This window comes from Streptomyces sp. NPDC096193 (assembly GCF_040302905.1).
Classification (GTDB): domain Bacteria; phylum Actinomycetota; class Actinomycetes; order Streptomycetales; family Streptomycetaceae; genus Streptomyces.
Genome location: NZ_JBEOSJ010000014.1, coordinates 56794 through 169117, shown reverse-complemented (window position 1 = coordinate 169117; position 112324 = coordinate 56794). Strand labels below are relative to the sequence as shown.

The window sequence follows — 112324 nt, the reverse complement described above, 5'->3', positions numbered from 1 at the left end:
CTGTCGACGCCCGCCCCGATACGACGACGGAGCTCCGGTTCCCCGCCGCATTCCGCTGGGGCACCGCGACCGCCGCGTACCAGATCGAAGGCGCAGCCGCGGAGGACGGCCGTACGCCGTCCATCTGGGACACCTTCAGCCGGACCCCCGGCAAGGTCCGAAACGGCGACACCGGCGACATCGCCGCCGACCACTACCACCGGATGCGCGAGGACGTCGCGCTGATGAAGCAGCTGGGGATCACCGACTACCGCTTCTCGGTCTCCTGGCCCCGGGTGCAGCCGACCGGCAGGGGTCCGGCCGTGCAGAAGGGCCTGGACTTCTACCGCCGGCTCACCGACGAGCTGCTGGCCGCCGGCATCCGTCCGGTGGCCACGCTCTACCACTGGGACCTGCCGCAGGAGCTGGAGGACGCCGGCGGCTGGCCGCAACGCGAGACGGCGCAGCGTTTCGGCGACTACGCCGGCATCATGGCGGACGCGCTCGGCGACCGCGTGGCGGCCTGGATCACGCTCAACGAGCCGTGGTGCGCGGCTTTTCTGGGCTACGGCAACGGCGTCCACGCGCCCGGCCGCACCAGTGCGCACGCCTCCCTGCGCGCCGCGCACCACTTCAATCTGGCTCACGGCTGGGCGGCCCAGGCGCTGCACTCGGCCCTTCCGGCGACGTCCGAGATCGCGCTGACGCTCAATCTGCACGCCGTCCGTCCGCTGACGGACTCCGCGGCCGATCTGGACGCGGTGCGGCGGATCGACGCCGTCGGCAACCGCGTCTTCCTCGAACCGGTCTTCCACGGCCGGCTCCCCGAAGACCTGATCTGTGACACCGCGACGGTGACCGACTGGTCCTTCGTCAGGGAGGGGGACCTGGAGGCGATCTCCACGCCGATCGACTGGCTGGGCATCAACTACTACTCCCCCACCGTCGTCGCCGCCGGGTCGTCCGAGTCTCCGTCGCCGTGGGCCGGGGCCGAGGAGCACGTACGGTTCGTCCCCGCGCCGGGCCCGCGCACCGCGATGGACTGGCCGGTCGACGCGGAGGGGCTGTACGGCCTGCTGACCCGGCTGAGGGAGGACCTGCCGGGCGTTCCGCTGGTCATCACGGAGAACGGCGCGGCGTACGACGACTATGCCGACCCCTCGGGCGAGGTCCACGACCCCGAGCGCGTCGCCTACCTCGCGTCGCATCTGACGGCCGTGCACCGGGCGATCGAGTCCGGGGTGGATGTGCGCGGGTACTTCCTGTGGTCGCTGCTGGACAACTTCGAGTGGGCGTACGGGTACAGCAAGCGGTTCGGCATCGTCCATGTCGACTTCGCGACCCAACGGCGCACCTTCAAGGACAGCGCCCGCTGGTACGGCGATGTCGTCGCGCGCGGCGGGCTGGCCCGCTGAGCCCGGCGGTCCGCCGCGCCTCGCGCGCGAGCGGGAGGTAGCGCAGCCGGTCGGGGAGTACGGGGACCACTGCCCGTACGACCCGGCCGAAGCGAACGAGCGCCCGCTCCTGGCGGTCGGTCCAGTCGAGGCCGATCGCCGTGCGTGCCTCGGGTGGCATGAGCCCGATGGTGAGGAAGCGGCGGACACGGACGAAGGACGGCAGAAGCACGGGCCAGAGGGTCCCGAGCAGGGCCCTGACCGGCAGCGGGCCGAGGCCGGGCGGAGGCACCGGCGCGTCCAGGGCGATCAGTTCGCGCAGGACGGCGGTCTCCTCCACCTCGTCGGCGAGCATCTTGCGGAAGTAGGGCCGGAAGTCCTCGATCGTCGGGGGCATGTCCCTCTCGTGGAGGCCCAGGACCCGGCCGACCTGGAGCCACTCCGCGTACAGCGCGCGCTCCTGAGCCTCGGTGAGGGGTCGCGCGAGATAGCGCAGCGCGTGCTGGAACACGGGGAAGCCCGTGGCGTGCACCCAGGCGTAGTAGTCGGGGCTGAGGGCGTGGTAGATGCGGCCGTAGGGGTCGGTGCCCCGCACGGACCGGTGGAGCCGGCGCACCCGCTGCCCTTCGCGGGCGGCCTCCTCCCCGCCGTACACCCACAGCTGGAGCGAGTGCAAAGAGCGCTCACCGCGTCCCCAGGGGTCGGTGCGGAAGACGGAGTGCTCGTCGACGCCCGCGGCGACGGCGGGGTGAGCCACCTGGAGGGCGAGCGCTGCGGGCAGCATGAGCAGCTCGCGGACGTCGCCGACGACGGACCAGAGCACGCCGCCCGGCGGTGGCGACAAAGGGGCCACAACCTTGGACATATCGCTATTTTACGGCCTGCTCTCTGCCGGACGGCAGCGTGCTCGGCTGCGTACATCTGCGTGCGGAAGCCCCCGCGTCCTCGTGCGTCGGGTCCTCGTGCGTCAGGGTGTGGTGCCTGCCTTCTCCGGCTGTGCCGGGACGTGGACGAGGAGTCCTTCCAGGTCCTCCAGACAGGCCCGGGCCGCGGCGATGCGGTCCCGGAGTTCCTGGGCGGCCTCGGGGTCGGGCGTCGCGGGCACCTTGCGCTCCTCGTCAAGTACCCGGGCCTGTTCGAGCGAGTTGATGACCACCCCGATCAGCAGATTGACCAGCAGGAAGGAGCTGAGCAGCACATACGAGGCGTAGTAGAGAACGGACCACGGCGAGATCCGGAGACCCGCGTTGACGGCGTCGCCCAGTCCGTCGAGCGTCATCAGCACGAAGAGGGTGAGCGCCGCCCTGCCGAGCGAGCCGTAGTGCTCCGGGTCGGCCGTGGCGAAGGACGCCCAGCCGAGCATCGCGTACAGATACAGCAGCAGTGCGCCGACCAGCAGGAAGCTCACGGCGCCCGGGATGCTCTTGCCGATGGCGGTGACGATGATCCGCAGCTGCGGCAGGAAGCGCGCGGTGCGGACGACCCGGGCCAGGCGCAGCAGTCGCAGCACGGTGGTGTTCTCACTGAGGAACGGCAGGAACGCGCCGAGGACGACCACCATGTCGAAGATGTTCCAGGGGTTGCGGAAGAACTCCGCGGGGCGGTCGGCGTGAGCCGCGGCGCGCATCAGGAGCTCCACGGTGAACACCCCCAGAAGCAGGTGTTCGAGGAGTTTCAGCTGAAGCTCCCAGCGGTCGGCGAAGCCCGCGTACGTCTCCACCCCCAGCAGCATCGCGTTGACCGCGATGGCGCAGACGGCGACGGTGGAGAACCAGTCCGCCTCGGTCAGCAGACGGGCGCGGTACGCCAGTTGTCGCCTTCGGTCGCTCGCCATGTCGGTGCGCAGGCTCATTCGTTCCCCACCTGAGGTGTCTTCGGCTGTGAACTCTCCAGACTTGCGCACACATGTCCGTGGCACGGGCGCCGCACACACCCGGGCCCGACAAGCCCACCCGGAGGGGTACACCCTTCGCACACCTGCCCGGCTCGGGAGTTGTCGAGATCGTTCTGCGGCGGCAAGAAAGAAGGCCCCGAGCCATTACCAAGGAGTAACCGTGGCTGCTTTGATGTGCGTCGCCGCTCGTACCCCCCACCCCATCCGGGAGTCCCTGTGCCGCCCTCCTCGCTCCGCCACCTGCCCGTCGCGGCCCTGTCGACCGCGCTCGCCGCCGCCGTCCTCACCGGCACGGCCCCGACGGCGTCCGCCGCGGCGGACGCGACGCCGCGCCTGAAGGTGCTGACGTACAACACCTTCCTCTTCAGCAAGACGCTGTATCCCAACTGGGGCCAGGACCACCGGGCCGCGGCGATTCCCGCGACCTCGTTCTTCCAGGGCAACGACGTCGTCGTCGTCCAGGAGGCGTTCGACAACTCGTCCTCGGATGCCATGAAGCAGAAGGCCGCTGCCCAGTACCCGTACCAGACGCCGGTGATGGGGCGGAGCACGAGCGGTTGGGACGCGACCGGCGGTTCCTACTCGGCCGCCACCCCCGAGGACGGCGGTGTCGCGGTCCTCAGCAAGTGGCCGATCGTCCGCAAGGAGCAGTGGGTCTACAAGGACGCCTGTGGCTCGGACTGGTGGTCCAACAAGGGTTTCGTGTACGCGGTGCTGAGCGTGAACGGCGCGAAGGTGCACGTCGTGGGCACGCACGCGCAGTCCACCGACTCCGGCTGCGGCGCGGGAGAGGCGGCGCAGATGCGCAGCCGCCAGTTCCGGGCGATCGACACGTTCCTCGACGCCAAGAGGATCCCGGCCTCCGAACAGGTCCTCGTGGCGGGTGACTTCAACGTGGACTCGCGCACGCCCGAGTACGCGACGATGCTCGCCGACGCCGGGCTGGTCGGAGCGGACACGCGCAAGGGGCACCCGTACTCCTTCGACACCGAGCAGAACTCGATCGCCGCGGACCGCTACCCGGACGACGCCCGCGAGGACCTCGACTACGTCCTGCACCGTGCCGGGCATGCGCGGCAGGCCGGCTGGACCAATGACGTGATCAAGGAGCAGAGCGCGCCCTGGACCGTCTCCAGCTGGGGCACGGAGTACACGTACACGAACCTCTCCGACCACTACCCGGTCACCGCGTCCGGGCAGTAGTCGCCGGCCCTTCGCGGTCGGCCGGGCCCGCCTCGGAGGCCGTGGCCGTGGCCGTGAGGGGTGTCGGTGTTCCGCGGTGGTGGCCATGACGGCTCTCGACCATGTCATGGCCACCACTGCCGTTCGCCACCCTGAACGGTCGGCCCGCATTCGGCGGGTCAGCCATCCGGCGGCAGGGCCGGTCGCGGGTCTCGCGGGTTTGGGCGGCGGCGCGTGGGCGGCACGGGTCGTATCCGCCGTGGCTCGGGCCGGGCCGGCCGTTTCGGCCGCCGACGGGCCGCGTGGTCGGCGTGAGGTTTCACCTCTCTGGCCGAACTGCCGTGCGCGGGCGGTGCGGCACCCGGATGGCGGCGGGCCGATCCGCTGACCGGCCTCGCGGTGACGGGCACGATCGGCCGGTGCCGCGCGGTGCGGCGTGAGGGCGGTTGGGGAGGGGTCGGTACCGGCGGACCGGTGTGGCCGGTCGCGTGCCGGCGGAGGAACCGGGCCGATGGCCACGAGCCGGATGCGCCGGGCTACCGCGGCCCCGGTGCCGAGCCGTCGGGTTCCTGCCGACCGCCGCCCCTGCCTGCCTGCCTGCCTGCCGGGGCCCCGGTGCCGAGCCGTCGGGTTCCTGCCGACCGCCGCCCAGCCTGCCTGCCCGCCTGCCCCGCCTGCCCGCCTGTCCGCCTGCCGAGCGATGTGACCACCCGTGAAAAACCGCTCTTCCGGGGGCCTTCCACACCCTTGTCTGCATGACAGGGCCATGCCACATTGAGTCCGCACTCCGGACTGGTCCAGTCCACACTGCTTCTCGGTAAATCCCCCCACAGCGGACACCTGCGAAGGAGAAGCCCCCCATGAGACGCACGCTCCGCGCGCGCATCTGCCTTTCGGTACTGCTCACCCTGCCCGCCGTCGGTCTCGGAACCGGGACCGCCCACGCCGCACCCGACCCGGTGCCGAGCCCCGCCCCGGGGGTCACGGCCTCTCCCGGTCAGTACGCACTCGACTCCACGCTCGAACGGACCCTCGGCGACCGCACGGCCGGCTCCTACCTCGACTCCGAGACCGGCGAACTCGTCGTCACCGTGACCGACCAGGCCGCCGCCGACGAGGTACGCGCCTCGGGCGCCCGGGCCCAACTCGTCGAGCGCAGCACCGCCCAGCTCGAAGCCGCGATGAACGTCCTCGAGACCAAGGCGAAGATCACCGGCACCTCGTGGGGCATCGACCCCTCGACCAACCAGGTCGCGATCGAGGCCGACCGGTCCGTCTCCACGCTCTCCATGGCGCGCCTGACGCGGGTCGCCGTCGGCCTGGGCGACGCCGTCCGGATCACGCGCGTGCCGGGAGTGTTCAAAAAGGAGGTCGCCGGCGGTGACGCCGTCTACGGCGGCGGCGTCCGCTGCTCCGCCGCCTTCAACGCCGCGAAGGGCACGGTCCGCTACTTCGTGACCGCGGGCCACTGCACCAATCTCGGCGACACCTGGTCGGCCACGGCCGGCGGCGCCGCGATCGGGACCCGGGAAGGCACCAGCTTCCCGACGAACGACTACGGCATCGTGCGCTACACCGGCACCGACCAGCCCGCCGGCAACGTCAACCTCTACAACGGCAGCTACCAGGACATCGCCTCCTCCGCCGACGCCATCGTCGGCCAGGCCGTCCGCAAGAGCGGCTCCACGACGCACGTGACTTCCGGAACCGTCACCGCTGTGAACGTCACGGTGAACTACAGCGACGGACCGGTCTACGGCATGGTCCGCACCACCGCCTGCTCGGCGGGCGGCGACAGCGGCGGCGCCCATTTCGCGGGCTCCGTCGCGCTGGGCATCCACTCGGGCAGCGCCGGCTGCACGGGAACGAACGGCTCGGCGATCCACCAGCCGGTGAGCGAAGCACTGGCTGCGTACGGCGTGAACGTCTACTGACGTCATCGCGAGGACGGCCGAGGGGGGTCGCTCACCCCGAGCGCGGACCTTCGGCCGTCCCGAGCGCGCGCCCGCGTCCTGTGCGCGCACGCCCGTCCGTCCCGAGCGCGGACCTTCGTCCGTCCCGAGCGCCGACCTTCGCCCGTCCCGAGCGCCCTGCGTTGCCTCCCCCGGAATCCCGCCCACGCACGGTACGCATGGCCGGCCCGCCTCAGTCGTGGTCGTACACCGTCACCGCCGTCCCCCGTGACGTCAGCCGGTCGGTTATCAGCGGTTCGACCCGTGACCATCTGCCGCCGGCGAGCCCGCAGCCGATCCGCGGCATGCGCACCGACGCCGACAGCTCCGCCGCCTTCACCGACACCGCGGCGAGGGCCGTGTCGATCGCCTCGTACCGCACGGGAACCCCCTGGCTCCCGGTCCTGGTCCCCCGCTGTCCGACCATGTTGGCGACCCACAGATACGGGCCGACGCGGACGAACTGCACGGCGCCGAGGCCGAAGTCGTTCGACGCGCGCTCCCGGTGCCAGCGGCGGTAGGCCTGCTCCGGCTCGGGCCATCGGCGGGACAGCGCCGGCACGAAGCCCTTCCCCCAGCCGCCGAGGTCGTTGCAGACGTGCGCGATCAGCTGCACCCCCTTGCCCTGCGGCGCGGTGGCGTCCCCCCGTACATACGTGATCCCCGACATGCGTCCACGGTACGGATCACCACTGACATCGTGACTGATTATCATTCCGCCCGCTCCCACCGCTTTCACAACAATGGTGAGACAGCAATACTGTTGCACCGCGGGGAGATCGACGACGAGCGGTGGAGAGCGAGGCATGAACATGGCGACCGAGACCGACGAGCCGACCCTCACCGTCGACGAACTGGCCGCCCGTGCCGGGGTGACCGTACGGACCGTGCGCTTCTACAGCACGCGCGGGCTGCTGCCCCCTCCGACGATCGGACCTCGCCGCGTGGGCCACTACGGCCCCGCCCATCTGTCCCGGCTGGCCCTCATCGAGGAACTCCAGCACCAGGGCATGACACTGTCCGCCATCGAACGCTATCTCGAACAGTTGCCGGACGACCTCAGCGCCCACGACCTCGCGATCCATCGCGCGATGGTGGCCTCCTGGGCGCCGGACTCCGCGGAGGAGGCAACCGCCGCCGAGCTGGAACGGCGGGCCGGGCGCCCGCTGGGCCAGGAGGACATCGGCCGGCTGATCGCGATGGACGTCCTGCAACGGGCACCGGAGCCGGGAGTATTCCGCCTCGACCGCGGGCTGTTCCGGCTGGGCGTGCAGCTGCTGGACGTGCCCATCGCCCACGAGACGATCCTCGCCGCCCGCACGGTCCTGGTCGAGCACACCCGCTCGGCCGCCCAGGAGCTCACCCGCCTGTTCCGCGACGAGGTGTGGAACCCGTACCGCCGCCGGGAGTCCGACCCCGAGCACGTGGCAGCGATGAAGTCCCTGTCGGCCCATATGCAGCCGCTGGTGGTGCAGGCCCTGGTGACCGCGTTCCAGCGGTCGCTCAAGGAAGAGCTTCGGGCCGCGTTCGTGGCGGAGCCGGACACCGGACGCGGCGAGGACACGGACTAGGTCGCGACCTGGTCCCGCAGGCGGCCCAGCACCAACCCCATCGCCCCGTGCACGGCCTCGCGCGACTCGTCCGTCGGGTCACGCGTCTCGAAGCCGTGGTGCCCGTTCGGCACATCGACCACCTCGACATCTGCACCGCAGCGGGTCGCCGCGGCCAGGAACTCCTCGACCGTGGCAGCGATCTCGGGGCTCTCCAGACCCGCCCGGGTGAGCACCACCGGCAGCGCAGCCGCGTGGGCCACCGCCTCCGCCGGCCGGAACCGGCCGGCCGGGAGGCCCCAGTTCGGCAGCGGCGCGAGGACCGGGTACGTGGCCGCCAGGCAGCGCAGCCATGGCGGAGGCGCCTCCAGCCAGTCCGCCGCGATCGGTCCGCCGCCCGAGAAGAACCAGAGGGCGATCCGGTCCGCGTCCACCCGCGGGTCGGTTCGGACCCGCTCCACCGCGGCGGCCACGTCGCCGGCGGCCCGCTCGTAGTCGGCCACGTCGTGCAGGCGGTGGTCGAGCGTCACTCCCACCACGCCCTCGCCGGCCGCGTACCGGGCATACCCCGTCAGCGTCGGCCAGTCCCGCGGCGTGGGCCGGGCGTCGGCGGGGACCGGGCCGCCGTGCACGAACACGACCGCCGGTCGCGGCTCCTCCGCGTGAGCCGGCAGGTACAGGTCCACGTTGCCGATCCGCTCGCGGGGAAGCTGGGGCACGTCCAGCAGGAACGGCCGCAGATGGGCGGGCGGCTCCGTGGCGTCGGCCGGCTCCAGCCGGTGCCCCTCACCGGCGGCGGCCTTCCGCAGGACGTCGGCCAGCTCGTCGGGACAGGACAGCATGGGCCAGTGACCGGTGGGGAGTTCGAAGAAGGTCACGCCGGGGGCGGTGAGGACCTGGAGCGCCGGATCGCCCATGCCCACCAGCATCCGGACCAGCTCGATGCTCGTGCCGTTGCCGGTGCACAGCACACCGGTGGTGGGTACCGCGGCGACGGCGCCCGTGAGCCGCAGCGGCTGGAGCAGTGTGCCCAGCGGCTGGGGTGCGGCGTCCTCCGTGAGCCGGTCGAGCGCCGCCGCGGGGACGCCCGCCGTGCTGCCCCAGCGCTGCCACTCGTCGCGTGCCGGGGGCGACAGCTCCCCCGGTTCCGCCGAGCCACGCTCGGCCGTCTGCTCGCGCAAGCGCTGGTCGGGCACCGCGGCCAGGGCGGGGACACCGTCACGCGGCAGAGCGGAGTCCACGCAGATGATCCGGGAGACGCGCCCTGCCCGACGGTCGGCGGCGCCCATCACCGGATGGACGCCGTAGTCGTGGCCGACGAGCACGATCTCCCCGCCCGCCGCCGGGCCCACCACGTCGATCGCTCTGAGCACGTCCGCGATGTGTGTCTCCAGGTCGACCGGTCCCTCGACATCGGTGGGCTCGGCGGCGCGGGTCCCGCCGAGCCCGGTGAGGTCCACGGTGTGCACCTCGTCGCCCCCCGTCGCCAGTCGTGCGGCCGTCTCCGCCCACACCTGCGCGCCCGTGAACACGCCAGGCACCAGGATGAATGCGGTCATGAAACTCTCCTCGATCCGTCGCCCTCCGCGGACCGGTCCGATCGACCGCCGCGCTCGCCGGTACCGTAGAAACTCCCCCTGAGGGAGGTTCAAGTGTTCTCCTCGCCCGACGGCCTGTGCGGCATCGGAGAGCTCGCCGAACGCGCGGGTGTCAGCGTCAAGACCGTCCGCTTCTACTCCGACAGCGGGCTGCTGCCGGAAGCTTCCCGCAGTGCCGGCGGGCATCGCCGGTACGGCCGTGGCGCACTGGAGCGGCTGCGGTTGATCCGCTCGCTGCGCACCCTCGGTCTGCCGGTGGCCGACGTGCGCCGCGTCCTCGACGAGCAGGACGGCGAGGACCCCGCCATCGCGGAGGGCGGCGCGCTGGAGGACGCCGTCGCCGGGCAGTTGCGCGCGATCGGTTCCCAGCTCGCGGCCTTGCGCTGGCGGGAGGCCGCGCTGCAACTGGTGCAGGAGAGCCCCCCGGGCGAGCGGGCGGACCGGCTTCACCTGGTCGGGGCGGTGACCGCGCCGCCGAGCACGGCCCCGCTGGCCCGCTTCTGGCGTGGCTGGCTGCCGCCCCGGATGCCGGCCCGGGCGACGTCCGCGTTCCTGGAGGTGGCGGTTCCGTCTCCGCCCGACGACCCGGACCCGGCGCAGGTGCTCGCGTTCGCCCGGCTGACCGCGATGACGACCGGCCCGTGCGGCGCGTCGAAGCCGTGCCGTCCCCATGCGCACCAGGTCGCGGGATCCCGCGGGGCGGCGGTGCTGTACGCGGGTCTGGCCGAGGCGTACGAACTGGCGGGCGCCCAGATGCGCCGCGACCGGGAGCCTTACCCGGGCGAGGCGCTGGACGGCTTCGTGGACGCGTACGCGAGTGCGTTCGGGACCCGGGACACTCCGGGCTTCCGCCGTCTGCTGTCCGGGCAGCTCGCGGCCGACCCGCGGCTCGACCGGTACTGGGAGCTGACGGCCGAGCTGAACAGCCCGCCGGGCGGCCGTCCGGAGCCGACGCCCGGGTCCGCGCACGACTGGCTTCTCGCGGCACTGGACGCACAGCTATGGACCGCGGCGGTCGTGCCCGTACGCGTGCCGGCGCCGGTGTCCGAGGACACCGGCGCCGCTTTCCGCAGGGCCCGGCCGGGGTGAGCACGCCACCGACGAAGGCGGCGCGCTCACCCGCGGATGATCCGGAGGTGCCGGTCAGGCGCCCCCGGTGCGGACCTGACCGGCCTGCTCCTCGTCGCTGAACCGCTCGCCCCGCTCCGCCTTGTGCACCAGCAGCGCCGGCGGCTCGAACCGCTCGCCGTAGGCGGCGGCCAGCTCGCGGGCGCGGGCGACGAAGCCGGGCAGCCCGCCCTCGTAGCCGTTGATGTACTGGAGCACCCCGCCCGTCCAGGCCGGGAAGCCGATGCCCATGATCGAGCCGATGTTGGCGTCCGCGACCGACGTCAGGACGTTCTCCTCCAGGCAGCGCACCGTGTCCAGCGCCTCCGAGAAGAGCATCCGCTCCTTCATGTCCTCGAAGGGGATCTCGACGCCCGGCTTCGCGAAGTGCTCGCGCAGGCCGGTCCAGAGCCCGGCACGCTTGCCCTCCCCGTCGTAGTCGTAGAAGCCGGCGCCGCCGCTGCGGCCCGGGCGGCCGAACTCGTCGACCATCCGGTCGATGACCGCGTCCGCCGGGTGGCCCGCCCAGGTGCCGCCGGCCTCCTCGACCGCGCGCCGGGTCTCATTGCGGATCTTGCGCGGCAGGGTGAGCGTCAGCTCGTCCATCAGCGAGAGGACCTTGGCCGGGTAGCCGGCCTGGGCGGCGGCCTGCTCGACCGAGACGGGGTCGGCGCCCTCGCCGATCATCGCCACGCCCTCGTTGATGAACTGTCCGATCACGCGCGAGGTGAAGAAGCCGCGCGAGTCGTTGACGACGATGGGCGTCTTGTTGATCTGCCGGACCAGGTCGAAGGCGCGGGCCAGCGCCTCGTCCCCGGTGCGCTCGCCCTTGATGATCTCGACGAGCGGCATCTTGTCGACGGGCGAGAAGAAGTGCAGCCCGATGAAGTCGACGGGCCGCGTCACGCCCTCGGCGAGCGCGGTGATGGGCAGCGTCGAGGTGTTGGAGCAGAGCAGTGCGTCCGGTTCGACGATGTCCTGGATCTCCTGGAACACCTTGTGCTTGAGGGCGGTGTCCTCGAAGACCGCCTCGATCACGGCGTCGCAGCCCGCGAGGTCGGCGGGATCGGCGGTCGGTGTGATGCGGGCGAGCAGCGCGTCCCGCTTGGCCTCGGTCGTACGGCCGCGGGACAGGGCCTTCGCGAGCAGCTTCTCGCTGTACTCCTTGCCCTGCTGCGCCGCTTCGGCGGTGACGTCCTTGAGCACGACGTCGATACCGGCCCTGGCGCAGGAGTAGGCGATACCGGCGCCCATCATTCCGGCTCCGAGCACCGCCACCTTGCGGACGGGGCGCGGCTCGATGCCCTGGGGGCGGTTGGCGCCGGAGTTGACGGCCTGGAGGTCGAAGAAGAATGCCTGGATCATGTTCTTGGCGATCCGGCCGGTGACCAGTTCGGTGAAGTACCGGGCCTCGATGGTCTGCGCGGTCTCGAAGTCGACCTGCGAGCCTTCCACGGCGGCCGCGAGGATGTTGCGGGGCGCCGGGTAGGGGGCGCCCGCGGTCTGCTTCTTGAGGTTCGCGGGGAACGCGGGGAGGTTGGCGGCGAACCGCGGGTTCGACGGCGTGCCGCCGGGGATCTTGTAGCCCTTGACGTCCCAGGGCTGCTTGGACTCGGGGTTGGCTTCGATGAAGGCGCGCGCCTTGGCCAGCATCTCGTCCTGGGTGGCGGCCACTTCGTGGACCAGGCCGTTCTCCAGGGCCCGCTGCGGGGAGTACTGGGTGCCCTGGAGGAGCACCTTGAGCAGCGCGTCCGCGATGCCGAGCAGGCGCACGGTGCGGGTGACGCCACCGCCCGCGGGCAGCAGTCCGAGGGTGACCTCGGGCAGACCGATCTTCGAGCCGGGTGCGTCGAGGGCGATGCGGTGGTGGCAGGCGAGGGCGATCTCGTAACCGCCGCCGAGGGCCGCGCCGTTGATCGCGGCGACGACCGGCTTGCCGAGGGTCTCGATCCGGCGCAGGGCGTGCTTGATGGACATGCCCGCGTCGAAGGCCTGCTGGGCGTTCTCCGGACCGATCCTGATCATGTCCTTGAGGTCGCCGCCGGCGAAGAAGGTCTTCTTCGCCGAGGTGAACACGATGCCGCGGATGGAGTCCTGTTCGGCCTCCGCGCGTTCGGCGACGGCCGCGATGGAGTCCCTGAACGCCTGGTTCATGGTGTTCGCGGACTGGTTGGGGTCGTCGAGGACCAGGGTGACGATGCCGGTCTCGTCCTGTTCCCAGCGGATGGTCGAGGAAGTGGTGGTCTCGCTCATGGTGTGACTGCTCCGTTGTGGGGCCGTGAGGGACAGGACGGTCAGAGACGCTCGACGACGGTGGCGATACCCATGCCGCCGCCCACGCAGAGGGTGGCGAGGCCGTACCGCTTGTCCTGGCGCTCCAGTTCGTCCACGAGCGTGCCGAGGATCATCGCGCCCGTGGCGCCGAGCGGGTGGCCCATGGCGATGGCGCCGCCGTTGACGTTGATCTTGTCCAGGGACAGGTCGAGGTCGCGGGCGAAGCGCAGGACGACACCGGCGAAGGCCTCGTTGATCTCGACCAGATCGATGTCGTCGATCGCGAGCCCGGCCCTGCCGAGCGCCTTGCGGGTCGCGGGGGCGGGGCCGGTGAGCATGATGGTCGGCTCGGAGCCGGAGACCGCGGCCGCGACGATCCGGGCGCGCGGGGTCAGCCCGTAACGCTCGCCGACCTCCTTGTTGCCCACCGCGACGAGGGCGGCGCCGTCGACGATGCCGGAGGAGTTGCCCGCGTGGTGGACGTGGTCGATCTTCTCGACCCAGTGGTACTTCTGCAGAGCCACCGCGTCGAAGCCGCCCAGGTCGCCGATCCCCGCGAAGGACGGCTTGAGGGAGGCGAGGGAGTCCGCGGTGGTGCCCGGTCGCATGTGCTCGTCGTGGTCCAGGACGAGCAGTCCGTTGCGGTCGCGGACGGGCACGACGGACCGCTCGAAGCGGCCGTCCTTCCAGGCCGCCGCGGCCCGCTCCTGGGAGAGCGCGGCGTACTCGTCGACATCGCGGCGGGAGAAGCCCTCGATGGTGGCGATCAGGTCGGCACCGATGCCCTGGGGTACGAAGTCGACCGAGAAGTTGGTCATCGGGTCGGCGAACCAGGCGCCGCCGTCCGAGGCCATGGGCACCCGCGACATGGACTCCACGCCACCGGCGAGTACGAGGTCCTCCCAGCCCGAACGGACCTTCATCGCGGCCATGTTGACCGCTTCGAGACCCGAGGCGCAGAAGCGGTTCTCCTGGACGCCGGCGACCGTGTCGGGCAGTCCCGCCGCGATCGCCGCGATACGGGCGATGTCAGAACCCTGGTCGCCGACCGGGCCGACGACGCCGAGCACGATGTCGTCGACGGCCGCCGGGTCGAGTCCGGGGAAGCGGTCGCGGATTTCGTGGATCAGGCCGACGACGAGGTCGATCGGCTTGGTGCCGTGCAGGGCGCCGGTGGCCTTGCCGCGGCCGCGAGGCGTGCGGATCGCGTCGTAGACATACGCTTCGGTACTCAAGACAGCAGCCTTTCGAGGGTGATGAAGGTCGGGTCAGGCGAGCAGGGAGCGACCGATGATCTCCTTCATGATCTCGGTCGTACCGCCGTAGATGGTCTGGATACGGCCGTCGGTGAAGGCCTTGGCCACGCGGTACTCGGTCATGTAGCCGTAGCCGCCGTGCAGTTGCAGACAGCGGTCGGCGACGCGCTTCTGCAGCTCGGTGGCCCACCACTTGGCCATCGAGGCATGAACGGCGTCGAGCTCGCCGTTCGCGTGATCGACGATGCAGCGGTCGAGGAACGCGCGGGTGACGGCGCACTCGGTGGCCATCTCGGCGATTTCGAAGCGGACGTGCTGGAGCCGGGACAGTGGCCGCCCGAAGGCCTCCCGCTCCTTGACGTACTGGGTGGTGATCTCCAACAGGTACTCGGCGGCGGCGATACCGGCGACCGCGATGCCCATGCGCTCCTGGGCGAGGTTGGTCATCAGATGGATGAAGGCGCCGTCCCGCTCACCGAGGAGGTTCTCCTTGGGAACGCGTACGTCGTGGAAGAACAACTCGGCCGTGTCCTGGGACTTCTGGCCGATCTTGTCGAGGTTGCGGCCGCGCTCGAAGCCCTCCGCCCCGCGCTCGACGACCAGCAGCGACAGGCCCTTGGCACCGCCCTCGGGCGTCGTCTTCGCCACGACGACGACGAGGTCGGCGAGGATCCCGTTGGAGATGAAGGTCTTGGAGCCGTTGAGTATCCAGTGGTCGCCGCGGTCCTCGGCCGTCGTACGGATGCCCTGGAGGTCGGACCCGGCACCCGGTTCGGTCATCGCGATGGCGGTGACGATCTCGCCGCTGCAGAAGCCCGGCAGCCAGCGCCGCTTCTGCTCCTCGGTGGCGAGTCCCGTGAGATACGGACCGATGATGTCGTTGTGCAGTCCGAGCGCGAGCCCAGCGGCGCCGGCGCGGGTGAACTCCTCGGCGAGAACGGCGCTGTAGCGGAAGTCCGGGTTCCCGCCGCCTCCGTACTCCTCGGCAACGGCGAGGCCGAGCAGCCCCTGCCGGCCCGCGGCGAGCCAGGCCTCCCGGCTGACGATGCCGTCCTTCTCCCACTGCTCGTAGTGCGGCAGGACTTCCTTGGCGAGGAAGGTGCGGACGGTCTCGCGGAACGCTTCATGGTCCGCGGTGAAGATCTGGCGCTTCACAGGGTGCCCTCCTTGGCGGGCTCGACGAGGCCGGGCAGGTCCCAGTCACGGGCCACGGCGGCCGTGTCGGCTCCCGGCATGGCGGGACCCGTGCGCACCGAACCGGGGGTGGCGGAGAACCGCGGCGCGGGCGCCGGCTGGGTCACCCCGCCGTGGTCGACGAAGGTGCCGCGAGCGGCGAGATGCGGGTGCGCGGGAGCTTCCCGCAGGGAGAGCACCGGCGCCACACAGGCGTCGGAGCCCTCGAAGACGGCGGTCCACTCCGCGCGGGTACGGGTTCTGAAGCGGGCGGCGACGGCGGCGCGCAGCTCGTCCCAGCGGTCGAAGTCCTTACGGGCGGGGGCCTCGTCCTTGATGCCGAGCAGCTCGACGAACTCGTTGTAGAACTGCTGCTCCAGCGCTCCGACCGCCATGTACTCGCCGTCGGCCGTCTCATAGGCGCCGTAGAAGGGGCAGCCGCCGTCGAGCAGATTCGCCCCCCGCCGGTCCTGCCAGCCGCCGGCCGCCATCATGCCGTGGATCATCGTGGCGAGATGGGCGGAGCCGTCGACGATGGCCGCGTCCACGACCTGGCCCCCGCCGCCCTCGGTGCGGGCGTGCTGGAGTGCCGCGAGCACACCGACGACGAGATACAGGGAGCCGCCCGCGTAGTCGCCGACGAGGTTGGCCGGGACGGCGGGCGGCTCGTCGGGCTTGCCGATCATGCCGAGGGTGCCGGTGATCGCGATGTAGGCGATGTCGTGTCCGGCCCGCTGCCCAAGCGGCCCCTCCTGGCCCCAGCCGGTCATCCGTCCGTAGACGAGCCGGGGGTTGCGGGCCAGGCATTCCCCGGGCCCGACTCCGAGGCGCTCGGCGACGCCCGGACGGTAGCCCTCGATGAGGATGTCGGCCCGCTCGACGAGAGCGAGTGCCTGCTCGGGCCCGTCGTCGGCCTTGAGGTCGATCAGCACGGAGCGCTTGTTGCGGTTGGTGAGGTCGGACGCGGGGTCGATCGCGAGTCCCGCGCCGCCGGGCCGGTCGACCCGTACGACATCGGCGCCCAGGTCGGCCAGGAGCATGGCGGCGAACGGGCCGGGGCCGATTCCCGCCAGCTCGACCACCCGTACTCCGGTGAGCGGGCCGTTCCCTGCCACTGCCATGGAGTCCCCTGCTCTGATGTGACACAACTGATGTAACACCAGCGATGGTAAGAACGCGTTCCACCGGATACAAGGGTCTGGGCCGAGCAAGCGCTTAGATTCGGCTGACTTCGCGTCCTGACCTCGGGGCGGCCGGATGTTACCGATGAGGAACGCATCTTTTTCCGGGCGCGTTCGCACGCTAGCCTCAGCCACCGACGACAACGGCGGAGGGGCCATTGAACAGGCAGGACGCGACCGGTCGCGAGCAGCGCCCGTACGACATCGTGCTCTTCGGAGCCACGGGATTCGTCGGGGAGCTCACCGCCCAGTACCTCGCGGCGCATGCGCCGGAGGGATGCCGCTGGGCGGTCGCGGGCCGCAGCCGCCACAGGCTCGAACGGCTGCGCGAGCGCCTCGCCGAGAACCACCCGGGCTGCGCGGACCTCCCCCTGATCGAGGCACAGGCCGACGACGAGCAGGCGCTGCGCGAACTCGCCGAGTCCGCCCGGGTGGTGGCCACGACCGTCGGCCCCTACCTCTGGTACGGCGAGCCGCTGGTCGCCGCGTGCGCCGAGGCCGGGACGGACTACATCGACCTGACGGGCGAGCCCGAGTTCGTGGACCTGATGTACGTCCGCCACGACGCGCGGGCCCGGGAGACCGGGGCCCGGCTCGTGCACTGCTGCGGCTTCGACTCCGTGCCGCACGACCTGGGCGCGTACTACACGGTCCAGCAGCTGCCGCAGGACGTACCGCTGAACGTCGACGGATTCGTCCGCTCCAGCGCGGCCTTCTCCGGCGGTACGTTCGCGTCCGCGCTCAACGCGATGGGCCGCGGCCGGCAAATGGCGAAGGCCGCGCACGAACGGCGGCTGCACGAGCCGCGGTTGATGGGACGGCGGGCACGCTCCCCGCTCGGCGGGCCGCGGTTCAGCCGGGAGACGCAGGCCTGGGCGCTGCCGTTGCCGGTGATCGACGGCCAGATCGTCGCCCGTTCGGCGCGGGCGCTGGCCCGCTACGGGCCGGACTTCCGCTACCGGCACTACGCGGCGGTCAGGACGCTGCCCATGGCCGCGGGCGGGGCCGCGGCGGTCGGCGCCCTGGTCGGGCTCGCCCAGTTGCCCGCGGCCCGGCGCTGGTTGTCGGAACGGATCAAGCCGGGTGAGGGCCCTGACGAGAAGCGCCGGGCGAAGAGCTGGTTCTCGGTGCGCTTCGTCGGCGAGGGCGGCGGACGCACCGTCTACACGGAGGTCTCGGGCGGCGATCCGGGCTACGACGAGACGGCGAAGATCTTCGCCGAGTCGGCGCTGTGCCTGGTCTTCGACACCCTGCCGGACACCTCGGGGCAGGTCACCACGGCTGTCGCGATGGGCGACGCGCTGCTGAGTCGGCTCCAGGCTGCCGGGATCCGCTTCCGGGTGGCCGCGGCACGCTGAGGACCGGGGGGCGGCGGCACGCTGGGGGCGGGGCGGACCGGCTGCCGGAGTGAGCCCGGGAATCGGGCGGTCGGAACCCGGAGTCCGGGCCGTCGGAAACCCGGGGGTCGGGCCGTCGGGAAGGGGTCGGGCCGTCGGGCACCTGAGGGTCGAGCCGTCGGGCGCCGGGTAGGTCCTACGCGATCGCCTCGGCGAGTGCGTGGCGGCAGAGGCGGTCCGCACGCCGGGTGCTCTCCGGGAGCCGGTAGCGCGGCGTCAGGGCGAGGATGTGCGCGCACGCGTTGTCGAGGCCGGTGCGGTGGCCGACCGAGACGTAGACCGGTTTCACACCGTCCCGGGTACGCAGCGCACGGCCCACCTCCTCCCCGTCGTCCGCGAGGAGGGCGGCGACATCGCCCCGGCGCGGCCCGAGTTCGGCATGGGTGAAGACGAAGGGGTTCTTGGCGACTCCGATGACCGGCAGCCCGGTGAGCACCCCGAGGTGGGCGGCGAGCCCGAAGCGCCGAGGGTGTGCGCGACCGTAGCCGTCGCAGACGACGAGGCCGGGGTCGCGGGTGAGGGAGGCCAGAGCGGCCATCACGGTGGGGATCTCGCGGAAGGCCAGCAGCCCGGGAACGTAGGGGAAGGCCACCCGGCCGACCGCGGTGGCCTCCTCCACGACGTCGAGCGTCACGGCGTCCAGCACGACGGCCGCCGCCGCGACGACGTCACGCTCGTCGTCGTACGCCACGTCCACGCCCGTCACCAGCCCGGAGGAGGGCGGCGGGCCCGGCTCGTCCAGGACCACGCGGGTCCGCAGTTCGTCCTGGACGGCGATGGCGGTCGCCTCGTCGGCGGGCCAGTCGGCAGGCTTCTCGATGATCTTCATGGTGCGGCCACCCTACGACCCGGCGCCGGGTGCGCGCCCCGCGAACGGCACCGACTCCGCGGGGCGTTCGCGCCGCCCGCGGAGCCGTCGCCCGATCCGGCAACGCCCGGCTCAGGAACGCAGACTGTGGTTGTCCACCACCTTGTTCGCCACCAGAGCCGAGCGCCTCACCAACGTGTCCTTCGTGGTCACCTTGCCGTCGAGCTTTCCGCCGGCCACATACAGGGTGCGTTCGCCCAGGTACCTATGGGTCTTCGGGTCGATCAGCAGCTCCTGGCGCAGGTTGTACTCGGAACGCGCCTCGTACACCGCCAGGGCCGGCCGGCCCGCGGCGTCCTCGACCGGCTGCTTCGAGACCGTGACGCCGGAGAGCGTGCCGAGGGCGCGGAACAGCGACTCGCGAACCTTCGGCGGAATGTCGTCGACCTCCGTGAAGGCCAGCATCACGCGGTGGTAGTTGGCGCTGTCCACCAGGCTCTGCTTCCCGGCACCGCCGTCACCGACGGGAAAGATCGTGCTCAACGCCCGGAACAGCGCGGAAGGTTCGTCGGGCAGTTTCGCGATCTTGCCGCGCAGCGCCTTGGGGGAGCCCCAGTTGGCGGTGGTGATGCCGTGCCGGTCGATCTGCTTCGACTCGGGCAGGGTGCGTATCAGCTTGCCGCTGCCGTACTGCGTCCAGCTCTCCGTTTCGTGCGTCCAGCCAGCGGGGCTCCCCGCCCTGTCGTCGGTTCTCGGGTTGAGGTCGTTGACGAAGTTCAACGGCGCCTGCCACTCGATGACCTTGCGATAGACCCACTGACCGTCCCGGGGCTGGGTCACGGCCGGCGTCTCGGTCTGGGGGCGCGGCGGAGCGGGGTCCGGACCGAGCTGTGTCGACAGCACGGCGGCAGCCGCGACAGCGGCGGCGGCGCCGAGTGCCGTGAGTTTCCAGTTGCCACGGAACCGGGGCTTCCTGTCCTGTTCGGCGAGGAGCCGGTCGTGGGCGGGAGCCAGGCGGGCGCGGTCGGCGGCGGGTGCGTCGGCGCGGAACTCACCGAGCATCTGCATCTCATCCATGGGTGGCCGCCTCCTGCGACTGGCTTGCCTCGTAGGACGTGGGATCGCTCCCGCCGAGAGCCGAACGGACCTTCTTCCGGGCGCGGTTGAGCCGGGACCGCACGGTCCCGACCGGAATCGACAGTGCCTCGGCGACCCCCTGGTAGGTGAGGTCCGCCCAGGCGGTCAGCAGGAGGACATGGCGGTCGCGCGCGGGCAGCCCGGCGAGTGCGCCGGCCAGGGACCGGTGTGCGGCCTGCCCGCTGACGCGGCTGTCGGACCGGTCCGTCCACGACTCGGCGACGGGGTCGAGGCCGGTACGGGCCATGGCCTTCAACGCCCGTACCTCGGACCGTCGTCGGCGGCCGATGAGGTTGGCCGCGATGCCGTAGAGCCAGGGCAGGGCGTTGGAACGGGTGAGGTCATAGCGCGTGCGCGTACGGAACGCGATGAGGAAGGTGTCGGACGTGATGTCGTCGGCCGCGTCGTCACCGAGACGGCGGGTGACGTAGCGGTGGATGCCCGCGGCGTGCCGGTGGTACAGCTCGCCGAAAACCTCGGGCCGATCCAGGGACCGGGCTATCAGCGAGGCGTCCTCGTCATGTCTGTCGGGCGGGCTGGTCACACGGTCTCCGTATCGGCCGGCGGTCTGGGCACTCACTATTGCCCGATGTCCGCTGCCTGGTTCACGGAGGTCTCCGAGAGGTGGATGCCCGAGTGGAACGCGGGCGTGCCGGGCGTCCCCGGTACGCCGGGCCGCCCCGGCAACGGCAGGGCGCACCACGGGCTAGCCTGTCGATCATGTTCGTACTGGAATTGACCTACACCGCTGCGATCGAGCGCGTCGACGCGCTGCTCGATGAGCATGTGACCTGGCTGGACGCACTCTACGAAGAGGGTGTGTTCATCGCCTCGGGCCGCAAGAACCCGCGTGACGGCGGCGTGATCCTGGCCGTCGGGGACGACCGCGCGCGGATCGAGGAGGTCGCGGCGGCCGACCCCTTCACGGTCGGCGGAGTGTGTGAGTACCGGATCACCGAGTTCATCGCGACGAAGACCGCGCCCGGACTCGCGCCGTACCGGCAGCAGCTCTAGGAGTGTCCGGCCGGTCGCGGGCTCGCGCCGATCGGCCGGACGGCACCCGCGACACGTGCGGGGCGTGCGGTCCCGTACGACGCCGGCCCCAGGGCCTCTCGTTCGGATCTGCCGGGCTCGCGTGCCTGGCACGCACTCCCCTGTAGCCCTTCGGGCACGGGAGGTACCCCCACGCCGCGTTGCGGTCAGTCGCCGACGGGCCCCCGTAGCCCTTCGGGCACGGGAGGTGCCCCCACCCGTAGCCCTTCGGGCGAGGGCGGTACCCCCACCGCGTCGGTTCCCTCCTCCGCCTTACGGTCGCACGCAACAGACCCTCCCCCTACGCCCTGCGGGCGTGGGCGTGCTCCACTCACTGACCCGACCTGATCCGAACGACAGGCCCTAGCGGATGACGGACCCTGCCTCGGTCCTGTTGAACTCCAGGCGTGCGACGCGGCCCTTCTCGCCCGAGGCCCAGCAGCCGAAGTCCTTCGTGCAGTCGACGGTGTCGTACGAACCGGTGTCGACGGTGCGCCAGCGGCGGCCCCCGTCCACCGTCAGGTCGGTGCCGGTCGGGCCGACGGCCAGCGCCGCGCGGCTGCTGTGCGGCAGCCAGGTGACACCTGAGCGGTAGGCGGGCGGCGGTGTCGTGGACTGCTGCCAACTGCGGCCGCCGTCACGGCTGACCGCCGCCGCCTTGGGCGACTGCTGGTCGGTGCGGTAGTCGCCGCCGACCGCCAGACCGTGCCGGCGGTCGCTGAAGGCGAGGGCGAAGACCCCCCGAGCCGGATCGCCCGCCGGGATGGTGGACTCGGCGACGGCCCAGTGCAGACCGCGGTCGGAGGAGTGCAGCACACGGGCCGTGGCGCCGCCGCCGGTGGCGAGCCAGACGTCCTGGGGACCCGAGCTGACGAGGCACTGACCGCTCGCTGCGAAGCCCGCTTCGCCGGGCAGTGCGGCCGGCATCCCGGCGCTGGGCAGCACCTTCCAGGACGCGCCGCCGTCGGCCGTCGACAGGATGCGGTACTTGCCGTCCACCGGATCGCTCATGGCGAGGCCGTGCCGGCTGTCGAAGAAGGTGATGCAGTCGTAGAAGGCCTTCGGATCGGCGTTGCGGAAGGACTCGGTCCAGGTCGCTCCCCCGTCCGTGGTGCGAAAGACGCGGGACGCCTCGCCTTCGCCGATCGCCAGCACCACGGCACGGCGGGCGTCGAAGGCCTCGATGTCGCGGAACTCCAGCTCCCCCGCTCCCGGGGGCGAGATGTCGCGCCAGCTGCGGCCGCCGTCCGCGGTGCGCAGCACGGTGCCCTTGGAGCCCGCCACCCATGCGGTGTCACGGCTGACGGCCGCCAGGCCCCGGAACCGTACGTCCGTGCCGGTCTGCTTGAGGTTCCACTGCGGCGACACCCCGCTCCCGGAGTGCTGGGCCGCCTGCGCCGGGATCGTCAGAGCTGCGGCAACCGCCGCCGCGCACAGCCCCACCGACACCATTCGTCTCGTCTTCCCCATGGACGTCATGGCGCTGGAAGCTAGCCCACCCACCGCACCCCGTCCAGGGTGCCGTCTCCCGCGCGCGGGCGGTGACACATGTCACTCATGGTTCCGATGCACGCAATGGCTCGTTCTGCCGTCTCTTCCGGTGTCAGGCAGACGCCGGCGAGCCGTGCACCGAGGAGAAGGCCTTGTCCATCGTGATCGAACACGCCGTGCAGGCACGTATGGTCGCCTCGGCGCCCCGGATGGAATCCGTCCCGGCGACGCTGCTCTACGACCGCCGTGACCCCTTCGCCGTACGGATCGCCTTCCCCGCCACGGCGACCCTCGAAGGCACCGACGTGTCCTGGGTGTTCTCGCGCGAGCTCCTCGCGGCGGGCGTCGACGCGCCGGCGGGTTTCGGGGACGTACGGGTGCGGCCGTACGGCTACGACCGCACCGTCGTGGAGTTCCACGCCCCCGAGGGTGTGGCGATGGTGCACATCCGCACGAGCGAGCTGCGCCGGTTCCTCAAGCGCGTCCAGCAACTGGTGCCCGCCGGGCGCGAGCACCTCCATCTGGACCTCGATCACCATCTGGTCGAGCTGCTGCGCGACGCGAGCTGAGCTCGTCTGAGGGCTGTCCACAACCCCGGCGGGGCGCACGACGACAGCTACGGCACCTCGCCGCGCTGTCGGATCGCCTTGATGCGCGCGGGATACGGGGACCCTCCGCCTTGCGAAGCACCGCATCCGACGCCGCGTGCTGATCCGCCGGGTATACGGGACAGACCTCAACGCCCCTCACCGAGCAGGGCGTTGAGCTCGCCGTAGTCGTAGCCGTCCGCCACCGTCGTACACGTGCCCTCGGTGAGCAGTTCACGGGCGGCGTCGCGGACGAGCGCGTGGGCCGCCTGGGCGATCGAGGAGCCCGCGCTGATCCGCGCCACCCCGAGCCGCGCGAACTCCGCGGTGCTCGGCGCTCCCGGGCCCGTCATCACGTTCAGCGGGGCATCGATCCCCCGCGCCAGGGCCGCCACGGTGTCCGCGTCGGTGACACCCGGCACGAAGATCCCGTCCGCACCGGCGGCGACGCAGGCGGCGGCCCGCTTCAGCGTCTCCTCCAGCCGTCCCGCCTCGGGACCGATGCCCGCCAGGAACACGTCCGTACGGGCGTTGACGAACAGCGGGACGCCTTCCGCGTCCGCCGTGGCCCGGGCCGCGGCGATCCGGCGCAGATGCTCCTCGGCCGGGCGCGGACCGTCCTCGATGTTGATGCCGACGGCGCCCGCGGCGAGCACCGCGCGGACGGTGCCGGCGACGCCGTCCGCGCTCTGCGCGTAACCGCCCTCGATGTCCGCGGTCACCGGCACGTCGACGGCCGCGACGATACGGCCGAGGTGCTCCAGCGCGGCACCGCGGTCCAGCCGGTCGCCGTCCGCCGCGCCGAGGGCCCATGCGACGCCGGCGCTCGTGGTGGCGATCGCCTCGGCACCGGCCTCGGCGATGACGCGAGCGCTCGCGGTGTCCCAGGCGTTGGGCAGCACGAGAGGGCGGTCGGCGGTGTGCAGCGAACGGAAACGGCGGGCGCGTTCGATGGAGGTCGTCATGCGTGGAGCCAATCACCGGACGCCGGCGTCTGTCCGGCGGCTTTCCGACATCGACGTCCGGCTCCGGCCGCGCGCGCTGTCAGCTGCTGCCGGCGGTGGCCGCCGTCGTCGCCGCGACCACGACGACCGCGGTCCGTACCTCGTCGATCACCTTCTTCAGGGCCGGCGCCGCCACGCCGCTGCGCACGGTGAGGGCTTCGATGCGTTCCTTGTACTGCCGGCGTTCCCTGCCGGTCGCCAGGGTCCGCAGCTCGGCCGCGGCGGCCAGCGCGACCAGCGCGGCGTCCCGGTCGGAGACCTGGTCCACCGGGACCGGACCGGTCAGGACGTCCCGCGCGTCCGCGCGCAGCACCTTCACCACATCGGGACGCTCCAGGCGGTACCGCGTTCTGGAGAACAGTCCCCGTCCGGGCTCCTTGCGCAGATGACCGGTACCTGCGAGCTGGCGCTGGACGGCGTCGAGGGTGTACTTGGAATGGTTGGTCACCCAGCTCTTCCACTTGCGGGGCCTTGACTCCTCGATCAGCTCCAGGAGGTCGTCGAGCGCCGGATCGCCGGTGCGTTCGTCGGAGACGGGCCGGGCGATCCCCTCGTCGTCGGCGAGCACGCCCCGCTGGGCGAGTTCGGTGAGGGCCCCGGCCCGGACGAGGTGGGCGAGCTGGGAGACGCCCGTGAGCCTCATCCGTTCGGTGTCCCAGGCGAGGAGACAGAGCCGGGCGGCGAGCGAGAGCGATGCGTCGGGCATGGGCTGGTGCCTCCTGGTACGTCGCGCGGACAGGCCCTGGTCACGTAATTCCGTTGACAGGTTCTGGGCGCGCTCTTACGGTGTACAACGGTCCTGTCGTCGTCGATCGGAGAAGGACGTTGCTCGTCTGAGGTCTTGAGACACCGTGCGTCACAGCTGCAGTCACTGCGGCGTGCGCAGTGCGTGCGACCTCGGCATACGAGCCGTTTCTCCCCCGGCCGGGACTTCTACATCACCTCTTGTGCCCCGCCGGCGGCCGTCGCCCACATCTCGGTGTCCCCACCCGTTGCCCCGAACCCTTCCACGCAACAGGGAGACGCCTCATGTCTACCGCTTCCACCCACATCACCTGCACCGCCCTCGCCTTCGCCTGGCCCGACGGCACCGGTGTCCTCGACGACTTCCAGCTCGCCGTGGGACCCGGCCGTACCGGACTCATCGGCGTCAACGGATCGGGGAAATCGACGCTGCTGAAACTCGTCACCGGGGAGCTCACTCCCACGGAGGGCACGGTCCGCACCGTGGGCGAGGTCGGCTATCTGCCGCAGAACGTCGCACTCGGCACGAACCTGCGCGTGGACGAGGTGCTCGGCATCGCCGGGACCCGCGCCGCCCTGCACGCCATCGAGGCCGGTGACCCGAGTGAACACCACTTCGAGGCGGTCGGCGACGCCTGGGACGTCGAGGAACGTGCGCGCGCGACCCTCGATCAGCTGGGCCTCGGCCATGTGGGACTCGACCGCACGATCGGCGAGGTCTCCGGCGGCGAGGCCGTCCTCCTGCGGCTCGCCGCGCTGCTGCTGGCCGGGCCGGACATCCTGCTGCTCGACGAGCCGACGAACAACCTCGACCTGTACGCGCGCCGCCGGCTGTACGAGGCGGTCGCCAACTGGTCCGGGGTGATGGTCGTGGTGAGCCACGACCGCGAACTGCTGGAGCTCGTCGACCAGGTCGCCGACCTTCGTGACGGGGAGGTCGTCTGGTACGGGGGCAACTTCTCGGCGTACGAGGAGGCGCTCGCCGTGGAGCAGGAGGCCGCCGAGCGCATGGTGCGCGTCGCCGAGGCGGATGTGCAGCGCCAGAAGCGCGAACTGTCCGATGCCCAGGTCAAACTGGCCCGCCGCAAGCGCTACGGCCAGAAGATGTGGGACAACAAACGCGAACCCAAGATCGTCATGGGTGCGCGCAAACGTCAGGCCCAGGTCTCGGCCGGCAAGCACCGCATCATGCACACCGAGAAACTCGCCGAGGCGAAAGAACGGCTCGACGAGGCGGCGCTCGCGGTCCGGGACGACGACGAGATCCGTATCGAGTTGCCCTCCACCAAGGTCCACCCGGGCCGCGAGGTCCTGCGGCTGAGCGAGCTGCGGCTGCGCTACGGAGCCGAGGTGAAGGGAGAGTTCGAGGTACGCGGCCCGGAACGGATCGCCCTGATCGGCCGCAACGGCGCGGGCAAGACGACGCTGCTGCGCACGATCACCGGTGAACTGGAGCCGGTCGCGGGCGAAGCGGTGACCGCGGTGCCGCTGCGTTTTCTGCCGCAGCGGCTCGACGTACTCGACGACGCTCTCAGCGTGGTCGAGAACGTGGCCCGGTTCGCACCGGAGGCGACCGACAACCGCATCCGGGCACGGCTGGCGCGCTTCCTGTTCAAGGGCGCACGGGCCGACCAGCCGGCGGGCACGCTCTCGGGCGGTGAACGGTTCCGGGCCGCGCTCGCCGCGCTGCTGCTGGCGGAGCCGGCACCGCAGCTGCTGATGCTCGACGAGCCGACGAACAATCTCGACATGGCGAGCGTGCGCAAACTGACGGCGGCGCTGGAGGCGTACGAGGGAGCACTGATCGTGGCGAGCCACGACGTGACGTTCCTGGAGTCGATCGGCATCACGCGCTGGCTGCTGCTGGACGGCGAACTGCGGGACATCGGGCCGGACGACGTACGGGAGGGAGCGTTCCCGACGGCGTGACGCGCCGGACGCGCTTGCGGTGACGACCCGTGGGCCGGACAGAGGTTGTCCGGCCCACGGGTCGTTGTCGCCGGTGTGCCGCAGCGGGCGACGTCGAGGCCTCAGAGGGCGAGCAGGAGGACGAGCAGCACGGCCGGGGTGCCCGCCATGAGCACCGTCCCCACGACGGTGAACAGCCGGTCGACGCCTGTGGAGTCCCAGCCCTCGATGACGAATCGGCGGGGATCCGCCGGGTCGTATCGGACGGACACGAGGGTCCCTGTACGGAAGCAGTCCGCCTGCCGGACGGAGCCACGTCCGAACCTGGACGAGTACTCGCACGGGCGCCCGTCTGGGGTCGTCCAGGCCGCGACCGGGTGGTACAGCGTGACGCCTTCGTCGTATCGCCGGACATCGTGACGGACGATCCGCGCTTCGACGGTGACGCCTGCGCTACGCAGCACCCGGGCTCGCCGGAGTCCGTGGACGCCGAAGCCGAGGAAGACCACGCCGATCACCAGCGGGATGAGCGCGATGAGCCATGCAGGTTCCGTGTGGTGTGTGCCGTGTCCGTGGAGTGCGGGGTGTGGGGGTTCGGGTGGGGCGGGTGAGGTGACTTGGCCGACGTGCCCGTCACTCCGGTCCGCGCGTTCCGGGTCTCAGGCGATCCGGCTCAGCGGCAGAGCTTCATCATGGTGTCGTCGAAGTCAGGGAACTCCCGTATGGCCTGCTCGATCACCACAGCCGCCGACGCACGGTGATCCGGCGCGAACTGCTCGGCTGTGGCCGCCGGTTCGCGATGCGCCGGCAGGGTCCCACCACCGGGCTCGGGTTCGTAGGAGTTGGCCGCCTCCCAGGGACCGATCCCGTCGGCCAACAGCCACAGGAAGGCACCCAGGTTGCGGGCGACAACACCGGTCTCTCCCTCGGAGCCCATGAAGACAACGGGCTGCTCGACCAGTTCCCGATCTGCGCGGACCAGCCAGAACGCGGCGGATCCGCCGGTGCCGTCCCGGCCGAACATCCGGAAATCGTCGCCGTTCAACCCGCCGTTGCCGGTCCACGCTCTGACCCAATCGGTCGTCTCGGCGGCAGTCAGGAAGGACTCGTAGGGCTCGAAGTCGACTTCGTCATTGCCAATGCAGTCCAGCCGGACCACCATCGCGGCGGCGAGTGCAGGGGGAAACCGTCGGTCCTCGTTCAACGAGACACGAACAGACCAGCGACTGGTCAGGTCACGGTGACGGCCTGCCCTCCGGCGTCGCGGAACCGAGCAGACCACCTCCCGGGAGCGGCTCGGAGCACGCCCGCGAAGGGCTGTGCCCCGTTCACCGTCTCGGTACGAGATACCCGCATCGCGTCCACTTCCCGGCGGGGACTCCGTGCCAGTCTCCGAGGGCCAACCGCCCATCACCCCGCCGCACACGCCGCGTTGGCCCGCGAAGCGGGGTGCCCGAACCGGAGAGGACTCCCCCCACGCATGTCCACTCACCGTCTCACCCGCCGGCGCCCGTGGCGCCACGCCGTCATAGCCGTGGCGGCAGCGGCCGTCGCAGTCCCCACCGTCGCCTTCGCCGGTCAGCCCGGCACCTCCCCCGACGAGCGCACCACCGTCGGGGCCCTCGACGACACCTACTACGAGGGCGCCATCGGCAAGAGCGGCCCCGAGCTGAAAGCAGCTCTGCACACGATCATCAGCGAGCAGACGAAGCTCTCCTACGACGACGTCTGGGACGCGCTCAAGAAGACCGACGAGGACCCCGCCGACTCGGCGAACGTCATCCTCCTCTACACCGGCCGCTCCCAGGCCAAGACCACCAACGGGAGCGGGCCCGACAACTGGAACCGCGAGCACGTGTGGGCGAAGTCCCACGGTGACTTCGGTACCGCCGTCGGGCCGGGCACCGACATCCACCATCTGCGGCCCACGGACGTGTCCGTGAACAGCACGCGGGGGAACCTGGACTTCGACAACGGCGGCGACGAGGTCGCCGAGGCGCCCGGCAACTTCGCCGACGGCGACTCGTTCGAGCCGCGTGATCAGGTCAAGGGCGATGTCGCCCGCATGATCCTCTACATGGCCGTCCGTTACGACGGCGAGGACGGCGCCCCGGACCTGGAGCCGAACGACGAGGTGAACAACGGCTCCGCGCCGGCCATCGGCCGGCTGTCCGTGCTCAAGCAGTGGAACACCGAGGACCCGCCGGACGCGTTCGAGCAGAAGCGCAACGAAGCCGTCTTCGGCATCCAGCGCAACCGCAACCCGTTCATCGACCACCCGGAGTGGGTCGACGCCATCTGGACATAGCCGCCTGTCACTCGACGGTGAGGGGCTTTCGTTTCACCAACCGGCTTCGCTGTCGGTTCGGTGACCAGTCGCCCCGTCCGCGTGCGGCGACGGCCGGGCCGTCGCCGCACGCCTCCGTCGGGTGTGAACATCCCGGTCAGTGGTCGGCCGGCACCGGCGAGATCTGCTGCATGAGGCCGATCATGTCCGGTGAGACCCACTCCTCCGCGATTCTGCCGCCCTCGATGCGGTAGATCTCGATGCTCCGGAAACCGACCTGCCGGCCCGTCGCCGCGACCCCTTGGAAAGTGCCCCGGTGCGTGCCACGGAAGTGGACCCGTACGGCCACCTTGTCGTCGGCTCCGAACATGTCCTCGACATCGATCCGCAGGTCCGGAAATCCCGCCCACATGGCCTCGGTGCCCAGCCGCCAGATCTCCCGGCCGTACAATGGGTCAGGGAGCCCAGGGAGGTTGGCGATGAAGTTCTCCGCCAGCAGCTCCACACACGCGTCGAGATCTCTGCTCGCCAGCGTCGGATAGGCCGTGCGGAGCAGGGCCAGGTTCTTCTCGGTAGCGGTGTCCATCGTGGTTCCTTTCGTGGTTCCTTTCCAGGGGTTCGCCCGCCATGCGGTGATCGCTCCGATCCGCACGGCTTTCCCGCATGGCTTTCAGTAGAGACCCTGCCGCCGCGTCATGGTCAAGAACGGCCCCCGACTCCCCCCGCGGTCCCCTACGCCCGGGCGACGACCGCCTCGCAGAGTTCACGTTCCGCCGTCCGAAGGCCCACCGGTGAATCTTCACGATGGAACCTGTCGGCCTGATTCGGGGTCTGACGGGGCACGAGGCGTCACTGTGGGCAGCGACGCCTACCGAGCAGCACAGGGAGTACGGATGGTCACCACCGGGCTCGACCCGGCCGGCTGGGCACCGAAGCCGGTGCGCGTGGCCTACGCGCTGACGTTGGCCGGGACAGCCGTCGAACTCGTCGGGTGGGTACTGGGCTCGTTCGTCATAACTCCGACGCGCGGGGCAGAACTCCGCGAGGAGCTGGGGCCGTCCGAGGCGCTCCTGCAACTCGGCGCGTCCGGAGGCATGCTGGTCGCGCTCAGCGGACTGTGGCTGCTCGGCGCGTACAGGATGCGGGCGGGACGCCCGTGGGCTCGCATCGCCCTCGCGCTCGCCGGTGCTCTGTGCGCCCTCTGGCTCCTGAACGACACGACCATGAGCGGGTTCGACGTGTCCCTCGCCGCGGAGCGCAGCCACGAGGTCCTGGCGATCGCCGCCGCCGCGCTGCTGTGCCTGCCCGCCGCCAACGCCCACTTCACCTCGCACCGTGCCCAGCCCACCTGCTGACACGGCGGCCCAGCCCGGCCGGCCCGCGCCGCGACGACGACCGTGCGGCATCCCCGTACAGGCACTGCTCGGTGGCGCCGCGGGCGTCGCCCTGACCGCTGTGTTCCTCACCGTCCTGTGGTGGCCACGGTCCGACGTCGTCCACCGCAGCAGCGCCCCCTCGTCGGTGACCTACGCGGACGGTTCGTCGCACCACCTGGGCCTGGTGCACGAGCACACCCTGTCGGGCAGGCACTCCTACAGCCTGGTCATCGGCCGGGACCCCGGGCTGTCCTACGGGCACCCGGTGGGCGTCGACACGGATCTGGGCGCGGACGGGATCGAATCCACCACCTGGACGTCCGCAGGCGTGCGCGTCCGCTTCCCGACGGGCCATGAGGTCTTCGTCCCGGCCAGGTTCTTCCTGTACGGCCGGTAGGCCGCCGACGGCGGCCGCACAGGTCAATTGTCGATGCATGCCCATGGGCGCCCCGGTATATCCGTGCCCCGCTGATTCTGGCTGAACTCCGCTGACAGGGCGGCGAACCCCGCTCACAGAGGGACGAACGCGCGCCTCGCGCGGGGGCCACCGCGGCGAACCCGCCAGGGAGGCGCGTTCCTGGTGGGCAGCCGTGTGGCATTGTCAGTGGCATCTGGTAACGCCCGCGGCACGCATGTTTCGCATGTGACCGGATGCGACCAAGTGATGGCGCCCATCGCACAGTTGCGATCGATTTTCAAGACGGAGGGTTTCAGTCAAAGAGTGCTGACGATCTTGGCCGAGATGGATCGACAAGACGACAATCCTACAGACGGTCTGCCTGGAGGCGGAGAACCACTGCCCGAAGGCGTACCTCCGCATCCGAACGGACGTGGAGGCAGTGCGGAGGAGGGGTCGTGGAACGGTACTTCACCAAGCAACGGCATGAGGATCTACGGCAGCGGGTGCGTGAGTTCGCCGAGCGCGAGGTGCGGCCTCGCATACCCGAGATGGAAGCCTCCCGGGGCGTCGCGCACGACGTGTCCCGGCTGATCGCCCAGCAGGGCTGGATCGGTGTCACCATCGACCGGGCCTACGGCGGCATGGGGGCCGGCCATCTCGCCAAGACGATCATCATCGAGGAACTGGCCCGGGTCAGCGGGGCGATGGGTGCCATGGTGCAGGCATCCCAGCTGGGTACGGCCAAGATCATCCACTATGGCAACGATGTCCAGAAGGCTGCCTGGCTGCCGCGTATCGCGGCCGGCGACTGCCTGCCCACGATCGCGACCACCGAGGAGGAGTCGGGCGGCCATGTCCTCGGCATGACCAGTACCGCCGTACGCGACGGTGACGACTACATCCTCAACGGCCACAAGGTCTTCGTCGGGAACAGTCACGTCGGCGACGTGCACGGCGTGATCGTCCGCACCGGTGAGGGCTCCAAGGGCCTCTCGGCCTTCCTCGTCGAGGCGGACCGCCCGGGGTTCTCGCTCGCCGAACAACAGCCCGCCATGGGGCTGCACGGATTCAGTTTCGGAAAAATGATCTTCGAGGACTGCCGTGTGCCGGCCGCGAACCTGCTCGGCGGGGAAGGACAGGGCCTGGCCGTCGCGTACTCCTCCAGCGTCCTCTACGGCCGGCCCAACCTGACCGCGGTCTCCCTCGGCATCCACCAGGCCGTCCTCGAGGAGACGACCGCGCTGTGCATCGAACGCGAAAGGTACGGCGCGGCCCTCGGCGAGCTCAACAACATCAAGATCAAGCTGGGCCGTATGAAGCACCGGCTGATGACCGCCCGGCTCGCCGCTTATCACGCTGTTCACCTCATGGACCAAGGTCAGCCCTGCGACGCGGAGTTGATGAACGCCAAGTACCTCAATGTCGAGTCCGCCATCGATTCGGCCGGCGACGCCATGGAGATCCATGCGGCGAGCGGCCTGTTCACCGACCGCCCGGTGGAGCGCTATCTGCGCGATGCCCACCACATCTACGCACCCGCCGGGACCTCCGACATCCAGCTCCTGCGTCTGGGCGAGGTCGCGCTCGGTACGGCCAAGGGGCAGTGGTCGGAGCGTCTGGCCGACCTGGTGCGGACCGGTCCGCCGGATCACCTGGACGAGGACCTGCTGGAGCCGGTCCGCGTATGAGAGAACCCGGGGTGTGAGAACCCCCGGGAGAGGGGGGTGTGAGAACCCCCGGAAGAAGAACGGGGAGCCACGGACACAGCGTCGTGTCCGAGGCTCCCGTCATGGGTCGAGGGGCCGCGTGCAGTGAGCGGCGGCCACCCGGAGGCACTCAGGCCTGACCCCGCTCCTCTATCTGGTGCAGCCTCTCCACCATCTGCTGCGCCATCGACTTGATGGTCTCCAGGCCCTGCCGTCCCCAGGGCCGGGTGTCCGTGTCGATCACACAGATCGTGCCGAGGGCCATGCCCGTGTTCCAGTCGATCAGCGGCGCGCCCAGATACGAGCGGATGCCGATCTCGTCCACCACGGGGTTGCCCGCGAACCGCGGATAGTCGCAGACGTCCTCCAGCACAAGAGCCTTGCGCCGTACGACGACGTGCGGGCACCAGCCGTGATCGCGGGCCATGACCCGGCTGGTGGAGGTCTGTTGGGGCTCCAGCTCCACTCCCGGCTGACTGTCCGCGGGAGTGTAGAGCCCGGCGAAGTACTGCCGGTTCTCATCGATGAAGTTGACCATGGCGTACGGCGCTTCGAGCGTGCGCGCCAGATTGCGGGCGAACGCGTCGAACTCCGGCACGGGGGCGCTTCCGATGCCGAGCTCACGCAGCCGGGCCACGCGGGCCGGTGCGTCCCGGTCCTCGGGAGTCACCAGCATCTGGCCGGTCGGGTCGTATTGCGTGTAGGGAACAGGCGCGGACATGCAGGCTCCATTCGACAGCGCTGAGCGGGCGTCAGTGCAGCGGGGTGGGCTCCGCGGGCGACATGCCGGGAGCCGGGACGAGCAGGTGCTGGACGAGTGCGATCAGCACCTCGGTACTGGAGTTGCACTGGCGGGCGTCGCACATCACGACAGGCACCTCGGGCCTCAGGTCGAGCGCGGCGCGGATCTCGGCGGGCTCGTAGTGGTACGCGCCGTCGAACTCGTTGACGGCGACGACGAAGCCGATGCCGCGCTGCTCGAAGAAGTCGACGGCCGAGAAGCACTGGTCGAGTCTGCGGGTGTCGGCGAGCACCACCGCGCCCAGTGCTCCGTTGGACAGCTCGTCCCACATGAACCAGAACCGTTCCTGCCCCGGCGTGCCGAAGAGGTACAGGACGTGGTCCGCGCTCAGGGTGATGCGCCCGAAGTCCATCGCCACCGTGGTGGTGGTCTTGTCCTCGATGCCCACCAGGCTGTCCGTGCGAGCGCTGACCTGGGTCAGCAGCTCCTCGGTGCTCAGGGGTGCGATCTCACTGACCGCTCCGACGAAGGTCGTCTTGCCCACCCCGAATCCTCCGGCGATGAGGATCTTCAGTGCGGTCGGGAAAGGATCGTCAGAGCCGCTTGCGAAGGCCATGCAGCACCGCCTCCAGGAGGTTTCGGTCGGTAGGGGAGGCCGCCTCGATGGCCCGCGGCGCACGTGTGCTGAGCGCCTGGTGCGTCACGAGGTCGGACAGCAGGACTTTGGTGATGACGGCCGGCAGCCGCAGATGGGCCGCCACCTCGGCCACCGAGATGGGCCGGCCCCCGCACAGGGCGAGGACCTGGTCGTAATCGGGGCCGAGGTACGTCTTCGGACGGGTGCCGGTCGCCATCACGAGGGTGAGAAGGTCGAAGTGCGCTGTGGGGCGCGTGCGGCCATTGCTGACGGCGTAGGGCCGGACCAGTCGTCCGGCCTCGTCGTCGAGCCACGCTCCGCCCTGCGCATCCGCCATCCTCAGTGCCCCGCAGCGCGCGGCGCGCCAGGTGCCTGGTTTCTGGCAGGCGTGGCGAAGTAGGGGCGGACACTCTTGACCAGCATGGCCATCTCGTAGCCGAGTACGGCGGCATCCGCCTCGCTGTCGGCGAGGACGGCAAGGCAGGCCCCGGAGCCCGCCGCCGAGACGAAGAGCAGCGCCGTGTCCAGTTCCACGACCACCTGGCGTACGTCTGCGCCACCCGCGAAGCGGGAACCGGCGCTGCGGGCGAGGGAGTACATGCCGGACGCCAGCGCGGCCATGTGGTCGGCTTCGTCTGTGCCGAGCCCGTCGACGGCCTTGGTCAGACCGTCGGACGACAGCAGAAGTGCGCTGCGGGTGTACGGGACTCTCTTGACCAGCCCCTGGAGGAGCCAGTCGAGATTCTGGTTCGAACCGGTACGCGTGTCGCTCACCATGGTGGCGTTCTTTCTCCTCGGGGGTGAGTACGGGAAATGCGGCTGGCAGGAGCTGTCAGCGGGTCTCGTCGGATACGTCGTCGGCGAGGCTTACTCCCCGCTGGAAGGCAGCCATCAGCCCCGGATCGTGCTCCCCCTCCGGCATGTCCCCCCGCATGCGTGTGGTGGGGGCGTTCCGGAGTTGCGGTGCCAGATGCTCCTGGGCCCGGCGCTGCGGCAGCGGCGGGCGCCCGGCCTGCGGGGCCGGTGGGTCGTACGGCCCGGCCTCGCGAAGTGCCGGCCGCTCGGCCGGCCGTGTGTGCTGCGACGACTGCTGCTGGGACTGAGGCGTCGGCTGCCGGGGTGCAGACGTGCGCTGCTGATGCTCAGGCGCCTGCTGCGGCTGGCGCGCCGGTGCGGACATGTGGTGCACCGGCGGCATCGGCTGTGAGGGTGACGGGGTCATCGGCTGAGCGGTGTCCAGCGGTGGTGGTGCGTACTGGGCCTCGGGTCCGGCCTGCACGGCGGGCCGCTGGGGTGAGGCGGGCGCGACGGACCGGGGTGCCGCGGCTGCCGCGTGGTGAGGTGCCTCCAGCGACTCCTCACCGAGGAGGCCGGTGGGCAGGACGAGGATCGCCTGGATGCCGCCGTAGATGTTGCCCTGGAGCCGGACGGCGATGCCGTGCCGCCGGGCCAGCGCCGATACCACGTAGAGGCCGATACGGCCGTCCGCGATCAGCTTGCTGATGTCGATGCGGTCGGGGTGGGCGAGCAGGGAGTTGATCCGGTCCTGCTCCTGCTGGGACATGCCGAGGCCGCGGTCCTCGACCTCGATGGCGAGTCCGGCGGTCACCCGCTGGGCGCGCATCAGTACCTGGGTGCTCGGGTCGGAGAACCCGGTGGCGTTCTCGACGAGTTCGGCCAGCAGGTGGATGACGTCGGCGACCGCGTGGCCGCGCAGGGTCCCTTCGAGCGGGGGGACGAGTTTGACGCGGGAGTAGTGCTCGACCTCGGCGATGGAGGACCGCAGGACCTCCATCATCGTCACCGGCTTGGTCCACTGGCGGCGCGACACCGAACCGCCGAGGACGGCGACGTTCTCGGCGTGGCGGCGGATACGTGTCGCCAGGTGGTCGACCTGGAAGAGGCCCTTGAGGAGTTCGGGGTCCTCGACCTCGTTCTCCAGCTCGTCGAGCATGCTGATCTGGCGGTGGACGAGGGACTGCAGGCGGCGGGCGAGGTTGACGAAGACCTCGATGCTCTCCTCATTGGGGGAGGCCGTGGCCTGGGGGAACTGCGCGGCGTGCGCGATGGCCGCCTGGGCCTGAAGCAGGCTGATCGTGAGCTCGTGGGCAAGGCGGCTGACCGGGTCGTCGGCGGGCGGGGCGGGCTGCGAGAAGAGCGGTGGCTCCACCAACTCGCCCTGCTCCAGCCTGAGCACCATGTTCTGCAGATCGCTGACGCCTGGGGCGAGGGAGCTGCGGAGGGACGCGTGGCGTTCGGCTCTCCGCCGGGCTTCGGCGGAGGCGGCGCGCGCGGCGCCGATCAGGACGCTGGTGCCGAGAACGCCGGCGGTGACGAGGACGCCCCAGGTGGCGGCGTCGGCCGTGCCGGATTGTGCGCGGAGAACGAAGACGACCAGTGCGGCCGCGAGCACGGATATGAGGGCCGCGGGAAGGACAGCGAGGCGTATCGCCCGGGAGCGGGCGGCAGGATCGGCGGTCTCTTCCTGCGCCGGCCGCCTGCCGTGCCTGTTTCGTGCCGAGCCCCCAGCGGTCGTCCGACCGGATTCCGGGCGCGCTGCATACGTAGGGGATTCAGACAAAGGGAGTCCTCTCGATCACCCCGGGGGGTGGGGTGCACGGGTACGCCGCCGACTAACAGTCAACTCGTCTACACGGTTGGACAGTTAAAGGCGCCGCCACCCTAGTGCACGCTCATGAACCCGTTGTAATCACATCCGGGACCGGCATACCGAAAAGGGACGTCTTGACCTGCAGAAACGATCCCGCTCCGGTTCCCGGGGATGAGACACCGCTGAGCGATCGGACTCGTCTACGCCGCCAATGGACACAATTACCGCGCGACGGGTCCAGCAGGCCACGCCGACGCGTGTCCGCACGATGACATTGGCGAAAAAGTGACACCAACGCGAGACCCCGGGACTCTGCCGCGAGTCCCGGGGTCTCACACCGTGCCGAGCGGCACAACCGTCAGGCGGCCTGGACGAGTTCGGCGCGACCGAACAGGAGGGCATAACCGGGCTGAAGCTGGGCCAGGATGCGATCGAGCAGCTCGGGGCCGGCCAGATCGGCCACGGTGGCAAGTACGGCGCCGGTGTCCCACCGCGCGGTTGCGGGGGTTCCGCCGGCACGGGCGGCGACCTCCTTGACGAAACCGAAGCCGGTGAGGGGTTCGGCGGCGGGGATCTGGGCGGTGAAGGTGATCGCGGCCTCGATGGGGAGGCGAGCGGCGAGTTCGACCCGTTCCTCGCCGGTGAGCTGACGGCCGAGGCCGGTCATCACGGCGTGCACGGCTTCCGCGGCACGCTCGCTTGTCGGGTACGCGCCTGCATAACGGATCCTTTCCAGCATCTGGTCGAACGTCATGCCCAGGGGGTCGGAGGCCGGTGCAGGCTGGACGAACATCGGAGTGCTGCCTTTCTGATCCTGAGTGATGTGCAGTTGTGTGGGGTCCGGGGCCGCGGTGAGGGGTGCCGCCGACGCGGCCGTCGAGGTGCTCGCCGGCGGCGTCCGCGGTCATGCCGGGTACGGAGCTGAGGCCCCGGTCGCGGGCGGTGTGCCTCACGTCGCGCGGAGGACGGGAAGGAGGGGAGATCGGGTTCCCGTCCTCCGTGGCTCGTGCGGCGGGAGGGCGGCTCAGCCGCTGATCTGCCGGGGTGATTCCTCGCCGATGGTGATCTTGCGGGGCTTGGCGCGCTCGGCGATCGGGATCCGCAGCGTCAGGACGCCCGACTCGTAGTCGGCCGCGATGCGCTCGGTGTCGAGGGTGTCGGCCAGCACGAGCTGACGGGAGAAGACACCGAGAGGCCGCTCGGAGAGCTCCATCTGCACATCGTCGGCCTTGGCGACCGGCCGGCGCTCCGCCTTCACGGTCAGCATGTTGCGCTCGACGTCGATGTCGATCGCGTCCTTGCCGACACCGGGCAGGTCGAGGGCGATCACATACTCCTCGCCTTCGCGGTAGGCGTCCATCGGCATGGTCGAGGGCCGGGACCAGGTGCCGGGTGTGCCCAGGAGCTGCTGGGTGAGCCGGTCGAGCTCGCGGAACGGATCGGTGCGCATCAACATCGCGAAACACCTCCAGTCGGTTCAGGCAGTAACTGCCAATGCGCTTCACCTGCCACCGTTGTAGCATGTCATCGAAACGATGACAAGCACGATGTCGTCAGAAGGGTGACAACGAAGGAAAGGGCTCCCATGACCGCCTCCGACCAGGCCAAAGACCCCACATCCCTGCTCGCCGCCGCAGCGGCGCTGAGCACCATCGACGAGGCGGTACGCACCGCCCAGGCTCCCCCGCCGACAGGACAGGACTCCGAACCCGCTCCGGCCGCCGGCCCCGAACAGGCACTGGCCACCCTGCTCCTGCTGCGCGAGCTGCGGGACCGACTCGCCGGATGGGAACCAGGCCTGATCGAAGCCGCCCGGGCGGCCGGTGCCAGCTGGGCCGACCTCGCCCACCCCCTCGGCGTCGCCAGCCGTCAGGCCGCCGAACGCCGCTACCTGCGCGTGCGCCCCGGGTCCCCCGGCAGCACCGGCGAAGAGCGGGTACAGGCCACCCGCGACCGCCGCGCCGCCGGCCGGACCGTCACCGCCTGGGCCCGCGGCAACGCCGCCGATCTGCGCCAGCTGGCCGGCCAGATCACCGCTCTCACCGATCTCCCGGCCCGGGCCCGCGCTCCCCTGGCAAGGCTCGCCGATGCCCTCGCGGACAACGACGCCGCCAACCTCATCGCGCCCCTGGCCGACACCCACGCCCACCTGGCCGCCGGCCACCCCGAGCTGGCCGCCCGCGTCGACAGCGTCACGCGCCACACCGACGAACTCCGCAACGGACCCACGACGGCCGAGCAGCAGGGGAGTTGAGGGCCGACCACGGCGTACGAGTGTGACGATCCGCCCGGCGCGCGCCGTGCGACCTCCGAACAGACGAGTCCGACTCCTCGGACCTCGCCACCGACCGCATGACCGGCCGACGGGCCGTCGATGGCGCCGGGGTGCGATCACCCGTGCTCCGCCGCGGTGAACGGCGGCACCGGGTGGTGTGCGGTCGCCTCGCTGCATCCGATCGGAGCTGATTGCCTGAATACCTCCGCAGTGCCCCAGATCATGCGAGGAGTACCACCGTGTCGCCACAGCCTTCGGACATCTCGTACACCGTGCCGGGAATGACCACGCAGGACAGCAGCCAGATCATTTCGATGCTGCAGATGCGCCTGCACTCGCTCAACGATCTCGCCCTCACGCTGAAGCACATCCACTGGAACGTCGTCGGTCCGCACTTCATCGCCGTGCACGAAATGATCGACCCCCAGGTGGAGCAGGTCCGTGCGATGACCGACGACCTGGCCGAGCGCATTTCCACCCTCGGCGGCGAGCCCGACGGCACGCCCGGTGCGCTGGTCGACGCACGGACGTGGAACGACTACTCGATCGGCCGGGCGGAGGCCATCGAGCACCTCGGCGCCCTCGACCTCGTCTACACGTCGGTCATCGAGGACCACCGCGAGGCCATGCGGGCCACCGAGACAACTGACCCGGTCACCCAGGACATGCTGATCGAGCAGCTGCGCGGCCTCGAACTCTTCCAGTGGTTCGTCCGCGCCCACCTCGAGTCCAGCGGCGGCCGACTCAGCACCCGCGGCGCCACCACCGAGGCCGCCGCCGCCGGCCAGGCCGCCGAGCAGGCCCGTACCCAGCCCTGAAAGCGGAAGACCCCGTTCCCGGGAAACGTTGGCCAGCCTGCCTTAGGCCGAAAGAAACGCAAGCAGAAGACGTCCGGCATATTGCAAAGCAAGACGGGGCAGATTCACTGCACACACATCTTCAGTGCACGAATCGGAGGGTCTCCATGTGGTCCCACGCCCTCACGGGTACCCGTCTGGTCATCACGCTGCACGAGGACCCGGGCATCGCACGGCGAGCACAGCTCGCCCAGGACATCAGCATGCTCGTCCGCTCACACCGGCCGGAATCCCTCCTGGTCGTCCTCGATGACGCGGCGGAGAGCAGTGCCGCCCTCAGTGCCGTCCTGCGAGCGCAACGCGACCTGGGCGTGCCGATGACGGTTCGCGCCGCGAGCGTCGCGGTGCGCCGCATGCTCGAAATGAACGGCAATGACGGCCTGATCGTGCAGGCCCGCACCGGCGCCGCCGAGGACACGGCCTTCACGACAGCCGTCTAGACCGTCGAGGCCCGGGGGGCGCAGGCGTCGTCACGATGCGTGAAGCTTCGGGATGCGATCGGGTTCGGCTGCTGCTTCGCTGAGGTGGTCCGCTCCCCCGAGTCCCTGGAGTGATCATGTCGAGTGCGAGTGAATCCGGCGGCCCCGCCCAGCAGATGCGCGCGAAGGCCCAGGAGCTGAAGGACGCCGCCGAGCGGGCCACCGACCCTGAGGAGCGCAAGCGCCTCATGGAGAAGGCCGACCGTCTGACGGAAGAGAGCAAGCGCACGGGCGGCAAGGGCCCCGACGAGATGGGCATGAACCCGCTGTAGCAGGGGCGTCGTAGCGCGTCCAGGTCGTCCCTGCGGCCGTTCGCCCAGGCACTGAGCACGGGGCAGCATGACCGTGCTCAGGCGGCGCCCTTCCGGCGCCCCGCCTGGGCGAGGGCGTCGACCAGTTGCTCCCGGGTCATCTTGGAGCGGCCGGCGATTCCCCACTCGGTGGCCCGCTGGTACAACTCCCCCTTGCTCAGCTCCCGCAGCTCCCCCTTTCCCCCGCCTGCCTGTGCACGATCCTGCTTGCCGGCGCTCTTCTTCGCGGCCGGTCTGCGCGCCCCCTCGCGGCCGGTGGAGGTCTTCCGTCGTGATGCGGAGGACCCCTTCTTGCCCCGAGCGCCGCCCGCCTGGTCGATGCTGCCCTGCAGGACCGACATCAGATCGACGACGTTGGTGGCCTCGGGCGCCTCCTCGGCGAGATCGATCTCCTGGTCGTCGGCCTTCGCCTGCACCAGCTCGCGTACCTTCTCCTGGTAGGTGTCGGCATACCGGGTGGGATCCCACGGGCTGCTGAGGGTGCCGATCAGCTGGGTCGCCATCTCCAGCTCCTTGCCCTTGCCCGTACGGTCGGAGGGCAGGTCGGGCAGTTCCTTGCCCGGGTCGCGGACCTCGTCGGCCCAGTGAAGGGTCTGGAGCACCAGGATCTTGTCCTCCGCGCGCAGCGCGGTCAGATACTGCTTGTTGCGCATCACGAAGGTGGCGATCCCGGCCTTGTCGGACTGCGCCAGCGCTGTCTGCAAAAGCCCGTACACCTTGGCGTACTCCTTGCCGCGCGGGGCGACGTAGTACGTGCGGTCGAAGTACACCGGCTCGATGTCGGCCAGGTCGACGAAGTCGCTGATGTCGATGGTCTGGGAGCGGCCGGGCGCGATCTGGTCCAGTTCGTCGGGCTCCACGACGATGTACTCGCCCTCGGTGAGCTCGTACCCCTTGACGATGTCCTCGGCCGCCACCTCCTTGCCGGTCCGTTCGTTGACCCGCTTGTTGCGAATGCGGTCGGCGGTGCCGCGCTGGAGCTGGTGGAAGTGGACCGTGTGGTCCTCGATCGCGGTGAAGAGTCCGACGGGCACGCTGACCAGCCCGAAGGTGATGACACCGGTCCAGATCGCGCGTGCCATGACCGTCACTCCGTTCCTGTCCCGCCGGCATGCCTGCTTGCTTGCCCGCCTGCCCGCCTGCCGCACCAGGGCGTCCGGCGTGGCGGCTTCTGCGACCACGCTGGCACTCCCGCGCCGAGGGCGCGCGCCGGACGCGGGCGAGCGGAGTAGCGGGATCGACACGCCCGCGCGGCGCGCAGTCGGCTGCTGCGCGGTGTGGCCCCCACCTGCGAAGACTCGCGAAGACTGCCGTACGGCCCCGCTGGGGCGACGAGTTCGGAGTCAGCGAAGGGCGTTGCGCAGACGCCTCTGCCTCAGTCGCGGGCGAACCGGGGCCGGCACACCCTGCGGCCGCCCGGCCGGATACGCCGCCGGGGGTCCGGGATGGGTGTACGGCGGGACTCGAACCCGCGACGTCCCGGTCGACAACCGGGGGCTGGACCGCAGCTACGAACTCCAGGTGCCCAGAAGCGTGGGCCCCGTTCCCACTCGGCCCCAACTCCTTTTGACGGTGCCGACAAGAGACCCGGACGGCACCGGACGGGAAGCCGGACGGGCCGGATTCGGCGCCCACCGGTCCCCTCCCCACCGCTCACAAGCCTGCAACCAGGGATTCCATGGCCCCCGCACCACGGGTCATGATGGGCGCCACCAGCCTCGAGCCTCCCGGGAGATTCGCCCGTGCCCAGCAGGAAAGCCCTGATCCGCCGCCCCAGCCCGCGTCTCGCGGAGGGGCTGGTCACCCACATCGAGCGCACGCCCGTCGACGCCGCGCTGGCGCTCGAACAGTGGCAGACCTACGCCGAGACGTTGCGCGAGCACGGCTGGGAGACCGTCGAGACCGAGCCCGCCGACGACTGTCCGGACGGCGTGTTCGTCGAGGACACCGTCGTCGTCTTCCGCAATGTCGCCCTGATCGCCCGCCCCGGCGCCGAGTCGCGCAGGCCAGAGACGGCCGCTGTCGAGGAGTCGCTGGCGCGGCTCGGCTGCTCGGTGAACTGGGTGTGGGAGCCCGGCACCCTGGAGGGCGGCGATGTGCTCAAGGTCGGGGACACGATCTACGTCGGCTGCGGCGGCCGGACGAACGCGGCCGGGGTGGCGCAGCTGCGGCAGGTCTTCGAGCCGCTGGGGGCGCGAGTTGTCGCCGTGCCGATCAGCAAGGTGCTGCACCTGAAGTCGGCCGTGACGGCCCTGCCCGACGCCACGGTCATCGGCTACCCGCCGCTGGTCGAGACCCCGTCCGTCTTCCCCCGTCATCTCCCCGTCCCGGAGGAGTCCGGGGCGCACGTCGTGCTGCTCGGCGGCGGCAGGCTGCTGATGGCGGCGAGCGCCCCGAAGTCGGCCGAATTGTTCGCGGATCTCGGCTACGAGCCGGTCCCGGTCGAAATCAGCGAGTTCGAAAAGCTCGAAGGCTGCGTGACCTGCCTCTCGGTACGTCTCCGCGACCTGCATGCATAACCAAATGTAACCGGACATTCCGGGAGCGGGCTTGGCCCAACGGCTTACAGCGCCTTAACCTACGGTTTCGTAACCTACGAATACGTAAGTAACTCTCCCGTCCCCCCTGGAGCACCCGTGTCAATCACCTCTCCCCAACTCGGCAGCTCGGACGCGTGGACCGACGCCCGGCTGCTGTACGCGCTGGAAGAGGTGGTGGAGCAGGAACTCAACCGCCATCTCAAGGTTGCCAAGGACTGGATGCCGCACGAGTACGTCCCCTTCGGTGACGGCCGGAACTTTCCCGGTCTCTTCGAGGACGGCGAGGCCTGGGAGCCGAGCCAGTCGAAGGTCACCGACATCGGGAAGACGGCTCTCGTGGTCAATCTCCTGACCGAGGACAACCTGCCCAGCTACCACCACGAGATCGCCAGCCTCTTCGGCCGCGACGGAGCCTGGGGCACCTGGGTGCACCGCTGGACCGCGGAAGAAGGCCGGCACGGCATCGTGATGCGCGACTACCTGCTCACCTCCCGCGCCGTGGATCCCGACAAGCTCGAGCAGTTCCGCATGGCCCACATGTCGGAGGGCTTCGAGTCCGACAACCGGCACTCCATGCTGCACTCCGTGGCGTACGTCGCCTTCCAGGAGCTCGCCACCCGCGTCTCCCACCGCAACACCGGCCACCAGTCGGGTGACCCCGTCTGCGACCGCATGCTGGCCCGGATCGCGACCGACGAGAACCTGCACATGGTCTTCTACCGGAATCTGCTGGGGGCGGCCTTCGAGATCGCCCCGGACCTCACCATGCAGTCCGTGCGCGACGTGGTCGTCGACTTCCGGATGCCCGGTCATGGCATGCCCGGCTTCGAGCGTGCCGCCGCGCAGATGGCGATCGGCGAGATCTACAACATGCGCATCCACCACGACGACGTGTTGCAGCCGGTGCTGCGCTTCCTGAAGGTGCTGGAGATCGACGGGCTGGGCCCGGAGGGTCTCAAGGCGCAGGAGGAGCTCGGGCTGTACATGGGCGGGCTGGACGCCGAGGCGTCGAAGTTCGACGAGAAGCTCGCGGCCCGCAAGGCACGCATGGCGGCGCGCGCCGCGGGCTGACTCCGTTGTTCGACGCCGGCGGGGCCGCGCCCACGAACCTGTGGCGTGCGGCCCGGCCGGGCCGCATGCGTGAGCGGTGACGCATCCGAGTACGGCGTCCCCCACATCGGCGAACCGGACGGCGGCGCGGCTTGCGCAAGGCGCGGGCGCACCTGGCCCGGGGTGTCCGGGCGTGGCCGTGCCTCCGGCCGTACGAACAGCGGTGCCGCGGCGGGCCCTCCCCGAGTCGCCGCGGCACCACGCTTCAGTTGCTCAGCCGCACCTGCGGCCGCCGTTGATGCAGCTCACCGCCTTCTTCATCAGCGACGTGGACATCACGTTGATGAAGTCGCCGTGGTCCGTGACCGGCTTGTGCAGTTGCTCGGGGAAGCTGTCGACCGCGAAGACGGATCCGGGCGCCACCTTGTAGGTGATCCTCTGCACGAGCTGCGGAATTGCCCGGAAGCCCTGCGGGCACGCGCCGTTGGCCTGGGCGAAGGCCACATGGGTGCGGTGGTTGGCGCTGTCGATGTTCGCGCCGTCCCAGCAGCTCTGGAAGTTGAACGTCCGCACGACGTTGCTGCCCCTGGGGCACAGCGGGTACTTGTCCTTCAGCTGCCGGTTCTCGAAGCCGGTGCAGCTCCAGGAGGCGTTGGCGTTGGCCGTTCCGTTGACGAAGGCCTTGGCGTCACCGGTGATGATGCGCAGGAAGATGGGCATCTCGGCGACCTTGCCGACCGGGCTGCCGCGGAAGGTCAGCTGCACGGATGCGGGTTGGAGGATGCGGCCGACATTGCCGTCCTGGCCTCCGCCCGGCAGGTTCGCGTCGGCCTCGTTCTTGCCGTTCCGCAGGCGCAGGACGGGCCAGTAGTGGGTGGAGCGGTCGCCGTTGGTGCAGGTAGTCCCGGCCGCGGCGAGGTCGTCGTTGGTCGAGAACGCGTCGGTCTCGAGGTTGCCGACGTAGTCGTGCATGTGGTGGGCGCCGTTGCTCACACCCGGTGCCACGATGACGTTGTCGGGGTTGAAGTGCTTGTTCTCGTTGCGCCCGCAGCGCGAGGTGAAGGTGCCCTTGGAGGCGTTGGCCTTCTGACGCGGCTTGACGACGTTGGGCCGCACCTTGCGGATGTCCACGAAGTCCGCACGGCTGGGGGCGTTCTGCGCCTGGCCGCCCGCCGCGGGAGCGCTCGGGGCCGCCGTGCCGTTCGCGGCCGCGACGGCCGGGGCCGCGTCTTCCTTGCGTACCGTGCACGCCGCCAGCGAGTCCAGGCCGGCGGGCCGCTGGGAGACCTTGGCGATCTCGGCGCCGATGCGGTCGAGCGACTGACGCCGCTCGGTGGACAGCGGGTCCAGCACGCTGGTGCGCACCCACTCGGTGTCCGTCTTCGCGCCGGTGGCGAGCTGCCCGTAGGCGTCAGCGACCTGGGTGTCCAGCTTGGCGAGCTCGGTGTCCACGGCGGGTCGCGCCTGCTGCGGCACGTCCGTCAGACGGGCAGAGACATCGGGACAGTCGAGCGTCATCGTCGCCTGCGCGGCTGCCTGCCGGCTCGCGGACTCCCGCGACGCCGACGCGCTGTTGTTGGTCATCAGCACAGCCCCGGCGCCCACGGCGAGTGCTGCCACACCGGCGACCGTGACGCCGATCCATCTGGACCGCTTGTGTCTCTGTCTGTTCCTCACAAGTCCGTCCCTTTCTGGTGCTCATACGCCGGGGACCGGCTGCCACTCGGCCGAATCGGTCCGTGCCCTCACCCGCGCCCGAGCGGAAATCGGAGCGCAACGCCGTCAGATACGGAGACGGCGGAGATTCAACTCAAGAGATCCCGAACATTTTTTCAGAATCGTCACCAGCCCGAGGTTTGAGAGTCGTCGCCGTGGGGCTGTCATGGCCGGTGAGGCCGCCGCGGGGGTTCGTGTTCGAGCGGTCAACAGAGGGAGGGGCAACAGGGGTGTTCGCGTCGTGGGGCTGCAGGGGGCGCACCGGCGCGCACGGCCGATTCAGGCACGCCGCCTGCGCGCCGCCCGTGCTCCGTGTCGCACCACCTGTCGGAGTGACACGGTTTATCCGATTCGGGCGATGATCTGCCAAGGTGGTCGGCCATGGATCGTGATCTTCAAGTGGACACCGACCAGTTGGGCCGGTTCTCCCGTGCCCTGGACCGCTCGCTGACGTCACTCGCCGAGGCGCGAGGGGCACTGGAGCATGTACGGGCGGACCAGTTGGGCACCAAGGAACTCGACGAGGCGTGCGACGGGTTCCAGCGGCGCTGGAAGTACGGCGCGGAGCAGCTGAACGGGCGGATCAGGTCCGTCAACGACGGTGTGCGGCTCAGCCACCAGGGCTACGTCCAGGTGAACCGGGCGATCGCGGCGGCCTTCAAGGCGGTGTACGTCGGTGACCCCCGCGCCTGACTACCCGCACCTGGGCTGGAACCCGGTACCGGGGAACCCGTCGGCGGTCTCCACGCTCCAGACGAAACTCAACTCCTCGGCGGAGGCACTGGGTACGGCGTACCGCCTGGTCACCGAGCTGCTCGGCCAGAGCTCGTTCTGGCACGGCGAGGCGGCGGACGCGTTCCGGGCCGCGATCGACGGTGAACTGCCGAAGTACTTGAAGAACGCCCACCGGTCGGTCTCGAAGGCGGCGAAACAGCTGGGCCGCTGGCACGACGACCTGGTGAGCTACCAGGCGACGGCCCGCCGTTACGACACCCAGGCGAAGCTGGACACAGCGGCGATCACAAAGGCGGAGGCGCACCACGACCTGCTGCGGGCGGCCGCGTCGACGCCGGAACCGGAACTGCGGGCGGCGGCGGAGTCGGTGACGAAGGCGCGGGAGGCGCTTGCGTCGGTACGGAAGCTGGCGCGGGAGCTGGAGGAGGCGCATGGGGCGGAGGCGGGGCGGATCGCGAAGGGGTTGAACGAGGCGACGGTGAAGCTTGCGCCGAAGGAGCCGGGGGTGATGGACCGGTTCCTGAAGTGGGTGGACGAGGATCTGGGTGACGTCCTGTCCGATGTATCGGCTGTTGCCGGCTTCTTCGCTCTGGTGATCGGGCCCTTCTGCGGTCCAGTAGGTCTGGCATTGCTGCTCGTGGCTACTGCCGCAAGCATCGGCGCGCTCACTCTTCACGTCGCCGACCCGAAGGTCCGCACGTCGTTGAAGGACGGCTTCACCAAGGGACAGTACGACGCCGACTTCTGGGACAGCGCGGTCACTCTGACGGGTGACGCCCTGGGATCAGTGCCCGGCGTGGCGTCGATCGCCCACGGAGCCAAGTCCGCTTCGGCAGCTGCTCACGCCGCCAGTGCCGTTGTCGATTCCAGTTCGTTGGCCGTCGCACAGGCCGGTTCCCGGGGCTTCGGCAGCGGAGCCTGGTCGGCCATGGACGAGATGCGTCAGGTGGAAAACCCGCTCACCACCTGGGCTTTGCAGAGAACCCCGGAGTCGGTGCAGACGTCGGTCAAGTACGGCCTGCCTTCAGCAGGTGCTGCCACAGCGGCCAGCCACTACGGACCGTGGGGCGACAACGAGACCCTTGCCGAGGGGGCAACTGCCGTCGATGGAACACGAGCGATTGTTGACGACGGCCCGAGTTCCGCGGCAAAGGCTGCCCAAGCGTGGGCATCACTCACCCGCTAGACACGACCTTGAGGCGATGCGATGCCAACACCCCTACCTCCCATGTGGTTCCGACTGCCACCGGGGTTCTATTCACTTGACGACATCGACGTGGACGAACTGAAGCAGGTCGCGTCGACCCTCCTGACACCCGCCTTGGGTGACTCACCCGAGCTCGACCGCGCACTTCAGGACACAAACGTCGTGGCAGACCTCCTCACCGCTATTCGCGACACGGAATGTCTGTACGCCTCCCTCGGGGTCCACCCTGAGAACGATGGCGCGGCCAATATCTCGTTCTTCACTCTGTCGATGACCGGAGTCACTGCACGGCCGGCATCGATCGCTGCTGCGCAGTGCGCGGTCGCGTTTGCGGAATCCCCAGGCTGGGCCACGGTCTCGGGTCGGTTCCTGGAGTTACCGAGTGGCCTGAAAGCAGCTCTGGTGGCAGGCACGCTAACTGCCCCCGAGCCGGAGTTGCTGGTTCAGCGGGATATCACGGCGCCACCAGGCGATGTCTTCCAAGGGCGGCTCACCGTGCCATGTCCGACGGGTGAGCACATCGCGGTGGCCGACCTCACGAGTGCCGCAACGCACCACGCAGAGGCTTACACCTCGATCCTGGAAGCCATTGCAATGACCATGAGCTTCGTCGAACCGCCCGAAGTGACACAACCCACCGGACGCGAGCATCGACCGTCCCGCATTTTGGAGCTGTTTTCGTGAAACCGGAACGTGAACTGCTGCCCCGCACCCAGGTAGCTCTGGATCACCCACCGAGCGCTGAGGCCTATCGGCGTCTCGTCCTGAAGCGCCGATTGTGGATGGTCGGGGTTCTGACGCTTGGGCTGGCCTCCGCCTGGATGGCCACTGCGCAGTCACCGTCCAAGTTGATCGGGTTCCTCGTGATCAATGTGATCGTCTACCCGCCATGCGTGTTCGTCGCCGCCCTGGCGCTCAGACGCACGAGACGGGTCGCCAGGATTCTCGGTGCCTACCCGTGGCGTCAGTACCCGTGTTCCTACCCGCGTCGTTCGTTGGAGAGCCCGAAAGCCATCGTGATCAAGTTTCACGAGGGCTACGCCCCGATCCTGCGAATCAGTCAGTACTCCGGCCATCTCTCACAGAAGCAGAACCCCCAGCCCGACACCATCTGGTTCGCCGGCGACCCCCGCTTCGGCGGTGTCGTCTCCCCCGTCGGCGGGCACTTCCCCGTCCGCGTCGTTCCCGAGTCTCTCGTCGGCCCCACCCCCGACGGCAGTCCCGAGGACGATGCCCTCGCCGAGCGGGCCGGGCTCATCACAGGCGGCAAAGTTCACACCACGTGAAGCGCCACTACCCCCGGCTCTGCTTCAACCGGTGACGCTCCTTCTCCGACAGCCCACCCCACACCCCGAACTTCTCGTCATGCGCCAGCGCGTACTCCAGACACGCCACCCGCCCCTCGCACGCCCTGCACAGCTGTTTCGCCTCTCGCGTCGACGAGCCCGGGGCCGGGAAGAAGAAGTCCGGGCCCGTCTGCGCGCAGAGTGCTGTCTCCTGCCAGGAGAGTTCGTCATCGGTGATGGTGTTGATCGGCATGCGGACACGCTCTCCCGTGCCGATAAACACCGGATCAACGACGCATCAACAGGCCCCGGGGGCAACCGTGTGCCCGACCACGGCCACCCCGCCGCGGCTACTCCTGCGCCGCCGCCTGCATCACCGCGAACCTCGCGCCCGCCGGGTCCGCCAGGCTCGCGAAGCGGCCCACTCCCTCCGCCTCGACCACCGGCATGGTGACCCGGCCGCCCAGTTGTTCCGCCTTCGCCACCGCCGCGTCGCAGTCCTCGACCTCGAAGTACGGGAGCCAGTACGGGCCCTCCGTCTCCGGGGCGTTGTCCGGTACCGGGACCAGGCCGCCGAACATCGCATCCGCCCCCTCGCCCGCCGGGTTGATCATGGTGTACATGCCGCTGCCGTCGGGGAACGGCATGGTCGTGGTCTCCCAGCCGAAGACCTTGTCGTAGAACGCGAGGGCCGCGTCCGGGGCGGTGGTGTTGAGTTCGAGCCAGCACAGGGAGCCGGGGTCGTTCACCACGTCCAGGCCCTTGTTCCGGCCCGGCTGCCAGGCGGCGAATCCGACACCCGAAGGGTCGGTGAGGATCACCATGCGGCCGAGGTCGAAGACGTCCATCGGCTCGTACTTCACCGAGCCTCCGTTCTGCCGCACCGCCTGCGCGGTGGCGTCCGCGTCGGGCGTCCGGAAATAGACCGTCCAGGAGGGCGGGCTCTGTTCCGAGGGGACCTGCATGCCGCCGGCCGCTGTCTTGCCGTCCAGCTGGAACATTCCGTAACCGCCGGCCTCGGGACCCGCCGACTGGAAGGTCCATCCGAACAGCCCGCCGTAGAACGCGGTCGCCGCCTCGATGTCCGGTGTGCCGAGATCGAGCCAGTTCGGGGAGCCTGTGACGAAACGGGTGCTGAGCATGGATGCGCTCCTTCGTAGGGTCCCGTTGTCCTCTCGCCCGAGTCTGCTACCGATCCCTGGCCTCCGCACCCGAAGCGCAGGTGAACTCCCTTGTGCCGAGGTCACGGCCTCGTGCAGGATTCCGGCCATGACGAGCAGAAAGGCCCATGCCCGGTAGACGACCCGCACTGCCGCTCTCGGCCGGTGCGCCGCCGGACCTTCCCCGAGACCCGCGGACCGTCCGTTCAGCCCTGCCGAGGAGCACCACCGTGGTAGCGACTGCTCTCACTCCCTACGCCCGTCTCCCTCGTGCCCATGCGCGGCTGCACGTGCTGCACAGCACGGTCGACGCCGCCGGGCGGGCACACTGGCTGCTCGCCGGGCGTCCCGAGGTGCCGGACGGCGTCCCGGTCAACCATGCGGACAGCGCCTCGGCCGATCACGGGAACCGCATTCCGTACGACGCGCTCGTCGTCACCGTGGACGGCGGCAGCGCCTGTGCCACCGAGCTGAGCGCCGTGACCGCCCGGAACCCGCGGCTGGACGCGCTGCCGGACGGCGGGTTCATCGTCGCGGACACCGCCCGGATCCAGATCTACGACGCATGGGGCCGGGCGTCCTGGACCCTCGACCCCGGTGGCGATGCCGACCATGTGCTGACCGACGCGTCGGGCGCGCTGTGGACCGTCCAGGGACCCGCCGTGCGGCGACTGTCGCTCACGGGAGGAGTGCTCGGCGAGTTCGTGCCACTGGACGCGGCGGCCGGTGCGGCGGACGGCCTCAGCCTGAACGTGGGAGCCCACGCGGCCTGGGCCGGCACCCGCGCCGGTCTGCTGGAGATCCGGGACGGGCAGCCGGTCACCATACGCACGGGTCCGGTGAAGGGCACGCACGGTCTCGCCGTCCACGGTGACCGTCTCGCCCTGCTCGGCGGCCACGGGTACGACCACTCCCGCCTGGTGATGTGCCTGCTCACCGAGGCCGCCGCCGAGCCGGTGGCGTACGGAACGCTCGTCCTGCCCGACGGCGCCCAGCTCGGCCGGCGGCGGCTCGTGAACCGGGGTCCGCGGCTGTACGTGCAGTCGGAGCCGTACACCGAGTGGTGCGTCCTCGACCTCAGTCACTGAGCCGCGTCCCGGACCTCGGCCACTGAGCCGCGTCCCGCACCTCGGCCGCTGCGCCGCGTCCGTCAACGCCCCGGCCCGGCGCGCCCCTTAGTGAGAGTGCCCACCCGCCTCCGCCGCGCCCTTCTTCGCCGCGGCGCCCGCCGGGTGGTGCGGTTCGTACCCCGGGATCGTGCCGTCCGCCTTCGCCACCAGGAAGAGCCCGGCCATGCCCATGTCCGAATGGCTCTGCACATGGCAGTGGTACATCCAGGCGCCGGCGCCGACGTTCTCGCCCGCGATGATCTGGAAGCCGAAGGAGTCCGCCGGTCCCGTGATCTTGTTGTCGATCACCCGGCTGACGTCGGCCGGGCCCTCCAGCAGGCCCGTCCTGTTGTCCGCCCAGCGATGACCGTGCATATGGAACGTGTGGTAGAACTCGCCGTGCGTGATCATGATGATCTCGACGCGATCGCCCACGGTGGCCTGGAAGTTGGGGCTCGCGTTGGCCGGCTTGTTGTTGATCAGCATGTCGTTGAAGACGATCGTGAACTGCTTGTCCGGGAGGATGTCGCCCTTCCGGCGCACGACGACCGGGCCGTAGAGCCCCTTGCGGATGCCTCCCGTGCCGTGGTCGGTGCCCACCACGTGGTCGTGGTAGTGCCAGTAGCCTGCGCTGCCGGGACGCCAGGTGCCGTCTGCCCGCTTGCCGGGGAGGTGCGTACGCCAGGTGTAGGTGCGTGTGGCGCCCGGTTCGACATGGCTCTTGCTGAGCTTGGTGCCGTCGTTGGCGATGTCGTAGTCGACACCGTGGGCGTGCAGGCTGACCGGTACGTCCATGGTGTTCTCGAACTCGATGTGCAGCGTGTCGCCCTCGTTGAGTTCGATCAGCGGGCCGGGGATGGACGCCTTCCCCTTCTCCAGTCCGTAACCCATCTGACCGTCCGGCAACTTTTCGGCGTACAGCTTCATATGGCGCACAAGGCCACCCGCGGGTGCGGTTCTCGCCGCGCCCGTGGCCGTCGGTGCGCTGGTGGCGGTCGGTGCGGAGGCGAGAGACAACGATGTCGCCCCGGTGGCCGCGACGGCGCCTCCCGCCAGGAGCCGCCTGTTGAAGCTCCGTCTGTCCATGCCGAACTCCCCATGTCTGTCGCGGAGGTTGACGGGGCGTGTGTGACCCCGGGGACGGCCACACGGTAGCCGGGTGATCTTCGTTTATCCACACTCAGGACAAAGTTCGTGCCACTCCGGTCCTATCTATTGGCGAACCACGAAAAGAGGTCTAGTTTCCGAGGCTGTTGTTGTGACCAAAGAGGGGTGGGTGACCACATGCAGCGCACACCACACAGGTCGAGGTCCCGAAGAAGCGCTCTGGCCGCGGTACTCGGGGTCGGCGCACTGACCGTCTCGTTGCTGGGCGGAGGGAATGTCGCGGCGGCCAAACCGTACCCGGAACCGCCGTCGACAACGTTGTCCCTGCCGTCGCCTCCCGGCGGCCAGAATGTGCGGGTCCTGGTCTTCCACGGTTCGGCGACCGAGGAGTCGCCGGTCGTCAACGCCGGTATCGCGGCCATCGAGAACATCGGCCTCACCGGCCCGGCGGCCGGCCGGTTCAGGACCGAGGCCACGGACGATGCTTCCGTGTTCACCAATGCCACCAAGCTGGGGCGGTTCAACGCCGTCGTCTTCCTGACGGGAGGCGGCGATGTGCTCGACCCGGAGCAGGAGGCAGGGCTCGAGTCCTATCTGGAGGCGGGCGGCGGCTTCCTCGGTATCCATGACGCCGCGCGGACCGAGCCGTACTCCGACTGGTTCACCGGGCTGATCGGTGCGCGTCCCACGAGCGCGGCGAGCGCGGTCCAGCGGGCCGTCGTCGAGGTCGGCGACCGTCAGCATCCGGCCACCAAGTCGCTGCCGTTGCAGTGGAAGCGGCCGGACAAGTGGTTCAACTGGTCGGCGAATCCCTCCGGCAGCGTCCACACCGTGGCGCGCCTCAAGGAGAGTTCGTTCACTCCGGCGGCCGGCGCCAACGGCTGGGACCACCCGATCTCGTGGTGCCGGGACTACGACGGCGGCCGTTCTTTCTACACCGGCATGGGCGGTACGGCCGAGAGCTTCGCCGAGGTCGACTTCCGCGACCATCTGCGCGGTGCTCTCGCCTGGACGAGCCGTATCTCGCGCGCCGACTGCAAGGCGACCATCACCTCCAACTACACGGCGCAGCGCGTCACCCAGCCCAACCAGCCCGGGCAGAACGACCAGATCGGTGAGCCGCACGGACTGGTGACGGCTCCTGACGGGCGCGTGTTCTACATCGGGCGCGGCGGCGCGGACTCGAGCAAGCCCGTCATCACCGACTGGAACAACCCCGACATGGGCAAGGGTCAGGGCGAGATCCACGTCTACGACCCCACGACCAAGAAGGTCACCCTCGCCGGGTCGCTGACCGTCTTCGGCAACAAGGGCGGCGGCGACGAGCTGATCAAGGTCGAGGAGGGGCTGCTCGGCATCGAGCTCGACCCCGACTTCCGGGCCAACGGCTGGGTGTATCTGCACTACACCCCGCACTCGCAGATCAACCGCGACACGCACATGGCCGAGCGCCGGGTCTCCCGCTTCACCCTGGACCCCGCGACGAACAAGCTGGACATGGCCAGCGAGAAGGTCCTGCTCAAGTGGCCGGTGCAGATCCACAGCTGCTGCCACGCGGGCGGCGGGCTGGCCTGGGACTCGAAGCAGAACCTCTACATCGCGACGGGTGACAACAACTCGTCCGGCTTCAGCGGCGGTTACTCGGGCAACAACCCGCAGCCCAACTTCAAGGGTGTGTCGTTCGCCGACGCCCGCCGCACAGCGGGTAACACGAACAACCTCAACGGGAAGATCCTGCGGATCCACCCGGAGGACGACGGCACCTACACGCTCCCCGCCGGCAACCTCTTCACCGGCCAGGAGCCGGACGAGGGCGGCGGCAAGACACGCGGTGAGATCTATGTGATGGGCGTCCGCAACCCGGCGCGCATCTTCGTCGACAAGACGACCGACACCCTGTACGCGGGCTGGGTCGGCCCGGACGCCGGAACGCCGTCGACGACCTGGGGCCCCGCCAAGTACGACACCTTCTCCGCCATCACCAAGGCGGGCAACCACGGGTGGCCGTACTGCATGGGCAACAAGCAGCCCTACCGCGACCGCAACCTGCCCGACCCGAACCAGCCGCTGGGCTGGTACAACTGCGACGCGCCGAAGAACGAGTCGCCGAACAACGACGGTCTGGTGAATCTGCCGCCCGTCACCTCCAACACCATCTGGTACTCGCCGCAGGGCGGTGGCGTGGACTACCCGCGCGACGCCAACGGCATCCCGAGCTACCGGACGGACCAGCAAAAGCTGCTCATGCCGTGGCTCAAGGGCGGCGGCCAGGCGACCATGAACGGCCCGGTCTACCGCTACGACGCGGCGAGCACCGGTACCGAGAAGTGGCCGGCGTACTGGGACGGCAAGTGGTTCGTCGGTGACTTCTACGACGGCGACCAGCCGCGGCACGCGGTCCTCACCGACCCGAAGACGGTCGGCAAGGGCGGTATCCCGGTGCACGCCGAATCCCTGAAGAAGATCATCCCGGTCGGCAACGGCGGCATCCGCAACCTCATGGACTGGAAGTTCGCGCCCGACGGTTCGCTCTATGTCCTCGACTACGGACGCGGGTTCTTCACCTCGGACGCCCAGTCGGCGCTCTGGCGCGTGACGTACAAGGGCGGCGAGGCGACGCCGTCCGCCGACAAGCTGGCACGGAAGGCGGCACAGTGAGATTCGTCAGACAACGGACAGCGAGCCTGTGGACGGCCCTGCTGGCGTCCGTGGCCATGGTCGTCGGACTGATGTCCGCGGCCGCCTACGGGCAGACCGACGACCGGGAGGCGGCCCAGGTTCTCACCTGGACCGCGGGTGACCCGATCGACCGCTATCTCTCCTTCCCCACCACGGCGGTGGCGGGCGCGACGACGATCGTCTTCGAGAACAGCAAGGCCACCGGGAACACCACCGGGATGCCGCACACGCTGACCTTCGACGTCTCGGACCCCGAGTACAACAACGACGTACCGCTGAACATCCTCGCCAACCCCAATGACGACCAGGGCGGCAAGCACACCGCCGAGGTCACCCTGACCCCCGGCCGGTACCTCTTCCGCTGCACCATTCCGGGCCACGGCTCGATGCAGGGGATTTTGACCGTCACCGAGGGCACCGGCGAGGACACCACGGCGCCCGACACGACCGTGAAGGTCGACGGCGACAAGAACTCCGCGGGCGCGTACGTCGGTCAGGCCACCGTGACGGTGGCGGCGACCGACGCGGGCTCCGGGGTGGACAAGATCGAGTACGCGGTCGGGGCCGACGGTCCTTGGCAGGCGTACACCAACCCGGTCGTCGTGAACGAGGTCGGTACGCACAAGATCCGGTACCGGGCCACGGACAAGGCCGGCAATGTCGCCGCGGAGAAGGCGGCCGACTTCTCGGTCGTCGCCCCGCCGACGGACGACAAGACCCCGCCGGAGACCTCGGCGACGGTGACCGGTGAGAAGAACGAACAGGGCCAGTACCTCGACATGGCCACGGTCACCGTGACCGCCTCCGACACCGGCTCGGGCGTCAACACCATCGAGTACGCCATCGGCGCCTCCGGCACCTGGCAGCCCTACACGGCCCCGGTGATGGTGCACGCCGTCGGCACCCACACGGTCCGCTACAAGGCGACCGACAAGGCCGGCAACGCGGCCGCGGAGAAGTCCGTGGAGTTCACGGTGGTCGCGCCGCCGGTCGTGGACAAGACCCCGCCGCAGACCTCGGCGGGAGTGACGGGTGGGAAGAACTCCGACGGCGCGTACATCACCAGCGCCAAGGTGACCGTCACCGCGACGGACTCCGGTGAGGGTGCCTCGGGTGTCGACAAGGTCGAGTACTCCCTCGACGGCGGCCCGTACCTCGCCTACACCGCTCCGGTGCTGGTGGACCGGGTGGGCTTCCACACCGTTCTGCACCGGGCGACCGACAAGGCCGGCAACACCTCGGCCGCGCAGAAGGTGTCGTTCACCGTCGCGGAGGGCGGTGGCGTCCCGGCGCCCAACTGCCCCGAGTGGGACGAGCGGTTGACCGTCATCGTCGGCACGGTCGACACGGGCATCCCCAACCGCATGACCCGCAGCCGCTGCACGATCAACGAACTGATCGAGGACGAGAAGGACTGGTCCTCGCACGCGCTGTTCCTCAAGCACGTGGACCAGGTCGTCGACAAGCTGCTCGCAGACAATGTGGTCGACCAGCGCGAGCACAAGAAGATCTACCGGGCGGCCAAGCAGTCCGGCATCGGCAAGCCGGGCCAGAACACCGGCTACAAGGATCTGTTCGACGGCACCCAGACCACGTTCGGCAAGTGGCAGCACGTGGGCGGCGGTTCGTTCTCGCTCAGCGGTGACGGAGCCATGACCAGCAGCACCACCGTGCCGGGCATGGGCATGCTGTGGTTCCCGCAGCGGCAGTACGGCGACTTCTCGCTCAAGCTCCAGTGGCGGGACGACGCACCGGGCACCGGCAACGCCAACGGCGGTGTCTTCGTCCGCTTCCCGAACGTCCACAACAACCCGGAGGAGTCGCGTCCGGAGTGGGTCGCGATCAAGTACGGACATGAGATCCAGGTACTGGACCGGCCCGACGGCGACATGTACAAGACGGGTTCGATCTACGGCTTCGACCGTGTCGGCCTGGCCGGCGCGGGTGTGACGCCGAAGGGCACCTGGAACGACTACGAGATCCGCGTGGTCGGTCAGCACTACTCGGTCTTCCGCAACGGTGTCCTGATCAACGAGTTCGAGAACACCGGCGGTCAGGACTTCGTCCCGCCGCGCGGTGACGACCCCGGCACGGACGGCCGCCGGTACGCGTCGGGCTACATCGGACTCCAGGTCCACGGCACGACGGATGTCATCTCCTACCGCAACATCCGGATCCAGGAGCTCTAGGCGTGTCCTTGCCTCGACGCTCCTGAGGACGGCAACGGCCCCCTCCCGCACACCGGGAGGGGGCCCTCGTCGTACCGGCCGCGCACCGGGCCATCGTCGCTCCGGCGGTGTTCCGACGTCATTCGGGCTTCTTCGCCCGGCTGGGCTGCACCCGCTTCGGCTCGCCCGGCATCTTCGGGTACTCCGGCGGATACGGCAGATCGCTGAGGCCGTGCTCGGCCTCGTCCCTGTTCGCCGCCTCCAGCAGGGTCTCCAGGCTGAACCGGTGGTCGTCCATGTCCGCGTGAACGTCCCCGACCTCGGCGTACCGGCCGGGCATCGTCTTGATGTCGAAGTCCTCGGGCCTGGCGTCGTCGATCTCCTCCCAGCGCAGCGGGGCGGAGACGGGTGCGTGCGGCCGGGGGCGTACGGAGTAGGCGGAGGCGATCGTGCGGTCCCGCGCCGTCTGGTTGTAGTCGACGAAGATGCGCGCGCCGCGCTCCTCCTTCCACCACTTGATGGTCACCCGGTTGGGCATACGGCGCTCCAGCAGCCGGCCGGCCGCGATGGCGGACCGGCGGACCTGGGTGAAGGTCCAGCGCGGTTCGATCGGCACGAAGACATGGATGCCGCGGCCACCCGACGTCTTGGGCCAGCCGCGCAGTCCCGCCTCGTCGAGGACGGCCCGCAGCTCATGGGCCGCCCGGACGGCGTCCTCGTAGTCGGTGCCCGGTTGCGGGTCGAGGTCGATGCGCAGCTCGTCGGGATGGTCGGTGTCGTCACGGCGCACGGGCCAGGGGTGGAAGGTGACCGCCCCGAGGTTGGCGGCCCACAGGACGGCCGCGGGTTCCGTCGGGCACATCTCGTCGGCCGACCGGCCACTGGGGAAGGTGATGTGGGCCGTCGGGATCCAGTCGGGAAGGTATTTGGGCGCGCGCTTCTGGAAGAAGGACTCGCCGGTCACCCCGTCGGGGTAACGCTCCAGGGTGGTGGGACGGTTCCGCAGGGCCCGGGTGATGCCGTCGCCGACGGCCAGGTAGTAGCGGACCATGTCCATCTTCGTGTAACCGTGCTCAGGGAAGTAGACCTTGTCGGGATTGGACACGCGTACGGTCCGCTCCCCCACTTCCAGTTCCACCGCTCCGGCCATGGCTGTCAGCGTAGGCCGTGCCGAGTTCCCCCGCATACCGGACAATCGCGATATGGATCTGCCGGTCATGCCGCCCGTGAAGCCGATGCTCGCCAAGTCCGTGAAGAAGATCCCGCCCGGCATGCAGTACGAGGCCAAGTGGGACGGCTTCCGTGCGATCGTTCACCGGGACGGCGACGAGCTGGTGATCGGCTCCCGCACGGGCAAGCCGCTCACCCGCTACTTCCCGGAGCTCGCCGCCGATCTCGCGGCCCAGCTCCCCGACCGCTGTGTGGTGGACGGGGAGATCGTCATCGCCCACGAGGGCCGGCTGGACTTCGACAAGCTCACCGAGCGCATTCACCCGGCCGACTCCCGGGTGCGGATGCTCGCCGAGCAGACCCCGGCGAGTTTCGTGGCCTTCGATCTGCTCGCTCTGGGTGACGAGGCCCTGCTGGACGCCCCCCTGTCGCTGCGGCGGACGACGTTGGCCGCCGCTCTGGCGGACGCCGCGCCCCCTGTCCATCTCGCGCCCGCGACCACGGATCTGGAGCTGGCCCAGCAGTGGTTCGATCAGTACGAGGGCGCGGGGCTCGACGGAGTCGTGGCCAAGCCTCTGGATGTGCCGTACCGCCCCGACGCACGGCTGATGTACAAGATCAAGCACGAGCGCACGGCCGATGCCGTGGTCGCGGGCTACCGGCTCCACAAGAGCGGGCCGGTGGTGGGGTCGCTGCTGCTCGGTCTGTACGACGACTCGGGTGCGCTCCAGCACGTCGGCGTCTGCGCCGCCTTCTCGATGCAACGGCGCGCGGAGCTGATCGAGGAGCTGGCGCCGCTGCTCATGGACTCCCCCGAGGGGCATCCGTGGGCGGCCTGGGCCGAAGAGGCCGCCCACGAGGGGGCCAGGCTGCCCGGTGCGCAGAGCCGCTGGACGGGCAAGAAGGACCTGTCCTGGGTGGCCGTGCGGCCGGAGCGGGTGGTCGAGGTCGCCTACGACCACATGGAGGGTGACCGTTTCCGGCACACGGCGCAGTTCCGCCGCTGGCGTCCGGACCGCGAACCGGCCTCCTGCACGTACACCCAGTTGGAGGAGCCGGTGTCGTACGACCTCGCCGAGGTGCTGTCACCCCCGTACGGGTGAGCAGGGACCATCGCCCGGAGTGCCGCTCGGCGACGGGTCCTCGGGCGGACTTTCCGCAGGCGACGGCTGGGGCGAGGGTGTCGGATCGGGTGAGGGGCAGGGCGACGGGCCGGGGGGTGTCGGGATGGGCGTCGGGCTCGGATCCGGCGAGGGGGTCGGATCGGGCGAGGGGCTCGGATCGGGCGAGGGGCTCGGATCCGGCGAGCCGGTCGGTGCCGGCGAGGTGGGACCGCCGGGCGGCCACGGTCCCGGGGGCCGGCTAGGAGTCGGGCGGGGCCGGACGGTCGGCGCCGGCGAGGGTGTGGGACCGACGACGATGCCTCCACCGCTCCCGTTCCCTTGGTTGCCGACGGGACGCGCGGCAGAATCCCTGCCGCCCGCACCGGGGCTGCCGGGCAGGACGCCCGTGCCGTCCGGTACGGGATGGGCGGCGAAACGGTAGAAGGCCAGCCAGGCCAGGACCGTGCGCAGATACGCCCGCGAGCGGTTGTAGCTGAGGATCGCCCGGTTGAGATCCGCGAGCACCGTCAGATCGCGGTCGCCGGCGCACAGATAGCGTCCGGCGGCGAGTGCCGCGTCGTGGATGTTGCCCGGATCCTTTCGTCCGTCGCCGTTGGCGTCCTGGCCCCAGCGCGCCCAGGTGGAGGGGATGAACTGCATCGGCCCCACCGCACGGTCGTAGCGCCGGTCGCCGTCGTACGCTCCCCCGTCGGTGTCCCTGATGGTGGCGAAGCCGTTGCCGTCGAGGACCGGGCCGAGGATCGGCGAGAGCGTGGTGCCCGAAGCGTCCACGCGCCCGCCGCGCGCCTGACCGGACTCGACCTTGCCGATCGCCGCGAGCAGTTGCCACGGCAGCCGGCAGCCCGGATCGGTGCGGGCGATCACCGTCTGCGCCCGGCGGTAGGCGGCGAGGACCGTCGTGGGGATGCCCGACTCGGTCCGCACCGCGCCGGTCTGAATGCCTCCGGACGGCCGGCCCGGCCGGACGGGCCCGGGCTGCGCACGCAGAGGCGGCAGTTCGGTGTGGTACGAGTCGTCGTTCCAAGGCTCGGCTGCTGCCCCGTACCCGGACTCGGAGTGGGAATCGGCGGCCGGTTGTTCGCGGACGGATCCCGGTGCCTGGGAGGCGGTCAGCGCGGCCATCGCCGCCACCGCGGCGACACTCCCGGCGAGTCGCTTGCGGGCGCGCGCACCGCCTGGGCGCCTCATGCCCCCTCCCCGAACGTGTCGAGAGCGGCGAGGCGCCAGATGCCGTCGGAGCGGACGGCGTCGACGGCGAGCATGGCGGCCGCGTAGGTCGTCTCGCCCTTCGTCGCGGTACGGGTGTTGCTCTGGTCGGCGAAGACCAGCACGCGGGCCCGGTCGCCCTCGATCAGTTCCACACCGCTCTCGGTGACGGTGGTGGTGAGGACGAGCTTCTGTCGGGGGCCTTCCTTGCGTACGGCGGCGAGCATGGCGGCGTGCTGGGTGACCGCCTTGCCGGTCAGATGCTCCTTCACAGCCCGGTCGAGGCCGCCGGGATCGGCGAAGTTGTAGGAGAACAGCGCCTCGACCGCTGTCGTCACGCGGCCTTTCAGTTCGCTGGTGCGCGCGGTGTCGGCCAGGGCGGCGTTGCGTACGGCCGGCTCGTCGCGCAGTTCGGACGCCTGAGCACCGGCGAAGGCGGCGAAGCCTCCCGACAGGACGACGAGAGCACACAGCACGGCGAGCAGCCGACTGCCGCGGGCTGTCGCCGACTTCATGTCGGCGGGCTCCTCCGGTGCGCCGGGGCTCCGTTCGCGTACGGGCCGCCGGCGCGCGGGGGCACCGGCCTTCGGGGTCCCGGTCGCGGTGGGGGTCCCGGTCGCGGTCGCTGTCGCGGTCGCGGGACGGTCGGGGGTCAGCGTGTCGCCGGTCGCGGGGCCGGGGCGGCCCGCGGTCGCCAGTCGTCTCCGGCGGTTGATCAGATGGCGGGTTGTCGACATGTCCGGGGTCCTCTCGTCACTCGGCCGCGGTGTTGCCGACAGGCGCCTGCCCGAGGGCGCTGAGCTTCCAGCCCTCGGGCGTACGGGTGAGCTCGCCGAGCATCCGGCCCTCCTTCCGGGCGGGTTTGCCGGTGGGAGCGGTGACCGTGATCCGCAGAGCCACCAGCACGCGCGCCCGCCCGGCGCGGTCGTCGAGTTCGGTGACCGCGCCGGACAGCACCTGGGCGCTCGTGACGGTCCTCGCCTGCTGGATCTGCTTCTCGAACTGGCTCCGCCCGTCGGTGAGTTGTCTGCGCAGCTCACCGGTGGCCGAGTCCTCCCAGGAGTCGAGGCCCCCTTCGACGTCACGGTGGTCGAGGGTGTTGAGATTGAGCACCGCCTGCTCCCCCGCGGTCAGTACGCGGTCCCGTTCCCTGGCGTACGCGGCGGAGTCGTCGTGCGCTGCGTCGTACCAGGACCAGCCGCCCCAGCCCGCGAACCCGGCTGCCACGACCGTCAGCGCGAGCGCCGCGGCGAGCAGCGGATTCCTCGTCTTCCCTGCCATGGTCCTGTCCCTCCCTATCGGGATGCGATGTCGACGATCAACCAGCGCCCGCCGCGCAGTTCAGCGGTGACGGACAACTGGGCGGCGGCGGTGGCCGGCTTGCCGCGGCGCTCGGCGACCTGGTCGAGGAAGACCAGGAGGTGGGCGCTGCGGCCGGTCAGCCGGGTCACCCCGGCCCGTACGACATGGGTGGTGAGTGTCAGCTTCTGCTCGGCCGCCCGCTTCTCGACCTGGCCGAAGAGCTCCCCGTACTGACGGGCGGCCTTCCCGGCGAGCAGGCTGCGGGCGGCCTGCCGGGTCGTGTCCGTGCCGGATGGTGTGTAGGAGAAGACCTGGGTGAGCGCCCCGCTGACGTCCTCGATCACCTCGGTGGTGGCCGCGGTGTCGGTCAACGCGCGATTGCGGGAGGCGGGGGTGTCGTGCAACTCCGCGGCGGCGAGGAGGAATGCGGCGCCGCCGAGGACCAGCGCGAGCAGGAGGGCGACGGTGGCGACACGGCGGCGGAGGAGCGGCGGGCGCTCAGGGCCCGCTTCCGGCGTGAAGCCCGCCTCCGCGTCCGGCTCGGGGCCCGCCTCCGCGTCCGGCTTGAGGCCCGCCTCCGCTTCCGTCCCCGCTTCGGCGTGCGTGCTCGCCTCCGCTTCCGGCACTTCTTCCGCTTCCGCCTCTGCCGCTTCGCTGTTCATGCGCCACCCACCGGGACCGCGCTCAGCGACTGGATCTTCCAGCCGTCCGGGGTGCGGGCGAGGACGGCCTCCAGCCGTTTGCGCTGGCTGCCGGCCGTGGCACCTGTCGTGCCGCCTGCCCCTGGGGTCCGTTCGACGCGGACGGTCGCGATCAGTTCGGCGGTACCCGCCCGGGTGTCGAGGGCAGTGAGCGCCGCGTCCGTGACCGTGGCGCGGGCGCTGTCGGCGGTGCCCTTCTGCGCCTTCACCCGTTTCAGCTCGTCGTGGAGCGGCCCGGTCGATGCGTCCAGCCACTGGCGCCGCCCGGCCGCCGGGTCCTCGCCGTCGAAGCTGGTGAGCCGGACGATGTGCTCCTTGCCGTCGGCCAGCACCTCGTCGCGGGAGGTGGCGTGGGCGAGGGTGTCGTCGCCGCGCGCCTGCCCGTACGACCACGCGGAGACGGCGCAGAACAGGACGGCGAGGACGGCCGCGGTCCCCCGCACCACACGACTGCGCCGCTCCACCAGGAGTCGTCCCGTCCTAGTCATCGCCCGCCTCCAGTCCGAGAAGCCCGCCGAGGCCGGACGGGGTGTCCGCCACCGACGGCAGTCCGAGCAGCCCCGGCGGACGTTCGGCCTCCGCGGGGGCCGTGGTGCCTCCGTCGGTCCCCGCGGCCGGCGGAAGCAGGGAGCCGGGGACCGCGGGGTCGGGCACCGGACCGCCGCCGGGGGCGTTCGCGCTGCCGCGGACGTTCACTCCGCTGCCGGGCGGTGAAGTGCAGCGGGCCCTGGTGTTGAGTGCCGCGGCGGGTGCGGTGTCCAGGCCGTTGCGATAGGTGGTCCCGCCGTATCCGGCGGTGCACGGCAGAGGTTCGAAGAACGTCACCGCCATACCGAAGCGGGCTCCCTGGGCGGTGATCGCGGTCGATCCGGCGGCGGCCACGGCGGGCAGCTGCACCAGCAGCTCCTCGATGCCGCGCTGCCGGGTGACCGCGACCTGGGAGGTGGTGAGCAGATTGGCGACCACCACGCCGAGAGCCGGGTCGAGATCGCGCAGGAGGCCGCTGATCTGGCCGGCCGCGTCGGGCGCGACGGCGATGAGACGTCGCAGATCGGCGTCGGACCCCTTCAGCTGTCCGGCGAGCTCCTTCGCCCCCGTCGCAAACGACTTGAGGGCCTGCCCCTGTTCGGTCTGGGTGCGGAGCACAGTCTCGCTGTCGATCATCAGCCGTGTGGTGATCGGAAGCGCCCGGTCGGCCGCGCGGACGAAGTCGTCGCCGCTGTCCAGCAGTACCTGGAGGTCGTCGCCGCGTCCGCTCAGCGCGGCGCCGAACTCGTCCACGACGGTGCGCAGCGACTCCGGGTCGATGGAGGAGGCAAGTGCGTCGACGCTGGTGAGAACGTCGGTGACGGGCGCGGGGACGCGGGTGTCGCGTTGTGCGACGACCGCGCCGTCCCTCAGATACGGGCCCGTGTTGTTCCTCGGCCGCAGGTCGATGTACTGCTCTCCGACAGCGGACAGACCGGCGACGACGGCTTCCAGGTCGGCGGGGATGGGCGGCGCCGATTCCTTGATACGCAGTTCGGCCTCGACGCCGTCTTCGCGCAGTTCGATGGGTCCGACCCGGCCGACCGACACGCCGCGGTAGGTGACGTCGGAGTGGGTGAAGAGGCCGCCGGTGTGCGGGAGTCGGACACGTACGGTGTAGCGGTCCTCCAGTCCCGCGTACCGCCCGAGGTCGGCGTAGCGAATGCCGACGAAACCGAGCACGAGGACGGCGACGACCAGGAAGGCCACGTTCTTGAGGCGCGTGGCGGTGGTGAGCATCAGCGGCTCCCTTCCGCGGTCGTGGCGGCGTCCGGGGCAGGCTCCGTCGAGGCGGGGTCGGTCGAGGCGGGTTTCCTGGTGGCGGGGTCCGTTGTGACGGGCGGAAGGGGCAGAGGGAGCGCCGCGCCGCGGCCCGCCTGCGCCTGTGCCCCGGGCGGTGTGAGCTCGGGGATGATCTGCGTGCCGGGGACCGCCGCCACGTTCAGATAGACGTTGAGGTAGTCGCCCTTCACCCCGCGCAGAACCTCGTCGGTGAACGGATAGGTCACCAGCACCTGGAGCGAGTCGGGCAGGGCCCTCCCGGAGTCGGCGAGCGCCTTCAGCGTCGGCCCGAGGGCCTTCAGGTCGGCGATCGTGTCGGCCTTGCTCCGTTTGACGGTGTCGACGGCGACGCCGGACAGGGTGCCGAGGGCGCGCAGCATGGTGAGGAGGGAGCCACGCTGTTGTTCCAGCACGGACAGGCCGGGGCTCAGTCCGGTGAGCACCTTGCCGACCTGCTGCTTGCGGGTCGCGAGGGTGGCGGCGAGCCGGTTGACTCCGTCGAGGGCGGCGGTGATGTTGCCCTTGTTCTTGTCGAGGCTCGTGACCAGGGTGTCGATCCGCTTGAGCAGGGACGCGACGTGCGGTTCGCGCCCGCCGAGGGCCTTGTTGAGCTCGGTGGCGATGGTCTTGATCTGGTTGATGCCGCCGCCGTTGAGCAGCAGCGACAGGGCTCCGAAGACCTCTTCGACCTCGGGGTTGCGGTTGGTGCGGGCGATCGGGATGGCCGCGCCGTCCGCGAGTGGGTCCGCCGCCCGGGTACCGGCCGCCTGGGTGCCGGCCGCCGCCCGGCTGTTGGCGGGCGGGGGTGAGAGCTGGATGTACTTCTCGCCGAGGAGACTGGACTGTTCCAGGTGGGCGTAGGCGTCGGCGGGCAGCTTCACGTCGCCGTTGATGCGCATGGTGACCTTCGCGGACCAGTCCCCGGAGCTGAGGGTGATCCGGGTGACGCGGCCGATGGCGACGTCGTTCACCTTGACCGCGGACTGCGGCACCAGGCTCAGGACGTCCTCGAACTCTGCGGTCACCTCGTACGGATGGTTTCCGAGGTCGGCGCCGCCGGGCAGCGGCAGCCGCTCGATGCCCGACAGCTCCGGCATCGAGCAGCCGGAGGCGGTGAGCCCGAGGCCCAGGGTGAGTACGGTCAGTGCGGCCGCCGTGCGCGTGCTTCTCATCGGGCGGCCTCCCGACGCTTGTCCGGGGTCCCGTAGACGGTGCCGACGGGCGGCAGCGGCAGACCCGGCAGGGCCTTCTGCCGGTTCGGCGCCACGGGCACGAGGCCGGCCAGGGGATTCTTACCGTCGGGGGTGACGAGATCCCCGCCGAAGCTGAGTTCGTTGATGTCGGCGCGGCCGTTGATGGTGCGGTGGACCGGGTCGTACGCGGCCATCAGGTTCCCGGCGGCGAGGGGGGCGGTGTCCATCGCCTCGGCGAGCGAGGCGCGCTGATCGACCAGCGTGCGGGTCAGCGGCACGAGGGCGTCGACGTTCTTCTGGAGCCCGGCGCGGTTCTCCTTGATGAAGCCCTTCACCACGCCGAGGGCCTTGCCGAGTTCCTTGAGCGCGGCCGACAGGTTCTCCTTGTCGTCGGCCAGGAAGCCGGTGACGGTGGCGAGTTGCTGTTCTGCCTTGGCCACCGTGCCGTCGTTCTTCTTCAGCATGGCGGTGAAGGACTGGAGGTGTTGCAGGGTGCCGAACAGGTCGCCGCTGCTGTTGTCGAGCGTCCTTGCCGCCTTGCCGAACTGTGCGACGGAGTCGCCTATCGCCTTTCCGTTGCCGTCCAGGTTGGCGGCGCCGGTGTCGAAGAGACGCGCGAGCGCGCCGTCGGCGTTGGCGCCCTCCGGCCCGAGTGCGGTGCTGAGTTCGGTGATCGACGCGTAGAGCTGGTCGACCTCCAACGGCATGGCGTTGCGCTCTGCGGGCAGGACCGCTCCGTCCTCGAGCCGTGCGCCGCCGCGGTAGGCGGGAGCCAGCTGGACGTAGCGGTCGGCGACGACGCTGGGGGCCACGACGACGGCGTGGGCGTTGGCGGGGACCTCGACGTCGGGATCGAGCAGCAGGGTCACCTTCACCTGGTCGCCCATCGGTTTCACCGTGTCGACCGTGCCGACCTTGACACCGAGGACCCGCAGATCGGAGCCCTCGTACACACCGGTGGCGCGGCTGAAGTAGGCGGTGACGCGGGTGGCTTCGGCTTCCTTCAGCGCCATCGCCCCGGAGGCTCCCGCGACGGCGATCACCGCGAGCCCGGCGGTGATCCCGACGATCCGGCGGAGGTTCATGAGGCACCGCCTGAGGGCTTGGGCGGCATGCATCCGGTCGTGGGAGGCGTGCCGGGAGGCAGCTGGTTCCGCGGGACGAGTCCGCAGAGGTAGTTGTCGAACCAGCGCCCGCTGCCGAGGGTGTTGCCGACGAGCCGGTAGTACGGCCCGGCGAGCGCGAGGGTCCGGTCGAGGCTCGTGCGGTTCTTCAGGAGCACTCCCGTGACCTTGCTCAACGCGGCCAGCGTGGGGGCCAGTTGCCGTCGGTTGTCCTCGACCAGCCCGGACAGCTGGATCCCGAGGTTCTTGGTGCCGGTGAGCAGCAGATGGATGGCGTCGCGCCGGGCCTGGATCTCACCGAGCAGCAGGCTGCCGTCCTCCAGCAGCATCTCGAAGCTGCTCTTCTTGCCGTCCAGGGTGCGCGAGAGCTGTCTGCTGCTCTTGAGGAGCGCGGCGAGCTGGGCGTCGCGCTGGGAGACGGATCGGGAGAGTGCAAAGAGCCCGGTCGCAGCGGTGCGCACGTTCGGCGGGGAGTTCTCGAAGGTCGCGGAGATCGTCTCGAAGCTCTTGGCGAGCTGCGCGGTGTCGATCTTTCCGATGGTCTCGCCCAGTCCGTTGAAGGCCTGGGTGACGTCGTACGGGGAGGTGGTGCGGCTGGCGGGGATGCGCGCGGACGGGTTCTGGCCGGTGGTGCCGAGCGGGTCGACGGCCAGGTACTTCTGCCCGAGCAGTGTCTTGATGGCGATGGCCACCGTGCTGGAGTTGCCGATCCAGGCGTCCTCGACCCGGAAGCGTACGGCCACCTTGTCGCCGTCGAGACCGACGGAGGTGACCTCGCCGACCTTCACCCCGGCGATGCGCACCTCGTCGCCGTCGGTGAGTCCGGCGGCCTCGGTGAACTCCGCCGTGTAGGTGGTACCGCCGCCGACGAGAGGCAGGGAGTCGGCGCGGAAGGCCGCGAAGCCGAGCAGCGCGAGAACGAGGAGTCCGACGAGGCCGACGGCGACCGGGGTGCGTTCCCTGACGGGCTTGATACGGCGGGGCATGGTCATCCTCATCCCTGGCACCTCGGTTCGCTGATCCCGATGCCCGTGGGCGGTGTGCTGCCGTCCGACGTGGTGACGCCGCTGACCTTCGCCTCGCAGAGATAGAGGTTGAGCCAGGACCCGTACGAGGCGAGCCGGGTGAGGGCCTGCATCTTGGCGGGCGTCTTCCGCAGGAAGTTCTCGACGGCCGGGCTGTTGTCGCCCAACTGTTTTGCGAGATGGCCGAGTTCCCGGATGTCGTTCTTGAGCGGCGCGCGGCCGTCCGTCAGCAGGTCCGCGGTGACGGTGGTGAGTCCGCCCATCGCGACCACGGCCTCGCCGAGGGGTTTGCGGTCGCCGGAGAATCCGCTGACCAGACGCTGGAGGGTATCGACGAGTTGGTCGAAGCCCGTCTCGCGGTCGTTGACGGTCTTCAGCACGATGGTGAGGTTCTTGATGACCTGGCCGATGACCTGGTCCTTGCCGGCGACGGTCGTCGTCAGGGAACCGACGTGTTTCACCAGGCTGTCGACGGTGCCCCCGTCGCCCTGGAGGACGGTCACGATCGAGGAGGCCAGGGCGTTGATCTCGTTCGGTGACAGCCCTTCGAAGAGCGGCTGGAAGCCGTTGAAGAGCTGGGTGAGGTCGAGCGCGGGTGTGGTGCGCTTCAAGGGGATGGTGTCGCCGGCCGCCAGGTACTGGCCCACGGGCCCCGCACCCTGGTCGAGGTCGATGTAGCGCTGCCCGACCATGTTGAGGTACTTGACCGAGGCGGTCACCGAGACGGGCAGCTTGCGCCCCTTGCGGACGCTGAAGGTGACCTCGGCCTCGCGGCGGTCGGCGACCCTGACGGACTCGACCTGGCCCACCTTCACCCCGGCGATCCGTACGCTGTCGCCGGCGATCAGTCCGGTGACGTCGGTGAACCGAGCCTTGTACGGGGCCGTGTCGCCGACCCCGGTGTTGGCGATGCTGACGGCCAGGACGGTGGTGGCCAGCACGGTGACCACGATGAAGACGACCGACTTCACCAGCGGTCCGGCGATGCTGCGGCGCTTCACTTGAGCGTCACCTCCGTGCCGCGGTAGACGGGCCCGGTCAGGACGCTGCTCCAGTCGGGCAGGTCCCGCGGCGCCTTCTTCAGTTCGGGGGCCATCAGCTCATTGACGAGCTGGTTCTCCTGGGGCGAGTTGGGCAGGCCGAGGCTCGGTGCGGTCGCCGCCTCAGCGGCTGGGGCGGGTGCGGCGTTGTAGGGGACGGCGTAGCAGTGCGGTCCGTCGCCTCCGTCGTAGGCGGGTGTGTCCTTGCCGGGCACGTACTTTCCGAGGGAGGGCACGGTGGTCAGGTCGACATGGAGTCCGGGCCGGTCGGTGCCCTTCCCCAGGGCCTTGTCCATGGCAGGCACGAAGCCGGCGAGGGTGCGCAGGGTGCATGGGAACGACGGCGAGTAGCGGGCGAGCAGCTCCAGCGTCGGGCGGCTCACGGCGGCGAGCCGGATGAGGTTCTCCTTGTTGTGGCGCAGGAAGGTGGTGAGGTCTTTCGCGGTGGTGGTCGTCGAGCCGTGGAGACGGGCGAGTTCTGCCTGCTGCGCGGCGATGGTGCCCGTGGTGGTGGTGAAGTCGGTGAGCGCCTTCAGTACGTCCGGGGCGGCGTCCGCGTACAGGTGGCTGACCCTGACGAGGTGCGCGATGTCCCGGTTGAGGACGGGCAGTTGGGGATTGAGCTTCTTGAGGTGCGCGTCCAGGGTGACCAGGGTGCGGCCGAGCTGATCACCACGGCCCTCCAGCGCCTGCGAGACGGCGGTCAGGGTCGCGGAGAGTTTCTGCGGCTTCACCGCGGTGAGCAGCGGCAGCACATGGTCGAGCACCTGCTCCAGCTCGATGGCGTTGCTGGAGCGGTCCTGGGTGATGGTGTCACCGGCCCTGAGGGTGCGGGAGGAGGGGTGGCGCGCGGGCGGTACGAGGGCGACGAAGCGCTCGCCGAAGAGCGTGGTCGGCAGCATCCGCACGGTGACATCGGCGGGGATGTGGCTGAGCCGGCCGGGGTCGATGGCGAGGGTGAGACGTGCGCCCCGGCCGTCGGCGCGGACGTCGCGCACCTCGCCGACGACGACGCCGCGCAGCTTGACCTCGGCGTTGGTGTGCATCTCGTTGCCGACGGAGCCGGCGAGGACGGTGACCGTGGCGTCGTCGGTGAACTTCTTGTCGTACACGGCGACCGACAGCCACACCAGGAGGGCGGGCACCAGCAGGAAGACCACTCCGGCGAGCCTTCGGCGCAGGACGTTCGTGTTCATCCGGCCACCTTCACCGTTGTCGTCGCGCCCCAGATGGCGAGCGAGAGGAAGAAGTCCGTGACGCTGATCAGGACGATCGCGTTGCGTACGGAGCGGCCGACGGCGATGCCCACTCCCGCGGGGCCGCCTTCCGCGCGGAAGCCGTAGTAGCAGTGGGCGAGGATCACCATCACGCTGAAGATCAGCACCTTGAGGATGGAGAGCAGGACGTCGTCCGGGGAGAGGAAGAGCCGGAAGTAGTGGTCGTACGTGCCCGCGGACTGGCCGTTGAAGACGACGGTGATCCAGCGTGAGGCGACGTAGGACGACAACAGCCCGATCGCGTACAGCGGGATGATCGCGACGACACCGGCGATGATGCGGGTGGTGACGAGGTAGGGCATGGAGCGCACGCCCATGGCCTCCAGTGCGTCGACCTCCTCGTTGATGCGCATCGCGCCGAGCTGGGCGGTGAAACCGGCGCCGACGGTGGCGGAGAGGGCGAGTCCGGCGACGAGCGGGGCGATCTCCCGGGTGTTGAAGTACGCGGAGACGAAACCGGTGAAGGCGGCCGTGCCGATCTGGTTGAGGGCCGCGTATCCCTGGAGGCCGACGACGGTGCCGGTGAACAGGGTCATGGCGATCATCACGCCGATGGTCCCGCCGACGACTCCGAGGCCACCGCTCCCGAACGCGACCTCCGCCAGCAGGCGCTGCACCTCCTTGAGATAGCGATGCAGGGTCCTCGGGATCCAGACCAGGGCCCGTACGTAGAAGGTGAGCTGGTCTCCGGCGCGGTCCAGGCGGCTGAGCACGGCCATCGGATCAGCCCCCCTTCGCGGGGACGATCTGCAGATAGACCGCCGTGAGGACCATGTTCACGAAGAACAGCAGCATGAAGGTGATGACCACGGACTGGTTGACCGCGTCGCCCACCCCCTTGGGGCCGCCGCGTGGATGGAGTCCGCGGTGGGCGGCGACGATGCCCGCGATGAAGCCGAAGACGAGCGCCTTGAACTCGCTGATGTAGAGGTCGGGCAGCTGGGCGAGTGCGGAGAAGCTGGCGAGGTACGCGCCGGGGGTGCCGCCCTGCATGATCACGTTGAAGAAATAGCCGCCGAGGGTGCCGACGACGGAGACCATGCCGTTGAGCAGGACGGCGACGAACATGGTTGCCAGCACCCGGGGCACGACGAGGCGCTGGATGGGTGAGACGCCCATGACCTCCATCGCGTCGAGCTCCTCGCGGATCTTGCGGGAGCCGAGGTCCGCGCAGATCGCGGAGCCGCCGGCGCCGGCGATCAGCAGCGCGACGATGAGCGGACTCGCCTGCTGGATGACGGCGAGGACGCTGGCCCCGCCGGTGAAGGACTGGGCGCCGAGCTGCTGGGTGAGCGAGCCGACCTGGAGGGCGATGACCGCGCCGAACGGGATCGAGACGAGGGCCGCGGGCAGGATGGTGACGCCGGCGATGAACCAGAACTGCTCGATGAACTCCCGTACCTGGAAAGGCCGGCGGAAGATCGCCCGGGCGACGGCGAGCGCGAGCGCGAAGAGCCTGCCGGTCTCGCGCAGCGGCGCGAGCGCCTTCAGCGGTGGACGCGGGGCGGGCGGTCCGGGCGGCGCGGCGGGCCTGACCGGCAGCGGGGCGGTCACCTGGGCACCCCGCCGCCGGCCGGGGCGTAGCTTCGGGCGATCGCGGTCCGAGCTGCTTCGGGCAGCCGGTCCATCATCGCGAGCACGCGTTCCCTGCGGCGGTGCACGGCACGGCGTTCGGGCAGGCCAGGCGACGGTTCCAGCTGGGGTACGAGGGGGCGCGGTCCCGGTGCGGCGGCGCCGGCGAGGGTGCGCTGCTCCATCGCCAGCGTCGCGGCGTCCTTCTCCTCGGACATCCCGATCGGGCCTTCGCGGCGGCCCCTGAGGAACTGCGCGACGACGGGTTCCTCACTGGTGAGCAGCACTTCCCGCGGGCCGAAGGTGACGAGATTGCGCCGGAACAGCATCCCCATGTTGTCGGGGACGGTGGCCGCGATGTCGAGATTGTGGGTGACGATCAGCATGGTCGCGTCGATCTGGGCGTTGAGATCGATCAGCAACTGGGAGAGATAAGCGGTACGCACGGGATCGAGTCCGGAGTCGGGTTCGTCGCAGAGAATGATCTGCGGGTCGAGAACGAGTGCGCGCGCGAGTCCGGCCCGCTTGCGCATTCCGCCGGATATCTCGCCGGGCAGTTTTCCCTCCGCCCCGATGAGGCCCACCATGTCCATCCGCTCCATGACGATGCGGCGGATCTCGGACTCCCTTTTTCGGGTGTGTTCACGTAAAGGGAAGGCGATGTTGTCGAAGAGGGACATGGAGCCGAAGAGTGCGCCGTCCTGGAACATCAGGCCGAACAGTTTGCGGGTCTCGTAGATGTCCCTTTCGGAACTGTTCACCATGTCCACACCGTTGATGAGGACCCGTCCCCGCTCGGGCTTGAGAAGCCCGATGATCGACTTGAGGAACACGGTTTTCCCGGTACCGGAAGGCCCCAGCATGACGCTGACTTCGCCCGCCGGCAGAGTGAGCGTGACGTCCTGCCAGATGTTCTGTTTGCCGAAGGACTTTGTCAGCCCGTCGACCACCACTTCGATTCCCATCTCACCTCCTGCGTCTGCTCACGTCGTGACAGAGGCGCGCCGAGGGCGCACGTTAAGTTGGCCTGTGCCGCGAGGACAAGTGCCTGGACGGTCCCGTGATCCGTGAATTCCCGGGGTGCCGCATTGTTTGTCATGCGGTGACAAGTTCCGGTCGCCGCGTTGTGGAGTTGTGCGCAGCCACGGCAGCGCTTCCGCAGTTGCGGTCGCTGGTGGCCTCGCGGCCCAGAGGGGCCGGAGCCGCGAGGCGGTCCATGGGGGAATGCCGTCGCTCAGGGAAGGACGGCGGAGTGCCAGTGCCGCGACAGCACCTTGCCGGCGTCCGGCTTCACGGTGCCCGGAGCGGTGAGTCCTCCGCTGTAGGTGGAGGCGTTGTCGAGCGTCAGACGATTGTTGCCGGACGGTGACGGCAGTCCTGTCTTCAGGTCGATGGCCCCGTTGAGGATGCCGAACAGGCCGCATCCGTTGGCCTTCGGCACGGAGAAGGCGGTGTCCCCCTGGCTGTTGCCGGTGAGGGCGAACCGCAGCATCGCGCCTGCCGTGTTGGGTGTTCCGCCCGCGTCGAAGCGCTGTACGGCGACGGCGGGTGCGGTCGTGTTCTGGGGCCGCAGCACGATGGGGTCGGCGCCGGAGCCGATGTAGCACTGCGAGCCCAGGAACGGGTTCTCCAGCCGTATCCGCACCGGCAGCTTCACGATGGGCTTTCCGGTGGTCAGTCCCGAGGTGAGGCTGAACTCCGTGGGTGTGCCCGCCGATTCCACGGTGGCGGTGACCTTGTTGAGGGTGCTCTCGGTGAGCTGCCGGCAGATCTCGCTGATCACCGGGATGTCGCTGGGACACATCAGGCCGAGCAGGCCACCGGGGATGGCCGTCGGTGATCCGACGAGTGCGCCGCCGGCGGGCGGCACCACGGTGAAGGTGCCGGTCGCCGTCTGCTGCACCACACCGAACTGGAGGTCGCTCGGACCGGTCGTCGCGGTCGTCTTGCCCAACTTGATGGAGCCACCCGGTGACTGTGAGGACACACAGGTGGCGACCGTGGTCTGGCCGTCGGCGGCGAGCATGGCGGGGTCGTCGACCGGACAGCGGGTGAAGGGCGCCCAGTGGCCGTTCAGTTGCACGGGAGCGGAGGCCGTCGCCGACGGCTGCTCGCTCACGGGCCCGGCCGCGCTCACGGGCTCGGCCGCGCTCGCGGGCGCCGCGGTCAGGGGGACCACCACGAGGAGGGCGGCGAGCCCGCCGCTTGCGGCGGTGCGCGCTCTGCAGGAGCTCAAGGAGACAGGTCTCATCTCTCCCTCAATCCTTTCCGGTTCTGGGGGAGTTGTGCTGCGACGTGTGCTGTGTCGGAAGGTCAGCGCTCGGGCTTGGGAACCTTGACCGGCTGGTGGTCGGGGGTGCAGTAGCGCGCGTCGGGCCGGGGGTTGCCCGACGCGCAGGGGGCCGCCTGGACCTGTTTGAGGTAGTTGCCCGGCCCGGACACGGAGGAGGTGAAGAGGGGGTCGAGGTCCTCGTCCACTCCGCAGCCGCTGAACGGCGGGATGGTCATGGTGGAGGTGAGTACGCCGCCGGTGACGAGCTGATAGCCGTTGCCCGGCCCCTTCAGCACCCCGGTGAGCACCACATGGTCCTTGGTGTCCTGCGCGGGATCGGGGTCCGTCGAGTACAGGGAGCCGGTCGTCCGGCAGTCGGGGCCGACGTCCAGGGGGACGCCGTTGACCTTGACGTCGAACAGGCGGAGCCGGAGCGGGACCCTGATGTGGGTGAGACCGGAGGACTTGGCCAGCAGGATGTCCGAGTCGATGGTCATGGTGTCCGGTTGCGTGAGCTCCATCATGGCCGTGGTCGGCATGAACCCGTAGGTCAGGAAGGTGGCGGGGGCGGGCGGCATCTGAGGGCGGCCTTCGTGGTCCAGGACGCCGGTCGCGTGCTGGACCAGATGCAGCCCGTCGGGCTTGGGCACGATCTTCTTGGAGACATCGACGAGCTGAGTGCAGGACACGGGCACTTCGGATGCCGCCCGGAGCTTGGCGACGTTCGAGTAGCCCGTGATGTACGCGACCATCGCGAAGGGGTTGACGGTGTCGCCGACGCACGGGGGTGGGGCCTCGGGGGCGCCGTCGTCGTCCGGTGCGGGTGGTGCGATGCCGAGGTCGCGGGGTTCGTCCGGCCGGGGTGTTCCGGTGGTGGGGGCGGGTTGCTGTGTGGTCGGGGGCGGCGCGGAGGGGCTGTCGCCGCCGGTGATCCCGACCGTGGCGAGCAGCGTCTCCTCGCCCTCGTCGGGGGTGCAGGTCAGTGGGACGACGGCCGGTTCGGTGGGGTTTCCGTCCGCCCGGCGCGGTGTGAGGTCGACGGTCAGCCGGCCTGCCGTGAAGGTGAGGCCGCCGGTGTCGCCGGCCGTGACGGTGGGGACGAGCCCGGACGTGCGGAGCGTCATCTCTCCGCTGTCCGGGACGGGAACGGGCTGCGCGGCCGTGCCCGGCCAGACCGCTTCGGCCGTGTGCTCGTCCTGGGCCACGGCGACGGTGAGCCGACTCGCGCCGGTGACCTCCGCCGCCCGGAGCAGGGCCAGTTCGGCACGCGTGGCGTCGGACAGGATCACCGTCGTGGAGACGTCCTCCGCCTGGACCGCCTCGCCCACCGAGCGGGCCTCGGGGAGGGTGGCGGCGATACGTATCCGCACGCGTACGGGCTCCCGCTCCGCCGGGGCGTCGCAGGTGTAGGCGAGTTCGGCGGCCACGGCCTGCTCACCGTCCGCGGCACCGGCCCCGGGGACCGTGCCGGCGAGGAGGACCAGAACGGCGACGGCTGCTCCCCGCACCGCCGTACGTGAACGCGTGCCCGCCGTACGTGGACCCTTGCCCGCCGTACGTGGACGCTTGCCCGCCGTAGCTGAACGCGTGCCCGTCGTGCGGCTGTTCCTGCGGCTGCGCAGCACCTGCGTGGCTCCCTTCGCGAGACCCGGTGGGCCCGCACGGCGGACGGCTCTCCGCCGCGCGGTCCCGGACGGCCGCGGACGTCGTCGGCTACTCGGTGCCCACGAGGGTGGGGTGCGCCGTGCCGCCCGCGGGGGTGACCACGGTGTAGTCGCCGTTGAAGGTCGGGTGGTCGCCGTCCTGGGCGATGCCCGCGCAGCCCGCGCTGGCGTTGACGACCGTCAGCAGACGGTCCGCGTTGGAGACGGTCAGCACACCGGTGGAGTTGGTGTAGGTCGCGTTCACCTCGCCTGCCACGTCGAAGGTGCAGGTGAGGACCGTGAGCGAGGCGCTGATACCGGAGATGTGGCCGGTCGTGGTGCCGGTGGCCGGGTCGTAGTCGGCGGCCCGCAGCTGCCAGGCGGGGCTCGTGTCGGCGATCGGCTCCACCGGGCCCACGGGACTGGTGCAGGGATCGGCCTCGCTGCCGAAGGAGGCGCTCGCTATGTCTCCGACATGGGCGGGATTTCCGGTGGCGCTGAAGAGATTTCCGCCCGCGGTGGCCGCGGGACAGGTGAGGGGAATTCCGTTGAGGTCGAGAACCGTATTCGTCGAGAGCGCCGAGAACGTCTCCGGAGAGTTCGGTCCGACGGTCCATGTCGTGGGTGCGGCAAGTGCCGGTGCAGTGGCGAGGGCGACGGCGGCTGTTGCCCCGACCGCGACTAACGCGGCCTTTCCGATCGGGTTTCGCACGGGTGGTTCCTCCGATTCGTCAGTGCGATGCATTGCTTGCGCAGAACGCGTTCCACAGCCGTGTGGGGGAAGGGCGGGACGCGACGTTGAACCCCGTTCAGTGGCGGTCGACAGGATTCAGCCAGGTACGATCTGTGACGATGCCAGACGTTACTTGCGGGAAACATCGCGCACAATCCCGCCGGTCAAGATTCTCTCGGCACGCTTTTTTCCTCGTCCCGGAGTGCGTAATTCGCGTGCACGGCTTGTCATTCGGTGCGCAATTCCCGGCTGCGTACGCGGCCCGCCCCCCGGGGCGTCCGGCGCAAGCTGTCACGTCGGGACAGGGGCCCGCATATCACCGGAGCGCCCGGGCTCCCGGCGCCGCGCGGAAGGGCCGGCCCCACCGTACGGCTCCGCCGTCACCGTCCGTCAGCCGCCGCCTCTCGCCGGGTTATCGGGCCGCAATGGCCGGAACTTTGCTGTGCCTTCGCCGGAATCGGAAACCCTTCTCCGTCGTCCGACGCCATTTCGGGCCATCCGATCACCGCCGACAGAGAGCGTTTTCTGGCCCATGGAAACTCGTCGTGTCCCAAGTGGTGTTCAGCACTCCGGGGTTGGTCTATCTTCGGCAAGCCGCAGTCGATGAGCGTGCGCTGCCCTCCATGGCGAGCGCTTGCATCGAAAACCGACCCCCACCGGCACCGGAAAGCGAGGGGAAACGGCCATGCCGGGAGCTGTGAATCCGTCGGAAACCGGAGAGTCGCTGGGCCCGCTGCCGCAGGAGTTCGCGGCCATCATCCGGCCCGAACTGCCCAGCCTCATCAAAGAGATCGGCATCGAGGTCACCCGCGCCTATCCCGAGTACGCGCGACTGCTGAACGGTCCGTACGGGCAGGGCATCCGGGTCGGCGTCGAGCAGAGCATCCTCGTCTTCGTCGACCAGGTCGCCGAACCGTCCGCGCCGTCCGCCCTGCGGGACGAGATGTGCCGCAGGTTCGGACGCTACGAGGCCTACGAGGGCCGCAGCCTGGACGCACTCCAGGGCGCGTACCGGCTGGGGGCGCGCATCGCGCTGCGCCGGGCGAAGAAGGTCGGCCGGAGCTACAACCTCTCCCCCACGATGATGCTGACCTTCGCCGACGCGCTCTTCGCCTACGTCGACGAGCTCGAAGCGCTGTCCCGCGAGGGCTACTTGGAGGTGCGGGCGCGGTCCGGGGAGCAGAACGAGATCCTGCGCCGACGGCTGCTGCATCTGCTGCTCGCCGGGCCACCCGTACCCCGTACGGCCATCGCGGAACTGTCCGAGCAGACCTCCTGGCCACTCCCCGAGTACGTCACACTGGTCGCGCTGCGCTCCCCCGCGGTACTGGAGCGGGCGGACATGGACAACGATGTCCTCGCAGATCTCAGCGACCCGCAGCCGCACTTACTGATCCCGGGGCCCGTCGACGCCGCACGAAGACGCATGCTGGACGGCGCTCTGTTCGGCAACCGCGCGGCCGTCGGCCTCACCGTCCCGGCCGCCGACGCACACGACTCGGTCCGCTGGGCCCGGCGCACCCTGGAACTCGTCGACGCGGGCATCGTCGACGACGGCCCGCTGGCCTTCGCGGCCGATCACCTCGTGCCCCTGTGGCTGCTGTCCGACCCCGGGCTGCTCGACCAGCTCGCCCGGCGTGAACTCTCCCCGCTCGCCGAGCTCACACCGTCCCGGCGCGACCGGCTCGTCGACACCCTGCGGATCTGGCTGGACACCCGCGGCACGGCGGCCCAGATGGGCGAGCGACTCGACGTCCACCCCCAGACCGTCCGTTACCGGCTGCGCAGTCTGGAGTCGATCCTGGGCGATCAACTCGCGGACGCCGAACGGCGGTTCGCCATCGAGGTCGTCCTGCGAGCGCTGGCCCTGCGGTCACGGACCGAGGGGTCGCCCGGCAGGCCCCTGGCCGGCTGACGGCTCCCACCACCAAACCCGCCCCGGCCGCGGCAGCCGACTCGCTCTCGGCTCCCGGCACGGACCGCCGCTACCGCCGCAGCACGGACCGAAGACCGCCGAGGAGATGGGCCCGGTAGTCGGGATCCGCGTACGCCTCGGGGCTGTGCCCCAGGGCGGTGTAGAACACCGCGCCCCGGCATGGGTGTGACACCACGCCAGCGGGTGGTCGCGCCCCATGCCACCGCCCTCGTACGAGGCCTCGTCCGCCGAGGCGAGCACCCGTACCGTGCCCCGCGGGCTCACGTCGAAGTCGTACCACTCGTCCGTCAGGGGCCAGCGGCCGGGCAGATGCCGGGTCGCGGGGTGGTCGGCGTCCTCAACGACGACCGTCCCGGGCTGAAGCCGCGGATGGCGCACGAAGCGGGCGCCGAGGAGCCCGCCGAAGAACGGCCAGTCCTCCTCGGCGCAGGCGGCGGAATGCACGCCCATGAAGCCGCCGCCGGCCGCGCAGTAGGCCATCAGTCCCGAGCGGGCCTCAGGGGTGAGGACCTCGCCGCTGGTGGAGAGGAAGACCACGGCACCGTAGCCGTGGAGCGGCCCGGCGAGGGCGTCGGCCTCCTCGGTGGCGTCGACGGCCAAGCCGTGCTCCTCGCCCAGGGCGGTGAAGGCCCGGATTCCGTCGGGTATGGATTCGTGCCGGTAGCCGGCGGTCCGCGTGAAGACCAGGATCCTCATGGACGGTATTCACTCATGGAGGCGGCAGCGATCACGCGGCATCACTCGTAGAGTGCCGCGATCTCCGCCGCGTAGTCGGCCGCGACCGCATGGCGCTTGATCTTCAACGACGGGGTCAGCAGCCCGTTCTCCTCGGAGAAGTCCCCCGGCACGATGCGGAACCGGCGGATCGACTCGGCCCGTGAGACAGCCTCGTTGGCGTGGTCGACGGCCCGCTGCACGTCGGCGACGAGTTCCGCGTCCTCGCAGAGTTCGGCGAGCGGTGTGTCCCGGGGCCGCTTGCGCACCGCGAGCCAGTGCTCGACCGCGTCCGGTTCCAGGGTCACCAGGGCCGCGACGTAGGGCCGGTTGTCGCCGACGACGATGCACTGGCCGACCGGCGGACGGCTGCGCAGCCGGTCCTCCAGCACGGCGGGCGAGACGTTCTTGCCGCCGGAGGTGACGATGATGTCCTTCTTGCGTCCGGTGATGGTCAGATAGCCCTCGTCGTCTAGGCGGCCGAGGTCCCCGGTGGCGAACCAGCCGTCGTCGAGCACCTCGCCCGTGGCCACCGGGTTGTTCCAGTACGAGCCGAAGACGATGCCTCCCTTGATCAGCACCTCTCCGTCGTCCGCGATACGGATCGCGGTCCCGGGTACCGGCCTGCCCACCGTGCCCGGGCGCGGCGACAGCGGCGGGCTGATGGTGGCGGCCGCGGTGGTCTCGGTGAGGCCGTACCCCTCGTAGATCATGATGCCGGCGGCGTAGAAGAAGAGACCGAGCCGGCGGTCGAGGGGCGAGCCGCCGCTGATGGCGTAGTGCAGTCTGCCGCCCAGTTCCTTGCGGATACGCCGGTAGACGAGCAGGTCGTACAGGGCCCAGGCGGCGGTGAGCCGGATGCCCGGGCCCTTGCGGGTACGGGTGTCCCGGCCGGTGCCGGTGTCCGGGGCGGTACCGCCCCCAGTCCCCTCGCCGGTGCCGAGGTACCGCCCGAGGTGGGCCTCGGCGAAGCGGACCGCGATGCGGTCGGCCCGCTCGAAGGACGAGCCCCGGCCGATCTTCTCGGCGGTGGCACGTCCGGTGTCGTGGATCTTCTCGAAGAGGTAGGGGACACCGACCACGAAGGTCGGCCGGAACCGCTGGAGCTCCGGGCGCAGTTCGTCGGGCTTGATGCTCGGACAGTGGCCGAGTTCGATCCTGGCGAGCAGACACGCGATCTGGATCGTCCGGCCGAGGATGTGGGCGAGCGGCAGGAAGAGCAGGGTGGAGGCGGTCTGTCCGGTGACCGCCTGGAAGACGGGGTGCAGCAGTTCCACCGTGTTGGCGGCCTCGGCGTGCAGATTGCCGTGGGTGAGGACGCACCCCTTGGGCCTGCCGGTGGTGCCGGAGGTGTAGCAGACGGTCGCGATCGAGTCGGGGGTGACAGCGGCCCGCCGCTCGGCCACCTCGTCGTCGGGGAGATCGCTCCCGAGGGCGGTCAGCTCGTCGAGAGCGCCCGCGTCGATGCGCCACGTCCTGGGGGCCCGGGGCAGCCGGCTCGCCGCCGTGGTCACCATGGCGGCGAGGTCGTCGTTCTCCACGATCATGTGGGAGACGCCCGAGTCCTCGAGGATCCAGGCGATCTGGTCGGCGGCCGAGGTGGCGTAGACGGGCACGCTCTGGCCGCCGGCGGCCCAGACGGCGAAGTCGATCACGGTCCACTCGTAGCGGGTACGGGACATGATCGCGACCCGGCCGCCGGGCTCCAGACCGGAAACGATCAACCCCTTCGCCACGGCGGTGACTTGGCGGGCGAAGGCGGCCGCGGTGACGGGCTGCCACTGTCCGTCGTCGCCCTTGCGTCGCAGGACCACCGATGCGGGTGACTGCTCGGCGTTCGCGTAAGGTATGTCGCCGGTGCTGCCGGAGGCAGGGAGCCGGGCAAGCGGCGTGGTGCGCACTTCTCGTACGACACCGTTGTTCCTGATCAACTCGACAGGAGCACGGTCGACGAGGTCGCCGCGCTGTTTCGCCTTCTTCAAATCCTTGCGTACGCCCATGGTCGGCTCCGGTTCGCGGCTCGCGGACGATGAGTTGACGGGACTCAGCACTTACTCGGGAGTCAACTTACCCCCGCGTAACACGAAATCAATCAGGCGGCCGGAAACGGTTGCCGCACAGAGACATCCCCGAAGACGAACACGGAAGCTCGTCCGGTACGCATGGAGGGGTGGGACGCCGACCACCGGCACCCGACCGAAGAAGAAGGACTACACACGTGACCGCGTCGCCCCTCATCCCCGTGCCGATCCCCGACCGCGTGGCCGCGTTGATCGGATCCTGCATGCCGATCGACATCCTGCAGGCCGAGGTCGACGCGGACTGCGCCGCGCGCGAGGCGAACCGGTTCCGGGGTCCCTTGTGCAACGAGGACCGGGCCGACCGCGAGCACGCCCTCTCCGCCCTCGCCCGGGCGAACAAGATCCTCGCCGCCTACAACCCGCGGCTGGTCATCGGCCCCGGCGGCGTGCACTGACCTCACCCCCTGCCCGGACGAACGACGCCCGTACCCCACCGCCGACGAGCGGCCCCTTGCCGACGCCGTGACCGCGCGGCTACCTTACTCCGAAGTAAGCTGACTCCGGAGTAAGGACGCGTTGTGGCGGAGAACATCGGCGACGAGCTCGCCGCACTCGACTTCTCGGCGGTGTCGCCCGAGGAGTTCGCGAGGATCGTCAAAGGGCTGTCCGGCAGAGAGCTCGCCGATGTGATGCGGGGCGAACTGCGTGGGCGGGTGCTCCGCGAGGTGTTCGGGCGCATGAGGCAGCAGTTCCGCCCGGAGAACGCGGGTTCCGTCGAGGCGCTGATCCGCTGGAAGATCACGGGTGAGAGCGAGGAGGTCTTCGAGACCTCGATCACGGACGGCACCTGTACGGTCCACGAGGGTCGCTCGGAGCGGGAGCCGCGCACCACCCTCGTCATGGGCGACGCGGAGTTCCTCAAGCTGGTTTCGGGCAACGGGAACCCCGTGACCATGTTCATGATGCGCAAGCTCAAGATCGCCGGGGACGTGGCGCTGGCCGCGGGCCTCACCCGCTACTTCGACATCCCGAAGGCCTGACCATGAGCTTCTCCTTCCAGCTCACCGAGGAGCAGCGGGACCTGCGCGACTGGGTCCACGGTTTCGCCGCCGACGTGGTCCGCCCCGCGGCGTCCGAGTGGGACGAGCGCGAAGAGACCCCGTGGCCGGTCATCCAGGAGGCCGCCAGGATCGGTCTCTACGGATTCGAGTCGCTGGCCGACATGTACGGGGACCCCAGCGGGCTCTCCCTGCAGATCGCCAACGAGGAGCTGTTCTGGGGCGACGCTGGCATCGGTATGGCCCTCTTCGGCACCTCGCTCGCCGTCGCCGGCATCTTCTCCTCCGGCACCCCCGACCAGCTCGCCGAGTGGGTCCCACAGTGCTACGGCGACGAACAGGACCCCAAGGTCGCCGCCTTCTGCGTCTCCGAACCGGAGGCCGGCTCGGACGTTTCCGCGATGCGGACCCGGGCGCGCTACGACGAGGCCCGGGACGAGTGGACGCTCCGGGGCCAGAAGGCCTGGATCACCAACGGCGGCATCGCGAACGTCCATGTCGTCGTGGCGTCCGTCGACCCGGAGCTCGGCTCCCGCGGTCAGGCCGCCTTCATCGTCCCGCCCGGCACGCCCGGCTTGGAGGGCGCCCGCAAGATCAGAAAGCTGGGGCTGCGGGCCTCCCACACCGCCGACGTCTTCCTCGACGACGTCCGTGTCCCCGGCCACTGCCTGCTCGGCGGCAAGGAGAAGCTCGACGCGCGCATTGCCCGGGCGCACGAGGGCACGACCGCCAGATCCCAGGCGGCGATGGCCACGTTCGAGGTCAGCCGGCCCACGGTGGGCGCACAGGCGCTCGGCATCGCCCGCGCCGCGTACGAGTACGCGCTCGACTACGCCGGGAACCGGGTCGCGTTCGGCCGTCCGATCATCGAGAACCAGTCCATCGCCTTCGCACTGGCCGACATCCGCACCGAGATCGAGGCGGTACGGCTGCTGATCTGGCAGGCCGCCTGGATGGGCCGCAACGACCGCACCTTCGACGCGGCACAGGGCTCGATGTCCAAGCTCCGCGCGGGCGAACTGGCGGTCGCGGCATCGGAGAAGGCGGTGCAGATCCTGGGCGGCGCGGGCTACAGCCGGGAGCACCCGGTGGAGCGGATGTACCGCGACAGCAAGATCTACACCATTTTCGAGGGGACGAGCGAGATCCAGCGTCTGGTGATCGCGAGGGCGATCTCGGGGCGTCAGATCCGCTGAGATCTGCGGGCACCGGACGCGCGGGCCGGTTACGTGCGCCCGGTGCGGGTGCCGGCGGCGAGTGCCCGGTGCGGGTGGGAGATCCGAGGGTGTTAGGCCCGCTGCGCGGCGGACACCGGGGGCTCGGTCCCCGGCCCGCCGCGGAACGCGCGGCGGTACGCGTGCGGGCTGGTGCCCACCTGCCGCTTGAACCGGTCACGGAAGGCCGTCGGTGAGCCGAACCCGACCTGTGCCGCGATCCGGTCCACCGAGTGCGCCGTCGTCTCCAGCAGATACTGCGCCTGACGGACCCGGGCCCGGTGCAGCCACTGGAGCGGCGTGCTGGCCGTCTGCTCGCGGAACCGGCGGTTCAGCGTGCGGGGGCTCATCCCCGCCCGGGCAGCGATCTCGGCGACCGTGAGTTCACGTCGCGCGTTCTCCTCCATCCAGCGCAGCACGGGCTCCAAAGCGGTGCCGTCGGGGCTCGGCGGCAGCTGATGCACGATGAACTGGGCCTGCCCGCCCTCGCGTTCGAGCGGCATCACCGACAGCCGGGCCGCGTCGGCGGCGACCGCGGAACCGTGGTCGCGCCGGATCATGTGCAGACACAGATCCAGGCCGGCGGCCGCGCCCGCGGAGGTGAGGAACTGGCCGTTGTCGACGTAGAGCACATCGGGGTCAACCTCGATCCCAGGGTGCAGCCGGGCGAGCGCGTCCGCGGCCAGCCAGTGGGTGGTGGCCCGCAGGCCGTCGAGCAGGCCGGTGGCCGCCAGGACGAAGGCACCCGCGCAGACCGAGGCGATACGGGTGCCACGGGCCGCAGCCGCCCGCAGCGCCGCGACGACGTCCTCGGGCACCGGCACCGTCGGGTCGGAGCAGCCCGGCAGGATGATCGTGTCCGCGTCGGCGAGCGCCTCCAGCCCCCAGGGCGCGCGCAGCGTGAACGCGCCCGCGTCGATCTCCGCCGCCGGGGCGCAGACACGGACCCGGTAGGCGGTCCGGCCGTCGGGCAGCCGGGTGCGCGTGAACACCTCCAGCGGGGTGGACAGGTCGAAGGCGATGACGCCGTCCAGGGCGAGTACGGCCACGGTGTGCATGGCCACAACCTAGGTGCTCACCGGGTTCCGGCCAAGAGGCCATGGGCTGTTCCCGGTGTCCGGGTGCACCGAATGCCCTGCTGGCGAGAATCCGTTGGACTGTGGCATTCACGCCACTGTCGACGCTCCGGCACGGTCCATAGCGTCGTGTCCGGGTCCCCGGACGGGGTGCCCGGACACGACAGACAAGGACTGGTGCCGATGCACGCCCAGATCGTTCTGTTCGACGGCTTCGACCCGTTGGACGTGATCGCCCCCTACGAGGTACTCGGCGCCGGGGGCGCGGTCGCCGGCGGGGTCCTCACCGCGGAGCTGGTCTCCGCGGAAGGCCCGCGCGACGTGCCGTCCGGCATGGGGCTGCTCTCTCTGCGGGCCGTGGCCGCGCTCGACCCCGGCCGCGCCGATCTGGTGGTCCTGCCGGGCGCCGCCGGGCGTATCTCCGACGACGACGGCGAGGACACCGTGGCGGCGATCCTCGGCCGGAGCCTCGGCACCGGGTTGGCTCCCCTGCTGCGGACCGCGTGCGACCGGCCCGGTACGACCATGGCCACGGTGTGCGGCGGCTCCATGCTCCTCGCCATGGCCGGGCTCATCGGCGACCGCCGGGCCACCACGCATCACCTGGGCCTCGACGCTCTCGCCGAGGCCGGCGTGCACGCGATCGACGCCCGGGTCGTCGACGACGGCGATCTGGTCAGCGGCGGCGGTGTCACCTCGGGACTCGATGTCGGTCTGTATCTCCTGGAGCGGGAACTCGGGCCGAGGGTTGCGCACGCGGTGGAGCAGCTCTTCCAGTACGAGCGGCGCGGCACGGTGTGGAGCGCCCGTGGCGCCGGACGGCAGGGCGTCGCGGCGTGACCAAGTTTCTTCTCGCCGTCCACGTCCTGGCCGCGATCATCGCCATCGGTCCGGTGACGGTCGCCGCCAGCGCCTTCCCTGCCGCGGTCCGGCGCGCCGCCGCCGAGCCGGAGAGCGGGCAGGCCGTCGGCGCCGTACGCAATCTGCATCGCATCTGCCGGGTCTACGCGCTGGTCGGGGTGGTTGTGCCGGTCTTCGGTCTGGCCACCGCCAACAGCCTCCATGTCCTCGGCGACACCTGGCTGATCGTGTCCATCGTGCTCACCGTGGTGGCCGCCCTCGTCCTCGGACTGCTCGTCCTGCCCGGGCAGGACGCTGTGCTGGACGACTTCGGCGCGCTCGCCGGCTCCCGGCTCGCGATGTACACCGGACTGTTCAATCTGCTGTGGGCGACCGTGACGGTCCTGATGATCGTGCGTCCGGGGTCGACCACCGGCGCATGACCGCTCCGCACCCGGCGACCCGTCCCGGGCGCGTCAGTCGAGGAAGGTGCCGTTCACGTAGACCCACGCGCCGTCCTGCCGCTCGAAGGTGCTGCGCTCGTGCAGAGCGCCCCGCTTGCCGTGGTGCCGGTAGCGGGCGCGGAAGGTGACCAGGCCGGAGGAGTGGAACGGGCTGCCGTCGATCGTCTGGAGGATCTCCAGACCGGCCCAGTGCATGGCGGGGTCGAGTTCGAGGTGCCCGGGCCGCGTGGCGGGGTGCCAGGTGCGCAGCAGGTACTGCGTGTCGAAGACGACGAAGGCGCTGTAGCGCGAGCGCATCAGCAATTCGGCCGTCGGCGCGACGGCGGCGCCCGAGTGGTACCGCCCGCAGCATTCGCCGTAGGGGGCCGGCAACCCGCAGGGGCAGGGGGATGCGGCGGAGAAGGCGGGCTCGTCGGTGCGGCGGGAGCGGGAGCTGCGTCGGGACATGGGTCCATTTTCCAGCCATTGGACGAATGGGCGCACGTGTGGCTTCCGGGTCATGGGGGATCTCCGTATGCTCCTGCGCCGGACGCGACTGTTACCGTCGGTAAGGGGTTGGGGATGGACCGGGTGGGCAACTCACGACGCACCTTCATGGCCGGCGCGGCAGCGGTCGGCGGTACGGCAGCGCTGAGCACGTCGGCCGCGGTGGCCCCGGTCGCCGCGGCCGGACACAGCTCGGCCGACGGGACCCGGGCCGCCCAGTCGGTCGCCGTGCTCGGGGGCGGCGTCGCCGGTCTGACGGCGGCGCACGAGCTGGCCGAGCGCGGCTTCCGGGTCACGGTGTACGAGCGCAGGGCGCTCGGCGGCAAGGCACGCAGCATGGACGTGCCCGGCAGCGCGAAGGGGACCAGAAAGCCGTTACCGGCGGAGCACGGCTTCCGCTTCATTCCCGGCATCTATCACAACCTCCCGGACACGATGCGGCGCATCCCCTTCCCGGGTAACCCGAACGGCGTGTGGGACAACCTCGTGGCACCCCCCGAGATGTCGTTCACGCGCACCGGCCGCGAGGATCTCCGGATCCCGCTCCCCTGGCCGGGGCACAAGCCCGCCGATCTCACCCTGGACGAGATCCGCCGCGCGCTGACCGCCCTGCTGGACACCGCGCTGGGCATTCCGCCGCTGGAGACCACGTACTTCGTCAACCGGGGTCTGGTCTTCCTCACCAGCTGCGCCGAGCGCCGCGACGCCACCTGGGAGGCCACGCCCTGGTGGGACTTCATCGGAGCCGGCCGGATGGGCTACGACTACCAGCGCGTCCTCGCCATCGGGCTCACCAGGAACATCGTCGCCACCAAGGCCGAGGAGGCCAGTACGCGTACGGTCGCGACACTCCTCGAAGCGTTCGCCTTCAACGCGCTCGGCAGGGGCGCCGACGGCCCGCTCGACCGGATCCTCAACGCCCCCACGAACGAAGCCTGGATCGACCCGTGGGTGGAGCATCTGACGGGCCTCGGTGTGGAGTTCCGAGTGGGCTGGACGGTCCGGGACGTGACGTACGGCGCCGGGAAGGTCACCGCCGCGGTGATCGAGGACCCGCAGGGCGTGCGCCGGACGGTGAGCGCCGACCACTACATCTCCGCGATGCCCGTCGAGCACGCCCGGCGGACCTGGGGCGCGGGGCTCCGTGCCGCGGATCCGCAACTGGCGCGATGCGACCGGCTGCAGACCGACTGGATGACGGGCATCCAGTTCTATCTGACCGAGAGCGCGCCGCTCATCGACGGACATCTCAACTGCATCGACTCCCCATGGTCCCTGACGGCGATTCAGCAGGCACAGCACTGGCCCGACCGTGACTTCCCGGCGGACTACGGGGACGGCGTGGCCGTGGACTGCGTCTCGGTGGACATCTCGGAGTGGGACAGGTCCGGCATCCTGTACGGCAAGACCGCCAAGCAGTGCACCCGCGAGCAGGTCGCCCGCGAGGTGTGGGCCCAGCTGAAGGCGGCCCTCAACGACACCGGCCGGGTCGTGCTCAAGGACAGCACGCTGCACTCGTGGTTCCTGGACCCGGGCGTGGACGGCATCGGCACCCCTCACCCGACCAACGACGACGAGCTGCTGATCCACCCGGTCGGTACTCTCCACAACCGCCCGGCCGCCGTCACGAAGATCCCGAACTTCTTCCTGGCCGGCGACTACGTCTCGGTCGACATCGACCTCGCCACGATGGAGGGCGCGAACGCCTCGGCCCGCGCGGCGGTCAACGGCCTTCTGGACCGAGCCGGTTCGACGGCCGCCCGGTGCACGGTGAAACCCCTCTTCCGCGCCCCGGAGGTGGAGGCGCTGAAGCGCCACGACCGGACGCGGTACCGGCTGGGCCTGCGGAACCTCTTCGACCTGGGCTGAGCGGGCCGGCGCGCCCCGGGGCGGGATGGCATACCGCCGGTACAACCGCGCCACTCTCCTTCGACCGAGGCCTGTCGACCCTCCCGCTCCATGGAGCGGGAGGGTCGGGTCCCGAGGGCGATGAAGAGGGCGCCCCGGGCGCCCTCCAGGACCGAGGGGCGCACCGCTGCGGCCTGAGGCTGCCGCGGCGCTGGTCGAACCGCATCCGCTAGCCGGATCGATCTGCTCGATCCGCGACGACTCAGCCGCTCAGGTCCGCTCCCGGAGTCTCCCCCAGGATCGGTCCCCGCGGACGGGGCGTGGTGAAGACGGAGGGACGCCGCGTAGGAGCGGAGGGGCGTGACGAAGGGCGGCCGACAGGAGCGGTCGGGCGCGATGCCTCGTCTGTTCCCTCCCAGAGCAGTACGTTCCGCCCTCGCTCCCAACGGGCGGCCCGTTCGGCCCGCAGCAGCGGATCAACGGCCCAGAAGAAGTGGAAGACGGGAGCCAGCGGCGCGACGAAGGCGAGAGCCGCCGCGACCACCGTCCACACACCGAAGGCGGCGGCCAGGGACCTGGCCCGGCGCCAGGGACCCGCCGCGCGTGCGGACACGGCCGCAGGATCCGCGACCGGCACGGCTGCCCGGAACAGCGCGACGTCACCGCCCTGGAGCAGACCGGTCGTCGAGATCACTCCCCACAGCGCGGCCCAGCCCACCAGCGCCGCGAGGAACCACCAACCCGGCAGCCGCACCGGGCCGTTGACCGCCGCACTCACGGCAAGTCCGATCAGGCCCGCGGACACCACGATCCCCGCGGACGTCACCTGCTTGTGGACGAACCTCTCCATCGCGACGCCTCCGCGCTCCGAATCGCTGCCCACCGCGAGCGGGCACTCGCTGTGACGGTGCCCGCGTGGACAGGGCGTCCGAACCGCTCCGCAGTCCCGTTCGCCAAGTGTTCAACGGCGCGGCATCCGCTGTCGCCACCCCTTCCCCACCGGCACCACGCCCGTTGTCACCGCTCCGTTCGCCCATCGAACTCGAGCTGTGAACCCTCGCGCCCTCCCTGCTCCGCCCGGTACTGGGCCCTCCCCTCGCCCGGCCCGACACGGTATTCAGCCATCGCGCCCGCAACTCGGCTGTCTTTACGGCCCGTTGAGCGTGCCCCTACGCTCCCGCCCCATGACCTCACCCGGTGCACGACCACGAAGAGCAACGCTGCTCGCCACCGCGGGCGCCCTGCTGGCCGGCTGTCTGCTGGCCGCCGCCGACCCGGCCACCGCCGAGGAGGCTCCGCCGGTCACGGAGGCCGCGACCGTCGTCCCCGTACAGACCACGGGTCCGGCCGACAAGCGCTTCAACATCGTTCTCATGGGCGACGGATACACCGCAGACGAGATGCCCGCCTTCCGCGCGGACGTCGACAAGCACCTCAACGTGCTCTGGTCCGTCGAACCCTTCGCCTCCTACCGCTCCTACATCAACGTCTGGGCCGTGGAGGTGCCTTCGGCCGAGTCCGGGGTGGACTGCGACCCCGGGCTGGAGTCCCCCCGCCGCGACACCGCCCTCGGCATGGGTTTCTGGGGCGGCTGCAACGCGAGCAGCGTGCAGCGCCTGCTCACCGTGAACAGCGGGGCGGCGAGCGCGCTGGCCGACCTCGTGTCGGGGTCGGCGGACGCGAACCGGCAGATCGTCGCGCTGGCCAACAGCGACACGTACGGCGGCGCCGGCGGCACGTACGCGACCGCCTCCGGCGGCAACGCCCTGTCCTCGCTGATCACCCCGCACGAGATAGGCCACTCCCTGGGCAAGCTCCAGGACGAGTACGACTACTACGCGCGCGGCGTTCCCGGCGGCACCCACGAGGGCGGTGAGCCCGGCTCCGCCCACCACACCGTGCTCACCGAGGACCAGATGAAGCAGCAGCGCGCGAAATGGTGGCGCTGGCTGGGCGAGAGGAGCGAGTCGGGTGGTGTCATCGGACGCCACGAAGGCGGCATGTACGCCACGAAGGGCGTCTGGCGGCCCAGCAGACACTCGATCATGAAGACGCTGGGCTACGCGTTCGACCAGGTGGGACGCGAGGTGATGGTCCAGAAGATCTCCGGCAAGGTGAACCTCCTCCAGGGCCACACACCGAATACCGGCCCCGTCGGCGACGACCGCACGTTGTGGGTGGAGACGCTGCATCCGGTCGGCGGCGAACTGGACGTCGTCTGGCGCCTGGACGGCCGCCGGCTGCACCGGGCCGGCGACGCCCGCACGCTGGATCTGCGCGGCCTGCCTCTGCCGCGCGGCACCCATGAACTGACCGCGACGGTCACGGACCCGACGCCGTTCGTGCGGGACCCGGCGATCCGCGGCTCGTCGGCCCTGACCCGCACGGTCACCTGGACCGTGGACACCGCTGTGACCACCCCGCCCGACTCCGTCCCGGCCGCCTTTGTCGGTCACACGGACACCGGAGCGCCGGTGGGCTCGGAGGCGGTCGTGTACGCGGAGACCACCCACCCCGCGGACCGCGCGCTCGCCGTGCGGTGGAGCATCGACGGCCGCCCGCTGGCCAACCCCGGCAACGACCGCGATCTCGACCTCGGTGCCCTGCGACTGCGTCCGGGCAGCCACCGGCTCACCGCGCGGATCGCCGGCACGGCCTCCACGCTGAACTGGACGGTGGACGCGAGCCCGGCGAGCAGCCGGTACGCGCTCTCCGAGCCCCTGCGCACGGTCCACCGGCCCGGCAGACCGGTGGAGTACGTGTACGACGGCCCCTTCACCATGAAGCTGACGGCCCGCGACGACCGGGATGGGTACGTCGTCTCGCAGTTCCGGGTCGACGGCGACGGCTGGCAGACGTACTACGGCTGGCCGACCGACGCCGAGGCCCCCTTCCTCTTCACCCCCGGCGGTACCGTCATCGACGATCTCGTCCACGGCAAGCTCGGCACCTCACGCGCCGTGCCCTGGGACGACGCCACCCCCGACTACGGAACGCACACGATCGAGCACCGCACCATCGACGCCGCCGGGAACGTCTCGGCCCCGAAGGCATTCCTCACGACGCTGGTCCCGCCGGGCGCCAACCGCTGAATCCCGCACGGCAACAGCACGTCGGCGGTGCCCCGCGGGGCGCCGCCGACGTGCTGTGCGTGTGTCCGTGTGCCGGCCCGTTGTCCCGGCACATGTTCGTTGGGCGTCGAAGAAGTGCAGGTGGGAGGGTCAGAGGTGGTCAGGTGAGGAGGAAGTCCGCCTGCCCCGACTTGGCCCCCTGGATGAAGGCGGCGATCTCGCTGGAGGTGTAGATCAACGCGGGCCCGTCCGGATCGGCGGACTGGCGCACCGCCACACGGCCGTCGGCGAGCTTCATGGTCTCGAAGCAGTTGCCGCCGTTCCCGCCGCTCCACGGCTTGTGCCAGCCCACCTCGCCCAGGTCGGCGGCCGGCATGCCGTTGTATATGTGATCCATTCACAGCTCCTTGCGGAGATCGCCGAGGATCTCCTTCGTGCGTTGCGCAGTCGCGGCCTGAGCCGCCATGCGGTCCAGAACCTCCAGATGCGAGGCCACTTCCGGGCGCGCGTCGAGATAGACGGCACCGGTCAGGTACTCGCTGTAGACCATGTCCGGGAGTTCGGGGACAGCGAACCGGAACAGCACGAACGGCCCGTAGGTGCCGGGGTGGTGTCCGGTCGAGAACTCCGCGATCTGCAGGGTGACGTTGGGCAGTTGGGCGCCTTCGAGCAGCCGGTCGATCTGCGCTCTCATGACGCCGGGGCTGCCGACGGGTCTGCGGAACACCGTCTCGTCCATGATCACCCACAGCCTGGGGGCGTCGTGCCGGGTGAGGAGGGCCTGCCGCTCCATCCGCAGCGCCACATGGCGCTCGATGTCCGCGGAATCGGTTCCTCCGACGGCGCCGCCGAGCATGATCGCCCGGGCGTAGTCCTCCGTCTGGAGCAGGCCGGGCACGAAGTGCGGCTCATAGGCACGGATGATGCTGGCCGCGCCCTCCAGGCTGACGTACATCGAGAACCAGCCGGGCAGCACATCGTGAAAGCGCTGCCACCATCCCGGCTTGTTGGCCTCCTCGGCCAGCTCTATGAAGCCGCGCGCCTCCTCCTCGTGGATCCCGTACGCGTTCAGCAGGAGCTGGACATACGGGATTTTCAGCGCCACCTCGGCGGTCTCCATCCGGCGAATGGTGCCCGCGGCCACACGGAGAACCTTTGCGGCTTCCTCGCGCCTCAGCCCGGCTCGCTCGCGCAGATCCTGCAAGCGCTTGCCGAGTACGACCTGCCCCACGGTGGGGGCGGACCGCGGTTCACTCACTTCGAGACCTCCCCACGTGCTGTTGCGAGCAGTGTGCCACGCGCCTGCATGGATGAATATGCCCACTCTGAATTTTTCAGAGTGACCCTTGCCAAGGTGACTATTGCAGCGGGACAGTGGTCCGGTGAACCTCGACGCGCTCCTTGCCCCACTCTTGGACCCGTGCTCAGAGGCCGACCACCATTGGTACGGCTTCGAGCTGTCGGCGCGCGTCGAGTTCGTCTCACGGGCCAGAAAACTCACCCGTGAGCGGCTGCAGTGCTGGGGCATAGAGGGGGATGTCCATGACACGGCCATGCTGGTCGTCAGCGAGCTCGTCACCAATGCGGTGCTGCACGCGGACGGTCACCTGGTCTCCTGCGAACTTCTCAACGGCGTCGAACACCTGCGGATAAGCGTCCAGGACCAGGGATGCACTCCCACCGGCCCGCATGTGTGCCACACCGTGCAGGAGGAGGAGCGCGGACGCGGACTCCTGCTGGTCGAGTCCCTGTCCAGCTCCTGGGGGGCACACGTACCGAACCACGGTGCCGGCCGGATCGTCTGGGCGGAGCTGCCGCACGTGGACGTCCCCCACGGGGTGGACTTTCCGCGCGGGGCGGCGAGGCCGTGCTGAGAAACCTGGCGACGCTCCTGGTCCGGGGCGGCAGCCGAACGAGGGGACACGGGCTGACCAGGCTCGAGCTCCCGCCCACGGTCGCGCCCACCCTGGGCTGCGACGCCGTGGGCGTACCCGCGCGGCACGGCTTCCGGATGCTCGGCAGACTGCCGCGCAACGGCTGCGTGTTCGCCGACACCGACTGGTGGTGGTGGATCGTGCCGGCCGGCTCCGACCAGGAGCTGACTTGGCCGCTGCCGTCGCACTACGCCGAAGGAGCGTACGTACCGGCCGTGAGCCCGCGGCTCATCCGGCGGCCCGACGACTCCAGTCCCTACACACCACCCATTCCGCTGTATCTGGTCGCCTGTCAGCTCACCGGCACCGCTCCCCTGTGGACGGCCGGCGTCGGCAGCGTTCGGAGCGCATGAGCGGCGCACGTCTCGGACCCGACCGCCTGAGCGGGGACGAGACGACTAATCTTCCCGACATGTCAGAAGCAGAAGCCAGTTCGGGCCCGGAGCGGCAGGGGCTCACACCACGTCAGGCACGCCGCGTCCGGATCGTGCTCTCCGCGCTCATCATGATCGCGGTCGGTCTGACCCTCGTCCTGCGGCTCGGCAGCACGCACTCCGTCCTGACGATGGGGTTCTACGGGATCGCGCTGATCCTCTCCGGCAGCGCCCTGGTCCTGAGCAAGCAGGGTCGTACGCGGGTGGCCACAGCGGTACTGGGCGCGGGAGTGGCCGTGGTGGTCGCGGCCGAGTGGGCGGTCGCAGCCCTGCGCTGACCCGCCCGCGCGAAGAACAGCCCCGGTGACGGCGAGCCGGGGACACAGGCCAACGGAAAAGGGGGGATGGGGAGAGGCCGCGTCCCCGCCCGGGGGAAGGGCGGGGACATGGCCTCGCGGGGCGGGGCCTGGTCCCGCAGGGCGCTGGGGGCGTTCTGCGGGACCGGGCCCCGAACGGTCCGGGAAGGGCCGAAACCCCGGTCCCGTCCGGTGTTCAGCGCTGCGGGGCGGGGAACGCGACCGGACTGCGCAGACCGGCCCGGTTCACGGCCCGGACACCGAAGAAGACGTTGTCCTTGGACAGGTCCACGGTGTGACGGGTGGTGTTGCCGGCCCGCACGACGTGGGTCCACTCCGCATCGGTGGTCTCCCGCCAGACGACCTCGTAACCGGCCAGATCGCTCTCCTTGCCCCGCTCCCACACCAACTCGGTCGCGTTCGTCAGCGCACTGGTGAGGATCTTCGCGCCCTTGGGGGTGCCGGGCGCCTGGGCCAGGGTCCACACGGCGGCGGCGTTGACCTTCGCGACACGCGCGATGTAGGCGAAGTCGCAGAACTCCGGCAGGTCACCGTACTGCTTGCCGTCGGCCACCTTCACATCCTGGTGCTGGTGGGCGTAGTCCTCGGCCGGCTCGGTGAACCGGGCCGCGGGGAAGCCCCGTTCGAGGTACGGGATGTGGTCGCCGCCCCGCAGATAGCGGTCCCTGCGGTAGACGACCCGGACATGCATGTCGGTGGCGTCGTTGTCCGCGACGTCGCGCACGAATCGGGCCAACTGGCGCGACCGTGAGTCGTTCTCGCCGCCGACCGACTGACGCGTGGCCGCCTCGGCGGGGGTCTCGGAGGTGGGCACACCCTCGGCGAAGAGCCGGACGGTGTACGGGTCCCGGCTGCCGTCGTCAGCCGTCGGACTGCCCACGATGTCGTCGGTGAACATGCCCTGGAGGTCGACCCCGGCCGACGCGAAGGTGCGCGCCATGTGAGCGGCTCCGTACAGCCCTTGCTCCTCCCCCGCGACGGCCGCGAACACGAGGGTGGCGCCCGGGCGCCGCTTCGCCGTCACCCGGGCGAGTTCCATGGCGACGGCCACGCCCGAGGCGTCGTCGTCGGCGCCGGGTGCGTCGCCGACGGCGTCCATCACATCGGTGGCACGTGAGTCGTAGTGTCCGGAGACGACGTAGACCCGGTCCGGGTCCGTCGAACCGCGCAGTGTGGCCACGACGTTGGTGATCCGGGTCGCCACGGGGATGCGCGAGGCCGGTTCCTGGATGTAGCTCTGGAGCTCCACCGTCATCCGGCCGCCGCCGGCAGCCGCGTATCTCTTCAGCTCGGCGAAGATCCAGTCGCGGGCCGCGCCGATGCCGCGCTTCGGGTCGTCCTGGCTGGAGAGGGTGTGGCGGGTGCCGAAGGAGGCGAGCTTGCGCACGGTCGCCTCGATGCGGTCGGTGTCGATCTCCGCGAGCAGGGCCCGCAGTTCACGGGAGGGGCGTTGCGCGGTGGCGGGGAGATCCCGGTCCGGGGTGCGACCGCGCCGCGCCGGAGCGGTGGCGGTCTCCTCGGTGACGGCGGGTGCGGCGGCCGCGGGCGTCGCTCCAGCTCCGGTCAGCGTCGCGCCGAGCGCGACGGTGCCGGCCGTGGCGGCGAGGACCGATCTGCGGCTGGTGCCAGGGGGGAGGGTGTGATCACCGGTGGGTTCTGGCGTCTGCTGCGACATGAAGTCATGGTCGTGGCGCGCCGAGCACCTGACAAGGGCACGGGCGGGAGCCGGACGACGCGCTCGGCGCGGCCCCGCCTGTTGCCGCAGTGGGCACAGCCCGCCTGTCACGCCTGTTGACGCGAAGGGGCACGCGGCCCACCTGCTGCCTGTGCGCCGGGCCCGTACGTCGCTCGGCGCTCAGCCGCCGGCGACCGCCCGCAGATGCGGCTTGCCCCGGCGGGCGGACGGCGGTGCCGCGCTCCGGTGTTCGTGGAGCACCATCGTCATCCGTGTGAAGCCCCGGTCCTGAAGCGTCGCGGGAGTCTCGTCGACGATCCGGCAATCCGTGTGGCCCCAGCGCGGGTCCGGGTGGTGCAACGGCCGTACGGCGCCGTCGTGGTGGACGGCCGCCGCGCCCGTGATCCGCATCCAGTGCGGCAACCCGCACCGGTAGGCGGCATCCATGATCGGGTCGTCGGCGATGTCGTCACGAATGGCTTGAAGGACACGGTCGTCCTCGTACCTCTCGAGCGCCGATTCCAGCTGCGCGAGCAGCGGCAGGCACCAACTCGTCTCGCGGTCGCCGAGCACGGAGCCCGCGTCCGGGTGGAAGAGCACGAAGCGCAGGAAGTTCTGGTCCGGCATGGCCGTGGGGTGCTCCCCCACGCCCCGGAACAGCGCGTGATAGGCGGGGTTGACGTGCGCCACGTCCCAGCGGTTGTCGAAGAGGACCGACGGCAGCGGCACGGCGTCCATCATCGCGGCGTAGTCCCGCAGATACGCCAGGGTCTCCGGGTCGCGCGGCCGCTCGTCCGGTGAGCAGGGCTCGGCGGGCAGCGCGGGCGCGGGCACCGGTACGTAGGGGCGCACGGGCCCGGACGGAAAGGCCGGTCCGGAGGGTCGCGCGGGCCCGAGCGGCGCTACGTGCGCAGAGGAATCGCACAGGTCGGCCGAGGCGTAGGGGGGATCGCGGTCGACGGCGAGGCGGAACAGCCAGCCGCCCTGCTGGTCCGTCATCTCCAGCGCCTTGACCAGGGCGGAGAGCTTCTCGTCGGTCCATTCCTGGGCCGGCGTGCGCTCCCAGCTGCCGTAGGCGCCCGTACTGATCTCCAGCCGTGCCGCCACGTCCGCCACACTCAGCCCGAGCTCTTCCCGGCGCCGTCGGAGAACGTCGGTCAGCCGTCGCGACCGGACCGTGCCGCGGTTCGTCCCCGCACACGTCCGTCGACCATGGACACCAGGCCGATCAACGCCCGCCTCATGTGTCATCGAGAACGCCACCCTTCTCGAAGTCCTGCTGCGGCAGCGCCCTTTGGATCTTCACCCCGCGTGGCGATCCTGCTACCGCGGAAGCGGCCATGTCAACTATCGTGGCATTCCCCGCCGTAGAGCGTTCAGATCACGCCACAGCTGTGGCAAGACCTGGCTGTATTTCCTCGAAGCGGTTAATCTCCGGGCAGCCAACTGTGTGCGGAGCGACCTCGCGTGATCTAGGAGACCTACTGGTGACAGACGGCTTCTTGGTTCCGGGCCCGACAGCCGCAGGCCCCTTGGCGGCGTCGGTGGCCCGCGTCGCCGAACTCGCAGGCAAGCTCGGACTGAGCCACGGGGAGGTCCTCGACGTGGATCAGCTCTCGGAGTCCTCGGGCGTTCCCGCCGATGTGGTCAGCTCGCTGCTCGACGGCCGTCCGGCCGGCGAACCCGACCTCCAGACACGCTTTCTGCAGCGCTTCGACCTGCTGCGCAGGACCCGGCTCAAGCCGAACGGCCGCCGGTACACCCAGCAGGAGATCGCCGACGGCGCCGCCATGTCGCGTCAGCAGGCGGGTGCTCTCATCAACGGCGACCGTCGCCCCACCATGGAGCACTGCGATGCGATCCAGAGGTTCTTCAAGGTCCACGCGGGCTTCCTCACGGCCGAGGACGCGGACGCGCTCAACGGTGCGTTGCAGCGCACCGAACAGCGGCTGCTTCAGGACTATGCCGGCGAGGGCGACCCACTGGAGCGCCTGCTCCAGGACCATGGAGTACGCGGCATCGCCTGGCGCGCGGCCCAACTGCCGACCGACAAGCACCGGGACAAGGTCACCGAGTGGCTCGACATGCTGCTGGAGAGCGTCAAACCGACCTCACCGGCAGATCCCGCGGAGCCGACGGACCCCTGATTTCAGGCCAGGCTCGACACCGCACGTGTGCGCACAACCGTTGACGGGGAGAGGAGAACGGTGAGCATAGGCAAGGAGATGCGCCGGCTGTGCGGAGAGCTGGTAGCCGGAATCGACCTGCCCGCCCCCGCGGCACCCACCGATCTCTACGGCGCGTTGTGCGGCGTGATGAGCAAACGCCGCGGCCGGCCCGTCCGTTACCGCACCGCGACCTTCCCGCCGGGCACGGCGAGCGGCCTGTGGCTGGACATGACGGATCAGGACCTGATCGTCATCGAGGAGCGCACGGCGCCCGACCACCAGCTGGTCATCCTCGGCCATGAGCTCTGGCACATGAAGGCCGGGCACTGCACCCACCACGTCGACGGCGCGGCGGTCGCCGCACGGCTGCTCTCCGACGAGGCGGACCTTCAGGCCACCGTCCTCAAGGTCGCTGCCAGGACCCGTTTCGACCAGGCCGAGGAGAACGAGGCGGAGAGCTTCGGGCTGCTGCTCAGCAGCAAGTGCCGTTCCTGGCTGGCCGGTTCGGCGGGCCGCGGCCCTGTCAGCCGCGAAGGTCTCGCCGGACGGATCGAGGCGTCCCTGGGATACCGCGGGCCACAGGGCTGATTCGTGGAACCAACCGCACGCGTGACACTGCCCGGCCCGGTGGGCCGCACACCGCTGGAGCCCAAGGCCGACAGGGACACCGTGCGACGACACAATCTGAGCCTGGTGCTGCGAGCCGTGCGCGAGGCCGGCGAGGTGACACGGGCCGGGGTCTCCGCCCGCGTGGGCCTGACCCGCGCGGCCATCTCCTCCCTGGTGGAACAACTGCTGGAGAGCGGCTTCCTCTCGGAGTCCGGCAAGACCTTCAGCGGTCAGGCCGGCCGCCCGGGCACGGTACTGAAGGTTGCCCGGACCGGCGTCGCGGGGATCGGCGTCGAGATCAACGTCGACTATGTGTCCGTGTGTGTGGTGGACCTGGCGGGCACCGACCGGGTCCGGCTCGTCGAGCATCTCGACAACCGCGGTGCGCCGCCTGCCCGGGTGCTCGCGCGCGCGGCGGGTATCGCGGCCCGCGCACTGACGTCCGCGGTCGAGCAGGAGCTCCAGCCGGTCGGCGCCGCGCTGGCGCTGCCCGGCCTGGTAGCCGCCGGCACCGTGCGGCAGGCGCCCAACCTCGGCTGGAGCCGGGTCGCAGCGGAGCTCCCGTTCGCCGACGCGCTCGCCGCCCTGCGCCCCGGACTGCCCGCGCTGCCGGTCCGTTCGGAGAACGAGGCCAACCTCGCGGCGCTGGCGGAGCTGTGGTTCGGCGGCCTCGGCGCGATGCGCACCTTCCTGTATCTGACGGGAGAGATCGGTGTCGGCGGCGCCCTGGTCCTGGACGGCGAACTGTTGCGCGGGGCGCACGGTTTCGCCGGCGAGATCGGCCACGTCGTCGTCGCACCCGACGGCCCCGAGTGCCGCTGCGGGTCGCGCGGCTGTCTGGAGCAGTACGCGGGCCAGTCCGCCCTGCTGCGCGCCGCGGGCATCGACGAGACGAACGGCGCGGTGGCCGTGGCGGAGCTGGAGCGGCGGGCCCGGGCGGGTGAAGCGGCCGCGCTGACAGCCCTGGAGCGTGCCGGGTCGATGCTCGGCCGGGTGCTGTCCGGCGCGGTGAACCTCTTCGACCCGGACGCGGTGGTGCTCGGCGGGATCTACCGGCCCCTGGTGCCCTGGCTCGCCCCGCCCGCCGGCGTGGAACTGGGCGGGCGGGTGGTGTCGGGACTGTGGCCGGAGGGCGGCGACCGGCTCCGGGCGTCCTCCCCCGCCGCGGACGCCGCGCGCGGCGCGGCGGCGCTGGTGGTGCAGGACGTGCTGACGGACCCGGTGGCGTACGCGATCCCCTCGGTCGCCGGACGGGCCTGATCTCGCCCCGGGCGAACCTGACCTCGACCGCCCCCGGGGGCGCACCTGACCTCGACACTGCGGGACGGGCCCCGACCTCGACGCTGCCCGGCCGAACCTGACCTCGACCGCTGCCGGACGGGCCTGAACGGACCCGGCACGCCCGGCCCGTCCCCCACGCTGTCCAGCCCGCCGAGCCCACCAGGCCGTCCGGGAACCCGCAGCCCGGCGCAGCCCGCCCGGCCACCCGGGAACCCGCAGCCCGGCGCAGCCCGCCCGGCCACCCGGGAACCCGCAGCCCGCCGAGCCCGCCCGGGAATCCGCAGCTCCGGGCAGCGCCCGGCCCGCCCGAAATCCGACGGTCAGGCCACCCCGAGCAGGTGGTCCATCGCCAGCTGGTCGAGGACCTCGAAGGCCATGCCCCGTTCCGCCGCGGCGGTCACGTCGAACTCCTCGAACGCCGACCGGTCCGCGAGCAGCGCGGCCAGCCCGTCCTCGGCGGTCGGGAGGACCAGCTCGTCGAGCCGGGCGGCCCGCAGCGCCTCCCGCACCTTCGGGTCGGACCGGAACGCGGCAGCCCTCTCCCGCAGGATCAGGTAGTTCCGCATGCACCCGGCCGCGGACGCCCACACCCCGTCGAAGTCCTCCGTCCGCGGCGGCTTGAAGTCGAAGTGCCTCGGGCCCTCGTAGCCGGCCGTCTCCAACAGGTCCACCAGCCAGAACGCGGACCGCAGATCGCCCGCGCCGAAGCGCAGGTCCTGGTCGTACTTGATGCCGTTCTGCCCGTTGAGGTCGATGTGGAAGAGCTTCCCCGCCCACAGGGCCTGCGCGATGGAGTGCGGGAAGTTCAGCCCGGCCATCTGCTCGTGCCCGACCTCCGGGTTCACGCCGTACAGCTCGGGCCGCTCCAGGCGCTCGATGAAGGCCAGGGCGTGCCCGACGGTGGGCAGCAGGATGTCGCCGCGCGGCTCGTTGGGCTTGGGCTCGATGGCGAAGCGCAGGTCGTAGCCCTGCTCGGTGACGTACTCCCCCAGCAGGTCGAACGCTTCCTTCATTCGGTCCAGCGCGGCCCGCACGTCCTTGGCGGCGCCGGACTCCGCACCCTCGCGCCCGCCCCAGGCGACATAGGTCTGTGCCCCGAGCTCGGCCGCCAGGTCGATGTTGCGGATCGTCTTGCGCAGGGCGTAGCGGCGTACGTCCCGGTCGTTGGACGTGAAGCCGCCGTCCTTGAACACGGGGTGGGTGAAGAGGTTGGTGGTGGCCATCGGCACCACGAGACCGGTCTTGTCCAGCGCCTGCCGGAAGTGTTTGATGTGGGACTCGCGCTCGGCCTCGGTCGCGCCGAAGGGGATCAGGTCGTCGTCGTGGAAGGTGACGCCGTACGCACCCAGCGCGGCGAGCCGCTGCACGGACTCGACGGGGTCCAGAGGCGGCCGGGTCGCGTCCCCGAAGGGATCCCTGCCCTGCCAGCCGACCGTCCAGAGGCCGAAGCTGAACCGGTCCTCGGGGGTGGGGGTGAAGCGTTCCGTCATCGCCATGACCGCCTTCGATCCACAGTTTGTTTTCTTGCCTTACTAATAATGCACTCCCCCCGCCCATCTCTGAAGCCCTCCAACACCTGTTCCCCGGGCACGGGTTGACGTAATTTGTTTTTCCCACGGCCAAATAGGCCTGGACGGGACCGGTCCCGGACGGAGAGGTGGAGGCAATGCCGACGCAGGCTGTCGTCATCGGCGTGGACAGTTCGACCCAGTCCACCAAGGCGGCGTTCATCGAAGCGGCCACCGGCAGGACACTGGCCGTCGGCCGCGCGGCCCACCAGGTCAGCGGCGACCACGGTGCGCGTGAGACCGACCCCGAGGTCTGGTGGAACGCCCTGCGCGAGGCGGTGGCCATCGGGCTCCGCGAGTCCGGCGTGTCCGCCTCCGCCGTAACAGGCATCGCGGTCGCCGGTCAGCAGCACGGTCTGGTCGTCCTGGACAGCAGCGGTCGTCCCGTGCGCCCGGCGCTGCTGTGGAACGACACCCGTTCGGCCCCGCAGGCCGCCGCGCTCACGGAGGCGCTCGGCGGCCCGGAAGCCTGGACCGCCCGCACCGGCTCGGTGCCCGTCGCCTCGATGACCGCCGCCAAGTGGCAGTGGCTGCGGGAGAACGAGCCGCGCGCCGCGAAGGCCGCCGCCGCCGTCCGTCTCCCCCACGACTTCCTCACCGAACGGCTGTCCGGCGCCGCGGCCACCGACCCCGGCGACGCCTCGGGCACCTGCTGGTACTCCACCGCGACCGGCGCCTACGACCCGCGGCTGCTGGAACTCGTCGGGCTGGAGGAGGACCTCCTGCCCGAGGTGGCACAGACCGGCGCCACCCGGGTCGGTTCCCTCATCGGCGCGGCGGCCGACGATCTCGGGCTGCCCGCGGGCATCGCGGTCGCCGCGGGGACCGGCGACAACATGGCCGCCGCCGTCGGGCTGGGGCTCGGCGGCGCGGGGCTGCTCGACCATCCGGCCCTGAGCCTCGGCACCTCGGGAACGGTGTTCGCGGCGACCCGCACCCGGCCCGCCTCACCGGTCCTCGCCGGCTTCGCCGCCGCTGACGGCACATACCTCCCGCTGGCCTGCACCCTGAACTGCACCCAGGCAGTCGACCGGATCGCCACCCTGCTCGGCCTGAGCCGGGACACGGCGGAGGCGGGCGGCGAGGTGGTCCTGCTGCCGTACCTCGACGGGGAGCGGACACCCGATCTGCCGGGCGCCTCCGGTCTCCTCTCCGGCCTGCGGCACACCACCAGCCGCCAGCAGATCCTGGGCGCGGCATACGAGGGCGCTGTCGTGACCGTGCTGCGCGCCCTCGACGAGGTGCTGCGCGCCTGCGGCACGGACCCGTCGGGCGCGGATGTCGCGTCGCGCCCACTGCGTCTGGTGGGCGGCGGAGCGCGTGGCAGGTACTGGGTGGAGACCGTACGCCGCCTCTCCGGACGGCCCCTGCTGATCCCCGAGAGCGACGAACAGGTCGCCCTCGGAGCGGCGGCGCTGGCCGCCGCAGCGGCGTCGGGCGAGGACCCGGTGGCGCTGTCGAGCGGCTGGCAGGGCGACCGCGCTGTCCAACTGCCGCCGGTGCAAAGGGATATGGAAACTTGGGAGCGGGTCTCGGAGGTGCTGGAGCGGGCGACGCCGACGCTGCTCACACCATGATCCACGACAGGCGGGGCCGACTCGGAGGGCCGACGGCCGATCCGTTCGCCCCACGGGCCGGGCGGCAGCGGCTACCGCGTGGGTGCCGCCTCCGCGGGTGGCCGGTAGACCCAGACCGCGTCCTGCCCCCCACACGCACGGCACTCGGTGATGTCCCGCAGGTTCGACCGTCCACCGTTTCTCAGGTGATCGCGGAGCTGGATGACCATCGCCGAGTAGCCCTCGAAGCAGGTGAGGCAGTGGAAGCCCGCGCCGACCACCGCGCGGGTCTCGGGAGAGTCCTCGCCGAAGGCGGCCGCCACGACGTCGAACAGCCGCACCTGGTCGTCCACGGTCAGGCCGGAGATCGTCGTCCTGAGCAGCGCGATCCTGCCCGCCGCCACGTCCCGGCCGAGGGCGTCGAAGTCCTCGTGCAGCGGGTGCCGACGGCCGTTGAGCAGCAACGACCGGTCGGCGGGCGCTCCTTCGCCGCCGGCGAGACCCTCGTCGTGCCCGAACGGGACGGGCGCGGGTTCGCCGGGGGCGCGCCGGCCGCCGAACATGACGAACAACCCGGCCTTGCCGTCGACCGTGTTGGCGACGACGCGGTTGTCCGCACCCATCAGATGGGGCTGGTCGAACCTGTGGAGCAAGGTGTCGATCAGCAAGGGATCACGGGCATGGTGGGGGTTTCTCAGCCAGAGGCCGGCCACGGCGTCGCTCTCGTCGAGAACGCGCGCGTAGTCACCGTCCCCCTGTTCCTCGCCGACCCGGTATTGCCGGCGCTGTTGGTCGCCGGGTGACGCGGACCGGCGACGTCGACGGAAGATGCCCATGCACCATCCCTTCCCACCCCGCCGCTCCGACCACCCTTCGCCCGCGGGTCGTCCGGAGGCGCGGTTCGGCACACCCGCTACGGCTTGCGCCCCACCGCCGCGTACAGCGACGCTCCTTCGTTCCCCTCCGTGGCCTCGTCGACGGCGAGTTCCGGATGCCACCGGGTGAGCTGGACGATTCCCGGCTCGACCACGTCGAGGCCGTCGAAGAAGCGCGCGATCTCGGCCTGGGTGCGCGGTGCGAGAGTGACCCCGCCGGCGGCGTACATCTGGACGCCGCGCTGGACCGCCTCCGGGTCGAAGTCGGAGGTGAGCTGGGACAGCACGAGGTAGCTGCCCGACGGCAGCGCGTCCACGAGCCGGCCGACCAGGTCGTACGGGCGGTCGGCGTCGCCGACGAAGTGCAGGAGAGCCACCAGCGACAGAGCTACGGGGCGGCCGAAGTCCAGGACCTTCCGGGCCTGTTCGAGGATGATCTCGGGCTCGCGGACGTCGGCCTGGATGTAGTCGGTGACGCCCTCCGGGGTGCTGCGCAGCAGCGCCTCGGCGTGTGTCAGCACGATGGGATCGTTGTCCGTGTAGACCACGCGCGCCTCGGGGACGATGCCCTGGGCTATCTGATGCAGATTCGGCTCGGTGGGGATGCCGGTGCCGACGTCGAGGTACTGCGTGATCCCCGCCTCCCCCGCCAGCCAGCGGGTGACGCGGTGCATGAACCAGCGGTTCGTCCGGGCGACATGCTTGGCGCGCGCGTCGATGCTCATGATCTGGCGGCCGAGTTCCTCGTCCACCGGGTAGTTGTCCTTGCCGCCGAGGAACCAGTCGTACACGCGGGCAGGATGCGGCTTGCCGGTGTCGATCCTGGGGCTGGTCGGCTCGGTCCCGGTCATACGAGGCTCCTTGGGGGCGGAGGTGCTCAGGTCAAGGGTTCAACGCCCGGTGATCATCCCAGGAGGCGTGCCCTCCGGCAACTAACCCCGTTGTCCAGTGCGGGAGTTCGCCGCAGGTCGAGCGCGGTCCCAAGGCGGTCTGGACACCGCGCACCCGGCCGGGAGTGAATAGCCCCAGCACCCTCAATGGCATGTTCATGTCATTGAACTCATGCCCATGCCTTCGTCCCCGGGGCCCCGCGGGCCCCGAGCCGCAAGGGAGGAAACCGGCACATGAACGCCACCCTGCTCCCCACCCCCGGATTCCGGTTACGGCTGCGGGCCCGTGCCCTGCACGTCACCACAGCCGTCCTGGCGACCGGCGCGCTGATCGGGGCGGCCCCGGCCCCGGCAGCCGCACCGGAAAGCGACGCCGTTCCCGCGATCGCGCGCCCCACCCCCGTCGACACGTGGGCCGCCAGTACCGACCTCGTCAGCCCCACCGCCCTCCAGGAGCGCACCTACCGCCTCATCGTCCGTACCAGCGTGGGCGGCGAGGAACTGCGCGTCCGGCTCTCCAACACCTTCGGCACCCGGCCCGTGACCTTCGGCCGTGCGTACGCCGGTCTGCGGGCCACGGGCGCGGCGCTGGTTCCCGGCAGCAACCGGCAGCTCACCTTCCGCGGCTCCCCCGCCGTCACGCTGGCACCCGGAGCGTCCGTCTACAGCGACCCGCTGCGCGGCACACTGCGCCCGCAGGCCGATCTCGCGGTCAGTCTGTACGTCCAGCAGGCAAGCGGTCCCGCCACCGGCCACAAGATGGCGCTCCAGACCTCCTACATCGCTCCCTCGGGCGACCACGCTCCGGACGAGGCCGCCACGGCGTACACCGAGCGCGCGACCTCCTGGTTCTATCTCGACGCCGCGGTCGTCAACGCGCGGCGCGGCACCGGCGCGGTTGCCACACTCGGCGACTCGATCACCGACGGAGCCTCGTCGACGGCCGACACCAACCGCCGCTGGCCCGACTTCCTGGCCCGCAGACTCGCCGAGGACCCCCGCACGCGGATCAAGGGTGTGGCCAACGAAGGGATCTCCGGCAACAAGGTCCTCACCGACGGCTCGGGCGAGAGCGCCCTCAAGCGCCTCGACCGTGACGTCCTGTCGCAGCGCGGGCTGCACACCGTGTTCCTGCTCGAAGGCGTCAACGACATCAAGGCGACCCCCGCGCCCACCGCCGCCGCCCTCATCGCGGGCTACCGGCAGATCATCGACCGCGCGCACGCCGCCGGCGTCTGCGTGGTCGGCGCGACCGTCATGCCGTACGAGGGCTGGCCGGAATGGAGCCCCAGCGGCGAGGCACTGCGTCAGGAGGTCAACGCCTTCGTCCGGGAGAGCGGGGCGTTCGACGAGGTCGTCGACTTCGACGCGGCCGTCCGTGACCCCGCCCGCCCGTCCCGCATCCTGCCCGCGTACGACAGCGGTGACCATCTGCACCCCGGCGACGCGGGGATGCCGGTGATGGCCGACGCCGTCGACCCGGAGCAGTTGCGCTGCGCCCGCCGATAGCGGCCGGGTCGACCGGGAGGTACCGAGAGCCGCAGGTCAGCCGCCCCTGCCCGGGAGATGCCACCCGGGCCGGGATTGATCGGCTTACGTAGACTGTTCGAACTCTCGGACATCACGGCTCACCCGCCCTCGGCGGGGGCCGGTCAACGCCATGGGAGGCGAGCATGGGCACCCGTCGTACCTCATTGCCGGGAGTCGGTACGCAGTACGACTTCACGACCGAGGCGGGCCGGCACATATCCGTCGTCGTCCACCACGACGGGCGGCGCTTCCTCGGCTTCTTCGCCCCGGACGACCCCGACGCGTGTCTGCTGTCCGTCCCGCTCTCGTCGGACGAGGCCACCGCCCTCGCCCATCTGATCGACCCGGCGCCCATCGACGCCGTACGGACGGACGGCATCGACCTCGTCACCGAGCACATCCCGGTCGGCGTCCGGTCCCCCTACACCGGACGGCTCCTCGGCGACACCCAGGCCCGCACCCGCACCGGCGCGTCGATCGTCGCGGTACTCCGCCGTACCGGTGCGCATCCCTCCCCCGGACCCGACTTCCGTTTCGCGGCGGGCGACACGCTCGTCGCGGTCGGCACGCGCGAGGGCGTCGACGCCCTCGTCGAGATCATCGCCGGAGGCTGACCGTGCACGAGACGACGACCCTGCTGATCGAACTCGGCGCGATCATCCTCGGCCTGGGGCTGATAGGCCGGTTCGCCGGCCGCATCGGCCTCTCCCCCATCCCCCTGTACCTCCTGGCGGGGCTCGCCTTCGGGCAGGGCGGACTGCTGCCGCTCAGCGCCAGCGAGGACTTCATCGCCGTCGGCGCCGAGATCGGCGTGATCCTCCTGCTCCTTCTGCTGGGGCTGGAGTACAGCGCGTCCGAACTCGTCGGCAGCCTCAAGACGCAGTACCCGTCGGGTGCCGTCGACTTCGTCCTCAACGCCGTACCGGGCGCGGCCGCAGCCCTGCTCCTCGGCTGGGGACCCGTGGCGGCCGTGGCGCTGGCCGGTGTCACCTGGATCTCGTCCTCCGGCGTCATCGCGAAGGTGCTCACCGACCTGGGCCGTCTCGGCAACCGCGAGACACCGGTGATCCTGGGCGTCCTCGTGATCGAGGACCTGTCGATGGCCGTCTACCTGCCCCTGCTGACCGCCCTGGTGGCGGGCGCGGGACTCGCCGGCGGCAGCATCACCCTGCTGATCGCGCTGGGCACGGTCGGCGTCGTCCTCTATCTCGCGCTCCGCCACGGCAGGCTCATCAGCCGCGCGGTCTCCTCCGACAATCCCGAGATGCTGCTGCTGGTCGTCCTCGGCCTGACCCTGCTGGTGGCGGGCGTGGCCCAGGAACTGCAGGTCTCAGCGGCGGTCGGCGCGTTCCTGGTGGGCATCGCCCTCTCCGGCGAGGTCGCCGAGGGCGCGCGCAAACTGCTCACCCCGCTGCGGGACCTGTTCGCGGCCGTCTTCTTCGTCTTCTTCGGTCTCTCCACGGTCCCGTCCGAGATCCCGCCGGTCCTGCTGCCCGCGCTGCTGCTCGCGGTGGTCACGGCGGCCACCAAGATCCTGACGGGCTGGTACGCGGCCCGCCGCGCGGGCATCGCACCCCGCGGACGTCTCCGAGCGGGCGGTGCGCTGGTGGCCCGCGGCGAGTTCTCGATCGTGATCGCGGGCCTGGCGGTCGCGACGGAACCCCGCATCGGCCCGATCGCGACGGCGTACGTCCTGATCATGGTGATCCTCGGCCCGCTGTCGGCGCGCTGGACGGAGCCGCTGCTCTCCCGGCTGCGGCGAAAGCCACCGAAGCCGGGACTGCCGACGGGGCCGGGCGGGGTGGCGGGGCACGAGGAGATCACGCCGTCGGCGAGTTCGAGTGGGCCGGTGGGTCAGAGCGGCTGAGGTCCGAGTCCGCACGGACTCGGACCATGCGCGGGCGCCCGGACGATGTCACCGTCCACGAGGTGGAGCGGGCACGCTGGACGTACGGCCAGGAGGGCGGCGGCCACAGAAGAATGAAGCGCTCACGGATTGCCTCCACCGCGCAGCGATGACAGGACCAGTCGCCCGTACCGCGTCGTGAGCGCACCCGCCGTCGCCGCGACGGATATTCCGAGAGCGGTCAGGAGATGCGTCACAGACTCGTCCCCAAGAACCTGGAGAATGCCGATCGCCGTTCCGAGCGGCAGGCCCAGGATGGTGAGAATCCCGAGCGCGCCGCTGATCTGCAGGCTCTCACGGGTCTGCACCAGGCGGCTGTAGTCCGCCGCCTCGGCGAGGATCTCGCTGAAGCGGTCCGGCAGCCGGTGCTGGTCCTGGAAGGCGAGCAGCAGATCGTTCGCCGGCCCGTGGGCGGTCAGGTGCTGACGCCAATAGGTACTCCGGAAAACGGCGATGTTCCGCTCCAATGTGGCGACCCGCCGCGCCAACCGTCGAGAGTCGAACACCTCTGAGAGCTCGTCCGTCAACTCGTCGATGTGGTCACGCTGCAAAGAACCGAGCAGCAAGGCATCGAGATAGACGGTGCGGGAGTGGAGCGCGCCGAACTCGTAGAAGTCACCCGCACCGCTATCGGCCCGGTGGCCGAGAAAGGCCGCTCCCTGGCGCAGCACCAGCGCACTCCAGTCCGCCGAGATGCGGACGGCACTCGCCAATTGCTTCACCGCGGTCTCGGGTGCCAGCGGAAAATCGGCTGGGTTCGAGCGGGAGGCCAGCTGCCACAGCCACCGGTCGGCCGTGTCCGGCAGCCCGCCCTCCAGTCCCGATCGCAGGGCGGCGATGTGTTCTGCATGTGGCGTCATGAAGGCGATCGTGTATGGGCGCGCAATCGCGAACGGGCCGGTCACGTCTCGAACCTGCGCGATATCGGCAAGGAGTTCAGCAGGCGAGAGCGGTCCTGACAGGGGCGCCGACTCGGATGCGTTCCCTCGTGTCGCTATGGCACGCAGCACTGGCAGCAGCGGTCTGTCCGCGCTCAGGTGCAGGACCGCCAGAGCGTGTTCCGGATTGCGGGCCGTGGCTGTCCGCAGTAGTTCCATGCCCAGGAGGCGCAGCCCGTCGTGAGCGATCGACAGTGGTCGGTGCCATCGCCGCGGGCGACCGGGTATTCCGTACAGGACCCGGGCAGACGCCGGTGCGAAGTAGCTGGACCGCGTCGCCGCGTCGGTCCGACGGCTTCCCAACTCGAAGGGAAAGGGACCTTCTTCCCAGTCGGGCGTACGCCGCAGCTGCACGGGCAGAACGACGGTCAGCTCCTGGCGCGCGCCCATGACGGCATCGAGCGCAGGCGTGGCAGCCGTCATGCGTAGTACTCGGCCGGGTCAGGCTGGTCGAGGCGGATGACGAACTGTGCCCGGCCGAAGGTGCCGGCGGAGATGTGGAAGCGGACCCGCTCGCCCGTGCGGATCGTACGGAACCCCTCGGTCACGATCTGCCGGTAGTCGAAGCTGTAGTAGATCTCTTCCTCGTCGTCCCGGACGGTGTAGGAGCCGACGGTGCCGTTGAGGCCTCCGCCGTTCGTACGCCGGTCGACGATCGTGCCGTGGCGTGGCCCGCCGCTCATCGTCCTGTCCTCTCCGTACCCGGGACGCCTGTGATGTCCTCGACACACCTGAGGCCGACTGCGTTGCTGCCACCGCGCTTGCGGTAAAGGCCCTTGCTGCCGGCCTGCACCGCGCGCATCGGGTTGTCGTAGCTGCCGCCGCAGATCACTGCCTCACCCGCGTCGCTGAGGCTGGTCGAGGTCCATTCCCAGCAGTTGCCGGCCATACCGACGACGCCGAACGGTGAACTGTTGTCCGGCTGTTGGCCGACACGTCGCACTGCTCCACGGCCCCCTCGTGTCACCGGTTCGCCTGTCCCGACCACGGGCCAGGCTATCGCGCGGTGCCGGGACGACAACAGCGCGTAACGCGACCGGCCATCGTCTCCGAACTCGTGCCGACCGCGTGAGGGACTCGGCGCCGTGCGGGTGGACGGGCAGCCGATGGGACACGTCACTCATGGCCGGGGCACTGCTCACACGTCGTCATCGGCAGATGAGACCGGCCTGTGGCGACGGGTGACGTACCGCTGAAGACCCAGCGACGGCTTCTGAGGATCGGTGTCCGCCGCAGCCGTCCGCGGGCCGTGCCATGCGCACACGCGAACCGCACTGTGGGTTACGTCGAATGTTCTCACCATGAGCGGCCGCACGACCCACTACTTCCGCGCGAACGCCGTCGCGGGCGGGAAGACGACGTCCGTGCACCCCCTGCGCTTGGTCACGTCGTCCACGTACGCACGGAGAAGCCCGGCCATCCGGCCGCTCACGACGCCGTCGTACGTATAGCTCACGGTGAGCGCGTGGAGGGCAGGCCGTCCGTCGCAGACGGAGGAGGCCCACCAGACGCCGGCTCCCTCGTCGCCCCCGGCGGTGCCCGGCTTGAGGAACGTGGTGTCGGCGAAGGGAGAGTGGCCCACCGACTTCGCGTCGGTGCCGAGGTACGACGACGTCCTCATCCACCACGGAGAGTGGGTGAGCGCCGGTTCGGCGTACGTCCTGTCGGGTCCCTGCAGATCGTCGGCGATCTCGCCGACGGCGGACGGGCTGACCGCCAACAGGCACGACTCCGTCGAGCTCATGGCGCCGAGCGGTGCCTCCAGCACGCGGTCGGGGAGCCGGCCCCGGGCCGTACGACCCAGGTATCCCCGGTACCACCCGCAGGACGCCTTCGCGGACTTCGGGTCGCCGAGTTCCCGATCCGGGGTGGGCAACCGCGACGGAAGAGCGGACAGTCTCGCGTCGCACTTCAGCCCCGCGGCGGCCCGCACCGCCGCTCCGTGGGCGACCTCGGCCAGCGTCCGGCGGTCCTGGTCCGACACGTCCTCGTAGTCCGCCCGGGCGGTGACGGACAGAGCCGCGGGCTTCCCCGACGTGCACACCGCCCGCACCGTCACGGAGCCGTGGTCGTAGTCACCGAGAGCGCCGTCCCCCAGAGGGTGGGGCTCCGCGCGGTCCGCCGTGCGGGTCGCGTCCTCGTCCTCGGCGTTGCGATCCAAGCGGTTCTGGAACGGCTCCAGGCTGCTCTCGTCGCCCACGACGTGCAGGGGACGGCCGTCGGCCGCCGTGCGGACCACGAGCGAGAACAGGCCGTCCGACCCTCCGGACTCCGGTACCCCGTAGATGCGGCACGCGCTCGGCAGGGAGTCGATACGGAGCACGGAGTCCGCCCCGCTGTCGGTTTTCGTCCTGACCACTCCGCCTCGCAGCGACAGCACGGCCTCGGCGTCCACAAGTCCCGCGCACGCTTCGGCTATCCGGTCTTTGCTGTCGGACTTCTCGCCCATGTCCTCCAGCGTGAGCCAGAACGCCCAGACGCTCGCTCCCATCCCGGCCAGCGCGAGAACGTACAGCAGTTGGTTGGACCGGCGACGCCAGGGCCCCTGATCAGGTCCGTCCGGTATCCGCGGCAGCCATCGTGGCCTCATCGGCGGCACTCCCTCGGGCAGCCGTGTGCCCGACCGGTCCTCCCACGCGTCGCTCACGCGCCCCCTCGTGCTCGTCGCCGCTGGTCACAATTCGCAGAAGTTATCAGGTGATCCGGTCGCCACGACCGGGCCGACGACCCTTCATCGGGGCTCCCTCGGCTACGTTCGTGGAGTACGACACCGGCCACCGGCCCCGGCACCCGAGAAGGCGATGACCACAGTCCCCGAGAACCACCGCGAGCCCTTCCATCTGCTGGCCGGTGCCGAATCGTCGCCGGTGATCCTGCACGTACCGCACTCCTCGCGAGCGCTTCCCGCGTCCGTACGCGACGAGATCCTGCTGGACGACGACGCCCTCGCGGCCGAACTCGGCCACATCACCGATTCCCACACGGCCGAACTGGCCACCGCGGCCGCCGGACTCTGCGCGGTCACGCCCTGGCAGTTCGTCAATCGGCTGTCCAGGCTGGTGATCGACCCCGAACGCTTCCCCGACGAGCGGGAGGAAATGCTCGCGGTCGGCATGGGCGCGGTCTACACGCGGACCACGCACCGGGAGCCGCTGCGCCCCGAGGGCTTCGACGGTCAGCCGCTGATCGACCGCTACTTCCACCCGTACGCGGCGGCCATGAAAGCGGCCGTCGCGGACCGGCTGGAGACTGTCGGGCGAGCCGTGATCATCGATGTCCACTCGTACCCGAGCGAGCCCCTGCCGTACGAACTCCACGGCGACGGCCCACGGCCGCCGATCTGCCTGGGCACGAACACCTTCCACACTCCGCCCGAACTTCTCGCCCTCGCCGAGCAGGCGTTCGGGGACTTCGGCGGAACCGGGATCAACAGCCCCTTCGCCGGCACGTACGTACCGCTGGAGTACTACGGCAAGGACGCCCGGGTCAGCGCGCTGATGGTCGAAATCCGACGGGACGTCTACATGAAGGAGCCGGGCGGGCCCACGGGGCCGGGGCTGACATCCCTGGCGGTTGCACTGGCCGGACTGGTGAACGCGCTGACTCCCCCGCGCACGTTGTCGTAAGGGGGTCGGCGT

The 112324-nt window shown here is 70.4% G+C and carries 108 protein-coding genes, 1 tRNA gene and 1 pseudogene (1 of these 110 cut by a window edge); 46 read left to right on the top strand and 64 right to left on the bottom strand.

Features of this window, described 5'->3' with window-relative positions; all coding sequences use genetic code 11:
- Window positions 1-1394: the 3' portion of a GH1 family beta-glucosidase gene (locus ABTX78_RS21475; protein WP_352208370.1), read on the top strand. It extends 7 nt beyond the left edge of the window; only the last 1394 of its 1401 coding nucleotides appear in the window; its start codon lies beyond the left edge, outside the window; it ends in the stop codon at window positions 1392-1394.
- On the opposite strand, the gene ABTX78_RS21470 is transcribed toward ABTX78_RS21475, so the two are convergent.
- A complete protein-coding gene (locus tag ABTX78_RS21470; RefSeq protein ID WP_352208369.1) occupies window positions 1336-2238 on the bottom strand; it encodes an oxygenase MpaB family protein in 903 nt (300 codons plus the stop codon). The two genes, ABTX78_RS21475 and ABTX78_RS21470, sit on opposite strands and share 59 nt — an antisense overlap.
- Window positions 2239-2340: 102 nt before the next feature.
- Window positions 2341-3225 (bottom strand): ion transporter, encoded by an 885-nt coding sequence (locus ABTX78_RS21465; RefSeq protein ID WP_352208368.1) that lies wholly within the window; start codon window positions 3223-3225, stop codon window positions 2341-2343.
- Window positions 3226-3483: 258 nt separating this feature from the next.
- Here ABTX78_RS21465 and sph point away from each other — a divergent pair, with 258 nt between their 5' ends.
- A complete protein-coding gene (gene sph, locus ABTX78_RS21460; RefSeq protein WP_352208367.1) occupies window positions 3484-4470 on the top strand; it encodes a sphingomyelin phosphodiesterase in 987 nt (328 codons plus the stop codon).
- Between the two features lie 839 nt (window positions 4471-5309).
- Window positions 5310-6383: a S1 family peptidase gene (locus ABTX78_RS21455; RefSeq protein ID WP_352208366.1), complete on the top strand. Its 1074-nt coding sequence runs from the start codon at window positions 5310-5312 to the stop codon at window positions 6381-6383.
- A gap of 211 nt (window positions 6384-6594) precedes the next feature.
- On the opposite strand, the gene ABTX78_RS21450 is transcribed toward ABTX78_RS21455, so the two are convergent.
- Window positions 6595-7071: a macro domain-containing protein gene (locus ABTX78_RS21450; RefSeq protein ID WP_352208365.1), complete on the bottom strand. Its 477-nt coding sequence runs from the start codon at window positions 7069-7071 to the stop codon at window positions 6595-6597.
- A gap of 142 nt (window positions 7072-7213) precedes the next feature.
- Here ABTX78_RS21450 and ABTX78_RS21445 point away from each other — a divergent pair, with 142 nt between their 5' ends.
- Entirely contained in the window at window positions 7214-7972 is a 759-nt protein-coding gene (locus ABTX78_RS21445; RefSeq protein ID WP_352208411.1) for a MerR family transcriptional regulator, read from the top strand.
- On the opposite strand, the gene ABTX78_RS21440 is transcribed toward ABTX78_RS21445, so the two are convergent.
- On the bottom strand, window positions 7969-9510 hold the full coding sequence (locus ABTX78_RS21440) for an alpha/beta fold hydrolase (RefSeq protein ID WP_352208364.1): 1542 nt from the start codon (window positions 9508-9510) through the stop codon (window positions 7969-7971). The two genes, ABTX78_RS21445 and ABTX78_RS21440, sit on opposite strands and share 4 nt — an antisense overlap.
- Window positions 9511-9603: 93 nt before the next feature.
- On the opposite strand from ABTX78_RS21440, the gene ABTX78_RS21435 reads away from it, so the two are divergent.
- Complete coding sequence (locus tag ABTX78_RS21435; RefSeq protein ID WP_352208363.1) at window positions 9604-10638, top strand: helix-turn-helix domain-containing protein; 1035 nt, start codon at window positions 9604-9606, stop codon at window positions 10636-10638.
- Between the two features lie 54 nt (window positions 10639-10692).
- On the opposite strand, the gene ABTX78_RS21430 is transcribed toward ABTX78_RS21435, so the two are convergent.
- Genes ABTX78_RS21430 through ABTX78_RS21415 form a run of 4 tightly spaced genes read right to left on the bottom strand, consistent with a single transcriptional unit; the run spans window position 10693 to window position 16480 of the window.
- On the bottom strand, window positions 10693-12909 hold the full coding sequence (locus tag ABTX78_RS21430) for a 3-hydroxyacyl-CoA dehydrogenase NAD-binding domain-containing protein (protein ID WP_352208362.1): 2217 nt from the start codon (window positions 12907-12909) through the stop codon (window positions 10693-10695).
- A gap of 41 nt (window positions 12910-12950) precedes the next feature.
- Complete coding sequence (locus ABTX78_RS21425) at window positions 12951-14165, bottom strand: acetyl-CoA C-acetyltransferase (RefSeq protein WP_352208361.1); 1215 nt, start codon at window positions 14163-14165, stop codon at window positions 12951-12953.
- 33 nt (window positions 14166-14198) lie between these two features.
- Window positions 14199-15341, bottom strand: a complete 1143-nt coding sequence (locus tag ABTX78_RS21420) for an acyl-CoA dehydrogenase family protein (RefSeq protein ID WP_352208360.1) — start codon at window positions 15339-15341, stop codon at window positions 14199-14201.
- The gene (locus tag ABTX78_RS21415) at window positions 15338-16480 is read right to left on the bottom strand and encodes a CaiB/BaiF CoA transferase family protein (protein WP_352208359.1); all 1143 of its coding nucleotides are present in this window, start codon (window positions 16478-16480) and stop codon (window positions 15338-15340) included. The genes ABTX78_RS21420 and ABTX78_RS21415 overlap by 4 nt, the downstream gene beginning before the upstream one ends.
- 218 nt (window positions 16481-16698) lie before the next feature.
- Between ABTX78_RS21415 and ABTX78_RS21410 the strand changes: the two genes are divergently transcribed.
- Window positions 16699-17898, top strand: a complete 1200-nt coding sequence (locus tag ABTX78_RS21410) for a saccharopine dehydrogenase family protein (RefSeq protein ID WP_352208358.1) — start codon at window positions 16699-16701, stop codon at window positions 17896-17898.
- Between the two features lie 175 nt (window positions 17899-18073).
- On the opposite strand, the gene ABTX78_RS21405 is transcribed toward ABTX78_RS21410, so the two are convergent.
- The 3 genes from ABTX78_RS21405 to ABTX78_RS21395 all read right to left on the bottom strand — a co-directional run bounded on the left by ABTX78_RS21405 (window position 18074) and on the right by ABTX78_RS21395 (window position 20426).
- Entirely contained in the window at window positions 18074-18766 is a 693-nt protein-coding gene (locus ABTX78_RS21405) for an endonuclease V (protein ID WP_352208357.1), read from the bottom strand.
- A gap of 111 nt (window positions 18767-18877) precedes the next feature.
- Window positions 18878-19822 (bottom strand): hypothetical protein, encoded by a 945-nt coding sequence (locus ABTX78_RS21400; RefSeq protein ID WP_352208356.1) that lies wholly within the window; start codon window positions 19820-19822, stop codon window positions 18878-18880.
- Window positions 19815-20426 (bottom strand): RNA polymerase sigma factor, encoded by a 612-nt coding sequence (locus ABTX78_RS21395; RefSeq protein WP_352208355.1) that lies wholly within the window; start codon window positions 20424-20426, stop codon window positions 19815-19817. Before ABTX78_RS21395 ends, ABTX78_RS21400 begins: the two co-directional genes overlap by 8 nt.
- A gap of 176 nt (window positions 20427-20602) precedes the next feature.
- Here ABTX78_RS21395 and ABTX78_RS21390 point away from each other — a divergent pair, with 176 nt between their 5' ends.
- Window positions 20603-20896, top strand: a complete 294-nt coding sequence (locus ABTX78_RS21390) for a YciI family protein (protein WP_352208354.1) — start codon at window positions 20603-20605, stop codon at window positions 20894-20896.
- Window positions 20897-21277: 381 nt separating this feature from the next.
- Here the strand turns inward: ABTX78_RS21390 and ABTX78_RS21385 are convergent, their stop codons facing one another.
- Entirely contained in the window at window positions 21278-22393 is a 1116-nt protein-coding gene (locus ABTX78_RS21385; protein WP_352208353.1) for a WD40/YVTN/BNR-like repeat-containing protein, read from the bottom strand.
- Between the two features lie 164 nt (window positions 22394-22557).
- Between ABTX78_RS21385 and ssgD the strand changes: the two genes are divergently transcribed.
- Entirely contained in the window at window positions 22558-22974 is a 417-nt protein-coding gene (ssgD, locus tag ABTX78_RS21380) for a spore wall synthesis regulator SsgD (RefSeq protein ID WP_352208352.1), read from the top strand.
- Between the two features lie 167 nt (window positions 22975-23141).
- Here ssgD and ABTX78_RS21375 read toward each other — a convergent pair whose 3' ends face one another.
- Together ABTX78_RS21375 and ABTX78_RS21370 are read right to left on the bottom strand one after the other, a co-directional pair.
- Window positions 23142-23957 (bottom strand): isocitrate lyase/PEP mutase family protein, encoded by an 816-nt coding sequence (locus tag ABTX78_RS21375; protein ID WP_352208351.1) that lies wholly within the window; start codon window positions 23955-23957, stop codon window positions 23142-23144.
- 79 nt (window positions 23958-24036) lie between these two features.
- On the bottom strand, window positions 24037-24702 hold the full coding sequence (locus ABTX78_RS21370; RefSeq protein WP_352208350.1) for a GOLPH3/VPS74 family protein: 666 nt from the start codon (window positions 24700-24702) through the stop codon (window positions 24037-24039).
- A 323-nt stretch (window positions 24703-25025) separates the two neighbouring features.
- Between ABTX78_RS21370 and ABTX78_RS21365 the strand changes: the two genes are divergently transcribed.
- The gene (locus ABTX78_RS21365) at window positions 25026-26669 is read left to right on the top strand and encodes an ABC-F family ATP-binding cassette domain-containing protein (RefSeq protein WP_352208349.1); all 1644 of its coding nucleotides are present in this window, start codon (window positions 25026-25028) and stop codon (window positions 26667-26669) included.
- Window positions 26670-26770: 101 nt separating this feature from the next.
- Here the strand turns inward: ABTX78_RS21365 and ABTX78_RS21360 are convergent, their stop codons facing one another.
- Together ABTX78_RS21360 and ABTX78_RS21355 are read right to left on the bottom strand one after the other, a co-directional pair.
- Window positions 26771-27112: a DUF3592 domain-containing protein gene (locus tag ABTX78_RS21360; RefSeq protein WP_502993923.1), complete on the bottom strand. Its 342-nt coding sequence runs from the start codon at window positions 27110-27112 to the stop codon at window positions 26771-26773.
- A 209-nt stretch (window positions 27113-27321) separates the two neighbouring features.
- Window positions 27322-27810, bottom strand: coding sequence for an SMI1/KNR4 family protein (locus ABTX78_RS21355; RefSeq protein WP_352208348.1), 489 nt, complete (start codon window positions 27808-27810; stop codon window positions 27322-27324).
- Window positions 27811-28128: 318 nt separating this feature from the next.
- Here ABTX78_RS21355 and ABTX78_RS21350 point away from each other — a divergent pair, with 318 nt between their 5' ends.
- On the top strand, window positions 28129-28956 hold the full coding sequence (locus ABTX78_RS21350; protein WP_352208347.1) for an endonuclease I family protein: 828 nt from the start codon (window positions 28129-28131) through the stop codon (window positions 28954-28956).
- 136 nt (window positions 28957-29092) lie between these two features.
- On the opposite strand, the gene ABTX78_RS21345 is transcribed toward ABTX78_RS21350, so the two are convergent.
- Window positions 29093-29521, bottom strand: a complete 429-nt coding sequence (locus ABTX78_RS21345) for an ester cyclase (RefSeq protein ID WP_352208346.1) — start codon at window positions 29519-29521, stop codon at window positions 29093-29095.
- Between the two features lie 307 nt (window positions 29522-29828).
- On the opposite strand from ABTX78_RS21345, the gene ABTX78_RS21340 reads away from it, so the two are divergent.
- The 3 genes from ABTX78_RS21340 to ABTX78_RS21330 all read left to right on the top strand — a co-directional run bounded on the left by ABTX78_RS21340 (window position 29829) and on the right by ABTX78_RS21330 (window position 32399).
- A complete protein-coding gene (locus ABTX78_RS21340; protein WP_352208345.1) occupies window positions 29829-30290 on the top strand; it encodes a hypothetical protein in 462 nt (153 codons plus the stop codon).
- The gene (locus ABTX78_RS21335; RefSeq protein WP_352208344.1) at window positions 30271-30708 is read left to right on the top strand and encodes a hypothetical protein; all 438 of its coding nucleotides are present in this window, start codon (window positions 30271-30273) and stop codon (window positions 30706-30708) included. Before ABTX78_RS21340 ends, ABTX78_RS21335 begins: the two co-directional genes overlap by 20 nt.
- Before the next feature lie 458 nt (window positions 30709-31166).
- The gene (locus tag ABTX78_RS21330) at window positions 31167-32399 is read left to right on the top strand and encodes an acyl-CoA dehydrogenase family protein (RefSeq protein WP_352208343.1); all 1233 of its coding nucleotides are present in this window, start codon (window positions 31167-31169) and stop codon (window positions 32397-32399) included.
- A 148-nt stretch (window positions 32400-32547) separates the two neighbouring features.
- On the opposite strand, the gene ABTX78_RS21325 is transcribed toward ABTX78_RS21330, so the two are convergent.
- The 7 genes from ABTX78_RS21325 to ABTX78_RS21295 form a co-directional block, all read right to left on the bottom strand.
- Window positions 32548-33138, bottom strand: coding sequence for a GAF domain-containing protein (locus tag ABTX78_RS21325; RefSeq protein WP_352208342.1), 591 nt, complete (start codon window positions 33136-33138; stop codon window positions 32548-32550).
- 31 nt (window positions 33139-33169) lie between these two features.
- Window positions 33170-33775 carry a GTP-binding protein gene (locus ABTX78_RS21320; RefSeq protein ID WP_352208341.1) on the bottom strand — a complete coding sequence of 202 codons (606 nt, stop codon included), beginning with the start codon at window positions 33773-33775 and terminating at the stop codon, window positions 33170-33172.
- Window positions 33753-34133: a DUF742 domain-containing protein gene (locus ABTX78_RS21315; RefSeq protein ID WP_313942946.1), complete on the bottom strand. Its 381-nt coding sequence runs from the start codon at window positions 34131-34133 to the stop codon at window positions 33753-33755. The genes ABTX78_RS21320 and ABTX78_RS21315 overlap by 23 nt, the downstream gene beginning before the upstream one ends.
- A 2-nt stretch (window positions 34134-34135) precedes the next feature.
- Complete coding sequence (locus ABTX78_RS21310; protein ID WP_327678306.1) at window positions 34136-34573, bottom strand: roadblock/LC7 domain-containing protein; 438 nt, start codon at window positions 34571-34573, stop codon at window positions 34136-34138.
- Window positions 34574-34628: 55 nt separating this feature from the next.
- Window positions 34629-36209 carry a sensor histidine kinase gene (locus ABTX78_RS21305; RefSeq protein ID WP_352208340.1) on the bottom strand — a complete coding sequence of 527 codons (1581 nt, stop codon included), beginning with the start codon at window positions 36207-36209 and terminating at the stop codon, window positions 34629-34631.
- Between the two features lie 556 nt (window positions 36210-36765).
- Window positions 36766-37200, bottom strand: a complete 435-nt coding sequence (locus ABTX78_RS21300; RefSeq protein WP_352208339.1) for a DUF2267 domain-containing protein — start codon at window positions 37198-37200, stop codon at window positions 36766-36768.
- A 231-nt stretch (window positions 37201-37431) separates the two neighbouring features.
- Window positions 37432-37863, bottom strand: a complete 432-nt coding sequence (locus ABTX78_RS21295) for an Hsp20/alpha crystallin family protein (RefSeq protein WP_352208338.1) — start codon at window positions 37861-37863, stop codon at window positions 37432-37434.
- A gap of 129 nt (window positions 37864-37992) precedes the next feature.
- Between ABTX78_RS21295 and ABTX78_RS21290 the strand changes: the two genes are divergently transcribed.
- From ABTX78_RS21290 to ABTX78_RS21275, 4 genes are all read left to right on the top strand, one after another.
- Window positions 37993-38661 (top strand): type III effector protein, encoded by a 669-nt coding sequence (locus ABTX78_RS21290; RefSeq protein WP_352208337.1) that lies wholly within the window; start codon window positions 37993-37995, stop codon window positions 38659-38661.
- Between the two features lie 260 nt (window positions 38662-38921).
- Window positions 38922-39500, top strand: coding sequence for a Dps family protein (locus ABTX78_RS21285; protein WP_352208336.1), 579 nt, complete (start codon window positions 38922-38924; stop codon window positions 39498-39500).
- A 146-nt stretch (window positions 39501-39646) separates the two neighbouring features.
- Complete coding sequence (locus ABTX78_RS21280; RefSeq protein WP_352208335.1) at window positions 39647-39979, top strand: hypothetical protein; 333 nt, start codon at window positions 39647-39649, stop codon at window positions 39977-39979.
- A gap of 116 nt (window positions 39980-40095) precedes the next feature.
- The gene (locus tag ABTX78_RS21275; RefSeq protein ID WP_313942953.1) at window positions 40096-40290 is read left to right on the top strand and encodes a DUF6381 family protein; all 195 of its coding nucleotides are present in this window, start codon (window positions 40096-40098) and stop codon (window positions 40288-40290) included.
- A 77-nt stretch (window positions 40291-40367) separates the two neighbouring features.
- Here the strand turns inward: ABTX78_RS21275 and ku are convergent, their stop codons facing one another.
- Window positions 40368-41411 (bottom strand): non-homologous end joining protein Ku, encoded by a 1044-nt coding sequence (gene ku / locus ABTX78_RS21270; protein WP_352208409.1) that lies wholly within the window; start codon window positions 41409-41411, stop codon window positions 40368-40370.
- A 366-nt stretch (window positions 41412-41777) separates the two neighbouring features.
- Window positions 41778-41847 (bottom strand) — tRNA-Asp (locus tag ABTX78_RS21265).
- 224 nt (window positions 41848-42071) lie between these two features.
- Between ABTX78_RS21265 and ddaH the strand changes: the two genes are divergently transcribed.
- Together ddaH and ABTX78_RS21255 are read left to right on the top strand one after the other, a co-directional pair.
- Complete coding sequence (gene ddaH, locus ABTX78_RS21260; protein WP_352208334.1) at window positions 42072-42848, top strand: dimethylargininase; 777 nt, start codon at window positions 42072-42074, stop codon at window positions 42846-42848.
- 117 nt (window positions 42849-42965) lie between these two features.
- Window positions 42966-43940, top strand: coding sequence for an acyl-ACP desaturase (locus ABTX78_RS21255; RefSeq protein WP_352208333.1), 975 nt, complete (start codon window positions 42966-42968; stop codon window positions 43938-43940).
- A gap of 252 nt (window positions 43941-44192) precedes the next feature.
- On the opposite strand, the gene ABTX78_RS21250 is transcribed toward ABTX78_RS21255, so the two are convergent.
- The gene (locus ABTX78_RS21250; RefSeq protein WP_352208408.1) at window positions 44193-45503 is read right to left on the bottom strand and encodes a DUF1996 domain-containing protein; all 1311 of its coding nucleotides are present in this window, start codon (window positions 45501-45503) and stop codon (window positions 44193-44195) included.
- A gap of 513 nt (window positions 45504-46016) precedes the next feature.
- Here ABTX78_RS21250 and ABTX78_RS21245 point away from each other — a divergent pair.
- The 4 genes from ABTX78_RS21245 (at window position 46017) to ABTX78_RS21230 (ending at window position 48863) form a co-directional block, all read left to right on the top strand.
- Window positions 46017-46328 carry a DUF6317 family protein gene (locus ABTX78_RS21245; RefSeq protein ID WP_352208332.1) on the top strand — a complete coding sequence of 104 codons (312 nt, stop codon included), beginning with the start codon at window positions 46017-46019 and terminating at the stop codon, window positions 46326-46328.
- A complete protein-coding gene (locus ABTX78_RS21240) occupies window positions 46312-47556 on the top strand; it encodes a putative T7SS-secreted protein (protein ID WP_352208331.1) in 1245 nt (414 codons plus the stop codon). Before ABTX78_RS21245 ends, ABTX78_RS21240 begins: the two co-directional genes overlap by 17 nt.
- Window positions 47557-47646: 90 nt before the next feature.
- The gene (locus tag ABTX78_RS21235; protein ID WP_352208330.1) at window positions 47647-48261 is read left to right on the top strand and encodes a hypothetical protein; all 615 of its coding nucleotides are present in this window, start codon (window positions 47647-47649) and stop codon (window positions 48259-48261) included.
- On the top strand, window positions 48258-48863 hold the full coding sequence (locus tag ABTX78_RS21230; RefSeq protein ID WP_352208329.1) for a hypothetical protein: 606 nt from the start codon (window positions 48258-48260) through the stop codon (window positions 48861-48863). Before ABTX78_RS21235 ends, ABTX78_RS21230 begins: the two co-directional genes overlap by 4 nt.
- Before the next feature lie 7 nt (window positions 48864-48870).
- Here ABTX78_RS21230 and ABTX78_RS21225 read toward each other — a convergent pair whose 3' ends face one another.
- Both ABTX78_RS21225 and ABTX78_RS21220 read right to left on the bottom strand, forming a co-directional pair.
- On the bottom strand, window positions 48871-49116 hold the full coding sequence (locus ABTX78_RS21225) for a WhiB family transcriptional regulator (RefSeq protein WP_352208328.1): 246 nt from the start codon (window positions 49114-49116) through the stop codon (window positions 48871-48873).
- Between the two features lie 97 nt (window positions 49117-49213).
- Window positions 49214-50005 (bottom strand): VOC family protein, encoded by a 792-nt coding sequence (locus tag ABTX78_RS21220; protein WP_352208327.1) that lies wholly within the window; start codon window positions 50003-50005, stop codon window positions 49214-49216.
- Between the two features lie 248 nt (window positions 50006-50253).
- Here ABTX78_RS21220 and ABTX78_RS21215 point away from each other — a divergent pair, with 248 nt between their 5' ends.
- Entirely contained in the window at window positions 50254-51111 is an 858-nt protein-coding gene (locus tag ABTX78_RS21215) for a hypothetical protein (RefSeq protein WP_352208326.1), read from the top strand.
- Window positions 51112-51198: 87 nt separating this feature from the next.
- Here the strand turns inward: ABTX78_RS21215 and ABTX78_RS21210 are convergent, their stop codons facing one another.
- Entirely contained in the window at window positions 51199-52218 is a 1020-nt protein-coding gene (locus ABTX78_RS21210) for a multicopper oxidase domain-containing protein (protein ID WP_352208325.1), read from the bottom strand.
- 198 nt (window positions 52219-52416) lie between these two features.
- On the opposite strand from ABTX78_RS21210, the gene ABTX78_RS21205 reads away from it, so the two are divergent.
- Both ABTX78_RS21205 and ABTX78_RS21200 read left to right on the top strand, forming a co-directional pair.
- The gene (locus ABTX78_RS21205) at window positions 52417-54897 is read left to right on the top strand and encodes a ThuA domain-containing protein (RefSeq protein WP_352208324.1); all 2481 of its coding nucleotides are present in this window, start codon (window positions 52417-52419) and stop codon (window positions 54895-54897) included.
- Between the two features lie 56 nt (window positions 54898-54953).
- Complete coding sequence (locus ABTX78_RS21200; protein ID WP_352208407.1) at window positions 54954-57107, top strand: OmpL47-type beta-barrel domain-containing protein; 2154 nt, start codon at window positions 54954-54956, stop codon at window positions 57105-57107.
- 118 nt (window positions 57108-57225) lie between these two features.
- Here ABTX78_RS21200 and ligD read toward each other — a convergent pair whose 3' ends face one another.
- Window positions 57226-58236 carry a non-homologous end-joining DNA ligase gene (gene ligD, locus ABTX78_RS21195; RefSeq protein WP_352208323.1) on the bottom strand — a complete coding sequence of 337 codons (1011 nt, stop codon included), beginning with the start codon at window positions 58234-58236 and terminating at the stop codon, window positions 57226-57228.
- Between the two features lie 52 nt (window positions 58237-58288).
- On the opposite strand from ligD, the gene ABTX78_RS21190 reads away from it, so the two are divergent.
- Window positions 58289-59359: an ATP-dependent DNA ligase gene (locus tag ABTX78_RS21190; RefSeq protein ID WP_352208322.1), complete on the top strand. Its 1071-nt coding sequence runs from the start codon at window positions 58289-58291 to the stop codon at window positions 59357-59359.
- Here the strand turns inward: ABTX78_RS21190 and ABTX78_RS21185 are convergent.
- The 17 genes from ABTX78_RS21185 to ABTX78_RS21105 all read right to left on the bottom strand — a co-directional run bounded on the left by ABTX78_RS21185 (window position 59342) and on the right by ABTX78_RS21105 (window position 76256).
- Window positions 59342-60568 carry a lytic transglycosylase domain-containing protein gene (locus tag ABTX78_RS21185; RefSeq protein WP_352208321.1) on the bottom strand — a complete coding sequence of 409 codons (1227 nt, stop codon included), beginning with the start codon at window positions 60566-60568 and terminating at the stop codon, window positions 59342-59344. The genes ABTX78_RS21190 and ABTX78_RS21185 overlap by 18 nt on opposite strands.
- A complete protein-coding gene (locus ABTX78_RS21180; RefSeq protein WP_352208320.1) occupies window positions 60565-61323 on the bottom strand; it encodes a hypothetical protein in 759 nt (252 codons plus the stop codon). The genes ABTX78_RS21185 and ABTX78_RS21180 overlap by 4 nt, the downstream gene beginning before the upstream one ends.
- Window positions 61324-61339: 16 nt before the next feature.
- On the bottom strand, window positions 61340-61867 hold the full coding sequence (locus ABTX78_RS21175; RefSeq protein WP_352208319.1) for an Rv1363c family protein: 528 nt from the start codon (window positions 61865-61867) through the stop codon (window positions 61340-61342).
- Window positions 61868-61881: 14 nt separating this feature from the next.
- Complete coding sequence (locus tag ABTX78_RS21170; protein WP_352208318.1) at window positions 61882-62550, bottom strand: hypothetical protein; 669 nt, start codon at window positions 62548-62550, stop codon at window positions 61882-61884.
- Window positions 62547-63077, bottom strand: a complete 531-nt coding sequence (locus ABTX78_RS21165) for a hypothetical protein (protein ID WP_352208317.1) — start codon at window positions 63075-63077, stop codon at window positions 62547-62549. The genes ABTX78_RS21170 and ABTX78_RS21165 overlap by 4 nt, the downstream gene beginning before the upstream one ends.
- Window positions 63070-64356, bottom strand: coding sequence for an MCE family protein (locus ABTX78_RS21160; protein WP_352208316.1), 1287 nt, complete (start codon window positions 64354-64356; stop codon window positions 63070-63072). Before ABTX78_RS21160 ends, ABTX78_RS21165 begins: the two co-directional genes overlap by 8 nt.
- Window positions 64356-65570 (bottom strand): MCE family protein, encoded by a 1215-nt coding sequence (locus ABTX78_RS21155; protein ID WP_502993918.1) that lies wholly within the window; start codon window positions 65568-65570, stop codon window positions 64356-64358. The genes ABTX78_RS21160 and ABTX78_RS21155 overlap by 1 nt, the downstream gene beginning before the upstream one ends.
- The gene (locus tag ABTX78_RS21150; protein WP_352208315.1) at window positions 65567-66676 is read right to left on the bottom strand and encodes an MCE family protein; all 1110 of its coding nucleotides are present in this window, start codon (window positions 66674-66676) and stop codon (window positions 65567-65569) included. Before ABTX78_RS21150 ends, ABTX78_RS21155 begins: the two co-directional genes overlap by 4 nt.
- Entirely contained in the window at window positions 66673-67713 is a 1041-nt protein-coding gene (locus ABTX78_RS21145; protein WP_352208314.1) for an MCE family protein, read from the bottom strand. The genes ABTX78_RS21150 and ABTX78_RS21145 overlap by 4 nt, the downstream gene beginning before the upstream one ends.
- Window positions 67710-68741, bottom strand: coding sequence for an MCE family protein (locus ABTX78_RS21140; protein WP_352208313.1), 1032 nt, complete (start codon window positions 68739-68741; stop codon window positions 67710-67712). The genes ABTX78_RS21145 and ABTX78_RS21140 overlap by 4 nt, the downstream gene beginning before the upstream one ends.
- Complete coding sequence (locus ABTX78_RS21135) at window positions 68738-69976, bottom strand: MCE family protein (RefSeq protein WP_352208312.1); 1239 nt, start codon at window positions 69974-69976, stop codon at window positions 68738-68740. The genes ABTX78_RS21140 and ABTX78_RS21135 overlap by 4 nt, the downstream gene beginning before the upstream one ends.
- Window positions 69973-70776 carry an MlaE family ABC transporter permease gene (locus ABTX78_RS21130; RefSeq protein WP_352208311.1) on the bottom strand — a complete coding sequence of 268 codons (804 nt, stop codon included), beginning with the start codon at window positions 70774-70776 and terminating at the stop codon, window positions 69973-69975. Before ABTX78_RS21130 ends, ABTX78_RS21135 begins: the two co-directional genes overlap by 4 nt.
- A 4-nt stretch (window positions 70777-70780) precedes the next feature.
- Window positions 70781-71611 carry an MlaE family ABC transporter permease gene (locus ABTX78_RS21125; RefSeq protein WP_352208310.1) on the bottom strand — a complete coding sequence of 277 codons (831 nt, stop codon included), beginning with the start codon at window positions 71609-71611 and terminating at the stop codon, window positions 70781-70783.
- Entirely contained in the window at window positions 71608-72594 is a 987-nt protein-coding gene (locus ABTX78_RS21120; protein ID WP_352208309.1) for an ABC transporter ATP-binding protein, read from the bottom strand. Before ABTX78_RS21120 ends, ABTX78_RS21125 begins: the two co-directional genes overlap by 4 nt.
- Before the next feature lie 269 nt (window positions 72595-72863).
- On the bottom strand, window positions 72864-73865 hold the full coding sequence (locus ABTX78_RS21115; protein ID WP_352208308.1) for a hypothetical protein: 1002 nt from the start codon (window positions 73863-73865) through the stop codon (window positions 72864-72866).
- 77 nt (window positions 73866-73942) lie between these two features.
- Complete coding sequence (locus tag ABTX78_RS21110; RefSeq protein ID WP_352208307.1) at window positions 73943-75409, bottom strand: DUF6801 domain-containing protein; 1467 nt, start codon at window positions 75407-75409, stop codon at window positions 73943-73945.
- Between the two features lie 205 nt (window positions 75410-75614).
- Window positions 75615-76256 (bottom strand): hypothetical protein, encoded by a 642-nt coding sequence (locus tag ABTX78_RS21105; RefSeq protein WP_352208306.1) that lies wholly within the window; start codon window positions 76254-76256, stop codon window positions 75615-75617.
- A 706-nt stretch (window positions 76257-76962) separates the two neighbouring features.
- Between ABTX78_RS21105 and ABTX78_RS21100 the strand changes: the two genes are divergently transcribed.
- Entirely contained in the window at window positions 76963-78192 is a 1230-nt protein-coding gene (locus ABTX78_RS21100; RefSeq protein ID WP_352208305.1) for a PucR family transcriptional regulator, read from the top strand.
- Window positions 78193-78262: 70 nt separating this feature from the next.
- On the opposite strand, the pseudogene ABTX78_RS21095 reads toward ABTX78_RS21100, so the two are convergent.
- Together ABTX78_RS21095 and ABTX78_RS21090 are read right to left on the bottom strand one after the other, a co-directional pair.
- Window positions 78263-78909 (bottom strand): annotated as a pseudogene (locus tag ABTX78_RS21095) (ThuA domain-containing protein).
- A gap of 41 nt (window positions 78910-78950) precedes the next feature.
- Window positions 78951-80927 carry an AMP-dependent synthetase/ligase gene (locus tag ABTX78_RS21090; protein WP_352208304.1) on the bottom strand — a complete coding sequence of 659 codons (1977 nt, stop codon included), beginning with the start codon at window positions 80925-80927 and terminating at the stop codon, window positions 78951-78953.
- A gap of 218 nt (window positions 80928-81145) precedes the next feature.
- On the opposite strand from ABTX78_RS21090, the gene ABTX78_RS21085 reads away from it, so the two are divergent.
- The 3 genes from ABTX78_RS21085 to ABTX78_RS21075 all read left to right on the top strand — a co-directional run bounded on the left by ABTX78_RS21085 (window position 81146) and on the right by ABTX78_RS21075 (window position 83202).
- Window positions 81146-81403 (top strand): hypothetical protein, encoded by a 258-nt coding sequence (locus ABTX78_RS21085; RefSeq protein WP_313942995.1) that lies wholly within the window; start codon window positions 81146-81148, stop codon window positions 81401-81403.
- A 123-nt stretch (window positions 81404-81526) separates the two neighbouring features.
- Entirely contained in the window at window positions 81527-81988 is a 462-nt protein-coding gene (locus ABTX78_RS21080; RefSeq protein WP_352208303.1) for an SCP2 sterol-binding domain-containing protein, read from the top strand.
- A 2-nt stretch (window positions 81989-81990) separates the two neighbouring features.
- A complete protein-coding gene (locus ABTX78_RS21075) occupies window positions 81991-83202 on the top strand; it encodes an acyl-CoA dehydrogenase family protein (RefSeq protein WP_352208302.1) in 1212 nt (403 codons plus the stop codon).
- 92 nt (window positions 83203-83294) lie between these two features.
- Here ABTX78_RS21075 and ABTX78_RS21070 read toward each other — a convergent pair whose 3' ends face one another.
- Window positions 83295-84278 carry a GlxA family transcriptional regulator gene (locus ABTX78_RS21070; protein ID WP_352208301.1) on the bottom strand — a complete coding sequence of 328 codons (984 nt, stop codon included), beginning with the start codon at window positions 84276-84278 and terminating at the stop codon, window positions 83295-83297.
- Window positions 84279-84479: 201 nt separating this feature from the next.
- Here ABTX78_RS21070 and ABTX78_RS21065 point away from each other — a divergent pair, with 201 nt between their 5' ends.
- Window positions 84480-85136: a DJ-1/PfpI family protein gene (locus tag ABTX78_RS21065; protein ID WP_352208300.1), complete on the top strand. Its 657-nt coding sequence runs from the start codon at window positions 84480-84482 to the stop codon at window positions 85134-85136.
- Window positions 85133-85579 carry a hypothetical protein gene (locus ABTX78_RS21060; RefSeq protein WP_352208299.1) on the top strand — a complete coding sequence of 149 codons (447 nt, stop codon included), beginning with the start codon at window positions 85133-85135 and terminating at the stop codon, window positions 85577-85579. The genes ABTX78_RS21065 and ABTX78_RS21060 overlap by 4 nt, the downstream gene beginning before the upstream one ends.
- A gap of 33 nt (window positions 85580-85612) precedes the next feature.
- Here ABTX78_RS21060 and ABTX78_RS21055 read toward each other — a convergent pair whose 3' ends face one another.
- Window positions 85613-86047 carry a YchJ family protein gene (locus ABTX78_RS21055; RefSeq protein ID WP_352208298.1) on the bottom strand — a complete coding sequence of 145 codons (435 nt, stop codon included), beginning with the start codon at window positions 86045-86047 and terminating at the stop codon, window positions 85613-85615.
- 114 nt (window positions 86048-86161) lie between these two features.
- On the opposite strand from ABTX78_RS21055, the gene ABTX78_RS21050 reads away from it, so the two are divergent.
- The gene (locus ABTX78_RS21050) at window positions 86162-87955 is read left to right on the top strand and encodes a hydroxysqualene dehydroxylase (RefSeq protein WP_352208297.1); all 1794 of its coding nucleotides are present in this window, start codon (window positions 86162-86164) and stop codon (window positions 87953-87955) included.
- A 241-nt stretch (window positions 87956-88196) separates the two neighbouring features.
- Here the strand turns inward: ABTX78_RS21050 and ABTX78_RS21045 are convergent, their stop codons facing one another.
- Complete coding sequence (locus ABTX78_RS21045; protein WP_352208296.1) at window positions 88197-88784, bottom strand: hypothetical protein; 588 nt, start codon at window positions 88782-88784, stop codon at window positions 88197-88199.
- A gap of 334 nt (window positions 88785-89118) precedes the next feature.
- Between ABTX78_RS21045 and ABTX78_RS21040 the strand changes: the two genes are divergently transcribed.
- A complete protein-coding gene (locus tag ABTX78_RS21040; protein ID WP_352208295.1) occupies window positions 89119-91026 on the top strand; it encodes a M64 family metallopeptidase in 1908 nt (635 codons plus the stop codon).
- A gap of 139 nt (window positions 91027-91165) precedes the next feature.
- Here the strand turns inward: ABTX78_RS21040 and ABTX78_RS21035 are convergent, their stop codons facing one another.
- Both ABTX78_RS21035 and ABTX78_RS21030 read right to left on the bottom strand, forming a co-directional pair.
- The gene (locus ABTX78_RS21035) at window positions 91166-91402 is read right to left on the bottom strand and encodes a DUF397 domain-containing protein (RefSeq protein WP_313943006.1); all 237 of its coding nucleotides are present in this window, start codon (window positions 91400-91402) and stop codon (window positions 91166-91168) included.
- On the bottom strand, window positions 91403-92263 hold the full coding sequence (locus ABTX78_RS21030) for a Sco1979 family transcriptional regulator (RefSeq protein WP_352208294.1): 861 nt from the start codon (window positions 92261-92263) through the stop codon (window positions 91403-91405).
- A 124-nt stretch (window positions 92264-92387) separates the two neighbouring features.
- On the opposite strand from ABTX78_RS21030, the gene ABTX78_RS21025 reads away from it, so the two are divergent.
- Genes ABTX78_RS21025 through ABTX78_RS21015 form a run of 3 tightly spaced genes read left to right on the top strand, consistent with a single transcriptional unit; the run spans window position 92388 to window position 93651 of the window.
- Window positions 92388-92879: an ATP-binding protein gene (locus ABTX78_RS21025; RefSeq protein WP_352208293.1), complete on the top strand. Its 492-nt coding sequence runs from the start codon at window positions 92388-92390 to the stop codon at window positions 92877-92879.
- Window positions 92873-93292 carry a hypothetical protein gene (locus tag ABTX78_RS21020; protein WP_502993917.1) on the top strand — a complete coding sequence of 140 codons (420 nt, stop codon included), beginning with the start codon at window positions 92873-92875 and terminating at the stop codon, window positions 93290-93292. Before ABTX78_RS21025 ends, ABTX78_RS21020 begins: the two co-directional genes overlap by 7 nt.
- Window positions 93293-93351: 59 nt before the next feature.
- Complete coding sequence (locus tag ABTX78_RS21015; RefSeq protein ID WP_352208292.1) at window positions 93352-93651, top strand: hypothetical protein; 300 nt, start codon at window positions 93352-93354, stop codon at window positions 93649-93651.
- A 214-nt stretch (window positions 93652-93865) separates the two neighbouring features.
- Here the strand turns inward: ABTX78_RS21015 and ABTX78_RS21010 are convergent, their stop codons facing one another.
- Both ABTX78_RS21010 and ABTX78_RS21005 read right to left on the bottom strand, forming a co-directional pair.
- Window positions 93866-95365 (bottom strand): M28 family metallopeptidase, encoded by a 1500-nt coding sequence (locus ABTX78_RS21010; protein WP_352208291.1) that lies wholly within the window; start codon window positions 95363-95365, stop codon window positions 93866-93868.
- Between the two features lie 180 nt (window positions 95366-95545).
- Window positions 95546-96472 (bottom strand): MmyB family transcriptional regulator, encoded by a 927-nt coding sequence (locus ABTX78_RS21005; protein WP_352208290.1) that lies wholly within the window; start codon window positions 96470-96472, stop codon window positions 95546-95548.
- Between the two features lie 380 nt (window positions 96473-96852).
- Here ABTX78_RS21005 and ABTX78_RS21000 point away from each other — a divergent pair, with 380 nt between their 5' ends.
- The 3 genes from ABTX78_RS21000 to ABTX78_RS20990 all read left to right on the top strand — a co-directional run bounded on the left by ABTX78_RS21000 (window position 96853) and on the right by ABTX78_RS20990 (window position 99402).
- Window positions 96853-97512, top strand: coding sequence for a helix-turn-helix transcriptional regulator (locus tag ABTX78_RS21000; protein WP_352208289.1), 660 nt, complete (start codon window positions 96853-96855; stop codon window positions 97510-97512).
- Window positions 97513-97590: 78 nt separating this feature from the next.
- The gene (locus tag ABTX78_RS20995) at window positions 97591-98121 is read left to right on the top strand and encodes a toxin-antitoxin system, toxin component (protein WP_352208404.1); all 531 of its coding nucleotides are present in this window, start codon (window positions 97591-97593) and stop codon (window positions 98119-98121) included.
- Between the two features lie 3 nt (window positions 98122-98124).
- Window positions 98125-99402: an ROK family protein gene (locus tag ABTX78_RS20990; RefSeq protein ID WP_352208288.1), complete on the top strand. Its 1278-nt coding sequence runs from the start codon at window positions 98125-98127 to the stop codon at window positions 99400-99402.
- Between the two features lie 341 nt (window positions 99403-99743).
- Here the strand turns inward: ABTX78_RS20990 and xylA are convergent, their stop codons facing one another.
- Window positions 99744-100913: a xylose isomerase gene (gene xylA / locus ABTX78_RS20985; protein WP_352208403.1), complete on the bottom strand. Its 1170-nt coding sequence runs from the start codon at window positions 100911-100913 to the stop codon at window positions 99744-99746.
- A 176-nt stretch (window positions 100914-101089) separates the two neighbouring features.
- On the opposite strand from xylA, the gene xylB reads away from it, so the two are divergent.
- Window positions 101090-102568, top strand: a complete 1479-nt coding sequence (gene xylB, locus ABTX78_RS20980) for a xylulokinase (protein ID WP_352208287.1) — start codon at window positions 101090-101092, stop codon at window positions 102566-102568.
- A 71-nt stretch (window positions 102569-102639) separates the two neighbouring features.
- Here xylB and ABTX78_RS20975 read toward each other — a convergent pair whose 3' ends face one another.
- Both ABTX78_RS20975 and ABTX78_RS20970 read right to left on the bottom strand, forming a co-directional pair.
- Window positions 102640-103383 (bottom strand): hypothetical protein, encoded by a 744-nt coding sequence (locus ABTX78_RS20975; RefSeq protein ID WP_352208286.1) that lies wholly within the window; start codon window positions 103381-103383, stop codon window positions 102640-102642.
- 77 nt (window positions 103384-103460) lie between these two features.
- Entirely contained in the window at window positions 103461-104273 is an 813-nt protein-coding gene (locus ABTX78_RS20970; protein WP_352208285.1) for an SAM-dependent methyltransferase, read from the bottom strand.
- Window positions 104274-104546: 273 nt separating this feature from the next.
- Between ABTX78_RS20970 and ABTX78_RS20965 the strand changes: the two genes are divergently transcribed.
- From ABTX78_RS20965 to ABTX78_RS20955, 3 genes are all read left to right on the top strand, one after another.
- The gene (locus tag ABTX78_RS20965) at window positions 104547-105821 is read left to right on the top strand and encodes an SGNH/GDSL hydrolase family protein (RefSeq protein WP_352208284.1); all 1275 of its coding nucleotides are present in this window, start codon (window positions 104547-104549) and stop codon (window positions 105819-105821) included.
- Between the two features lie 164 nt (window positions 105822-105985).
- Window positions 105986-106456, top strand: coding sequence for a cation:proton antiporter regulatory subunit (locus ABTX78_RS20960; protein WP_352208283.1), 471 nt, complete (start codon window positions 105986-105988; stop codon window positions 106454-106456).
- A 2-nt stretch (window positions 106457-106458) separates the two neighbouring features.
- A complete protein-coding gene (locus ABTX78_RS20955) occupies window positions 106459-107709 on the top strand; it encodes a cation:proton antiporter (protein ID WP_352208282.1) in 1251 nt (416 codons plus the stop codon).
- Between the two features lie 122 nt (window positions 107710-107831).
- Here ABTX78_RS20955 and ABTX78_RS20950 read toward each other — a convergent pair whose 3' ends face one another.
- The 4 genes from ABTX78_RS20950 to ABTX78_RS20935 all read right to left on the bottom strand — a co-directional run bounded on the left by ABTX78_RS20950 (window position 107832) and on the right by ABTX78_RS20935 (window position 111276).
- Entirely contained in the window at window positions 107832-109109 is a 1278-nt protein-coding gene (locus ABTX78_RS20950; RefSeq protein ID WP_352208281.1) for a hypothetical protein, read from the bottom strand.
- Window positions 109106-109369, bottom strand: a complete 264-nt coding sequence (locus tag ABTX78_RS20945) for a hypothetical protein (protein ID WP_352208280.1) — start codon at window positions 109367-109369, stop codon at window positions 109106-109108. Before ABTX78_RS20945 ends, ABTX78_RS20950 begins: the two co-directional genes overlap by 4 nt.
- On the bottom strand, window positions 109366-109653 hold the full coding sequence (locus ABTX78_RS20940; RefSeq protein WP_352208279.1) for an SUMF1/EgtB/PvdO family nonheme iron enzyme: 288 nt from the start codon (window positions 109651-109653) through the stop codon (window positions 109366-109368). Before ABTX78_RS20940 ends, ABTX78_RS20945 begins: the two co-directional genes overlap by 4 nt.
- Window positions 109654-110007: 354 nt before the next feature.
- Window positions 110008-111276, bottom strand: a complete 1269-nt coding sequence (locus ABTX78_RS20935) for a hypothetical protein (protein ID WP_352208278.1) — start codon at window positions 111274-111276, stop codon at window positions 110008-110010.
- 211 nt (window positions 111277-111487) lie between these two features.
- On the opposite strand from ABTX78_RS20935, the gene ABTX78_RS20930 reads away from it, so the two are divergent.
- Entirely contained in the window at window positions 111488-112312 is an 825-nt protein-coding gene (locus ABTX78_RS20930; protein WP_352208277.1) for an N-formylglutamate amidohydrolase, read from the top strand.
- Window positions 112313-112324: the final 12 nt, after the last annotated feature.

Coding starts and splice junctions, on each gene's coding strand:
- ABTX78_RS21470 (WP_352208369.1), bottom strand. CDS start 2,238: ATGTCCAAGGTTGTGGCCCCTTTGTCGCCACCGCCGGGCGGCGTGCTC.
- ABTX78_RS21465 (WP_352208368.1), bottom strand. CDS start 3,225: ATGAGCCTGCGCACCGACATGGCGAGCGACCGAAGGCGACAACTGGCG.
- ABTX78_RS21455 (WP_352208366.1), top strand. CDS start 5,310: ATGAGACGCACGCTCCGCGCGCGCATCTGCCTTTCGGTACTGCTCACC.
- ABTX78_RS21450 (WP_352208365.1), bottom strand. CDS start 7,071: ATGTCGGGGATCACGTATGTACGGGGGGACGCCACCGCGCCGCAGGGC.
- ABTX78_RS21445 (WP_352208411.1), top strand. CDS start 7,214: ATGGCGACCGAGACCGACGAGCCGACCCTCACCGTCGACGAACTGGCC.
- ABTX78_RS21440 (WP_352208364.1), bottom strand. CDS start 9,510: ATGACCGCATTCATCCTGGTGCCTGGCGTGTTCACGGGCGCGCAGGTG.
- ABTX78_RS21430 (WP_352208362.1), bottom strand. CDS start 12,909: ATGAGCGAGACCACCACTTCCTCGACCATCCGCTGGGAACAGGACGAG.
- ABTX78_RS21415 (WP_352208359.1), bottom strand. CDS start 16,480: ATGGCAGTGGCAGGGAACGGCCCGCTCACCGGAGTACGGGTGGTCGAG.
- ABTX78_RS21405 (WP_352208357.1), bottom strand. CDS start 18,766: ATGAAGATCATCGAGAAGCCTGCCGACTGGCCCGCCGACGAGGCGACC.
- ABTX78_RS21400 (WP_352208356.1), bottom strand. CDS start 19,822: ATGGATGAGATGCAGATGCTCGGTGAGTTCCGCGCCGACGCACCCGCC.
- ABTX78_RS21390 (WP_352208354.1), top strand. CDS start 20,603: ATGTTCGTACTGGAATTGACCTACACCGCTGCGATCGAGCGCGTCGAC.
- ABTX78_RS21385 (WP_352208353.1), bottom strand. CDS start 22,393: ATGACGTCCATGGGGAAGACGAGACGAATGGTGTCGGTGGGGCTGTGC.
- ABTX78_RS21375 (WP_352208351.1), bottom strand. CDS start 23,957: ATGACGACCTCCATCGAACGCGCCCGCCGTTTCCGTTCGCTGCACACC.
- ABTX78_RS21370 (WP_352208350.1), bottom strand. CDS start 24,702: ATGCCCGACGCATCGCTCTCGCTCGCCGCCCGGCTCTGTCTCCTCGCC.
- ABTX78_RS21365 (WP_352208349.1), top strand. CDS start 25,026: ATGTCTACCGCTTCCACCCACATCACCTGCACCGCCCTCGCCTTCGCC.
- ABTX78_RS21355 (WP_352208348.1), bottom strand. CDS start 27,810: ATGGTGGTCCGGCTGGACTGCATTGGCAATGACGAAGTCGACTTCGAG.
- ABTX78_RS21350 (WP_352208347.1), top strand. CDS start 28,129: ATGTCCACTCACCGTCTCACCCGCCGGCGCCCGTGGCGCCACGCCGTC.
- ABTX78_RS21345 (WP_352208346.1), bottom strand. CDS start 29,521: ATGGACACCGCTACCGAGAAGAACCTGGCCCTGCTCCGCACGGCCTAT.
- ABTX78_RS21340 (WP_352208345.1), top strand. CDS start 29,829: ATGGTCACCACCGGGCTCGACCCGGCCGGCTGGGCACCGAAGCCGGTG.
- ABTX78_RS21325 (WP_352208342.1), bottom strand. CDS start 33,138: ATGTCCGCGCCTGTTCCCTACACGCAATACGACCCGACCGGCCAGATG.
- ABTX78_RS21320 (WP_352208341.1), bottom strand. CDS start 33,775: ATGGCCTTCGCAAGCGGCTCTGACGATCCTTTCCCGACCGCACTGAAG.
- ABTX78_RS21315 (WP_313942946.1), bottom strand. CDS start 34,133: ATGGCGGATGCGCAGGGCGGAGCGTGGCTCGACGACGAGGCCGGACGA.
- ABTX78_RS21310 (WP_327678306.1), bottom strand. CDS start 34,573: ATGGTGAGCGACACGCGTACCGGTTCGAACCAGAATCTCGACTGGCTC.
- ABTX78_RS21300 (WP_352208339.1), bottom strand. CDS start 37,200: ATGTTCGTCCAGCCTGCACCGGCCTCCGACCCCCTGGGCATGACGTTC.
- ABTX78_RS21295 (WP_352208338.1), bottom strand. CDS start 37,863: ATGTTGATGCGCACCGATCCGTTCCGCGAGCTCGACCGGCTCACCCAG.
- ABTX78_RS21290 (WP_352208337.1), top strand. CDS start 37,993: ATGACCGCCTCCGACCAGGCCAAAGACCCCACATCCCTGCTCGCCGCC.
- ABTX78_RS21280 (WP_352208335.1), top strand. CDS start 39,647: ATGTGGTCCCACGCCCTCACGGGTACCCGTCTGGTCATCACGCTGCAC.
- ABTX78_RS21275 (WP_313942953.1), top strand. CDS start 40,096: ATGTCGAGTGCGAGTGAATCCGGCGGCCCCGCCCAGCAGATGCGCGCG.
- ku (WP_352208409.1), bottom strand. CDS start 41,411: ATGGCACGCGCGATCTGGACCGGTGTCATCACCTTCGGGCTGGTCAGC.
- ABTX78_RS21250 (WP_352208408.1), bottom strand. CDS start 45,503: ATGACCAACAACAGCGCGTCGGCGTCGCGGGAGTCCGCGAGCCGGCAG.
- ABTX78_RS21245 (WP_352208332.1), top strand. CDS start 46,017: ATGGATCGTGATCTTCAAGTGGACACCGACCAGTTGGGCCGGTTCTCC.
- ABTX78_RS21225 (WP_352208328.1), bottom strand. CDS start 49,116: ATGCCGATCAACACCATCACCGATGACGAACTCTCCTGGCAGGAGACA.
- ABTX78_RS21220 (WP_352208327.1), bottom strand. CDS start 50,005: ATGCTCAGCACCCGTTTCGTCACAGGCTCCCCGAACTGGCTCGATCTC.
- ABTX78_RS21210 (WP_352208325.1), bottom strand. CDS start 52,218: ATGGACAGACGGAGCTTCAACAGGCGGCTCCTGGCGGGAGGCGCCGTC.
- ABTX78_RS21205 (WP_352208324.1), top strand. CDS start 52,417: ATGCAGCGCACACCACACAGGTCGAGGTCCCGAAGAAGCGCTCTGGCC.
- ABTX78_RS21200 (WP_352208407.1), top strand. CDS start 54,954: ATGGTCGTCGGACTGATGTCCGCGGCCGCCTACGGGCAGACCGACGAC.
- ligD (WP_352208323.1), bottom strand. CDS start 58,236: ATGGCCGGAGCGGTGGAACTGGAAGTGGGGGAGCGGACCGTACGCGTG.
- ABTX78_RS21190 (WP_352208322.1), top strand. CDS start 58,289: ATGGATCTGCCGGTCATGCCGCCCGTGAAGCCGATGCTCGCCAAGTCC.
- ABTX78_RS21185 (WP_352208321.1), bottom strand. CDS start 60,568: ATGAGGCGCCCAGGCGGTGCGCGCGCCCGCAAGCGACTCGCCGGGAGT.
- ABTX78_RS21180 (WP_352208320.1), bottom strand. CDS start 61,323: ATGTCGACAACCCGCCATCTGATCAACCGCCGGAGACGACTGGCGACC.
- ABTX78_RS21175 (WP_352208319.1), bottom strand. CDS start 61,867: ATGGCAGGGAAGACGAGGAATCCGCTGCTCGCCGCGGCGCTCGCGCTG.
- ABTX78_RS21170 (WP_352208318.1), bottom strand. CDS start 62,550: ATGAACAGCGAAGCGGCAGAGGCGGAAGCGGAAGAAGTGCCGGAAGCG.
- ABTX78_RS21165 (WP_352208317.1), bottom strand. CDS start 63,077: ATGACTAGGACGGGACGACTCCTGGTGGAGCGGCGCAGTCGTGTGGTG.
- ABTX78_RS21160 (WP_352208316.1), bottom strand. CDS start 64,356: ATGCTCACCACCGCCACGCGCCTCAAGAACGTGGCCTTCCTGGTCGTC.
- ABTX78_RS21155 (WP_502993918.1), bottom strand. CDS start 65,570: ATGAGAAGCACGCGCACGGCGGCCGCACTGACCGTACTCACCCTGGGC.
- ABTX78_RS21150 (WP_352208315.1), bottom strand. CDS start 66,676: ATGAACCTCCGCCGGATCGTCGGGATCACCGCCGGGCTCGCGGTGATC.
- ABTX78_RS21145 (WP_352208314.1), bottom strand. CDS start 67,713: ATGAGGATGACCATGCCCCGCCGTATCAAGCCCGTCAGGGAACGCACC.
- ABTX78_RS21135 (WP_352208312.1), bottom strand. CDS start 69,976: ATGAACACGAACGTCCTGCGCCGAAGGCTCGCCGGAGTGGTCTTCCTG.
- ABTX78_RS21130 (WP_352208311.1), bottom strand. CDS start 70,776: ATGGCCGTGCTCAGCCGCCTGGACCGCGCCGGAGACCAGCTCACCTTC.
- ABTX78_RS21120 (WP_352208309.1), bottom strand. CDS start 72,594: ATGGGAATCGAAGTGGTGGTCGACGGGCTGACAAAGTCCTTCGGCAAA.
- ABTX78_RS21100 (WP_352208305.1), top strand. CDS start 76,963: ATGCCGGGAGCTGTGAATCCGTCGGAAACCGGAGAGTCGCTGGGCCCG.
- ABTX78_RS21090 (WP_352208304.1), bottom strand. CDS start 80,927: ATGGGCGTACGCAAGGATTTGAAGAAGGCGAAACAGCGCGGCGACCTC.
- ABTX78_RS21075 (WP_352208302.1), top strand. CDS start 81,991: ATGAGCTTCTCCTTCCAGCTCACCGAGGAGCAGCGGGACCTGCGCGAC.
- ABTX78_RS21070 (WP_352208301.1), bottom strand. CDS start 84,278: ATGCACACCGTGGCCGTACTCGCCCTGGACGGCGTCATCGCCTTCGAC.
- ABTX78_RS21065 (WP_352208300.1), top strand. CDS start 84,480: ATGCACGCCCAGATCGTTCTGTTCGACGGCTTCGACCCGTTGGACGTG.
- ABTX78_RS21055 (WP_352208298.1), bottom strand. CDS start 86,047: ATGTCCCGACGCAGCTCCCGCTCCCGCCGCACCGACGAGCCCGCCTTC.
- ABTX78_RS21050 (WP_352208297.1), top strand. CDS start 86,162: ATGGACCGGGTGGGCAACTCACGACGCACCTTCATGGCCGGCGCGGCA.
- ABTX78_RS21045 (WP_352208296.1), bottom strand. CDS start 88,784: ATGGAGAGGTTCGTCCACAAGCAGGTGACGTCCGCGGGGATCGTGGTG.
- ABTX78_RS21040 (WP_352208295.1), top strand. CDS start 89,119: ATGACCTCACCCGGTGCACGACCACGAAGAGCAACGCTGCTCGCCACC.
- ABTX78_RS21035 (WP_313943006.1), bottom strand. CDS start 91,402: ATGGATCACATATACAACGGCATGCCGGCCGCCGACCTGGGCGAGGTG.
- ABTX78_RS21015 (WP_352208292.1), top strand. CDS start 93,352: ATGTCAGAAGCAGAAGCCAGTTCGGGCCCGGAGCGGCAGGGGCTCACA.
- ABTX78_RS21010 (WP_352208291.1), bottom strand. CDS start 95,365: ATGTCGCAGCAGACGCCAGAACCCACCGGTGATCACACCCTCCCCCCT.
- ABTX78_RS20995 (WP_352208404.1), top strand. CDS start 97,591: ATGCGCCGGCTGTGCGGAGAGCTGGTAGCCGGAATCGACCTGCCCGCC.
- xylA (WP_352208403.1), bottom strand. CDS start 100,913: ATGACGGAACGCTTCACCCCCACCCCCGAGGACCGGTTCAGCTTCGGC.
- xylB (WP_352208287.1), top strand. CDS start 101,090: ATGCCGACGCAGGCTGTCGTCATCGGCGTGGACAGTTCGACCCAGTCC.
- ABTX78_RS20975 (WP_352208286.1), bottom strand. CDS start 103,383: ATGGGCATCTTCCGTCGACGTCGCCGGTCCGCGTCACCCGGCGACCAA.
- ABTX78_RS20970 (WP_352208285.1), bottom strand. CDS start 104,273: ATGACCGGGACCGAGCCGACCAGCCCCAGGATCGACACCGGCAAGCCG.
- ABTX78_RS20965 (WP_352208284.1), top strand. CDS start 104,547: ATGAACGCCACCCTGCTCCCCACCCCCGGATTCCGGTTACGGCTGCGG.
- ABTX78_RS20960 (WP_352208283.1), top strand. CDS start 105,986: ATGGGCACCCGTCGTACCTCATTGCCGGGAGTCGGTACGCAGTACGAC.
- ABTX78_RS20950 (WP_352208281.1), bottom strand. CDS start 109,109: ATGACGGCTGCCACGCCTGCGCTCGATGCCGTCATGGGCGCGCGCCAG.
- ABTX78_RS20945 (WP_352208280.1), bottom strand. CDS start 109,369: ATGAGCGGCGGGCCACGCCACGGCACGATCGTCGACCGGCGTACGAAC.
- ABTX78_RS20935 (WP_352208278.1), bottom strand. CDS start 111,276: ATGAGGCCACGATGGCTGCCGCGGATACCGGACGGACCTGATCAGGGG.
- ABTX78_RS20930 (WP_352208277.1), top strand. CDS start 111,488: ATGACCACAGTCCCCGAGAACCACCGCGAGCCCTTCCATCTGCTGGCC.